At 41.3% G+C, this 115343-nt stretch carries 114 protein-coding genes (1 of these 114 running past the window's edge); 36 read left to right on the forward strand and 78 right to left on the reverse strand.

Annotation, left to right across the window (positions count from 1 at the left end; translation table 11 throughout):
• Window positions 1-30: 30 nt before the first annotated feature.
• On the reverse strand, window positions 31-447 hold the full coding sequence (locus G5B43_RS12050; protein WP_165295006.1) for an energy transducer TonB: 417 nt from the start codon (window positions 445-447) through the stop codon (window positions 31-33).
• A 42-nt stretch (window positions 448-489) separates the two neighbouring features.
• Entirely contained in the window at window positions 490-1473 is a 984-nt protein-coding gene (locus G5B43_RS12055; RefSeq protein WP_165295007.1) for a hypothetical protein, read from the reverse strand.
• 93 nt (window positions 1474-1566) lie between these two features.
• Between G5B43_RS12055 and dctA the strand changes: the two genes are divergently transcribed.
• Entirely contained in the window at window positions 1567-2826 is a 1260-nt protein-coding gene (gene dctA, locus G5B43_RS12060; RefSeq protein WP_165295008.1) for a C4-dicarboxylate transporter DctA, read from the forward strand.
• A gap of 4 nt (window positions 2827-2830) precedes the next feature.
• On the opposite strand, the gene G5B43_RS12065 is transcribed toward dctA, so the two are convergent.
• Entirely contained in the window at window positions 2831-4948 is a 2118-nt protein-coding gene (locus G5B43_RS12065) for a type IA DNA topoisomerase (protein ID WP_165295009.1), read from the reverse strand.
• A 49-nt stretch (window positions 4949-4997) separates the two neighbouring features.
• Window positions 4998-6344: a deoxyguanosinetriphosphate triphosphohydrolase gene (locus G5B43_RS12070; RefSeq protein ID WP_165295010.1), complete on the reverse strand. Its 1347-nt coding sequence runs from the start codon at window positions 6342-6344 to the stop codon at window positions 4998-5000.
• Between the two features lie 113 nt (window positions 6345-6457).
• On the opposite strand from G5B43_RS12070, the gene G5B43_RS12075 reads away from it, so the two are divergent.
• The gene (locus G5B43_RS12075; protein ID WP_165295011.1) at window positions 6458-7528 is read left to right on the forward strand and encodes an aldose epimerase family protein; all 1071 of its coding nucleotides are present in this window, start codon (window positions 6458-6460) and stop codon (window positions 7526-7528) included.
• 13 nt (window positions 7529-7541) lie between these two features.
• Here G5B43_RS12075 and argH read toward each other — a convergent pair whose 3' ends face one another.
• Complete coding sequence (gene argH / locus G5B43_RS12080; protein WP_165295012.1) at window positions 7542-8873, reverse strand: argininosuccinate lyase; 1332 nt, start codon at window positions 8871-8873, stop codon at window positions 7542-7544.
• 505 nt (window positions 8874-9378) lie between these two features.
• Here argH and rbfA point away from each other — a divergent pair.
• The 8 genes from rbfA (at window position 9379) to G5B43_RS12120 (ending at window position 17741) form a co-directional block, all read left to right on the forward strand.
• A complete protein-coding gene (rbfA, locus tag G5B43_RS12085; protein WP_165295013.1) occupies window positions 9379-9750 on the forward strand; it encodes a 30S ribosome-binding factor RbfA in 372 nt (123 codons plus the stop codon).
• A gap of 24 nt (window positions 9751-9774) precedes the next feature.
• Complete coding sequence (aat, locus tag G5B43_RS12090) at window positions 9775-10431, forward strand: leucyl/phenylalanyl-tRNA--protein transferase (RefSeq protein WP_165295014.1); 657 nt, start codon at window positions 9775-9777, stop codon at window positions 10429-10431.
• A gap of 39 nt (window positions 10432-10470) precedes the next feature.
• Entirely contained in the window at window positions 10471-11121 is a 651-nt protein-coding gene (locus G5B43_RS12095; protein ID WP_165295015.1) for a hypothetical protein, read from the forward strand.
• A 247-nt stretch (window positions 11122-11368) separates the two neighbouring features.
• Window positions 11369-12610: a glutamyl-tRNA reductase gene (gene hemA / locus G5B43_RS12100; protein WP_165295016.1), complete on the forward strand. Its 1242-nt coding sequence runs from the start codon at window positions 11369-11371 to the stop codon at window positions 12608-12610.
• 111 nt (window positions 12611-12721) lie between these two features.
• Window positions 12722-14314 (forward strand): hydroxymethylbilane synthase, encoded by a 1593-nt coding sequence (gene hemC / locus G5B43_RS12105; protein ID WP_165295017.1) that lies wholly within the window; start codon window positions 12722-12724, stop codon window positions 14312-14314.
• A gap of 50 nt (window positions 14315-14364) precedes the next feature.
• Entirely contained in the window at window positions 14365-15339 is a 975-nt protein-coding gene (hemB, locus tag G5B43_RS12110) for a porphobilinogen synthase (protein WP_165295018.1), read from the forward strand.
• A 200-nt stretch (window positions 15340-15539) separates the two neighbouring features.
• A complete protein-coding gene (gene hemL / locus G5B43_RS12115) occupies window positions 15540-16850 on the forward strand; it encodes a glutamate-1-semialdehyde 2,1-aminomutase (RefSeq protein ID WP_165295019.1) in 1311 nt (436 codons plus the stop codon).
• A 72-nt stretch (window positions 16851-16922) separates the two neighbouring features.
• Complete coding sequence (locus G5B43_RS12120) at window positions 16923-17741, forward strand: hypothetical protein (protein ID WP_165295020.1); 819 nt, start codon at window positions 16923-16925, stop codon at window positions 17739-17741.
• A gap of 31 nt (window positions 17742-17772) precedes the next feature.
• On the opposite strand, the gene G5B43_RS12125 is transcribed toward G5B43_RS12120, so the two are convergent.
• The 10 genes from G5B43_RS12125 to G5B43_RS12170 all read right to left on the reverse strand — a co-directional run bounded on the left by G5B43_RS12125 (window position 17773) and on the right by G5B43_RS12170 (window position 33767).
• Window positions 17773-19458 carry a sodium:solute symporter family protein gene (locus G5B43_RS12125; protein WP_165295021.1) on the reverse strand — a complete coding sequence of 562 codons (1686 nt, stop codon included), beginning with the start codon at window positions 19456-19458 and terminating at the stop codon, window positions 17773-17775.
• 8 nt (window positions 19459-19466) lie between these two features.
• Window positions 19467-21845 (reverse strand): FAD-dependent oxidoreductase, encoded by a 2379-nt coding sequence (locus G5B43_RS12130; protein WP_165295022.1) that lies wholly within the window; start codon window positions 21843-21845, stop codon window positions 19467-19469.
• 30 nt (window positions 21846-21875) lie between these two features.
• A complete protein-coding gene (locus G5B43_RS12135; protein WP_165295023.1) occupies window positions 21876-23078 on the reverse strand; it encodes a hypothetical protein in 1203 nt (400 codons plus the stop codon).
• A 39-nt stretch (window positions 23079-23117) separates the two neighbouring features.
• The gene (locus G5B43_RS12140; RefSeq protein WP_206367342.1) at window positions 23118-24722 is read right to left on the reverse strand and encodes a DUF4832 domain-containing protein; all 1605 of its coding nucleotides are present in this window, start codon (window positions 24720-24722) and stop codon (window positions 23118-23120) included.
• Window positions 24723-24764: 42 nt separating this feature from the next.
• Window positions 24765-26402, reverse strand: a complete 1638-nt coding sequence (locus G5B43_RS12145; RefSeq protein ID WP_165295024.1) for a SusE domain-containing protein — start codon at window positions 26400-26402, stop codon at window positions 24765-24767.
• Window positions 26403-26438: 36 nt separating this feature from the next.
• A complete protein-coding gene (locus tag G5B43_RS12150; protein WP_165295025.1) occupies window positions 26439-28160 on the reverse strand; it encodes a RagB/SusD family nutrient uptake outer membrane protein in 1722 nt (573 codons plus the stop codon).
• A gap of 11 nt (window positions 28161-28171) precedes the next feature.
• Window positions 28172-31237, reverse strand: coding sequence for a SusC/RagA family TonB-linked outer membrane protein (locus tag G5B43_RS12155; protein ID WP_165295026.1), 3066 nt, complete (start codon window positions 31235-31237; stop codon window positions 28172-28174).
• A 46-nt stretch (window positions 31238-31283) separates the two neighbouring features.
• Window positions 31284-32819 (reverse strand): DUF4832 domain-containing protein, encoded by a 1536-nt coding sequence (locus tag G5B43_RS12160; RefSeq protein ID WP_165295027.1) that lies wholly within the window; start codon window positions 32817-32819, stop codon window positions 31284-31286.
• Between the two features lie 122 nt (window positions 32820-32941).
• A complete protein-coding gene (locus tag G5B43_RS12165) occupies window positions 32942-33454 on the reverse strand; it encodes a hypothetical protein (protein ID WP_165295028.1) in 513 nt (170 codons plus the stop codon).
• Between the two features lie 88 nt (window positions 33455-33542).
• Window positions 33543-33767 carry a helix-turn-helix domain-containing protein gene (locus G5B43_RS12170; protein WP_165295029.1) on the reverse strand — a complete coding sequence of 75 codons (225 nt, stop codon included), beginning with the start codon at window positions 33765-33767 and terminating at the stop codon, window positions 33543-33545.
• Window positions 33768-34162: 395 nt separating this feature from the next.
• Between G5B43_RS12170 and G5B43_RS12175 the strand changes: the two genes are divergently transcribed.
• The 3 genes from G5B43_RS12175 to G5B43_RS12185 all read left to right on the forward strand — a co-directional run bounded on the left by G5B43_RS12175 (window position 34163) and on the right by G5B43_RS12185 (window position 37108).
• Window positions 34163-35167, forward strand: a complete 1005-nt coding sequence (locus tag G5B43_RS12175) for an AraC family transcriptional regulator (protein WP_165295030.1) — start codon at window positions 34163-34165, stop codon at window positions 35165-35167.
• A 165-nt stretch (window positions 35168-35332) separates the two neighbouring features.
• Window positions 35333-36028: a S41 family peptidase gene (locus G5B43_RS12180; RefSeq protein ID WP_165295031.1), complete on the forward strand. Its 696-nt coding sequence runs from the start codon at window positions 35333-35335 to the stop codon at window positions 36026-36028.
• Window positions 36029-36082: 54 nt separating this feature from the next.
• Window positions 36083-37108, forward strand: coding sequence for a substrate-binding domain-containing protein (locus G5B43_RS12185; protein ID WP_240904856.1), 1026 nt, complete (start codon window positions 36083-36085; stop codon window positions 37106-37108).
• A 197-nt stretch (window positions 37109-37305) separates the two neighbouring features.
• Here the strand turns inward: G5B43_RS12185 and argC are convergent, their stop codons facing one another.
• From argC to G5B43_RS12200, 3 genes are all read right to left on the reverse strand, one after another.
• Window positions 37306-38319 carry an N-acetyl-gamma-glutamyl-phosphate reductase gene (gene argC, locus G5B43_RS12190; protein WP_165295032.1) on the reverse strand — a complete coding sequence of 338 codons (1014 nt, stop codon included), beginning with the start codon at window positions 38317-38319 and terminating at the stop codon, window positions 37306-37308.
• Entirely contained in the window at window positions 38316-39509 is a 1194-nt protein-coding gene (gene argG / locus G5B43_RS12195) for an argininosuccinate synthase (protein WP_165295033.1), read from the reverse strand. The genes argC and argG overlap by 4 nt, the downstream gene beginning before the upstream one ends.
• A gap of 155 nt (window positions 39510-39664) precedes the next feature.
• Complete coding sequence (locus G5B43_RS12200) at window positions 39665-40381, reverse strand: GNAT family N-acetyltransferase (RefSeq protein ID WP_165295034.1); 717 nt, start codon at window positions 40379-40381, stop codon at window positions 39665-39667.
• Window positions 40382-40853: 472 nt separating this feature from the next.
• Between G5B43_RS12200 and G5B43_RS12205 the strand changes: the two genes are divergently transcribed.
• The gene (locus G5B43_RS12205) at window positions 40854-41102 is read left to right on the forward strand and encodes a hypothetical protein (RefSeq protein ID WP_165295035.1); all 249 of its coding nucleotides are present in this window, start codon (window positions 40854-40856) and stop codon (window positions 41100-41102) included.
• Between the two features lie 306 nt (window positions 41103-41408).
• Here G5B43_RS12205 and G5B43_RS12210 read toward each other — a convergent pair whose 3' ends face one another.
• Window positions 41409-43538: a S9 family peptidase gene (locus G5B43_RS12210; RefSeq protein ID WP_240904857.1), complete on the reverse strand. Its 2130-nt coding sequence runs from the start codon at window positions 43536-43538 to the stop codon at window positions 41409-41411.
• A 133-nt stretch (window positions 43539-43671) separates the two neighbouring features.
• On the opposite strand from G5B43_RS12210, the gene G5B43_RS12215 reads away from it, so the two are divergent.
• From G5B43_RS12215 to recA, 3 genes are all read left to right on the forward strand, one after another.
• Window positions 43672-45297: a S8 family peptidase gene (locus G5B43_RS12215; protein WP_165295037.1), complete on the forward strand. Its 1626-nt coding sequence runs from the start codon at window positions 43672-43674 to the stop codon at window positions 45295-45297.
• Window positions 45298-45605: 308 nt separating this feature from the next.
• The gene (nth, locus tag G5B43_RS12220) at window positions 45606-46265 is read left to right on the forward strand and encodes an endonuclease III (protein ID WP_165295038.1); all 660 of its coding nucleotides are present in this window, start codon (window positions 45606-45608) and stop codon (window positions 46263-46265) included.
• A gap of 80 nt (window positions 46266-46345) precedes the next feature.
• Window positions 46346-47371, forward strand: coding sequence for a recombinase RecA (gene recA / locus G5B43_RS12225; RefSeq protein WP_165295039.1), 1026 nt, complete (start codon window positions 46346-46348; stop codon window positions 47369-47371).
• A 37-nt stretch (window positions 47372-47408) separates the two neighbouring features.
• Here the strand turns inward: recA and G5B43_RS12230 are convergent, their stop codons facing one another.
• The 4 genes from G5B43_RS12230 to G5B43_RS12245 form a co-directional block, all read right to left on the reverse strand.
• A complete protein-coding gene (locus G5B43_RS12230) occupies window positions 47409-48017 on the reverse strand; it encodes a superoxide dismutase (RefSeq protein ID WP_165295040.1) in 609 nt (202 codons plus the stop codon).
• Between the two features lie 94 nt (window positions 48018-48111).
• Window positions 48112-48582 (reverse strand): nucleoside deaminase, encoded by a 471-nt coding sequence (locus tag G5B43_RS12235; RefSeq protein WP_165295041.1) that lies wholly within the window; start codon window positions 48580-48582, stop codon window positions 48112-48114.
• An 11-nt stretch (window positions 48583-48593) separates the two neighbouring features.
• Window positions 48594-48932, reverse strand: coding sequence for a tRNA-binding protein (locus G5B43_RS12240; protein WP_165295042.1), 339 nt, complete (start codon window positions 48930-48932; stop codon window positions 48594-48596).
• Window positions 48933-48934: 2 nt separating this feature from the next.
• On the reverse strand, window positions 48935-49150 hold the full coding sequence (locus tag G5B43_RS12245) for a hypothetical protein (RefSeq protein WP_165295043.1): 216 nt from the start codon (window positions 49148-49150) through the stop codon (window positions 48935-48937).
• A 64-nt stretch (window positions 49151-49214) separates the two neighbouring features.
• Here G5B43_RS12245 and G5B43_RS12250 point away from each other — a divergent pair, with 64 nt between their 5' ends.
• The 5 genes from G5B43_RS12250 to G5B43_RS12270 all read left to right on the forward strand — a co-directional run bounded on the left by G5B43_RS12250 (window position 49215) and on the right by G5B43_RS12270 (window position 57341).
• Entirely contained in the window at window positions 49215-49790 is a 576-nt protein-coding gene (locus G5B43_RS12250) for a porin family protein (protein WP_165295044.1), read from the forward strand.
• A 164-nt stretch (window positions 49791-49954) separates the two neighbouring features.
• Entirely contained in the window at window positions 49955-50728 is a 774-nt protein-coding gene (locus G5B43_RS12255; RefSeq protein WP_165295045.1) for a succinate dehydrogenase cytochrome b subunit, read from the forward strand.
• Window positions 50729-50774: 46 nt separating this feature from the next.
• Window positions 50775-52709: a fumarate reductase/succinate dehydrogenase flavoprotein subunit gene (locus G5B43_RS12260; protein WP_165295046.1), complete on the forward strand. Its 1935-nt coding sequence runs from the start codon at window positions 50775-50777 to the stop codon at window positions 52707-52709.
• Window positions 52710-52721: 12 nt separating this feature from the next.
• Window positions 52722-53501, forward strand: coding sequence for a succinate dehydrogenase/fumarate reductase iron-sulfur subunit (locus G5B43_RS12265; protein WP_206367344.1), 780 nt, complete (start codon window positions 52722-52724; stop codon window positions 53499-53501).
• Window positions 53502-53639: 138 nt separating this feature from the next.
• Entirely contained in the window at window positions 53640-57341 is a 3702-nt protein-coding gene (locus G5B43_RS12270) for an ATP-binding protein (protein WP_165295047.1), read from the forward strand.
• Window positions 57342-57362: 21 nt separating this feature from the next.
• Here G5B43_RS12270 and G5B43_RS12275 read toward each other — a convergent pair whose 3' ends face one another.
• The 3 genes from G5B43_RS12275 to G5B43_RS12285 all read right to left on the reverse strand — a co-directional run bounded on the left by G5B43_RS12275 (window position 57363) and on the right by G5B43_RS12285 (window position 60187).
• Window positions 57363-58316, reverse strand: coding sequence for an ATG16 family protein (locus tag G5B43_RS12275; RefSeq protein ID WP_240904858.1), 954 nt, complete (start codon window positions 58314-58316; stop codon window positions 57363-57365).
• Window positions 58317-58416: 100 nt separating this feature from the next.
• Entirely contained in the window at window positions 58417-59568 is a 1152-nt protein-coding gene (gmd, locus tag G5B43_RS12280) for a GDP-mannose 4,6-dehydratase (protein ID WP_165295048.1), read from the reverse strand.
• Between the two features lie 64 nt (window positions 59569-59632).
• On the reverse strand, window positions 59633-60187 hold the full coding sequence (locus tag G5B43_RS12285) for a hypothetical protein (protein ID WP_165295049.1): 555 nt from the start codon (window positions 60185-60187) through the stop codon (window positions 59633-59635).
• A gap of 518 nt (window positions 60188-60705) precedes the next feature.
• Here G5B43_RS12285 and G5B43_RS12290 point away from each other — a divergent pair.
• Together G5B43_RS12290 and G5B43_RS12295 are read left to right on the forward strand one after the other, a co-directional pair.
• Window positions 60706-61620, forward strand: a complete 915-nt coding sequence (locus G5B43_RS12290; protein WP_165295050.1) for a lysylphosphatidylglycerol synthase transmembrane domain-containing protein — start codon at window positions 60706-60708, stop codon at window positions 61618-61620.
• A 3-nt stretch (window positions 61621-61623) separates the two neighbouring features.
• Window positions 61624-62334, forward strand: a complete 711-nt coding sequence (locus tag G5B43_RS12295) for an SDR family NAD(P)-dependent oxidoreductase (protein WP_165295051.1) — start codon at window positions 61624-61626, stop codon at window positions 62332-62334.
• On the opposite strand, the gene G5B43_RS12300 is transcribed toward G5B43_RS12295, so the two are convergent.
• A complete protein-coding gene (locus tag G5B43_RS12300; RefSeq protein WP_165295052.1) occupies window positions 62335-63690 on the reverse strand; it encodes an alpha/beta hydrolase family protein in 1356 nt (451 codons plus the stop codon). It abuts the gene before it with no gap.
• A 90-nt stretch (window positions 63691-63780) separates the two neighbouring features.
• Between G5B43_RS12300 and G5B43_RS12305 the strand changes: the two genes are divergently transcribed.
• Window positions 63781-64518 (forward strand): lysophospholipid acyltransferase family protein, encoded by a 738-nt coding sequence (locus G5B43_RS12305; RefSeq protein ID WP_165295053.1) that lies wholly within the window; start codon window positions 63781-63783, stop codon window positions 64516-64518.
• A gap of 5 nt (window positions 64519-64523) precedes the next feature.
• Here G5B43_RS12305 and G5B43_RS12310 read toward each other — a convergent pair whose 3' ends face one another.
• Both G5B43_RS12310 and G5B43_RS12315 read right to left on the reverse strand, forming a co-directional pair.
• Complete coding sequence (locus G5B43_RS12310; protein WP_410528489.1) at window positions 64524-65663, reverse strand: glycosyltransferase family 2 protein; 1140 nt, start codon at window positions 65661-65663, stop codon at window positions 64524-64526.
• Window positions 65641-66615: a lysylphosphatidylglycerol synthase domain-containing protein gene (locus G5B43_RS12315; protein ID WP_165295054.1), complete on the reverse strand. Its 975-nt coding sequence runs from the start codon at window positions 66613-66615 to the stop codon at window positions 65641-65643. Before G5B43_RS12315 ends, G5B43_RS12310 begins: the two co-directional genes overlap by 23 nt.
• Before the next feature lie 243 nt (window positions 66616-66858).
• On the opposite strand from G5B43_RS12315, the gene ruvC reads away from it, so the two are divergent.
• Window positions 66859-67422: a crossover junction endodeoxyribonuclease RuvC gene (ruvC, locus tag G5B43_RS12320; protein ID WP_165295055.1), complete on the forward strand. Its 564-nt coding sequence runs from the start codon at window positions 66859-66861 to the stop codon at window positions 67420-67422.
• 1 nt (window position 67423) lies between these two features.
• Here the strand turns inward: ruvC and G5B43_RS12325 are convergent, their stop codons facing one another.
• Window positions 67424-68467 (reverse strand): hypothetical protein, encoded by a 1044-nt coding sequence (locus tag G5B43_RS12325; protein ID WP_165295056.1) that lies wholly within the window; start codon window positions 68465-68467, stop codon window positions 67424-67426.
• 431 nt (window positions 68468-68898) lie between these two features.
• Here G5B43_RS12325 and G5B43_RS12330 point away from each other — a divergent pair, with 431 nt between their 5' ends.
• Window positions 68899-69369: an Lrp/AsnC ligand binding domain-containing protein gene (locus tag G5B43_RS12330; RefSeq protein ID WP_165295057.1), complete on the forward strand. Its 471-nt coding sequence runs from the start codon at window positions 68899-68901 to the stop codon at window positions 69367-69369.
• A gap of 42 nt (window positions 69370-69411) precedes the next feature.
• Here the strand turns inward: G5B43_RS12330 and G5B43_RS12335 are convergent, their stop codons facing one another.
• From G5B43_RS12335 to G5B43_RS12540, 42 genes are all read right to left on the reverse strand, one after another.
• Complete coding sequence (locus tag G5B43_RS12335) at window positions 69412-70479, reverse strand: M20 family metallo-hydrolase (RefSeq protein ID WP_165295058.1); 1068 nt, start codon at window positions 70477-70479, stop codon at window positions 69412-69414.
• Window positions 70472-71272, reverse strand: a complete 801-nt coding sequence (gene proC / locus G5B43_RS12340; RefSeq protein ID WP_165295059.1) for a pyrroline-5-carboxylate reductase — start codon at window positions 71270-71272, stop codon at window positions 70472-70474. Before proC ends, G5B43_RS12335 begins: the two co-directional genes overlap by 8 nt.
• A gap of 5 nt (window positions 71273-71277) precedes the next feature.
• Window positions 71278-72072 carry an acetylglutamate kinase gene (argB, locus tag G5B43_RS12345; protein WP_165295060.1) on the reverse strand — a complete coding sequence of 265 codons (795 nt, stop codon included), beginning with the start codon at window positions 72070-72072 and terminating at the stop codon, window positions 71278-71280.
• Window positions 72073-72089: 17 nt separating this feature from the next.
• Window positions 72090-73055, reverse strand: a complete 966-nt coding sequence (locus G5B43_RS12350; protein WP_165295061.1) for an acetylornithine carbamoyltransferase — start codon at window positions 73053-73055, stop codon at window positions 72090-72092.
• A 77-nt stretch (window positions 73056-73132) separates the two neighbouring features.
• Window positions 73133-74269: an aspartate aminotransferase family protein gene (locus G5B43_RS12355; RefSeq protein WP_165295062.1), complete on the reverse strand. Its 1137-nt coding sequence runs from the start codon at window positions 74267-74269 to the stop codon at window positions 73133-73135.
• 135 nt (window positions 74270-74404) lie between these two features.
• Entirely contained in the window at window positions 74405-74992 is a 588-nt protein-coding gene (gene rplQ / locus G5B43_RS12360; RefSeq protein WP_165295063.1) for a 50S ribosomal protein L17, read from the reverse strand.
• A gap of 76 nt (window positions 74993-75068) precedes the next feature.
• Window positions 75069-76061, reverse strand: a complete 993-nt coding sequence (locus G5B43_RS12365) for a DNA-directed RNA polymerase subunit alpha (protein WP_165295064.1) — start codon at window positions 76059-76061, stop codon at window positions 75069-75071.
• Between the two features lie 89 nt (window positions 76062-76150).
• Complete coding sequence (rpsD, locus tag G5B43_RS12370; RefSeq protein ID WP_165295065.1) at window positions 76151-76759, reverse strand: 30S ribosomal protein S4; 609 nt, start codon at window positions 76757-76759, stop codon at window positions 76151-76153.
• A gap of 68 nt (window positions 76760-76827) precedes the next feature.
• On the reverse strand, window positions 76828-77217 hold the full coding sequence (gene rpsK, locus G5B43_RS12375; protein WP_093364145.1) for a 30S ribosomal protein S11: 390 nt from the start codon (window positions 77215-77217) through the stop codon (window positions 76828-76830).
• 10 nt (window positions 77218-77227) lie between these two features.
• Window positions 77228-77605 (reverse strand): 30S ribosomal protein S13, encoded by a 378-nt coding sequence (gene rpsM, locus G5B43_RS12380; protein WP_165295066.1) that lies wholly within the window; start codon window positions 77603-77605, stop codon window positions 77228-77230.
• 29 nt (window positions 77606-77634) lie between these two features.
• The gene (gene ykgO, locus G5B43_RS12385; RefSeq protein ID WP_130143056.1) at window positions 77635-77751 is read right to left on the reverse strand and encodes a type B 50S ribosomal protein L36; all 117 of its coding nucleotides are present in this window, start codon (window positions 77749-77751) and stop codon (window positions 77635-77637) included.
• A 50-nt stretch (window positions 77752-77801) separates the two neighbouring features.
• Window positions 77802-78020 (reverse strand): translation initiation factor IF-1, encoded by a 219-nt coding sequence (gene infA, locus G5B43_RS12390; protein ID WP_021071231.1) that lies wholly within the window; start codon window positions 78018-78020, stop codon window positions 77802-77804.
• A 76-nt stretch (window positions 78021-78096) separates the two neighbouring features.
• Window positions 78097-78879 carry a type I methionyl aminopeptidase gene (gene map, locus G5B43_RS12395; protein ID WP_165295067.1) on the reverse strand — a complete coding sequence of 261 codons (783 nt, stop codon included), beginning with the start codon at window positions 78877-78879 and terminating at the stop codon, window positions 78097-78099.
• 3 nt (window positions 78880-78882) lie between these two features.
• Window positions 78883-80226, reverse strand: a complete 1344-nt coding sequence (gene secY / locus G5B43_RS12400; RefSeq protein WP_165295068.1) for a preprotein translocase subunit SecY — start codon at window positions 80224-80226, stop codon at window positions 78883-78885.
• A gap of 6 nt (window positions 80227-80232) precedes the next feature.
• The gene (gene rplO, locus G5B43_RS12405; RefSeq protein WP_165295069.1) at window positions 80233-80679 is read right to left on the reverse strand and encodes a 50S ribosomal protein L15; all 447 of its coding nucleotides are present in this window, start codon (window positions 80677-80679) and stop codon (window positions 80233-80235) included.
• Between the two features lie 117 nt (window positions 80680-80796).
• The gene (gene rpmD, locus G5B43_RS12410; protein ID WP_165295070.1) at window positions 80797-80976 is read right to left on the reverse strand and encodes a 50S ribosomal protein L30; all 180 of its coding nucleotides are present in this window, start codon (window positions 80974-80976) and stop codon (window positions 80797-80799) included.
• A 5-nt stretch (window positions 80977-80981) separates the two neighbouring features.
• On the reverse strand, window positions 80982-81500 hold the full coding sequence (gene rpsE, locus G5B43_RS12415) for a 30S ribosomal protein S5 (protein WP_165295071.1): 519 nt from the start codon (window positions 81498-81500) through the stop codon (window positions 80982-80984).
• Between the two features lie 11 nt (window positions 81501-81511).
• Window positions 81512-81874: a 50S ribosomal protein L18 gene (rplR, locus tag G5B43_RS12420; protein WP_410528490.1), complete on the reverse strand. Its 363-nt coding sequence runs from the start codon at window positions 81872-81874 to the stop codon at window positions 81512-81514.
• The gene (rplF, locus tag G5B43_RS12425; RefSeq protein ID WP_165295073.1) at window positions 81871-82425 is read right to left on the reverse strand and encodes a 50S ribosomal protein L6; all 555 of its coding nucleotides are present in this window, start codon (window positions 82423-82425) and stop codon (window positions 81871-81873) included. The genes rplR and rplF overlap by 4 nt, the downstream gene beginning before the upstream one ends.
• Before the next feature lie 24 nt (window positions 82426-82449).
• On the reverse strand, window positions 82450-82851 hold the full coding sequence (rpsH, locus tag G5B43_RS12430; RefSeq protein WP_410528491.1) for a 30S ribosomal protein S8: 402 nt from the start codon (window positions 82849-82851) through the stop codon (window positions 82450-82452).
• Between the two features lie 142 nt (window positions 82852-82993).
• Window positions 82994-83263 carry a 30S ribosomal protein S14 gene (gene rpsN, locus G5B43_RS12435; protein WP_105717618.1) on the reverse strand — a complete coding sequence of 90 codons (270 nt, stop codon included), beginning with the start codon at window positions 83261-83263 and terminating at the stop codon, window positions 82994-82996.
• Window positions 83256-83825: a 50S ribosomal protein L5 gene (gene rplE / locus G5B43_RS12440; protein WP_165295075.1), complete on the reverse strand. Its 570-nt coding sequence runs from the start codon at window positions 83823-83825 to the stop codon at window positions 83256-83258. Before rplE ends, rpsN begins: the two co-directional genes overlap by 8 nt.
• Window positions 83825-84172: a 50S ribosomal protein L24 gene (rplX, locus tag G5B43_RS12445; RefSeq protein WP_165295077.1), complete on the reverse strand. Its 348-nt coding sequence runs from the start codon at window positions 84170-84172 to the stop codon at window positions 83825-83827. The genes rplE and rplX overlap by 1 nt, the downstream gene beginning before the upstream one ends.
• Before the next feature lie 2 nt (window positions 84173-84174).
• Window positions 84175-84543, reverse strand: a complete 369-nt coding sequence (gene rplN, locus G5B43_RS12450) for a 50S ribosomal protein L14 (RefSeq protein WP_165295078.1) — start codon at window positions 84541-84543, stop codon at window positions 84175-84177.
• Window positions 84543-84797 carry a 30S ribosomal protein S17 gene (gene rpsQ, locus G5B43_RS12455; protein WP_099370336.1) on the reverse strand — a complete coding sequence of 85 codons (255 nt, stop codon included), beginning with the start codon at window positions 84795-84797 and terminating at the stop codon, window positions 84543-84545. Before rpsQ ends, rplN begins: the two co-directional genes overlap by 1 nt.
• 15 nt (window positions 84798-84812) lie before the next feature.
• A complete protein-coding gene (rpmC, locus tag G5B43_RS12460; RefSeq protein ID WP_165295079.1) occupies window positions 84813-85031 on the reverse strand; it encodes a 50S ribosomal protein L29 in 219 nt (72 codons plus the stop codon).
• Between the two features lie 90 nt (window positions 85032-85121).
• On the reverse strand, window positions 85122-85544 hold the full coding sequence (gene rplP, locus G5B43_RS12465) for a 50S ribosomal protein L16 (RefSeq protein WP_093364169.1): 423 nt from the start codon (window positions 85542-85544) through the stop codon (window positions 85122-85124).
• A gap of 57 nt (window positions 85545-85601) precedes the next feature.
• Window positions 85602-86390 carry a 30S ribosomal protein S3 gene (gene rpsC / locus G5B43_RS12470; protein WP_148919841.1) on the reverse strand — a complete coding sequence of 263 codons (789 nt, stop codon included), beginning with the start codon at window positions 86388-86390 and terminating at the stop codon, window positions 85602-85604.
• Window positions 86391-86402: 12 nt separating this feature from the next.
• A complete protein-coding gene (gene rplV, locus G5B43_RS12475; protein WP_206367345.1) occupies window positions 86403-86834 on the reverse strand; it encodes a 50S ribosomal protein L22 in 432 nt (143 codons plus the stop codon).
• Between the two features lie 7 nt (window positions 86835-86841).
• Window positions 86842-87108 carry a 30S ribosomal protein S19 gene (gene rpsS / locus G5B43_RS12480; protein ID WP_037498931.1) on the reverse strand — a complete coding sequence of 89 codons (267 nt, stop codon included), beginning with the start codon at window positions 87106-87108 and terminating at the stop codon, window positions 86842-86844.
• Window positions 87108-87935: a 50S ribosomal protein L2 gene (gene rplB, locus G5B43_RS12485; RefSeq protein ID WP_165295080.1), complete on the reverse strand. Its 828-nt coding sequence runs from the start codon at window positions 87933-87935 to the stop codon at window positions 87108-87110. The genes rpsS and rplB overlap by 1 nt, the downstream gene beginning before the upstream one ends.
• 6 nt (window positions 87936-87941) lie before the next feature.
• Complete coding sequence (gene rplW, locus G5B43_RS12490) at window positions 87942-88232, reverse strand: 50S ribosomal protein L23 (RefSeq protein ID WP_130143038.1); 291 nt, start codon at window positions 88230-88232, stop codon at window positions 87942-87944.
• Between the two features lies 1 nt (window position 88233).
• The gene (gene rplD, locus G5B43_RS12495) at window positions 88234-88863 is read right to left on the reverse strand and encodes a 50S ribosomal protein L4 (RefSeq protein ID WP_165295081.1); all 630 of its coding nucleotides are present in this window, start codon (window positions 88861-88863) and stop codon (window positions 88234-88236) included.
• A 7-nt stretch (window positions 88864-88870) separates the two neighbouring features.
• Complete coding sequence (gene rplC, locus G5B43_RS12500) at window positions 88871-89488, reverse strand: 50S ribosomal protein L3 (protein WP_165295082.1); 618 nt, start codon at window positions 89486-89488, stop codon at window positions 88871-88873.
• 256 nt (window positions 89489-89744) lie between these two features.
• Window positions 89745-90104 (reverse strand): CoA-binding protein, encoded by a 360-nt coding sequence (locus G5B43_RS12505; protein WP_165295083.1) that lies wholly within the window; start codon window positions 90102-90104, stop codon window positions 89745-89747.
• Window positions 90105-90118: 14 nt separating this feature from the next.
• Entirely contained in the window at window positions 90119-91330 is a 1212-nt protein-coding gene (locus tag G5B43_RS12510; protein ID WP_240904859.1) for a serine hydrolase domain-containing protein, read from the reverse strand.
• Window positions 91331-91481: 151 nt separating this feature from the next.
• Window positions 91482-93149 (reverse strand): 2-oxo acid dehydrogenase subunit E2, encoded by a 1668-nt coding sequence (locus G5B43_RS12515; protein ID WP_165295084.1) that lies wholly within the window; start codon window positions 93147-93149, stop codon window positions 91482-91484.
• A gap of 44 nt (window positions 93150-93193) precedes the next feature.
• Window positions 93194-94189: a pyruvate dehydrogenase (acetyl-transferring) E1 component subunit alpha gene (gene pdhA, locus G5B43_RS12520; protein ID WP_165295085.1), complete on the reverse strand. Its 996-nt coding sequence runs from the start codon at window positions 94187-94189 to the stop codon at window positions 93194-93196.
• 72 nt (window positions 94190-94261) lie between these two features.
• Window positions 94262-95656: a histidine--tRNA ligase gene (gene hisS, locus G5B43_RS12525; protein WP_165295086.1), complete on the reverse strand. Its 1395-nt coding sequence runs from the start codon at window positions 95654-95656 to the stop codon at window positions 94262-94264.
• 25 nt (window positions 95657-95681) lie between these two features.
• On the reverse strand, window positions 95682-96434 hold the full coding sequence (rnc, locus tag G5B43_RS12530; protein WP_165295088.1) for a ribonuclease III: 753 nt from the start codon (window positions 96432-96434) through the stop codon (window positions 95682-95684).
• A 92-nt stretch (window positions 96435-96526) separates the two neighbouring features.
• Complete coding sequence (fabF, locus tag G5B43_RS12535; RefSeq protein ID WP_165295089.1) at window positions 96527-97780, reverse strand: beta-ketoacyl-ACP synthase II; 1254 nt, start codon at window positions 97778-97780, stop codon at window positions 96527-96529.
• Window positions 97781-97802: 22 nt separating this feature from the next.
• A complete protein-coding gene (locus G5B43_RS12540) occupies window positions 97803-98042 on the reverse strand; it encodes an acyl carrier protein (protein WP_105717695.1) in 240 nt (79 codons plus the stop codon).
• Window positions 98043-98302: 260 nt separating this feature from the next.
• On the opposite strand from G5B43_RS12540, the gene G5B43_RS12545 reads away from it, so the two are divergent.
• From G5B43_RS12545 to G5B43_RS12560, 4 genes are all read left to right on the forward strand, one after another.
• Window positions 98303-98809, forward strand: coding sequence for an IPExxxVDY family protein (locus tag G5B43_RS12545; protein ID WP_317167513.1), 507 nt, complete (start codon window positions 98303-98305; stop codon window positions 98807-98809).
• A gap of 127 nt (window positions 98810-98936) precedes the next feature.
• On the forward strand, window positions 98937-100367 hold the full coding sequence (gene pyk, locus G5B43_RS12550; protein ID WP_165295090.1) for a pyruvate kinase: 1431 nt from the start codon (window positions 98937-98939) through the stop codon (window positions 100365-100367).
• 175 nt (window positions 100368-100542) lie between these two features.
• Window positions 100543-103218: a TonB-dependent receptor domain-containing protein gene (locus G5B43_RS12555; protein WP_165295092.1), complete on the forward strand. Its 2676-nt coding sequence runs from the start codon at window positions 100543-100545 to the stop codon at window positions 103216-103218.
• Between the two features lie 3 nt (window positions 103219-103221).
• Window positions 103222-104085: a GLPGLI family protein gene (locus G5B43_RS12560; protein ID WP_165295093.1), complete on the forward strand. Its 864-nt coding sequence runs from the start codon at window positions 103222-103224 to the stop codon at window positions 104083-104085.
• A gap of 6 nt (window positions 104086-104091) precedes the next feature.
• Here the strand turns inward: G5B43_RS12560 and G5B43_RS12565 are convergent, their stop codons facing one another.
• Both G5B43_RS12565 and G5B43_RS12570 read right to left on the reverse strand, forming a co-directional pair.
• On the reverse strand, window positions 104092-104448 hold the full coding sequence (locus G5B43_RS12565; RefSeq protein WP_165295094.1) for an MmcQ/YjbR family DNA-binding protein: 357 nt from the start codon (window positions 104446-104448) through the stop codon (window positions 104092-104094).
• A gap of 83 nt (window positions 104449-104531) precedes the next feature.
• Window positions 104532-105083 (reverse strand): thioredoxin family protein, encoded by a 552-nt coding sequence (locus tag G5B43_RS12570; RefSeq protein WP_165295095.1) that lies wholly within the window; start codon window positions 105081-105083, stop codon window positions 104532-104534.
• Between the two features lie 250 nt (window positions 105084-105333).
• On the opposite strand from G5B43_RS12570, the gene dnaK reads away from it, so the two are divergent.
• On the forward strand, window positions 105334-107244 hold the full coding sequence (dnaK, locus tag G5B43_RS12575) for a molecular chaperone DnaK (protein ID WP_165295096.1): 1911 nt from the start codon (window positions 105334-105336) through the stop codon (window positions 107242-107244).
• Between the two features lie 81 nt (window positions 107245-107325).
• On the opposite strand, the gene G5B43_RS12580 is transcribed toward dnaK, so the two are convergent.
• The 3 genes from G5B43_RS12580 to G5B43_RS12590 all read right to left on the reverse strand — a co-directional run bounded on the left by G5B43_RS12580 (window position 107326) and on the right by G5B43_RS12590 (window position 110187).
• A complete protein-coding gene (locus G5B43_RS12580; RefSeq protein ID WP_165295097.1) occupies window positions 107326-107574 on the reverse strand; it encodes a hypothetical protein in 249 nt (82 codons plus the stop codon).
• A gap of 80 nt (window positions 107575-107654) precedes the next feature.
• Entirely contained in the window at window positions 107655-108569 is a 915-nt protein-coding gene (locus G5B43_RS12585; protein WP_165295099.1) for a sugar phosphate nucleotidyltransferase, read from the reverse strand.
• 64 nt (window positions 108570-108633) lie between these two features.
• The gene (locus tag G5B43_RS12590) at window positions 108634-110187 is read right to left on the reverse strand and encodes a helicase HerA-like domain-containing protein (protein WP_165295100.1); all 1554 of its coding nucleotides are present in this window, start codon (window positions 110185-110187) and stop codon (window positions 108634-108636) included.
• A gap of 171 nt (window positions 110188-110358) precedes the next feature.
• Here G5B43_RS12590 and G5B43_RS12595 point away from each other — a divergent pair, with 171 nt between their 5' ends.
• From G5B43_RS12595 to G5B43_RS12610, 4 genes are all read left to right on the forward strand, one after another.
• Window positions 110359-110697, forward strand: coding sequence for a hypothetical protein (locus G5B43_RS12595; protein ID WP_317167514.1), 339 nt, complete (start codon window positions 110359-110361; stop codon window positions 110695-110697).
• 187 nt (window positions 110698-110884) lie between these two features.
• Window positions 110885-112465 carry a SulP family inorganic anion transporter gene (locus G5B43_RS12600; protein ID WP_165295102.1) on the forward strand — a complete coding sequence of 527 codons (1581 nt, stop codon included), beginning with the start codon at window positions 110885-110887 and terminating at the stop codon, window positions 112463-112465.
• A 95-nt stretch (window positions 112466-112560) separates the two neighbouring features.
• A complete protein-coding gene (locus tag G5B43_RS12605; RefSeq protein WP_165295103.1) occupies window positions 112561-113208 on the forward strand; it encodes a carbonic anhydrase in 648 nt (215 codons plus the stop codon).
• Between the two features lie 136 nt (window positions 113209-113344).
• Entirely contained in the window at window positions 113345-114535 is a 1191-nt protein-coding gene (locus G5B43_RS12610; RefSeq protein WP_165295104.1) for an aminopeptidase C, read from the forward strand.
• A 37-nt stretch (window positions 114536-114572) separates the two neighbouring features.
• On the opposite strand, the gene G5B43_RS12615 is transcribed toward G5B43_RS12610, so the two are convergent.
• Window positions 114573-115343 carry the end of a prolyl oligopeptidase family serine peptidase gene (locus G5B43_RS12615; protein WP_165295105.1) on the reverse strand. The gene runs 1377 nt beyond the window's last position, so 771 of the gene's 2148 nt are visible here — the last part of the coding sequence; its start codon lies off the right edge, out of view; its stop codon occupies window positions 114573-114575.

Here is a 115343-nt window from a genome sequence, read left to right on the forward strand (position 1 = left end):
AAACGCTAATGCCCAAAACGAAACAATAATTTATAAAACAGCTACAATAGATTGTTTAAATCGGGTACGAACGGGCCTTCCATTTTTGAGTGCAGGCGTCCATTTTGGGGATTTTTTCATTACGCGTAAAGCTTCTTCGGCAAACGCTGGACTTATTTTATTTTTATTTACAATTTCAATATCACAAACAATTCCGTCTTCACATACGGTAAATTCCATTATAGCTGTCTGTTTAAGGCCGTAGTCCACATACGTTGTACTATCTATAGAACTTACAATATAACGAACATCAAGATTCTCCTGCACAAAACGATTCCAGCCGGTGACTCCTCCACGAAATTGCGCATACATATCTACATCATAAACAATAAGAGAATCTTTAGGCGCTTGCGCAGATAATGTTCCAAATACACCACTTAACAGAAAAGCAAACAACCAATACCTCATGACTCCTCCTTCTTTCTTTGTTTACTTAAAATTACATAAAATTTATGCCTTCGACAAATCTACGATTTTGGGAAGATTTCCCTCATTATCAAAGAGAAATGACATAGGCTTCTCCGGATTCTTGATAATTTCAAAAAGCGTATAGCCCCATGGCTTCCAAAAATTTTCTAGCACTTGCCCGTATGTTTTAACCTGCCAATTATCAAAAATCGGTTTCAATGTCCAATCATTTAATGGCATAGGCTCTATATAAACCTTTTCCGGGGTCTCCATATAAGTATATTCAGGAAGACGATTAAACAAATAAGCGGAATAAAAATACCGAGCACAAATTTCTTCGAATTGTATAGGATGTAAAATATGCTCTTTTACATGGTTCAGAATGTCTTCGTGATAAATAGCATTCGTGCCATTATCTTGTAAAGTGGCGATAACAGCAAAATCTTTCATACGTAAAGAAAAAATCAACGTATTGATTTCATCGCGGTATAAAAAGGTCTCCGGCGCGCTATCAACAGGGAATACCTGTATATTAAATGGATTGACATGTTCGAATTCCGTAGGCACAACAAGTGATTGTAACATAAAGTGTAGATTCCGGAATTTATGCACCAACGCTTGAGAAAAATTCATCTCTTCTCCACTAAGGACTGCTTGTCGAATTCCCGCCTGTATCTCGTTGAAAACAACACCATACAAAATTTTCCCAATCCATTGAAACAACACATGTTCATTGAGTCCCCTCACTTCATCATAACCTACTTTCATAGCTTTTTCCACTTCATCCTCTACCTGCTCAAAAGATTGAGCGACTTGTATAGAACAAGGTAGTTTTAGCGACTTATAGGTTACGATATTTTCATCCAACATTTTGAACGGCTTTTCTTCCAAGTCAAACGCTCGCATCATCCAAACAGGAAAAACCTGAACTTGCTCCTCCGGTGACCGAAGCGTTTCTCCCGTTAAAAAACACGTTTGATTATCGAATTTGAATGAAAAGAATGGATTATAAAGTCTTGTTGCCATAACGAAAACAAAGGTAGGGTTTTGAAGTTTGTTTTTTGTCTTTTTTATATATATTTGCGCCGAAGCTAATCGAATGTACAAATCAAACTCTGCATGAAAAAACTTTTCAGCCTGCTTTATTTTCAAGTAATTATTGCTATTCTTATCGGTGTCGCCCTAGGTCATTTTTACCCTGAACTAGGCATCGCATTAAAACCATTCGGCGACGGATTTCTCAAGTTAATCAAGATGATCATCGCGCCACTGATTTTCTGTAGCATCGTTTTAGGTATTGCTGGCATGGAAGACATCAAAAAAGTAGGAAAACTTGGGGTCAAATCCATGGTTTACTTCCAGTTCACTACGTTTGGTGCCATGTTTATTGCTATGTTGGTGGTCAACCTCGCCAATCCCGGAGGGGGAATGAACATAGACGTAGCCAAATTGGATACCACGGAAGTCAGCACCTACATTGAGGAAGGCGAAAAACATAAGGGCGTCGTACAATTTCTGCTCGATATTATTCCCAACAACGTCATTGGCTCTCTTTCTGAGGGGAATATCCTGCAAGTTCTTTTCTTCGCCATTTTATTAGGGTTTGCATTTGCTAAGATGGGAGAAAGTGCGGAGCCAGTAAAACGTGTGATGCAATCTTTTCTTGACGGAATTTTCCTCGTGATTAAAATGATCATGAAAGTGGCACCAATAGGTGCAATGGGCGCTATCGGATTTACCGTGGGGCAATACGGTGTAGGCATTCTAAAATCGTTAGGCTTAATGATGTTATGGTTTTATGTAGCTTGCCTAATTTACATCTTTATTTTCCTAGGTATTTTGTTGTGGCGTTATAAAATTAGTATATGGCGCGTATTAGTATACATTAAAGAAGAACTGTTGATTGTACTAGGCACATCGTCATCCGAATCTGTTCTGCCTGCCATCATGGAAAAACTAGAGCGAGCTGGTTGTAGCAAACCACTCGTACGACTTGTCATTCCTACTGGCTATTCTTTCAACTTAGATGGAACTGCTATTTATCTAACGATGGCAGCGGTTTTTTTATCTCAAGCTATTGGTCAACCCATGAGCTGGAATGAACAATTATTTCTTCTTTTTATACTGACCTTCACCTCTAATGGGGCAGCCGGTGTAACGGGAAGCGGTTTTGTTATCTTAGCCGCCACCTTACCCATCGTAGGACATATCCCTGTAGAATCCATTGCCATCGTATTCGGTATAGATCGTTTTATGAGCGAAGCTCGTGCGCTGACCAACATCATCGGAAATACTTCCGCTGCATTTATTATGGCCAAATGGGAGAAAGAAGTCGATACGGATATGCTGAATGAAACATTAGGCAAAAGTAAATCGTGATTCATCACACACCATCAAGACTGACTTTAAAATCTTTAAAAACGAGTGCTGCATCAATAGGTTGGCCTTCTTTGTTTTTAATACCCTTTAACACGGAAGTCATCCCGTTCTCCAAGAGACTTTTCATCTCTTTCTCTTCTAGAAACACACCATTTAATGTACGCCAGATTTTGAAATCACAACCTCTGGCGTAATGGTCACATTGCGCTACCTTATCGTACAGAAGCATATTTCCCGATTCGCATTTAGGACATTTTATCTTACCCTTTTGCTGGGGTTTTATTTCTTCATGTTGTATAGCTACGCGTAATTGAAGCAGTTCTTTCGTGATTTTCACGGTGTAATCCTTAATATGCTTCATAAAAACATCATACGATACTTTATTTGCACGCATCTCTTCCAGCTTCTGTTCCCACTTCCCTGTCAACGTAACCTTAGCTATCGAGCGATCCTTGATCAATCGATAAACCGCAAGTCCTTTTTCTGTAGGTATAAGCTTCTTTTTATCTCGTTTGATATACTCGCGCTGAAAGAGTGTCTCTATGGTCGCTGCTCGTGTAGCCGGTGTTCCTAAACCACAATCTTTCATAGCTTGGCGCATTTCGTCATCTTCAATTTCTTTACCGGAGGTTTCCATCGCTTTTAAAAGCGATGCTTCGGTATGGATAGGCTTAGCTTTTGTAAAGCGTTCTGCCAATTCCAGCGACAAAATTTTAAGTAGCTCTTCTGTTGACAATTTAGGCAATTGAGCGTTCTCATTGTCTTGATCGTCTGTGTTTTTTTCGTCATCAGGTAAATCGACCTGCTCAGCAGATAGACGCCAGCCATATTGTTTAATAACGGTTCCTTTTGCAATCAACTCCACTCCATGTGCATCGATTGTAACGGTTGTAATATCTTTCAAACAAACATCCGAAAAACTCTCCACCATACGCTTCGCAATCATATTATAGATATGTTGCTGCTCTTTCGGCATCGGCCCCGGTTTCTCGTCCGTGACTAATAAGGCATGATGGTCCGTCACTTTCTTATCATCAACGGAGCGTTTATTTAATCTAGCACCGATGAGGTTACGGCTTATGGAAGCAATTTCTTCTCCTGCAGTCTCCGCAAGATGTTGAAAAAGTTCTTCAATCTTTTCAAATACGTCCTCTCCTATATAACGAGATCCCGTACGCGGATACGTGATAACCTTTTTTTCATACAATGTCTGTGCTATATTCAATGTTTGATCAGCCGAATATCCGTATTTTTTGTTGGCGTCTTGCTGCAAGGATGTCAGATCGAATAGCAACGGTGGTTGCTCCTTGGTTTCCTTAGCTTCTACTTTTACCACTTTTGCTTCCGTTCCGATAGCGAGTTTTGCTATCGCTGCTTCCGCTTCTTCCTTTTTATCTATTTTATTGGACGTTGCCTTAAACTTGATATTGTCTTTTTCAAAGCCGGCCTGTATCTTGAAGAAAGCTTGCGGTTTAAAATTCTTGTTCTCTACATATCGAGAACAAATCATCGCCAACGTTGGTGTCTGTACCCGTCCTAAAGACAAAAGCCCCCTGTTTCCGGCTGCCAATGTCAGTGCTTGCGTAGCATTTATACCTATCAGCCAATCCGATTCTGCCCTTGATTTAGCAGACATGTATAGGCTATCATATTCTTTTCCGTCTTTTAGGTTGGCAAAACCCTCTTTGATCGCTTTGTCTGTCTGGGAAGAAATCCAAAGTCTTTTAAACGGGGCTTTCGCATTAAGATAATAGTATATATTCCGAAAAATCAACTCTCCCTCACGCCCCGCATCCGTCGCTACAATGATTTCTTCTGCCTGCGAAATTAATTCCTTAATCGTATTCAATTGTTTCTTCGCCCCAGCATCGTCTATCTGCTTTCCATCTCTTTTTACTTTCTTCACTTCTAAGCGAAATTCGGGCGGTATGATAGGCAGATTAGACACTGTCCATGTGGCGTATCCGTACGCCTGCGGCGTACACAGCTGTATAAGGTGACCAAAGGCATAGGTAAAAGCATAACCATTGCCTATAATATATCCGTCTTTCACCTCCTTGGCTCCCATCACACGAGCCAAATCCCTAGCCACAGACGGCTTCTCTGCTATAACAACTTTCATCTTAACGCTTCAGCCTTCTTTTTAATTATCTATCAAATTATACCTAAAATTACTTCAACGAAGGGATGGATATACCTTTTATTTTCCGATATAAGTCCACCGCATAAATATCTGTCATTCCTGACACGTAGTCCAGTACCGTTCGAATCTTGGCATATGTATCAGTTTGCGTGGTATGGAATTGTTGGGGTATCATCGCGACGATCTTTTTATCGAAATGCCCCTTGTCTTCTTTTAAATAGGCCGGAATAAATTCTTCCAATAACGCATTCATTACCTTAAAACCTGCAACTTCAATCTGCACCACGGTGGGCGCATTGTAAATACGAGCTACAGATATTTCCGATATCTTCTTCATCTGCGTTACAATACGATCATCCAAAGCATCCATCAGTGGCTTCTCAAATGTACCGGCCAAAAATTCATTTTGATTCCTCGCAAATACCGTCGCACAACCATGAATTAAGGTATTAATTGCTTTCGCACGCAGAAGTTCTACACGACTGCCAGTGTCGGCTAGTTCATCGAGTCGGTTCCGTAAATCTTCTCCTCCGCACAGCGGCAATAATAGATCCTCTACTTCTATATAAGAGAGTATTTTTAGATGATGGGCGTCTTCCAAGTCTATAATATTATAGCATATATCATCGGCAGCTTCTACCAAATAGACCAATGGATGTCGCAAATACCCATTTGGATTCGTCGGATCTGCTTGCAACCCCAGCTCCTTGGCAATTTTTCGGAACGCTGCTGTCTCTGTATCGAAATAACCATATTTCTTACGATGATGGTTATTTTTCAGATGCCCCTCAATAGCGGAACAAGGATATTTGACAATAGAAGCCAGTGTCGCATATGTCAAAGCAAATCCTTTTCCATCTTTTCCGTTGAAAGCATGTGTCAATATACGTAATGCATTGGCGTTACCCTCAAAATGAGTTAAATCTGCCCATTCTTCGGTACTAACGAGTTGTTTGTATTCTTGACCTTTGCCTTCTGTAAAATAGGAAGAAATGGCAGCCTCACCGGAGTGCCCAAAAGCGGGGTTGCCCAGATCATGCGATAAACAGGCCGCGGAAACGATATTGCCTACTTCTTGCAGAAACGGATATTCTTGATCTATGTTGGGATTTTCTTTTTTCATAATATTATAAAAAAGACGTCCCAACGATCGTCCCACACTTGCTACTTCCAAACTATGGGTTAATCTGTTGTGCACAAAAACTGCTCCGGGCAAAGGGAAAACCTGCGTTTTATTTTGCAATCGTCTAAAAGGTGAAGAAAATATCAATCTATCATAATCTCGTTGAAACTCTGAACGCGCATCAATTTGGTCACTCACTTCGCGGTACTCATACCCCCAACGTTTTGCGGATAATAACTGTTTCCAATTCATGTAAAGTATACGTTTACGTTTGGTAACAAAGATAAGGTTTATTGCGTATATAGTTACTTTGTTTGAGCTTATCAAGCTTATTCCGTATATTTATGGCGTAAATCCTATACATCATGACTATCTACTCACTTCCGGATTATCAAGATTTTGAATTCAAAATTGACGGTAAAAAAACACATTTGTTCATCCTAAGGAACCGCATGGGGATGCAGGTAGCCTTTACGGATTACGGCGCACGTATTGTTAGTGTTCTGGTTCCGGATAAGGCCGGGAATCTTCGGGACGTCGTATTGGGGTTTAATTCTATCCATGAATATTTGCAAGCAGACGAACAGTATCATGGCGCTACCATAGGCCGTTTCGCTAACCGCATTGCCAATGGCCGCTTTCATTTAGATGATAAAGAATATACATTACAACAAAATAATGGCCCCAACTGTTTGCACGGTGGCCCATCGGGATTTCATGCCAAGGTTTGGGACAGACGAACATCTTTCAAAAAGAAAATAGATTTTTGCTATGTCTCACCGGATGGTGAAGAAGGGTTTCCGGGAAATTTGAAGGTCACCGTATCTTATGAATTAACAGACGACAATGAAATTGTTATAAAATATAAAGCGGAAACAGATAAAAAAACAGTCATCAATCTCACTAATCACGCCTATTTCAATCTGGATGGTGAAGGGCAAGGCGATGTGCTCAACCATATCCTACACCTTCCCTCCAGTCATTTTCTGCCTATTGATGAAAATCAGATACCATTGGATAGTGAAGCTTCGGTAGATGGCACCGCATTTGATTTTCGCTCGCCCAAGAAAATATCACAAGATATCGACAATGACGAGGTGCAGTTAAAGCACGGTAACGGCTATGACCATACGTTCATAAATCGCCAACCGATTTCACAAGTGGCCGCATCTGCCTATTCGCCTAGTTCGGGGATCCGTCTAGAAGTGTTCACTACCGAACCGGGCGTACATCTCTACACCGGTAATTTCCTATCGGGTAAAGACATCGGCAAATCGGATCGTAAATATTCATCGAGGTCAGCTTTCTGTTTCGAAACACAGCATTATCCAGATAGTCCAAACCACCCCCAGTTTCCATCCGTCATATTGGAACCAGGGCAAGTGTTCGAATCGGAAACAGTATATAAATTTTCTTTAAAAAAGCAGATAGTTTAATAATCGCGATGGCTTACGTTATAAGTGAGTCCAAAGCTTTCTCCACTTTCTCAAAGCCGAACCCAGCTTTCACTTCATTAAACATCCGTGAAATTTCATCGTTGCAAAGGTTACCTATACTCCCTTCGTGTGTATGGTGTACTTCTTTTGAAGGCTGAAATGTTCCGTTATCAATATCTAATCCTATCTGACGATAAGCCTCTCGAAATGGTGTGCCTTGCAATACCGCATTGTTTACTACTTCCACACTAAACAAGTAATCATATTTAGGATCATCCAAAATATGCTCTTTTACCGAAATATGTTCCAGCATAAAAGTCGTAATTTCCAAACAGTCACTCAAGGATTGGAAGGCAGGAAAGAGATTTTCTTTCAATAATTGTAAATCCCGATGATAGCCCGACGGGAGGTTTGTCGTCATTAACGCGATTTCGTTTGGTAGCGCCTGGATCTTATTACAACGCGACCGTATCAATTCAAACACGTCCGGATTCTTCTTATGCGGCATAATACTGGATCCCGTGGTCAAATGAGGTGGGAAAGATATAAAGCCAAAATTTTGATTGATGAACAGACATACGTCCATCGCAAATTTGGCTAACGTAGCAGCTAAAGCACTCATTCCCTGCGCTAATATACGTTCTGTTTTCCCTCGCCCCATTTGTGCATAGACTACATTATAGTTCAAATCATTGAAGCCTAATAGTTCGGTCGTCAATTTGCGATTAAGCGGAAACGAAGAACCATACCCAGCAGCGGAACCCAATGGATTTTTATTACACACGTTCCATGCCGCTTTTAACATCTCCAGATCATCCACCAGACTTTCAGCGTATGCTCCAAACCATAAGCCGAAAGATGAAGGCATCGCAATTTGTAAGTGTGTATAGCCAGGAATCAATACCTGTCTATGTTGTTCACTCAATTGGATAAGTTTATGGAAGAGTATATCCGTTTGTTGTACCAAATGTTGTATTTCAGAACGAAAATATAATTTGAGATCGACCAGAACCTGGTCATTGCGAGATCTTCCGGAGTGGATTTTCTTCCCAGCTTCCCCTACGCGTTGTGTAAGCAACATCTCTATTTGGGAATGCACATCTTCTACCGAATCCTCTATCGCAAAATTTCCGGCTAAAATATCGCGATAGATTTGCTTCAATTCTTTTTGAACGACATCTAGATCCTCATCACTCATCAAGTTTATACTATTCAACATCTGCGTGTGTGCCAACGAACCTAACACATCCGCTGCGGCTAAATGTAAGTCCATTGCCCTGTCGTTGCCTACAGTAAACGTTTCTACAAATGAATCCACATCAATGTTCTTCTGCCAAATCTTCATTTCAGTTTTTTTGTTTTAATCAGAGCAACAACCATATTTTTATCCCGCACGATAATTCCCTTTTTCTATTGACGCCCCTGTGATTTTATTTACTAGTTTCTGTCACAAATTTATCGAATCTTCCCCAATAAACATAAGGACTATTTAGCACTTCCCAAAACAAGAATCTCGATAATTAAAAAGTGACCACTTACTTTTTTTTAAAAAATATCTTTGTGTGAACAATTTATATCCCTATGTTTGTAGGCATAAAGGGGAAATGGAATAACGAAAATAAAGACAAGTGAGTTAATACTTACACTTTATTTCACCAAAGCTAACAAACTAAAATGTGATAGACGAAGGTCTTAAAGCTTGAAAGAAATCCGGCTGACCACTTATAAACTAATTTTGTTCTGAAGCGTATCACGGAGAGGGTGATACGCTTTTTTTTATAATATATTGGTACCTTTGTCATAGACACGGCTCCTTATCATGATAGGGAGAAATAAAAATTGAAGTAGATATGGGAACAGAGAGCAAAAGACAACAACGGTTTGCGGGAGTCATTCAAGAAGATCTTGCGGCGCTATTCCAACGGGATGGCAATTCTTGGGCGCCGGGAGCTTTTATAACAGTAACAAAAGTAAGGGTTACGCCGGATTTGGCAATCGCTCGTATATATCTAAGTTTTTTAAATACGAAAACGGCAAAGGAAGATTTAAAACAAATCCAAAGCAGAACGAGTGAAATTCGCTATAAGTTGGGCGTGAGAATCAAAAATCAAGCTCGAATCGTCCCCGAATTAGATTTTTTTCTGGACGACACGAATGAATACGTCGAGCACATGGACAAGCTATTTGAAAAAATAAGTAAAGAACCGAGACAACCAGATTAATGTATTGTTCATTCCACGTTCTTGATGCCGTATTCTTTGGATAATCGTCTTATGTTTCCTCACCCTTCTCTGGCGGATGACGATGGTTTACTTGCCGTTGGAGGGGATTTGAGTGCTGAAAGACTGTTATTGGCTTACCAGCATGGAATCTTCCCGTGGTTTTCTGACGAAACACCTATCTTGTGGTATGCACCGCAAGAACGCTTTGTACTTGAGCCAAGGGAGCTTAAGATAGCAAAGAGTATCCAGCAGTTTATACGCAATTCGTCTTTCCGGACAGCACATAATACTGCTTTTGCGGAAGTCATTGACCGATGTGCCACCACGAAACGAAAAGGCCAACAAGGAACATGGATTACGGCAGATATGCAAGAAGCCTATATCCACCTACATGAATTGGGTTACGCACATAGTATAGAGACATATAGTGAAAATGGAACACTTGTTGGTGGGCTTTACGGCATCCAGATTGGTGCGATATTTTGTGGTGAGAGCATGTTTTCACACGCATCAAATGCATCTAAGCTGGCATTAATTTATCTCTGTCAAACATTTAATTTCGAATTAATTGATTGTCAGATATACAGTGAACATTTAGCTTCTTTCGGCGCAAAGTTTATTCCCGGTTCCGTTTACTATCGGCTACTACAAAAACAAATAGTTGAACCGTTTGCTATCTAGCACTATATGTAGACAGCGGACTATAACAAAAAAATTAAAATGAAATTTAAAATCGGAGATTTTGTTCGTTTTGTAGACGAACCCGTCGAAGGACATATTACTTCCTTCCAGAACGACGATATTATCGGTGTAACGGATGATTCTGGTTTTGAAATCCCTGTTCCCGCCAATAAGATTACATTGGTACATGGCAATATGCGCCACCATGATGATCTGGAGGATGAAACAAAAGGAGTAACGGCTAATACTCCCTTTATAGAACGCGGTATTTATGTAGGCATAGCGGGAGAACAAAAAGATGGTCTCGCCCAATTTTACTTTATCAACCATACTTCCTATGATATTATGGTGGTCGCAAACGAAATTAACGGCACCAAACGCACAGGTATATTTGCAGGGAAGATATTGACCAAAGATTTCGTCCAGTTTTATTCTGCAAATTTCTCGAACCTCGGCAAATGGCCTAACTTCGAAATACAAATTCTCCGGTATAGTATGATACAACATAATGCCGTATCAGTTCTAGATAAAGAACTTCGTATAAAGCCGCTTGATCTCATCCGCTCTAAAGAAAATGATGACCTTTTACAGGTAAAAGTTTGGCGTTATGAATTGGACAAACCTGAAGAAAACATCGGGCTAGACAAATTAAAGGATCATTTTATTTCCCATCGTCCAAATCGTCGGTAAATAAGCACAAATGTTATAATTGCTATAAAAAATTCGTGACTTACGTCATTTATTCGTGTCCAAATTTATGATTCTAATCACACGAATAAAACAAAAAGTACACAAAACATTAAACCTCAATAACTTAACAAAAAATTAACACTATTTAAAACCATTCTAAATTCGTTGTATTGACAGATTTTTGACAGAAAACAAGGGCTTTTACTCTACATTTGCAGGGATAAAATTATTGAGCAAGATCTAGGCCTTGGAGAATTTAAAAGTAATAGCATTTACCCACAAGCATGTCGAATTAAAAGACTTGGGGAATTTGGTCATCTGCAACGAAGAGTTAGAAGATCGCTTAGTGAACCTGAAAACCACGTTGGATATTCCTGAGATTTTCTATATAGCAACTTGTAACCGCGTGGAATTTGTATTTTGTGGCGGACATGAGTTGAGTAATGAGTTTGTTGCTAATTTTATGCAGCAAATGAATTTCTGTGTTCCCGTAGAACGTCTGCAATGCTATTTAGGGCAAGTTACACGCTATTCCGGCATGGATGCGCTGAACCACCTTTTTCGTATGTCTTGCTCGCTTGAAAGTTTGGTTGTTGGGGAAAAGGAAATCCTGGCACAAGTACGTCGTGCATACGAAAGATGCCGTACAGCCGGTTTCACAGGCGATTATTTACGCTTGGTTATGGATCGTTTGGTTAAAACAGCTAAAGAAGTATATACCTATACGAATATTTCCCGCAATCCAATCTCCGTTGTTTCATTAGCTTATCGCAAGCTTAAAGAGACCAAATTGCCGACTAATCCCCGGATTTTAGTTATCGGCTCAGGAGAAACCAATCAAAATTTAGCTAAATATCTGAAAAAACACCAACACTCGAATTTTGTCATTTTCAATCGTACATTGAAAAATGCACAGAAATTAGCTCGGGAATTGAACGCAGAAGCCTATCCATTATCAGAATTGCCTCGTTATAAAAAAGGATTTGATGTGATGATTGTATGCACAGGATCGCCTGAGGCAATCATTGATATAAACCTTTACAAAACGCTCCTCAGCGGGGAAACAGACAGAAAAGTTGTTGTTGATTTAGCCGTTCCTAATGATATCGATGCTGAAGTAGTAGCACAGTTTCCTATCCATTATATCGAAGTCAGCAGCCTACAAGCGATTGCCGAAAAAAATAAACAAGATCGCTATGCAGAGTTGGAAAATGCTGATGCTATTATCCAACAAAATATCCAAGAGTTTTTACCAATCATTAAGCAGCGTCGCGTCGAAGTCGCTATGCGTGAAGTACCCGAAAAAATCAAAGAAATTCGATCCTTTGCCTTGAATACAGTGTTTGCTCAGGATCTTCAAAACCTCGATCCTCAAGCGCGCGAGGTATTAGAAAAAGTCATCAGCTACATGGAAAAAAAGTACATCAAAGTACCTATGGTAATGGCCAAAGAGATTTTGGTTAAAAATTCCCAAACAGAAATCAACTAATAGTCTTCATTACAGAAAATATACCATAATTCTGACAAAGGGAGTCGGGATTGTGTAGCTATTTGGTTAAATTTGTAAACATTTGCAAAACCATTTAAGCAGCAGTAGACAGTGAATAGAAAACTTATTATCGGAACCAGGGGTAGTCAATTGGCATTATGGCAAGCTGAGTTTATCAAGGCAAAGTTGGCGGAGATTGGGGTAGAATCCGAATTGAAGATTATCAAAACCCAGGGGGATATCGTTCAACATCTACGGTTGGATAAACTGGAAGGTAAAGGATTTTTCACTAAAGAGCTTGAAGAAGAATTATTTACGGGGCAAATAGATTTGGCTGTTCACTCTCATAAAGACCTACCGACCGTCCATCCTCCAGGACTAATCATTGCGGCAGTATCCGAGCGAGAAGATCCATCGGAACTGATCATTATCCATAAGGACTGTGTTGATATAAAAAAAAGATTGTCTTTAAAGCACAATGCATCGGTCGGTACCTCATCCAATCGGCGTAAAGCTCAATTATTATCTTTACGTCCGGATCTAGAGTTTATCGATCTACGAGGTAACCTGCAAACACGTATTCAGAAACTGCGAGACGAAAAATACGATGCAATCGTATTAGCAAAAGCCGGCATCGCACGTATTGAGATGGATTTAACGGATTTCCATATTGAAGAAATTCCGCCTATCGAGGTGGTCCCCGCTCCTGCTCAGGGTGTTTTAGCTGTACAGATTCGTGAAGTCGATAAAGAGTTGTTTGATCTTCTACAGCCAATACATGACAAAAAAGTAGCAAACGTTATCGGAGTAGAGCGGAAAGTGCTGAATTTATTCGACGCCGGCTGTCACGCTCCTTTAGGCTGTTATTGTCGTGAAACAGAGGATGGACAGTACGAAGCCTGGACCTCCATAGCAGAAGACAATGAAGATTTTCCAAATCGTCTATATACGCGTGCTGAAAATACAGATGGTATGGCTGATCGAATTTTTGCCAAATTCCAAAAAGACAGAAAGCTGCCTAGCAGCGTTTTCATTACACGTGACCTAGACGAGAACTCCTACTTAGGTCGTTATTTGGCAAAACACAATATTCATGTTGACGCGCGTTCCCTTATCAGGATATATCCAACTATCAATAAACTGGATTCTTTTATTTTAAAACGTGCGGATTGGATTTTCTTTAATAGCAAAAATGCTATTGAGCATTTCTTCAAACTAGATCCTTGGATTTTAAAAAAGACAAAACTCGCCGTACTCGGTAGAGGCTCTGAAGATGCGTTACGTAAATATGGCCGCGTAGCCGACTTTTCCGGCGATAACTTAGGTATCAAGACGGAAGATATTGCGAAAGAATTTGCTAAACTTGTCGATGGCCAAACCGTCTTCATCCCTAGAGCAAAAGATTCGTTAATGTCTATTCAAAATGCACTTACGCCCAATACGAAAGTTATTGATATGCCTTTCTATGAAACGGTGATACAGGAGAATGTGGATAAAACTAACGCAGAAGTACTAATTTTCACAAGCCCTAGTAACGTAGAGGCATATTTTCAAGAAAATCTAATCGATCCTGGTCAAAAAATTATTTGTATTGGCCATTCTACTGCGAAGGCTATTGAGGCTATGGGGCTAAATTATACGCTTCCTTTCACCCCCGACGAAATAGGCCTTTCAGAAGCCATCTTTGGGTTGGACTACGAGTAAATGGCTGATGACTAGTGATTAATAAAGATAATACTAAATACTAAATAAGCATGTTGCATCGTCCAAGAAGAAATAGAAAATCTGCTGTTATCCGGGATATGGTCCAAGAGCATCATATAACACCCGCCAACCTTATTTTTCCATTGTTTGTTATAGAGGGACAAAATCAGAAAACTGAAGTTTCTTCTATGCCCGGAATATATCGGCATTCAATTGACCATCTGTTGCGCGAGATAGAATGTTGTATGAAACTTGGGTTGTATGCATTCGACCTTTTTCCCAATATCGACGATTCGCTTAAAGATAAATACGCTACTATAAGCTATAAAAAAGACAATCTATATTTGAGAGCTATCGAGGAAGTAAAGAAAAACTTCCCTGAAGCCTGTATAGTAACCGATGTAGCCATGGATCCTTACAGCTCGGACGGACACGATGGAATTGTGGAAAATGGTATTATCCTAAACGATGAAACCTTAGCTGTATTAGGGAAAATGGCGCTTGCACATGCGGAAGCAGGCGCCGACATCATCGCTCCTTCGGACATGATGGACGGACGCATCGGCTATATCCGCGGGGTGCTTGATGAAAATGGATTTTCACATGTGTCACTGATGTCGTATACCGCAAAGTATGCTTCGGCTTTTTATGGTCCTTTTCGAGATGCCCTTAATTCAGCACCAAAAGCAGGTGATAAAAAGACCTATCAGATGAATCCTGCCAATTCACGGGAAGCCCTTATTGAGGCCCAATTAGATGCGGAAGAAGGTGCGGACTTCCTGATGGTTAAACCTGGACTTCCTTATTTAGACATTATTAAACTATTACACGATAATTTTGACTTACCTATCGCAGCCTATAATGTTTCCGGTGAATATGCGATGATGAAAGCCGCTATTCACAATGGATGGTTGGACGAAGAGCGTGCTATCATGGAAACATTGATGAGTTTCCGTCGCGCGGGTGCAACTTCAATCCTGACTTATCACGCAAAAGAGGTGTTGGAAAAGAAATGGTTGGTATAGATTTTTCTTTTTTTTAGAAAAAAAGAAGCAAAAAAATCGCCGCTTCGGATGTTTCACATTATGGATAGTACTAAGGATGAGTTTGTGCAGTTGCAAAACATCCGGATGCGGCATGAAATGTAAAGGAATGGTGATTGCAATAGGCATAGTTCCGAATCACGAGAAACGAACCCAAGAGCTCATTTTTAGATAATTGCAAAATGAAACAACTACAAGATATTTCCCGTAAAAAATCAGCGGAGCTTTTTGAGAAGGCAAAAAATTATTTCCCAGGAGGTGTAAACTCTCCGGTTCGGGCGTTTAAATCAGTATATGGTACTCCTCTCTTTATTGAACGAGGGGATAAGGCCCGGATATGGGATGCTGACGGCAATGAATTTATTGACTACTGTTGTTCTTGGGGTCCGCTTATTTTAGGGCATAACCATGATCAGGTACGCGAAGCGGTATCCCAACAGTTAAACAAAGGACTGAGTTTCGGCGCGCCGACCCGATTGGAAAATGAGCTAGCGGAATTGATTTTAACCCATAATCGCTACATCGAGAAAATTCGTTTTGTGAGCTCCGGAACAGAAGCCGTCATGTCTGCTATCCGTTTGGCGAGAGGTTATACAAAAAGGGATAAAATTGTAAAATTTGAGGGCTGTTATCACGGACATTCTGATTCCTTATTGGTGAAAGCCGGTTCTGGCTTAATTACCTTCGGCGAAACATCCTCTGCCGGTGTACCGAAAGCATTCGCAGATGAAACTATTGTTATTTCGTTAAACGATAGGCAGGCGCTAGAAGAGGTTTTTACGTCGTTTCCCGATCAGATAGCCGCCGTTATTATCGAGGGTATTCCAGCAAACAACGGTCTGCTCATTCAGGATAAAGACTATATCCATTTCTTACGTCAAATTACGAAAGAACAGGGGGCTTTACTTATTTTCGATGAGGTAATTACTGGCTTTCGCTTAGGCTTCGAAGGAGCAGCGAAATACTACGATATACAACCCGATATTATTACCTACGGAAAAATTATTGGAGGAGGTATGCCCGTTGGCGCATACGGTGCTTCCAAAGAACTCATGGCACATATTTCACCTGACGGTGGTGTATATCAAGCGGGCACCCTGTCTGGAAATCCAGTCGCTATGTCTGCGGGTATTGCCGCGCTACGCGTATTAGCAGAGCCCGACTTTTATACCAAACAGGAAACAAAAACTCATGAGTTTGTCGAAGCCATACGCACTTATATAAAACAGAAAAACTATGCGGTACAGATTTTCACGGTTGGCTCTATTTTCTGGTTTGCTTTTACCGATCAAAAAAGTATCAAGCGAGCCGACGAAATTGATCCACTTTCCATGGAAAAATATAAAGTGATGCACCGTTCACTGCTGAATCAAGGGATATACTTCGGTCCGTCAGGATACGAAGTCGGGTTCATTTCCAGTGCACACACCCCCGCAGATTTGAATCAAACGATCGAAGCCATTCAGATCGCTTTAGATTCCGTTTTTGCATAGTAAAACTTTTTTCTGTTATATTTGTTCAATAACAGAAGTAGTAAATCATAAAAAATAATTAAATCAAAAGGTATGAAAATGACCAATTTGAAAACTGCCTTAGCATTTGTTGCTGCATCAGCAACGCTTGTGGCATGTAACCCTACCACCAAGAATACAGATGGTGAAACGCAAGACACCACGGCTCTTGCTGACTCTGTTGGAAGTATTGGGGTAAATCCCTTGGCACATTCCAAGGAGTTCCCAGGGGCAACATTAGAGATATCTTCTATCACTGCTGAAAAAGTAGGAGCAGATTCTGCAAAAGTTACCGTTAAATATGATGTAAGTAATTTTGAGTTAACGGCTCAAACAGAACACGATCACCATATGGCAAATTCACATGAGGGTCAGCATATTCATTTCATTTTAGATAATGCGCCCTATGCGGCATTATATAAGCCTGAACATAGCGTGACGGTCGCCCTCAACTCAGAGCACTATTTGATGTCGTTTTTATCACGTTCTTTTCATGAGTCGATCAAAACAAATGACGCTTCCAAATTAGTAAAATTTAGGGTTACGGCTGACGCTACTATTGAGGAATTACCAGATTCAGGACAAGCGGCCTTGTTCTATAGCCGTCCAAAAGGTGAATATAAAGGGGAAGACACAAAATCCTTATTATTAGATTTTTTCATTGTTAATGGCTCTTTAGGTGCAGATGGTAACAAGGTTAAAGCAGACATCAACGGACAAGAATTCTTGTTAGATCAATGGGTTCCTTACGAGATATTAAATATGCCAATGGGCGAAAATACCGTTAAACTGACTCTTGTTGATAAAGATGGTAATGCAGTAACGGGTGATAATGTGTCTGTAGAAAGAAAGATTACGCTTTCTGCGGAATAAGAATTAAAATCAATAAAAAAGTAAAGGCAGACTACACATCTGCCTTTACTTTTTTATTTGTATACCGAAAAATCGACAGCGCTCCGAGACCGACGATAATACCAATTGATAAGGTAATCCACAATGCATTATGATCTGCAACAAGCGCTAACGAAATAAAGATTAATGATGTGATAGCCATCGTACGTGCTAAGACTTTTAATCCGTAACGGTTTTGTTCTTCACTACTCTGTTCCTCTTCGCATTCTTCCTCTAATTGGCTTGCGATACGTTGCTGCTCTCCCTTATAATGTATGTAATCACGGGCAATTTCCTTCCGGCTTCTTGCCCATAACTCATATCCGGCCAACAACGCAAAAGGAATGATAGCGCCGGCTAACATCTCTTCTGCCCTACTTAACGCAATGCCGGTTAACAGCGGATGTAAAAATTTAAAGTATACATTGATTGCCAATCCTAAAATAGTACACCAAAGAATCGAACGCCCCGTATGGTACTTGGAGAATAATGCCCATATTGGTGGACCATACAGCGAACAGCCCGTTACTGCGCCTACACTCAACACGATCTCTACGATACCGCCTGCTAATGGAACTATTAAAGCTACCAAAATCGTTATAATGCCAAATACCACAACGGCAGACTTGGCAACAAACATTAACTTCTTGGGCTTCGTATATGGTCGTATAGACTTATACAAATCGTTTGTAAATACCGCAGCCGCCAGGTTTAGTGTTGTATTCACCGAGCTTGCCGTAGCGAAAACCATACCGCCTAGCATTAATCCGATAAGTCCTTTCGGGAGCACTTCTTTACACATCATTAAGTAAGCTCCTTCGTTCTCTAACCCAGATAAATCCGGATTAACAATTCTGTAAATCATCGGAGGCAACATCCAAATAAAGGGACTGATAAGATAAAGACCAGCAAATAGATATCCCACTTTACTAGCCGATTTGGGGCTATCTACGGTAGTGTAACGTTGCACATAAGCCCAATTTCCTCCTATAAATATTCCGTTGTAGATAGCAAATGCCAACAGAAAAAGCCAAGAATATTCTTCATTCACGATTTGGAAAAAGTCAGGTGGCGCATTGGTAAACAATGTGTCTACACCGTCTATACGATCAAAGGCTAAAGGTACGACGATAACAACCGCAGCCGTCAGTACAATAAATTGAACAACATCCGTTATCATGACGCCCCAAAGTCCGCCCACAACCGTATACAAGATGATAAGAATCCCCAGTACCAGAATACAGGCTTCAATTGAGAAACCGGTAGAAACATTAATAATTTTTGCTACCGGATAAAGGAAAGCACCTGTGTACATCAATGAAATAAGCAGAATAAGGTAGCTGTAAAATTTCTGGACACTGACTCCGAGCCGGCGGGATACGAACTCCGCCGCTGTCAGCGCACGGGATTTCTGCCAAGCAGGTGCAATAAACATGCCTACAAAGAAACCCGCCAAACACATCGTCATTTGAATAGCAATCGCGACAAAACCGTGTTGATAAGCAATGGATCCCCACACGACAAATGTACCGGCGGAGAAAAAGCTCATGAACAACGACAGGGAACTGATCCTCCAGGGCACGGCGCCACCCGCCGCAAAGTACGACTTCATGGAACTACCTGTTTTTCCAAAAGATAAACCGGCAGTAACAATAATGCCTGTAAAAACAAGCATGATGATATAATCTAAAATACCCATCTTTCTTTCTATCTATAGCAACGAACGGAAAATAAGGAAGCTGGAACATTCTCCGACGGGCGATCCATCATAATGATCAGTGCGCCTGTTGTAACAGGCTGATCTAATTCAATTCGATTCATACTTTGGTAATTCCCCTCTTTTTCAAAAACAATACGGCCTTTGTCATCCACTATTTTATAATTCCGTACACAGAATGGCATCACATCTTCGGGATGCCCCATCAACACACTCTCCATCGGATGGTCATAATCTGTGTCGAAAAATAAGTCAATCTGGCGGATTTTTTGTGGTTCTTCCCAACTTATTTTCAATTGAGGAGCGGAATCTTCCATCGCAGCTACCCATGCGTTAGGAGCAGTTGTTGGGCGATACACACCCGTTTTGATCTGTTCCACGCCAAACGGTGTCAAAGCGGGTTCTATCTGTAATGCCAGATTATGTCCATCTGGTCTACGTTGTGGACACCAGAATTCAAATGCTTCCATACCGATATCTTCTGGGGGTGTCTGCTTGCCAAAATTGGATACCGCTTTATTGATAAGGTTGAAAGCAGTAAGGACGCCCGTAACGCGGGTATTAGTACGATATAATGATATTGTCGTATTTTCGAGGAAAGTCACAAAGGCATACCCACGTTCTGGCATCGTTGCACAAAACGACAGTTTTACTTTTCTCCGCCCCTTAGTTAATGAGATAGATTTCGCTTCCAGTGTAACGTCCGGCGTATAATTTCCAGCTCGGCTACTTGTCCGCAGCTCTACCTGCAATTCCGTATCCTCCGCTGCATCAACTTCCACCGTAATATCCGGTACCCTACCTGCTTCTAGGGGTAGCATCTGTGCTACTGCGGTATCTATCGGAAGTGAAAAATCTGTCTCCAATTTATCTAGTTCAAAAACACTGGATGCACGGAGATTCGCCTTCTGTACTAGATCCGTTTCATCCGTTACTTCCAAATGGGGAATATGCTGTCCCGATTTCAGAAGCTCCCGCTGAAGCTCCGGCACGAAGCCTTCTGTGATGATCTCGCGGGGACTGAGGTATTGCTGTTCGTAATCCGATTCGTATCGTGCTCCCCGCACTCTACTATCTGTCAACTTGTTAAAGCAAGATCTGACTTCGAATGGCTCCTCTACTCTAGCTCCCTTTTCCTTCGCGATATAGGCGGCCATACCGATTGCCTGTCCGATGTGCGCCGCTGTAGCCATGACGCGTGTAGACGCAAAAGCAACGTGGGTAGCGCTAATCAGTCGTCCACCCAGAAACAAATTTTTGATATTCTTGCTATACAGACAACGGTACGGAATCTGGTAAACACCTTTGGCATGCCATTGGTTACAGCCCGGTTTCTCGCTGAACACACCATCGGCGGGATGCAGGTCAATAGACCACCCCCCATACGCTACGGCATCTTCATGTTTTCGCTGTTCGACAACATCTTGTTGGCGCAGCATATAATCCCCCTCAAAACGACGGCTTTCGCGTTTTCCAGGAATTGTTCCCACCCATTCCAGCGTCATCGTTTCAGCTTCCGGAAAATTGCCCGAGTTCTTAACATAGTCCCACGCACCGTAGATCACTTTCCACAGATCCCATTTAATCTGCTCGGTATCATGGACGGTATCCATCCGTCCGCCATGTTCCAACCACCACAGCTGGCAGCCGTGCTCCTTCGCATTGAACTTCCGGAATTTCGGAACCTCCCTGGCAACATCCAGTGCGAATCCGGGTGCTTTATATTTAACCGGACGTCCGGTATCCTTTGTATAGAAATACATACTATGTCCCAGCAGCTCGCCGTATTCCTCGGTCGGCGCAAATTTTTCCCCGAATTCCTCTTTCTTCTCCGCCCCCATCCTAAAGGCAGCACCCGAAAGAAAGCCCACGATACCATCGCCGGAGGCATCACAGAACAGCGGTGCATGGACGACATATTCCGTCGAGTTCTGGCTGCAGAACCCTTTTATCGAACCGATGATATCGTCATCCGTCTTGTGAACTTCATACACTGCCGTATTTAACAGCAACGTAATGTTCGGTTCCGCTGTTACCTTATCCAACAAAATGGCATCAAATATCAGCGGATTCCCTTCCTTGTTGAAATACGTATTCTCCACCAATATCTCGTCTATTACTCCCCCTTCACGGCTCCATCGATTGTTGTTACCGAGATGCGAGGTCGCTCCTAATATCCATAGACGAACCTCACTGGAAGAGTTCCCTCCCAAAACTGGTCTATCCTGTATCAACACAACTTTGACCCCTTTACGAGCGGCGGTAATAGCCGTGCATACGCCGGAGAGCCCTCCGCCAACAATGGCAAGTTCGATGTGGTGTGTTTCTCTCTTTAATTCCCTACTTGCTTCAAATCCTTCTTTTATCATTCCGTTATTTTATTGTATTCGACGACCAACCTAATTTTGAACATTCTTCACGTTATCTACGACAACCGTTTCTCCGCATTCTACATCAATCGGAGAGCCATCGCCGATATAAAAAATATCACGAAAGCTAGCCTCCACAATTCCTTGCACATACACCGGCGAGTACGTCACTATATTTCGCACCATCAGGCCCTTAATATTATGCGTATGTTCCACGACTAACCCTTGTTTTGAGGCTGGATTAATCGTCATATTTTCGATAAAGACATTACGGATTTTCAAGTTTCCTATAGGCATGATCCGAATTGCCCGATGCGAAATAGAGTAGAAGTTTTGCCAATTCTGCAAGTAAATATTAGCGATATCATCCTGCGCCCCATCATAGATAGCGCCACTCACCACATTAACATTCTCCTTCCCCGCCGGAACGCCCGTATCCGTCAAGCCTATGTTGATAAAATCATCTCCACTCCTGCCTTTACAACGATCTATGATGATGTTCCGGCAACCAAAACGCACGCCAAGTCCGTCCTGATTTAACACGGTACGATCCATTCCATCAATATTTACAGCCTGTCGCACGTCAAAAGTAATATCGCGAACCAAACCATTTCGTGCTCGTTCTAAAACAATACCATGCGCATGATAATCTTTCAGCTTAATTCCACTAATTTCAAAACCATCAACGTGCGCTAGGATGATCCCGTGATTTCGCCAACCACCTTTTTGATTTTCGCCGGGTTTTCCGGCATCACTGCCGTAGGACTGCGAAAAACCTTTTCCTGGATTTAAGGACAATCGCTTATTGTGATCTCCGGTTGAACGTGGATTGTTGGCACCTTCCAGCACTACATTCCCTTTACCCACAATTTTGATGTTGCGAAGCGGTTTGATATCGCTGATTCCCAATCCCGAATTGGCAGAACGGATAAAATTATCCCTAGCGCGATCAGACAGTTTGATTGTACAATTGTTAAGTTCCAGTTCTATATCGGAAGGAAGTAAAATTGCTCCATCAATCCGCCAAACAGACGTCTCTTCTACCACATCATACCGCGGGATCATCACCTTACCGGTTGTTTTCACCGCATCGTTCACGGCTTGCTGTATCCGCTCAATCTGACTGCCTTGAAGGTATTGATTGGGCGTCAGGTAAGCTTCTTGAGAAAAAACCGTTAGCGAAGCCACAAACGACAAAAACACCGTTACCATGTACTTTCTAGTTGTCTTCATACTCTTGTTTTAGGGATTTTACTCGATTTTTTCTCCACGTTATTGCACATTTACTTCACTTAAGCGAAGCCAACCGTCATCGGTCATATTTTCTTTCGCCGCAATATGAATACCGATCTCGTTATTCTTGGTCACATCGACAATACCAACCGCCCAATAGTAGTCACCGGGATTTACGTTAGCAAGCGTGGTGGAAAAAGTATATCCTTTCGGATATCCTTTAATCCACTCCGAAAGGATTGGTGCCTCATCAACCATGATTGCTTTAGGCGATAGGTCATTTTTATTCAACAGGGCAAAAGCTACTTTATACTTATCGTTCCACTGTGGGATATTGGTTGGACAATAGCCCCAGCCGAGATTGTGCCAGCGATGCCCGATACGAAAGCTAGCGCCAGTGGAAATTCTTTCCGGAAGGGATATCCTATCAGGATACAGGCGATAGCCTCCTTCGGCGATAAACTGCTCGACCAAATAAAAAGCCTCATTAAACCAAGAAAACGCTTCGCCGTTAACAATGTCACGACTGTAGCGAAGATCCAGCATATTGGCCGCAGCGCCCTTAGCCTCATCAAATTCACCACGACGCACATCCGCATAATTGCCATACCCATCACCTGAAATCGATCCACCATGCGAATTTTTCACCCAACCACCTTCTGCCACAATAGGGCGTTGATAATTATACCTGCGCGCAAAATTTTGTTCCCAAGCTTTGTAATAATTTTTCATACCAAAAGCATCATGACGTAGGGAGAATCCCTTTTCAATTGCACTTTCCAGCATACGCTGTGCAATCGGGAAATCTGCGTCATTACTCCAATCACCGCGTGCTAAAATCGTGCGATGATAATTCACAATAACAGGCACACTTTTAAAGGCACTCGCATAAAGACTTGTTACCCAGTCAAACACAGCTTCGCGCGGCGTGGCATCATCCGTTGCGTAACGCAGACTATGCGACTCGCCCCATTTCCCTAAACCTGTTCCACTGATAAATTGCACCATATCAGGATCATCATAACGTTTCGCAAACGTATTTATAAAGTCCGCATAGCGTTGTTGAAAAACCGTATTGTCCGGATAGGGAGACCACACATGACTTGCGGTGCCTGTGGTCGTTTCGTACCCTTCGATACCCGGGGAATCCATAACATACTGAGGGGTGAAGTTATAGTGCTTATCCCGGCTATCTACGATAAAGGAAAATGCCAACTTTAAGTTTCGCTCCAGCGCGCCCGACACCAGATCCTTGAATCGTTGAGCCGGTTTCGTATTCAAATCCTCATCCCATACATACCTACCTTCCTCGGGATTAAAATCAGACCAAGCACCACGAATAAAAAGCGTCGTTGCATAATCCGAAACCTTTATACGACCTTTTGTCGACTGAAAATTATCATAGTCCTCCCAGAAAGTATCGGATAAGCCATCGCCTAAACCTGCATATATTACCCAACCGTTCATGGGATTTCGCAATAAGGCCCTTCGTTCCGGCAGGACATCTACCGAAATATTACCCGATATATCTATATCTTCGTATGGTTCACCCCAAACGCTTTCACTATCACTGCAGGCCGTGAGACCACACACGAGCAACAATCCCAGCACCATCGAAAGTATTTTATTATTTATCGTATTCATAATTATTCTCCTTATGTTATTATAAACTATATCCCGATCAACCTATTTCGTATCAAAAACCACCGTTAGATTTTCCACATCGACGACTACGAAATTCGTTCCTGATGGGATATTAAAGAAAGCATAGCGGTTATCCCCTTGTCCTTCTACTAGCGTTTGCGGTGTATTCGAATCCACGGTAAAATAACCATTGCTCACGTTCCGCTGTGCCGGCGCTGTAGAACCAAACGCATAAACATTGTTATGAATATTGGATACCGAGAAACGCAGCGATCCGGTTTGACTTTCGCCAGTACGTTCATCGGAGATTGTAGTCCTCGGCAAAGCAGCGCCATTATACACGAAGATATTCGGGTTTGCCATACTTTGGGTCATTTTGAAATCATCGTGGAAGCCACTGAAACCATTTCCATCTCCACTCCAGCTATTAAATCCACCATACATCCAAAGTTCTGTTATCGGTGCCGTATACGGATTTTGTCCGATGACCGTGTTGTTCCACGAAACCACTTTGGGTTTGAGATCAGTTTCCGGAGAGTAAATGGTAATATCTTTATTCTGTATATTGACAACAATACGATACACCCCAGCCGAGGCAATCTCCCAGTGGTTAACTGCTTGTGCGCTGCCCGTTTCTGCTTGTCCAAAACCGATCGTCACACCATCTGAGATCGCTTGCACGCCACCCGATTCAGGAACAATGGAGAGCATTCGTTCGCCTTCAAACTCTATAGGAAGATAGAGTGTACCCGCATTCAGTTCCCCCCTAAACGCATACACATTTTCGTCTTCTAATGCTCGATTTATTTCCACTTCTCCATCCACAGCCGTGCCCGACATAAATAGCGCATCCAAATCCAGCACATCACCGGCAGGCACAATGCTAAGCTGCTTTGTTGATAAATTAATCGTCACCCGATATTCATTTTCCTCTGTGATCTGCCAAGCTCCCGCTTCCGTTAATTCCACCACCTGTATATCGGCCGGTGAAGTCGTTACCTGCCCACCGTCTTCCAACGGAGCAACTGCATTTTCCATTACATCGAGGCCATAAATAATCGGGAAAAAGATGGTTCCTGCAGACAAATTTCCTGTGTACATAAAGAGATTGCTATTCCCCGAAGCAGAAGTCATCTCGATATCCTCCTCTCCCACAGCTGTTCCACGCATAAACAACTGATCCGCCAAGAAAGGCTTCGGACCGAAGGTTTTAATCTTAATTTGCAACGTCGCTACTTCAGGGATAATCACCCGCGGGCCTTCCGTATTCGAGGTGATCCGCACATTTAGTGTACTTGTAGCACCGGTAGGGCGTTCCCAATAATCGACCAGCAGCTCTTGTAGTTCTTCATGCGTAAAGCTCTTCGATGTTTCATCTTGCGCCACATATTCGATAATCGCCCCCTTATCACTACCACTCGATGGCTCCATTTCCAAGTAATAGGACGTACTATACGCAAACCCCAAATCTGCAGCAGCCGACCAATTCAGCGTCAATGCGACATCACCAGACGTAGTTTCGTCCAGTAGCACCTCATCAGTGGACGCCTCGATTGCCAAGGTATAATCGTGACGAGAGTAAGCATCGTCAATATCTAATCTTTCGCAAGCCACCAAGAGGATCCCCATCATGAGCATCACCAGAAGCTTAGCATTCTCCGCTATTCTATTCATTTTCATATTCATAAGGTTTATAGAATTTGTTAGCATATTTATTTAATATCCCGGGTTATTATCCGTTCGTAGATTTGGTGATATTTCCAGTTCAGGCGTAGGTAGCGGCCATAGATACTGACGTTCATCCCATACACGTTGCGACAATACCGAAATCAATCCTGCATTTTCCATTTGAGAGAAGTCAGCAATACCATCTTCATCAATTTGAGGCGTATATGCCCAAAACCAATGTCCTTTGGAAGTTACCTGATCAATAAGATCTGCTGTAGGATAAAGAATGCCATAGTTCTTCGTATTCAACGCCTTTGTAGCCAAACGCCAACGAATTAAATCCATATAGCGCAAACCTTCATTTGCTAATTCCACCCGTCGTTCCAACCGGACTTCTCTTCGCAAGGCTGTTTGGTCCATGCTCGTAATGGCCGGATATTGGTCTGTCGCCGCCAAAGGAACGCCATATGCTCGTGCACGAACCGCATTCATCGCGTCCAATACCGATTGGTCAATTTGATTCAGTTCAATCTTCGCCTCGGCATACATCAACAACACATCCGCATAACGCATCATCACATAATCACGTTCTACGGTACGCCCATTTTGGGTCCATAGTTCGTTGATACCTTTTTTCCAGTTCAATGCGTTATACGAGGCATACTGGTTGATGGCTCGATTGTCCTGATTCGCCTGCATGGTGCCCGTATTATAATTCATCACCTGTGTCACTTCCGGATGCGGGTTATAATCAAACCCAACGTGAACCGTCCCGAACTCTACGATAGTCTTTGCACAACGCGGATCCCTATTCGCGAAAGGATTATGTGGATCAAACAATGGCGACTCATCTATAGGCAAGCCGTCAGTACAGAGGAAAGCCGCCATCAGATCCCAGGAAGGGCAAGACGATCCATAGCCTCCGGGGTTACGCGTGAGTTCGTTGTTTACAACCCATTGATCCAGCACAACGCCGCTGGCAATGGAGCGCGGAAAAGCAAATATTTTTTCGGAAGTATTCGATTTCGTATCCGCCAAAAATAAGTTCCCAAAATCTGGATGTAAATCATACACCCCTAGATCGATACAAGCTTTCGCCGCCGTTGCAGCCACCTCCCAGTCGCCCATATACAGCGCAAACCTAGCTTTCATGGCATAAGCCGCTCCCTTCGTAAAATGCACCGCACTGTTTGGATAGGACTCTGGTAAAACAGCTGCTGCTCGATCAAAATCCTCGTAGACCAACGGGATGACCTCATCTTTAGGTGTACGCGTTTTCTCAAAAGCCTCTTCCAATGTAGGCGACTGATCGTAATACACTACATCACCGAAATAGCAGATCAAGTCTGCGTATTTACAAGCCCGAGCGAAATAGGCTTCTGCCTTATATGCCTCTATTTTTTCAGGACTAACGTTGCCTGCAGCGGCTTCGTCAATTCTCTCTAATAGCGCATTGGCACGGGCTATCAATTTATAACTCTGTTCCCAAAGACGGTACACCTCCCACTGACCACCGTTTAGCGTTCCGTAGAGAATATCCACGCGGTGCGTATTTCTATACGAAAAATTATCCGTCCATTGGTCTGAGTTTTCCAACGGTTGATTCCAATAGCCGAGAATATAAAATTCATTTACGGCCATATCCAATTCTGTTTCGGTTGAATACCAGGTTTCGCTACTTCCTTCCGAAAGTGGTGCTAAATCCATGTCCTGACAGGCTTGCAGCATCAGCAACAATCCTAGTGCATATATTTTTACTATGTATTTCATATTCATATTGTTTAGAAATCAAGGGAAACCCCCATTAACACGGTTGTCGTAATCGGGTAATCACTAACCCCCATCTCCGGATCCCAGCCCGAAGGATATCTATTCCAGGTAAACAAATCACTTGCACTTGCGTAAACCTGCAAGTTGTGTACCTTGAATCGCTCTGTAACAGCCTTAGGTACGGTATAACCTAGTGTAATATTTTTCAAACGGAAATAACGTCCGTTGAATAACCAATAATCCGACATCGCCATATTCGCTTCCACATTAGCGCGTGTCAAGCGAGGATAGGCCGCTGCTGCATTCTCTTCTGTTGTGTTAAACGGACTCCAATAATTCCCATCAATAATCGCTGGAATATTACCAAAATTTGCCCGCAACGGCTCAACCATCTGCCGTTCCAAGCGCACGCTTTGTTTGCCAATTCCTTGAAAAGTCATCGCGAGATTAAAGTTCTTATACCCAGCATGCAGTCTTCCCCCATATTGGTAACGAGGCAATGAATTCCCCAGAGGCACCCGATCATATTCCGCCGATATAATACCATCCGGCACCCCTTCTGGACCTGAAATATCCAAGTATTTGATATCCCCCACTTTTATTTGATTATTCAATTTAGGCGAGTTCGCTACCTCTTCTTCCGTCAGGAAAAGTCCGTCACTTTTATAACCATACCATTCATTAAAGTAAACCCCGGCCTCTTTCAGTTTATTTCCACTGATGACCCGCGTATCTTTCATATCATCCAGTTTCGATAAGAAGTCGGATAAATTAGCCGTCACGCCATAGCTCCAATCCCCCTTTTGGTCGCGCCAGCCGAGTTCCAAATCAAAGCCTTTTGTGGACATTTCGCCAGCATTCATCTCTGAAATACCTTGCCCCACAGAAGCCGGAATATCGATATTCAGCAACATACCCTGTGTTTGCTTCCAGTAGTAATCTGCCGTAACGGTCAACCGGTTATCCAAAAATGCTGCATCAAGACCAATATCAGTCGATTGCGATTTCTCCCAAGAGATATCCGACACCGCCAAGGTACGTTGTGCCGCTGTGGTATTGGCTACAGTCGCTCCGTTTTCATAAAATAGAGCGTTGCCAAATGCCAGTAAAGACATATACGGATAGTAGCTACCGATGCGCTCATTACCAAGAGCGCCCCAAGATCCGCGCAATTTCAAAAAAGACAACCAATTGATGTTCGCGTTCTTCAAAAAAGACTCTTCACTAATGACCCAACCTGCAGAAAATGAAGGAAAAGTTCCCCAGCGATGATCCTTATGGAAGCGTGAAGAACCATCCCGGCGCGCATTCACTTGCAAAAGGTATCTATCCCCATAACTATAAATCAGTCGACCGAAGTAAGAATTGTAGGCATACGCTTCGGCGTCACCGCTATTTCCGCGATAGTCTAAAGGGCCAACATTCAGATAAGGATATTGATCCAACACATATTGGTCTCTTGAAGCACCTAAATTTTCCCATTTCTGATAGTAATTTTCATACCCCACCATCGCCGTTAGGTCGTGTTTATCAAATGATTTCATGTAGTTCGCGATCAGCTGCGAAGTGATGTTATAATCATCATTACGTTCTTCGCTCAGACTGGTCGTGCTATAGGGATTCGCATTATCTTCCAGCCAACCACCAAAAGCACTCGGATCGGTTGCCAAGGTATACGAAGCAGCTTTGCGAAACGCCTTACTTTTCGCATAATTGATATAAGGTGAAACAATGGCCGATACCTTAAATCCGTCGAAAGGTTTGATATCAATCACGCCGCGACCGCGAAATTGTGTGCTTCGGGAATCGCGATCACCTCCCAAATGAAGCAGTCCATAGGGATTTCCACCTGACTTTCCTTCGGCGATACGACCATCATCCCAGGTTGCCGCATAGATAGCCGGCATCTGCCGTAGCAAGGATAGTGGCGTGTAGTGCGGTGTATGATTTCGCGCATTCCGCACATTCAAATCCAGCGTCGCACTGATCATATCATTAATGGTAAAATCATTATTTACCCGAAGCATCACACGTCTGAAAAATCGCTTCTCGTAAAGACCGTCTACCGCGTCATATGCCAATGTCGCTTTACTGCGCACTTTATCATTTCCTCCCGATACACCAATAGTATGTGTCTGTCTTGGAGCATAGTCTTCTAAAATCAACCCTCGCCAATTGGTAAGCGGATAATTATTAGGATCTGTTGTATTGTAGTTAATCCAATTTTTCACTTGATCGGCGCTATAGTCCTGATAGAATCCACCAACCTGATTGTCATTATAGCGCAGTTCGTTTGACATTTCAAGATATCGCGTAACACCAACCATCTCCGGCTGCAGGGTAGGAATTTCTGCACCAAACTCGCCCGAATAGGTTAGATTTAGATTCGTTCGGCTACCTCGTTTGGTTGTAATTAAAATAACCCCTGCTGCTGCACGAGAGCCGTAAATAGCCGAAGATGCCGCATCTTTCAATACAGAAACACTTTCCACATCGTTAGGATTCACGTGATCAATATCTCCCGGGATACCATCAATAATCACCAAGGGCGCCGAGTTTCCAATCGTCGTCACCCCGCGAATATGCATGCTGCCCGCCGATGAACCCGGCGCATTATTGCTACGACGAACCATCAAACCTGGTATAGCCCCCTGCAAGGAAGACGATAAGTTCGTCGTTTTACGTTCCGCCAAATCAGCTCCTTTCGCTGTGCTCACCGCTCCAGTTAAGTCCTTCTTACGTACCTCACCGTAACCAACAACAACGACCTCATCCAATGCGGAGGCCTCTTCTACCAATGAAACATCGACCGTAGTCTGCGCAGCAACCCGGATACGCTGAGCCAGATAGCCAATCGCCGTAAAGACCAATTCGTCTGTAGGTTTGACTTTAATGCTGTACCTCCCTTGTTCATCGGTTACGGTAGCTATGTCCGTTCCTGCCACCACAACACTCACCCCTTGAAACGGTCCCTCACTATTCGAAACCGTTCCATGTACCTCCGCCCCCTGTTGTGCAAAAGCCAATATAGAGCAGAGCACACCCAGTAGGGTTACAAGTATTCTGTTTTTTATCATAATGGATTACTAATTAATGTTTATATTGATTAACTTGATTTTTAAATTATTGTACTTCAACATCCTGTAATTTTAACCAGCCCTCACTGGATAATACACCATCGACAGCAAGTTGAATCGCCGGTTGATCTGCTTTCGTCCGATCGACAATAGCCAATCCCCAGCTGTATCCCCCTTTAGGCACGTTAAGCTGCGCCTTATAATCGTACATTACCGAAACGCCTTGACGCCAATCCGATGGTTCACAGTTGTCATCTACAAATACCTGCTTAGCCAAACCATTCTGATCCAATAAGGCAAAAGCCACCTTATATTTATAATTCCATTGCGGAATATTATTCGGGAAGTAACCCCAGCCTTTATTTTGCCAGCGATGTGTGATATGAACCAGTCCCTTATTATTTATCACTTTGGGCAAGGCGATTTCTTCCGGATAGAGCCTGTAGCCGCCCTCAGCAATAAACTGCTTAACCAACGGAAAAGCATATTCAAACCATGAATCCGTATCGCCAGCTCTAAAATCCATCATATTCACATGGGCAGCAGCGGCGATATCAAACTCTCCTTGCCGAACATCCTCTGGATGCCCCTGACGATATCTCTTGCTGGGATCAATCCAATACCGGTGCTGTCCGGCGGTGATCCACCCCCCCTCCATAATAATAGGCCGTTTGTACCTCCATTTCGCGGCAAAGTCTTCCTCCCAATCAGCGTAGTATTCCGTCATTCCAAAGGCATCTTGCCGTAATCCGTAACCTTTTGCAATGGCTTTCTCCAACAATTCTTCACTTTCCGGATTTGGATCTCCCCAGCTCTGCGGATGCCCAATCAAGCGATGGTAATTGATAATTAGCGGAACCTTAGTAAAATACTTCGTGTACACATCGGTCACCCAATCAAAAACCTCTTCCTTCCATCGTTGCACTTGCTCTTCGGCAGCTTCTCCTGCTTCCGCATATACCACATTATGCGCTTCTCCCCACTTTCCTAAACCATATGCATCAATAAACGCGACTGTTTCCGGATCGTTGAAATCTTTCGCGAATGCTTTGATAAACCGCTCATAATATCGTTGAAAAATAGGGTCTTGAGGCAGTGGTGTCAACCGATCCGGATGCTTATCATTTTCCATATAATAGCGAGCGCCGGCACTGAAAACGAACTTTGGCGTATTCATTCCCTGGTCGCGCCCGTCGACTACAATCCGGAAAGCAATTGGAACTCCTCGTTTCATTGCACCTCGAATCAACCGACCTATTTGCGTTGTTGTATCCCGCCAAGTATATACTCCTTCCTTAGGGTTCAACGATGACCAGCTGGTTCTCACATAACAAGCAGAAGCGTAATCAATTACTTTAACAAATTTTTGAAGTTCATCTACATAGTATTCCTTGTCCCAATAGGTAGGTTCTGCCGTACGGCCAGCGTACATTACCCAACCATTCAAAGGGTTCCTGAACACCGACGTCGAATCGTAAGTTAGCGATATGGGTATACGGCCGTCAAAAAGACGCTCCTCTGCCGATTGACCGAAAAGAAAACTGCTGTAAACAATCATTATCAGTGGTAATAGTACTTTCATTGATTCCTCATTTTTTAGATACCGACCCTTAGACTAACCTCCCTTAAATTAGTCTGGTCTGGTGTGGTCTATAATTATAAAACAAACATAAAGCAATAAAAATAAAATACCAAATTTTTTTTCTAAAATATATACATACCTTTCAAAAATTGGGAACGGAGTAATAAAAGTGGTCTCGGTAGGAAGATTTTAACAGAAACTGACGACAATTCCGTCGGCAACCCGGACGGAAGTATTACTACGGCGGACGGAAGTGTCCTGTCGATGGGCAGGAGCGTAACGTCGTCGTCCGGCGACATCGTTTCGTTACCCAAGCCGAAGAAACTTCCGGCCATCTTTTTCACGTCGGCGTATGAATCAACAGATCCCTTGCCCAAGACAAACATCTTGTCGTATGCCGAAATCACTTTGCTGCACAGGAGTTTATTTTCGTTGGGCAAGGCAATTACGTAGAAAGACGGAAGATTGGTTATGGAGGGCAACAGTATCACCTCGGCACACGGAAGTGCGGCTTCCCCGCATGGAGATATGAACAAGATGGTCATCTTCACCGTGTCGGCGTATGCCGAAATCCGTTTCCCGTACAAAAGAACCGCATCCTTGCCCGGCACCTTGTTCAAGTCGTACGCCGTCAAGACGCCGGCGTACGGAAAAACAAAGGGGAAGCACGATCTAACTTGTACCTCCCCTAGCGCCAGTACGGCGCGCAACGTCCTGATTATATCAACGTTTGCCTTTGCGCTTGCTTTCCTCGAAAGCGCGGCCAAGATCCGCTTCGGTAAAGAAATGTCGGGTACCCATAATCCGCGGCGCCAAGATACCGCGGTCTACCCAACGGGTATAGGTACTATCTTTAATGTTCAGCTTATGCATCACTTCTTTTCGGGTTAGCAGCATATTCATTTCGTCCGGTTTCGGAGCAGCCGTACAGTTTTGCGGTAACTCCACATCAATATATATAAATGGGAGCCCGCGCAGACGGTTTCCGTCCAGCAGGTTCTCCCTGTTATGTTACGCTAAACCAGTACCATTCCCGGCAACACGATTTCACAATTTCCAGCCTCTCTCATGATGCTTATTGCCATCACACTCATCTGCGCCAATGAATATGCCCTTCCTTTGGATGCCCGCTTTAGAATCCGCTGTACGTCAGCGGGGTGTTAGTTAATTTTCTTTCTTTCATTTTTTCTTTTTTTGGATCCCGATGTCACCCCGGTCAATTCCAACATTGGCCGACCATTCGCTAAAAGTCTTTCTGATTTACCATTGGTGGATGTCACCCCTGTCACTTGACGCGTATTAAAATGTCTTTTTCATTTGTAAAACATCTACACTACCAAATCATGAAGAAAAGCCTACACATCAACTTCCGCGCCCACTTTGGGCAACCCATCGCGGATGACAAACCGAATAGACCAAAGCCCTGGCTCCATATCCGATATGCAGACACACAGTACTATGCCAAAGAAGAAAATTGGGCCATCGCCCAAGAGTTTGATGGTAAACATGGTTATCTCTTTAGTTATGATCTACACCTCGAAGAGACTGTCACTATTCCGGTACAGGTCGATATGGGTGATTTGTATGTGCTGTATGTTGTCGAGGGAGACAACGATATTTTGGTCCAAGATGTCGCGGACGATCTTGTCTGCACCCTCGCCCCTGGTCGTGCCCGGTATTTGTATGTTCCTCCGGGCGATTATCGAGTCGAACTTTCTGCCGGAGGATATCAAGTATTCGGATTTTACTTTGATGGCGGTATCTTTCGCGATGGGAATGACCGCAGCTTCCGCTTTTTACATGAGGCGATTGCCGCTTACCGAAATAAAGCTACCCATTTGGTTTATAGCATCGACTTTCTCGTCGGGCCCAAAACCCTACTGCATATCGACCACCTTTGTAACAATCTCCGAAAAGGTGATCTGGATAACGAAGCCTTTGTACTAACCGAACTAACACGATTGATGCAGCTATCGAAAGAGAAGGTGTTTACGGAGTATGAGCAGACCTCCGACCCTGAACTCTTAATCCAGCGATATCGACAGTTACTTGCCAAAGACATTGCATATGAAGGCAATAAAGCCCAGATCAAACTGATCGCTACGCAGCTCGATATACGATACGAATATCTCAATCGCATCCACAAGCAATTTCACGGCAAAAATCTGCGTGATTACCGCAACAGCCTACTTGTTACGCATGTCGAAACATTGCTTGCTGGCCCCTTTTCCCTTTGGGAAGTGGCGATACAATCAGGCTTCCACGGCCCCAGCGAACTGAATCGCTTTTTTAAGAAACATCGTGGCATGACACTAGCCCAGTATCGGCGATCTATTGAAAAAGTATAAAAGTATTTCTATCATCCAGGGCACTTCGCAAGACTCCGCCGACTCGTTATCGCCTATGTCATTTTTGGCATATCACTAATGTCATATTCGGCATAACGCTCGCTTTATTTTCCGCTTTACCTTGAGAATGCATATATCAAAAACAGACTGAATAAGGAAAATTCGGTGGTCAGCACCGTACTAAAAGGTGAATTTGGATATATTCGAATCCCCGGTAATAATGATTTTGCATTTAGGAAAGTGGACAGTATCGCTTCTGATATTGTTACGCATATTAACAAGGTCAATTCCGCAGAGATTAAAGGCTGGATTATTGACCTGAGGTTCAATACAGGTGGAAATATGTACCCAATTCTTTTGGGGTTAAAAGATTTTATTGGCGATGAAGTAGTCTTCGGCGGTTTTCGTAATGCTAAAGATGAACCGTCCGGAAAATGGGAAATTAGAGATTCCAAGATGTTAATTGATGGTATTGAATTGACACAAAAATCCCAGGTAGACAGACCTATTTCCAGTAGTACCCCTTTGGTTATTTTGACAAGTACCTATACAGCGAGTGCAGGTGAAATGACGGCTATCTCACTTATTGGGCGTCCTTATGCCACTATTATTGGTGAACCAACAGCAAATTATACCACGGCCGTTCAAGGTTTTAAAATCAACGAATACGCTGGTATTAATCTATCAACCGATTATGTAGTGGATAGGAATAACAAGGTGTATAAAAGCAACATTGTTCCCGATATAGAAGTAATAGGTGGAGACGATTTGGACAATTTGCTAAGGGATGAAAAAATAAATAAAGCACTTGAGTTTCTTATTCGTCCGCTCACTGGTCTGGTCTGCTCTTTTTTCTTGTAAAAACCGACCAAACCTACTAGTTTTGTACTTATATAAAAGAGTCCATTACTAAAATTGAAAGAATTGTTAGATTCCCAAACACGCAGCCCAAATTTGCAGCAACGGCTAAAGTACATGCAGCTCGTAGATTATATCATGGCACAGATAGCGCAAAACGAATTAGCCATTAACGACCGGCTACCTTCACTCAATCAATTGACCGCAGCTTTACGTATCAGCAAGGAAACAGCGTTGAAAGGTTTACAATATCTTTCCGAAAAAGGCATTATCGAGTCTGAATACCGAAAAGGCTATTACGTAAAACGACTAAAGCTTGAACAGCGTTTCCGCATATGTTTGATACTCGACAAAATGAATGTTCTAAGGGATCGGGTATACCAGGCTTTTTTGGAAACCATAGATGACCAAGCTGAGGTAGATGTTTATTTTCATCACCACAATTTCAAAGTGTTTGAGAAACTTGTTGAAGAGAATCTTAACAGTTACACACATTTTGTGGTTGTGACTTTTTTTAAAGAAGACCCTTCCCACGTATTGAATAGCATACCGCCGCATAAACGTATTGTCATTGACCATAAAGAGAGTAGCCTTAATGGCACGTATAGCTGTATTTATCAGGATCACCAATCGGACATCGTAGATTCCTTGACAACGTTGTTACCACAATTGGAAAAATACAAACGTTTAATACTGGTCGCCCCTTTAGAGGCATTTCATGCCAAAGATTTGATTGAGGGATTTGAGGCATTTTCCAAAGAGCATAAGAAAAATCACGAGATCATTCATCAGGTCGAATCTGATTCTTTTAAGAAGGGAGATGCTTATATTACCTTTAGCCGATATGATCAGGATGATGTGGACATTATCAAGCTCTGCCGGGAAAAGAACTGGAAGCTCGGCCAAGACATTGGATTGATTTCGTATAACGACACGGCGGTAAAAGAAGTGCTGGAGGAAGGGATCACGGTTATCAGCACGGATTTCCGTAAAATGGGCGAAGAAGCCGCAAACGCCATTTTAAACGAAACATCTGTGACTTTACGTGATCCGGCCAAGGTTATTATCAGGAAGTCTTTGTAAACTTCAAGCATTGCACCATCCCTCTCTTAACACCTAAGGTCGCATCGCGAATGTTTTACAACTGTACAAAATTATTCTTAGTACAATCCCTAATGTAAAACATTGGAAGCGACGAGCTTTTATGGATAAGTGTTTATTTTGGTATCCATGAGCTCACCTCGTTCGGTTTGTTTCTTTTTCGCGGAGAAAAAGAAAAATTAGAACCCGATGGGTTTCAAATTAAGCCCGGCCCTTTCATCTAAGCCGAACATCAGATTCATATTCTGGACAGCTTGGCCTGATGCACCCTTCAACAAATTGTCTGTCGCATTTAAAATCAGCAGTTGGTTACCGTGTTTTTCCAGATGCATGATGCTCTTGTTGGTATTCACGGCCTGTTTCAAATCAATATTCGCCTTGCTCACCCACGTAAACGGATGGTTTCCATAATATTCCTCATAAAGGGTATAAGCCTCTTCTTCGGTCAATTCCGAAGTCACGTATATAGCTGAAAAAATTCCTCTTGGAAAGGCTCCACGTTGGGGGATCATATTGATCCGTTGCATAGCTCGTTTGAGTAAGGATTGATCAGATTTCGGGAGAAAATTCGGTTGGAGCTGGCTCAACGATTCGGACACTTCTTGCAGATGTTGATGTTCGAACGATTTATAAGCAGAAAGATTCCCGCTGCGCCAAGAGAAATGTGAGGTAGACGAAGGCTTTTGCCCAGCGCCCGTAGATCCTGTTGTAGCATTGATATGAATCTGCTCCGGTAACAAGCCTTTAGCCGCTAAAGGAAGCAATGCCAATTGTAGATTAGTAGCAAAACATCCCGGGTTGGCAATATATTGTGCCGATTTTATCGCTTCCCTGTTGAGTTCGGGCAGACCGTATACAAAATGTCTTTCTTGATAGGCTGTATTCGCTTTCAGACGATAGTCTTGTGACAGGTCGATGATTTTTACAGAAGGATCTACTGGATTAGCTTCCAAAAATTTCCGTGCATCGCCATGTCCTACACAAAGAAAGAGTACATCGATATCCGAGTGAAAATCGGCAGAAAATTCCAACTCGGTATCGCCAAATAAATCGTTGTGGACGGCATAAACTTTATTTCCGGCATTGGAAGCCGAATTAGCAAAAACAATCTCCACATCGGGATGATAAATCAAAACACGAAGCAATTCGCCTCCTGTATATCCCGCTGAACCGACTATACCTACTCTTATCATTCCGCTCCCCCACTATTAACTTTGTGCCAGATGATGGTTTGGTTGCCGAATATTTTAGCAAAACCTTTTACATCATCGCCCGTATATCCTTCGTTCATTTCACCATAACTACCAAATTTCGTGGACATCAAGTCGTGCTCGGACTCGATACCTACAACGATAAACCGATAGGGATGTAATTCGACAATAACCCGCCCGGTCACCGTTTCTTGTGAAGAACGCAGGAAGGCCTCCATATCCCGCATAACCGGGTCATGCATTTGTCCTTCGTGCATATAGTTACCATAGAACCCCGAGATCTGGTCTTTCCAGGACAACTGCCACTTAGTGAGCGTATGCTTTTCCAGTGTATGGTGGGCTTTGATAAGAATAAGCGGCCCGGCTGCCTCAAAACCAACGCGTCCTTTGATACCGATAATCGTATCTCCTACGTGTATATCGCGCCCGATACCATACGGCTGGGCTAGATCTTGTAGTTGCTGAATAACTTTAACCGCGCCGATCGGCTCGCCATTCAGCGCAACAGGCTCTCCTTTAATGAAGTCTATCGTCACAGTCTGTGGTTCGGATGACGTCACCGGCGTAGGCCACGCCGCTTCCGGAAGATATTTATTCGAGGTCAAGGTTTCTGCTCCGCCAACGGAGGTACCCCATAACCCTTTGTTGATGGAGTACTTCGCTTTTTCCGCATTAATCTCTACGCCATGCTTAGCTAAATAAGCTATTTCTTCCTCCCGGGATAATTTGAGATCCCGAATCGGTGTGATAATCTCTACACCAGGGATTAGGGTATTAAAGATCATGTCAAAACGAACCTGATCATTCCCTGCTCCCGTAGAACCGTGTGCTACACAACCTGCACCGATTTTTTTTGCATAATTGGCAATTGCGGTCGCTTGACAAACACGTTCCGCCGATACCGAAAGTGGATAGGTAGCATTTTTTAATACATTCCCAAAAATGAGATATTTTATAGTATCACGATAGTAGTTTGCTGTCTCATCGATCGCGCTATGGGATTTTACGCCCAAGGCGTAAGCACGCTCTTCTATAGCTTTCAATTCGTCATCCGAGAACCCTCCAGTGTTGACGACTACGGAATGTACTTCCAGTCCTAAATCTTTTGTTAAATAGATACAACAAAAGGACGTATCTAAACCACCACTAAACGCTAATACTACTTTTTTCATTAGATTAAATTGTTTTTATTCAATACTCATCACGCAATGAGGTCAAACCTAAATAAATACATTTTTATATGCAATTATAATTGCGCACAATATAAAAAGAATTTATTTCGCTCTCCTCAGCCATCCTGCACTAATTTATAGAGGAAATATAGTCATTATATATTTTTTGCGAGACCCGTACCCACAGGAAACACCGCAGCAACAATCTTCTTGGACGATTTCCACAATTTTGCCTCAATACGTTTCAAAAGTGATTGTTTCTTCACAATACGATCTAAACGTTCTTTCGCTTCAGCACGACGTTGAATTTTCTCCTTGAGTTCGCGTTCCTTTTCAATGGGGTCCCAAAGCATTGCTGTACACATGCAATTCTTACGTTCCTTGCTCACCAAAATATCAAAGTTCACACAGGACTGGCAACCTTTCCAAAATTCTTCGTCTTGGGTCAGTTCACCATAGGTTACCGGTTCATAGCCAAGGTCTGAATTTATTTTCATAACAGCCAAACCCGTAGTTAACCCAAAAATTTTCGCTTTGGGATATTTTTCACGTGAAAGATCAAAAACACGCTTTTTGATCGCTTTGGCCAACCCTACTTTTCTAAACTCCGGGCTTACAATCAAGCCGGAATTGGCTACATAGTCGCCATGGCTCCAGGTTTCAATATAACAAAACCCCGCCCATCTTCCATCCTTGTGTAGAGCAATAACCGCCTTACCCTCTTCCATTTTTCGGGCAATATACTCGGGTTTACGACGAGCAATACCCGTCCCGCGCGCTTTTGCGGACTCAAACATTTCGTCGCAAATCGCTTCTGCATATGCTATATGTGCAGAGGTGGCTGGAATAAGGGAAAAATCTGAAAGTGTCATCGAAGATGTCGACCTAAATAATTACACGTAATGTGCTCCAATAAATTCTGTTAATTAACTGTTGAAGAATCACCGAGCCGCGTGATTACTCCTAATGGAATAGCCTGCCTCCAAAATCAAGCTCGAGGCAGAATAGGTCGTCGGAATCGCAACGTAGGAGAGTTGAAGCCCTTCAAAACATACAATACATCCTTCACAAACTTCTTGGGAAGCTGTGTTGAAACGAATGTATGTATTTCCAAGCTGTTCATTTGTATACTTATTGACTATTAACGATTACAAAAGTAAAAAATTATTTTTTTCTTTTATGCAATAGCTGCTTAGTTTTTTTATCAAAAAAATATTTATGGCGCTTCCTTCTCGCCAATCTATTAATTAGACCTCTTTTTTGATGAAAGGTTTAAAAGGAATGGCCAGACTTTAATATCACTATTTATTTCGTACTTTTGTATTGGTTTAAATTCTCCAAAAAATGGTTGGTCCAAGTATTATATTCTATATCTTTTTCGCGGTTCCTTATATCTTCTTGATGTATTGGCTAGTCAAACAGGACAAAAAGAAATACGCGTGGGGACTGGCTATAGTGACTATTATTGCGATAGTCGGTATTATTGTATCCCAAAAAGCCAGCAAGGTAGCCATTCAAAATTATAAACAGCACCAGATTGATGCCCGCGAGATTGAAAGGGAAAATCAACAGGACTCATTAAATAACCAGTAGGGCACAGTCTTCTAAAAATAGAATTAGTTACTTATAGTTCATCCGAGTGACCTGCTTGTATATTCCTTTTCGATTTATAGGGGGTTAATAGGGGGTTAGTAGGGGTATAATAGGGGTTTAATATAGATATTACCCCTATTAACCCCTTCTAATTTCCCTGTAAACTTTCACTTAAGGGATAACCTGTATATATCGAGACCAAAAGGAGTTTGATAAAATATATACGACAAATATTTTCAAAATTTGTTGGCATATAGAAAAGGGACAGCTATATATAGCTATTATATAAGTGTTATGGATGCGTATTTATTCCTTAATCCCTTCCAGTTTAAATAGAAAGGCATAATTCAGTGCGACATCTTTCAGATAATCGAACCGGCCAGAAGCCCCTCCGTGTCCATATTCCATATCCGTCTTGAATAAAACAACCTGATCATCTTTCTTTACTTCACGTAGCTTTGCTACCCATTTTGCGGGTTCGAAATATTGCACCTGGCTATCATGAAGCCCGGTAGTAACCAATAGGTTCGGATATTCCTTTGCTTCAATATTTTCATACGGTGAGTACGATTTCATATATTCATACGCAGCCTTATCATTCGGGTTCCCCCATTCATCATATTCATTCGTTGTCAATGGAATAGTCTCATCCAACATAGTATTGACCACATCCACGAAGGGAACCTGTGCTATAACACCGTTCCATAACTCGGGCGCCATGTTGATAACAGTCCCCATTAATAAACCGCCGGCACTACCGCCTTGCGCATACAGATGCTCGGAACTGGTCAGTTTTCCTGAAATCAGATATTTGGCGCAATCGATAAAATCCGTGAACGTATTTTTCTTATTCATCATTTTACCATCGTCATACCATTGCCGCCCCATCTCCTCTCCACCACGGATATGCGCAATAGCATAAGCAAAACCTCGATCCAGAAGGCTTAATCTAGATGAATTAAAAACGGGGTCCATCGACATCCCATACGAGCCGTATCCATAAAGCAGCAAGGGCGATTTCCCGTTTTTAGAAAAGCCTTTTTTGTAGACTAGCGAGATAGGAATCTGGGTGCCATCAGCTGCTATAGCAGACAAGCGTTCTGTTATATAGTTCTCTGCATCGTATCCACCGACAACCTCCTGCTGTTTCTTGAGGGTTCTCTCCTTGGTATTCATGTTATAATCATATGTCGAAGATGGGGTCACCAGCGAAGTATAGCCATAACGTACCATATCGGTATCATATTCGACATTCGTGCTTGGATACACGGTATAGGCGGCCTCTCCAAAATTCAGATAATGCTGCGTTCCGTCCCTTAAAGATCGTATCGCCATTTGTGTCAAGCCATTCTTGCGTTCTGAAATCACAATATAATCCTTAAATTCATCAATATCCGAAACGAGCACATCATCTCGGTGAGGAATAAATTCTTTCCAATGTTCTTTGGTCGTCTTATCCAACGGGCATTCCATCACCTTGAAGTTTTTTGCTCCGTCATTGGTCAAGATCAGAAACTTGTCTGCCAATGCCGTAACGGAATACAAAACCTCTTTCGTTCGAGGTTGGAAGACCTTAAAGGTACCATTCGGTTGATCAGCATCCAATATGTAAACTTCGGACGATAGTGTCCCACCCGAATAGATCATGATATGTTTTCCGTTTTTAGATTTTCCTACGCCAATATAGTTCGTATTATCTTTCTCCTCGTAGACGGCAACGTCTCCAGTCGTCCCTAAGCCTAATGTATAGCGACGGATTTTCTCGCTCAGCAAGGTAGCCGGATTTTTGGCCGTGTAGAATAACGTTTTATTATCGTTTCCCCAAATAGCATTACCCGTTGTACGATCGATCTTGTCCATTAATAATGCGCCGGTTTCGAGATTCTTCACATAAATCGTATACTCTCTTCGAGATATCGTATCTACCCCGAAGGAAAGCAATTTATTATCCGGGCTTACCGAAAAGCCACCCGCAGCGTAGTAGGCGTATCCTTCTGCCATGTCGTCCACATCGAGTAATATCTCTTCTGGCGCATCCAGACTCCCCTTCTTCCGACAGAATTTATAATATTGTTTGCCTTCTTCTGTACGCCTGTAATAATAATAGCCATTTTTAAAATAGGGAACGGACTCATCTTTCTCCTTTATTCGCCCCTTCATTTCGTTAAAAAGCTTTTCCTGCAGCTTTTCGGTATCTTTCATCATCGCTGCGGTATAGTTATTTTCCGCTTCCAGATAAGCAATCACCTCAGCAGAATCCGGACCTTTCTTAAAATAGTCGTTCATCCAATAGTAGTTGTCCACTACCGTGTCACCGTGAATGGTACGCTCATATACCTTTTTCTCTGCAACGGGGGGAGTAACACCCGGCCAAGTTGCGATCTTTTTTGTCGTGTTATCAGAACAGGATATTGCCATAGCCCCAATAATAATCATATAGTTCCAGTTTTTATGCATCGTAAGCGAGTTTAGCGATAAAGTTAATGTAAAAAGAATAGTGATTTATGTTTTTTTAACAACATCAACCCCGGAGTTACGTTATATTTGTTTCTTGACGAAATAGAAATATATGACTAGAACATTGAAACTTGTTGCTCTATTAGGTATCAGCATACTTCCATTATGGGGAAGTGCGCAGTCAAAATCGACCAATCCCCCTAATTGGTATAACCTTGATTATCAAACAGATGGCATACACGGGATAAGTACCGAAAAAGCATACGAGCTTTTAACGGGCAGAGAATCAACTCCTATCGTCGTGGGTGTGTTGGACGGTGGGATAGACTATAAACATGAAGATTTGAAGGACGTCATGTGGACAAACCCTAAAGAAGTTGCCGGAAATGGCGAAGATGATGACGGCAACGGCTACACAGACGACGTACATGGATGGAACTTTATGGGAAACGCTAATGGCGAAAATGTGCGATACGATAATCTGGAAATAACCCGTCTGATTCGTATTTATGAACCTAAATATATATCTGTACTACCCTCCACCCCACTTAGCGAAGCTGAACGCCGGGAGTTTGTAGCATACCAAAAGATGATAAGCGAATACACCAGCAAACTCGATCAGGCAAATTTCGGAAATCTTAACTACGGTAGGTTAAAGGAAGAAATTGATATTGCCATCAAAAAAATAGGCAAAGACATTAAGGAGATAACAAAAGCTGACCTTGATGCCTACAAGCCTAACACTGACCGTCAGAAGATGGCGATCCGTATGACAAAACGAGAACTTAGCGATGAAAAGAGCTTTGAAGACTTTTACAAAGAGCTGGAAGAAGGTGTGAAATACTTTCGTGCTCAAGTGGACTATCATCTAAATAAAAATTACGACCCTCGCCACATTGTCGGCGACAATTACGAAGATGCCAGCGAACGTTTCTATGGAAACGCGGATATCAAAGGCCCAGATGCAGAACATGGAACGCACGTGGCAGGTATCATCGGTGCGAAACGTCATAACGGTATTGGAATCGACGGCGTAGCGGATAATGTGCAGATTATGGGAGTACGTGTTGTACCTGACGGTGATGAGCGTGATAAGGACGTTGCAAATGGCATACGTTATGCGGTTGATAATGGAGCAAAAGTAATCAATATGAGTTTTGGAAAGGGATATGTATTTAATAAAAAGACGGTTGATGAGGCTATAAAATATGCCGAGGAAAAAGACGTGCTTATGGTACATGCCGCAGGTAATGATGCCAAAGATATCGACATCGTCAAAAATTACCCGACGAAATATTACACAGATAGTCTGGACGCCGTACTGGGTGAAGCGTCAAACTGGATTACGGTAGGAGCCACATCATCAGGGCTGGACGGTGATTTGCTGGCGGAGTTCTCCAATTTTGGATACCGTTCGGTGGATGTCTTTGCCCCCGGTGTCAAAATTAATTCTACGATGCCCGAATCTACATATAAAGAGCAAGATGGAACAAGTATGGCCGCTCCGGTGGTATCTGGCTTAGCCGCAATATTGCGTTCTTACTATCCTGAACTTACGGCCACGGAGGTAAAGGACATCATTTTGAGATCTGTAACAAAGGTAGATGAAAAGGTAAGGATAAAAGTAGACGGATCTACCAGGAAAGTTTACCTAGATGAAATTAGTGTGTCGGGCGGAATTGTGAATGCAAAAGCCGCTATTGAAGAGGCTAATCGGTATATCCGGGAAAAAAAGTAAAAAAATGTTAAATTTTATATACTATAAACTTCTATCTTGCGTTTAATAAGTACTTAATAAACAAAACGCTTATGGTAGAATTCTTTACAAAGGAACATGTTACTGAATTAAGCGAGGAAAGGGAGAGCATGGTAGAGATAGTTGATGAAATATTTGAACAAAATCTAAAATCCAATTTACAAGAATTGGCAAAAGACCCAAGCTCCAAAACCATCGAGAATATATTGAACTATTCTCGTAGCTTAAGAAAGTAAATGGCAAAGTCTCTAATAAATTTAGAGACTTTGTTTTTTTGAATATCTTTGTTCATGCTAAAGAAAGAACGGTATCAGGAATTTGTGAAGTATTTTTCGGCACACAACCCTGATGCACAAACGGAATTAAACTATAGTAATCCCTATGAACTTCTGGTTGCCGTTATACTATCCGCGCAGTGTACGGATAAGCGTATCAATCAGGTAACTCCTACTCTCTTCGAACGTTTTCCTGATGCGCCGTCATTAGCTGCCAGCACACCGGATGAAGTATTTACTTATATCCGCTCAGTTAGTTATCCCAACAACAAAGCGAAGCACCTTGTTGGGATGGCTAAAAAATTAATGGCAGAGTTTCATGGGGACGTACCGGAAAGAGTGGAAGATCTTATCAAATTGCCTGGAGTAGGAAGAAAAACTGCCAATGTTATATCTTCTGTTGTATATAACAAACCGGCCATGGCAGTGGATACACATGTCTTTCGCGTGAGCAATCGTTTGGGATTAACAAGTCGCGCCACGACACCTTTGGCTGTGGAAAAACAATTAGTCAAATATCTTCCAAAGGATACCATCGCCATCGCACATCATTGGCTTATTCTCCATGGCCGGTATATCTGTATAGCAAGACGTCCAAAATGTGAGGAATGTCCTATTACGTATTTTTGTAAGTATTTTGAAACGCATTATACGAAAGGTGCAACGAAAGATTGATAATAAAACTAAAAATATTAGCGAAATTATTTTGACTTTTCAAATTTTAAATTTACTTTTGACTAGATAATACTAAAAAAATGAGTAACGCAGATAAATTAAAAGCTTTACAGCTAACTTTAGATAAATTAGAAAAATCATACGGTAAAGGTACGATCATGAAATTAGGGGACTCAGCGGTAGAACCCATTGAGGCGATTTCTACGGGGTCTCTTGGTTTGGATATAGCACTGGGCATCGGAGGCGTACCTAAAGGACGTATTATCGAAATTTATGGGCCGGAATCGTCTGGTAAAACCACCCTTGCCACCCATATCGTTGCTGAAGCACAAAAAAAGGGAGGAATAGCGGCTATTATCGATGCGGAGCACGCTTTTGACAAGTACTACGCACAAAAACTTGGGGTTGACGTCGAAAATCTACTTATTTCCCAACCTGACAATGGCGAGCAAGCGTTGGAAATTGCCGACAATCTTATTCGCTCCGGTGCTATTGACGTCATCGTCATCGACTCTGTCGCGGCGTTGGTACCTAAAGGAGAAATCGAAGGAGAAATGGGCGACTCTAAAATGGGGCTTCAAGCGCGCTTGATGTCTCAGGCCTTACGGAAATTAACTGGAACAATCTCTAAAACCAACTGTTGCTGTATCTTTATTAACCAATTGCGGGAGAAAATTGGCGTTATGTTCGGAAACCCGGAAACAACTACCGGTGGAAATGCACTAAAATTCTATGCTTCCGTCCGTTTAGATATTCGCAGGACTTCTCAAATTAAAGACAGTGATGAAGTAGCGGGTAACCGTGTTAAAGTAAAAATTGTTAAAAATAAAGTCGCGCCACCATTCCGTTTAGCAGAATTCGACATTATGTTTGGTGAAGGAATTTCCAAAGTGGGAGAAATCATTGACCTGGGCGTGGAATATGGCATCATCAAAAAGTCTGGTTCTTGGTTTAGCTATGGCGATACGAAATTAGGACAAGGACGCGATGCGGTAAAGAACTTATTACTGGATAACCCTGATTTAAGTGATGAACTCGAAGCTAAAATCAGAACGGAAGTCAGCGGTAGTGACCTTGATGAACACGTGGCTGGAATAGAAGAATAAAAAAGCCTGAGACAATGTCTCAGGCTTTTTTTCTGTTTTATTTCGCTTCTTCATAACGTTTTGCAACGGCATCCCAATCGATAACGTTGAAAATTGCATCAAGATATGCTGGGCGTTTATTTTGATACTTCAAATAGTATGCATGCTCCCATACATCAATACCTAAAATCGGTGTACCCTGTACCTCTGCTACATCCATTAATGGGTTGTCTTGGTTTGGAGTGGAGGTTACAGCAAGCTGTCCATCTGATTTTACAATTAGCCAAGCCCATCCTGAACCAAAACGTGTAGCGCCTGCATTCTGCAGTTGTGTTTTCAATTCTGAAAATGAGCCAAAGGTCTTGTTAATAGCTTCTGCTAATCCACCGGCAGGTTCACCGCCACCATTTGCACTCAAAACAGTCCAAAAAAGCTTATGGTTAAAATGTCCACCACCATTATTACGAACAGCGGCAGGATATTTAGAGATGTTTTTGTTGATTTCTTCTAAGGATAAGTTTTCAGCATCTGTCCCTGCAATCGCTTTGTTCAAATTATCTACATAAGCTTGGTGGTGACGGTCATGGTGAATTTCCATGGTTTCTTTGTCAATGTGCGGTTCCAACGCATTGCTTGCGTATGGTAAAGCTTCTAATTCAAATGCCATAATATTCTATTTTTGATTGTTATTAATTAAGAACACGAATATAACAATTTCAAATTGGCTTAGGTTTTATTTAACGACCAAAATCTTATTTTCTTTATCTTTTATTACGAAAAAATGATTTTATCAGCTCACTACATTCCCCAGCTAGCACACCAGAAGTCACCGTTGTTTTCGGATGATAAAGATTACCATATCGAGAAGCACCTCTTTTCTCATCCGTGGTGCCATACACGATGTTGGCTATTTGTGTCCAATAAGATGCTCCTGCACACATCACACAAGGTTCTACAGTAACATATAAGGTACAATCTTTTAAATATTTCCCTCCCATATAATTCGAAGCTGCCGTAAATGCCTGCATTTCAGCATGGGCTGTCACATCGTTCAATCGCTCGGTAAGGTTATATCCTTTTCCGATAATCTTACCCTGACTGACAATTATTGCCCCAATAGGAATTTCATCTTCTTCAAAAGCCTTCTGTGCCAGTTTCAACGCTTCGCGCATGTAGGCTTCATCCGTTGCAACAGGATCGAAGTCCGCTGGTTCAAAGTTATATATTTTCATTTATTGTCTTTCTACATCAACTTCGTCCCGTTAGGAACTTTTCGTTCTATCGAGCTCAACACGATATCGCCATGCTCGTCTGGGAACCCAGTAACCAAACACTCCGACATAAAGTCTGCAATTTGTTTCTTCGGAAAATTAACGACTGCTATGACTTGCCGACCTACTAAATCGTCTTTTTTATAATGTCTGGTAATCTGCGCACTAGATTTCAATATACCTAATTCACCAAAATCGATACGCAATTGATAGGCAGGTTTACGTGCCTTCGGAAAATCCACCGCTTCCAATATAGTTCCAGCACGCAAATCTACTTTTTCAAAATCGTCCCATGTAATCAAGTCTGCCATTCTTATAGACGATTTGATTCCAAGTTTGACAGTTCTTTTGCCAACGTAAAGGTAATATACTCCTTATCACGTCTAAGTCTCTTTGCGAGGCGAGTTACCAATGCATCCTCTTCTCCGAATGTATATACTAGATCATCTGGTGTGAGGTGATTATATTTCCGACTCAACTTTATCTTCAAAACTTCCCAGTCCGAAGCGGTTATTTTTAGTACACTCATATAGTAAATATTGAAATAAATACGTTATTATTGTAGCGTATTAAAATAAACAAATATTTTTCACATGAAAAAATCTATACTTACTTTAATTTGTTTGATTGCCGCTATCGGCATCTCACAAGCACAACTATTTCCCACATTTAAAGTAGGATTAAAAGCAGGCCTGGGCTTTTCTAGTTTACGTTCGGAAGGCAGGTTCCTTAATTCAGATACGAAAACAGGTTTTCAATTGGGTGCCTGGGGCCGTGTGGGAATTGCAGGATTCCATGTACAGCCGGAAGCTTATTATGCCAGCAAAAAAGTAGGCATCGAGACCGAAGACCAAAGTGGCGATGCGACCTTCAAAAGCTTTGATGTTCCTATCTTATTAGGAACTAGGGTTGGACTCGGTCCGATAGGCGCTCGTATCCAAGCGGGTCCTGTGTTCTCTTTTGGACAAAACGAAGATATAAGCTTCACGAAGCCGGCAGAATGGACAAACTATAAGAAAAGTTCGACGGGTATCATAGGTGGTATTGGTGCCGATATCAGCAGCTTTACGGTCGACTTACGCTACGAGCACGGATTGACCAACTTGAACGAAACGGGCAATCAGAAAATAAGGATGTGGACTGTTGGAGTCGGCTTCTCTTTCTTATAGGCCTTAGAGTATAAAAATAAAATCAATAAAGAAGGCTACCCCACGTGGGTAGCCTTCTTTATTGATTAGAAACGTTCTAAATTATTTGTTTTCCCTACGACTTTGTCATATTTGTGTTTGCAAATAAATAGATTTGCGAAAATAATATATAAACATCTAGGATAATGAGTAATTCAAAGCCAGTTTTAAATTCTTCACTTGGAAGAAAACTAATCATGAGCTTGACGGGGATTTTTTTATGTCTGTTCCTGATCGTTCACTTGATTGGTAACTTGCAGCTATTTAAAAACGACGGGGGATACGCTTTCAATCAGTACGCGTATTTTATGACCCACTTTACCCCTATTAAAGTAGTATCATACTTACTTTATGCTTCCATCATTTTACATGCTATCTATGCCTTGGTTTTGACGATGAAAAACAAGGCCGCTCGTCCTATTGGCTATGCACAATTCAATGGCGCTGCAAATAGCAAATGGAATTCCCGTAATATGGGGATCTTGGGAACAATCATTCTGGTTTTCCTAGCTACGCACATGTACAACTTCTGGTGGAAATACCATAACGATCAAGTGCCTTACGTGGAATATCGCACGGATCTGGCAACAGGTGAAACTACTTTACAGGAAATACAGGCTGCTGAGTTTAATGATTATCAGGTTATCGTGGAGAACAATGTGGAGATTATAAAAGCACGTGACCTTTACAAACAAGTAGACTTCGCATTCCAGAATATCGGAATCGTAATATTCTATGTTCTCGCCATGGCTGCCTTGTCATTTCACTTGATACACGGATTCAAATCGGCGTTCCAAACGTTGGGCGTTTCCCATAAAAAATACGTACCTATCATTGAGTTTTTAGGTGTTTGGGTGTTCGGTGTCATCATTCCGATTGGTTTTGCATTGATGCCATTATATTTTTATTTCGTTAAATAATATTTTAGGATATATCTATATCTATTAAATATAAATTATTTAAAATATGTTAGATTCGAAAGTACCTGCAGGCCCATTAGCCGAGAAATGGTCAAAACATAAATTCAACATGAAGCTGGTCAATCCAGCCAACAAACGTAAGTTTACTATCATTGTGGTAGGTACCGGGTTGGCGGGAGCATCAGCAGCAGCTTCATTGGCAGAACTTGGTTACAACGTCAAAACATTCTGTTACCAAGATTCTCCGCGCCGTGCACACTCTATTGCTGCACAGGGTGGTATAAATGCTGCAAAAAACTATCAAAATGATGGCGATTCTGTTTTTCGTTTATTTTACGATACCATTAAAGGGGGAGATTATCGCGCGCGTGAAGCCAATGTATACCGCTTAGCAGAGGTTTCTGTCAATATCATAGACCAATGTGTGGCACAAGGCGTTCCTTTTGCACGCGAATATGGCGGGCTATTGGACAACCGCTCTTTTGGAGGAGCGCAAGTATCCCGCACGTTCTATGCACGTGGGCAGACAGGACAGCAATTGTTATTAGGCGCTTATTCAGCATTGAACCGTCAGATAAGAAAAGGAAAAGTCATTTCTTACACACGGCATGAAATGTTGGATTTGGTGAAAATTGACGGACATGCACGTGGTATTATCACCCGCGACATGGTAACGGGTAAAATAGAGGCACACGAAGGGCATGCTGTATTGCTGTGTACCGGAGGTTATGGAAACGTATTCTTCCTTTCGACCAATGCCATGGGATGTAACGTTACCGCCGCGTGGAGAGCGCATAAACGTGGTGCTTTCTTTGCTAACCCATGCTATACACAGATCCACCCTACCTGTATTCCAGTAACGGGCGACCACCAATCCAAGTTGACATTGATGTCGGAATCGCTTCGTAACGATGGGCGGGTCTGGGTTCCAAAGACAAAAGAACTATCTGAAAAATTACGTCAAGGGCAATTAAAGCCTGCGGATATTAAAGAAGAGCATCGTGATTACTTCCTAGAAAGAAAATATCCTTCTTTCGGTAACTTGGTACCACGTGATGTGGCATCCCGTAATGCGAAAGAAATGGTCGATGACGGTCGCGGTGTAGGTAAATCCGGTGTAGCTGTTTTCTTGGATTTCGCCGATGCTATCAAACGTTTAGGTAAAGATACGGTAGAAGCTAAATACGGTAACTTGTTCGACATGTATTACCAAATTACGGATGAAAATCCGTATGAACAGCCGATGCGTATCTATCCTGCGGTACACTACACCATGGGGGGGGTCTGGGTAGACTATAATTTGATGACGACTGTACCAGGATTGTATGCGCTCGGCGAATGTAATTTTTCTGATCATGGTGCTAACCGCTTAGGTGCATCTGCGCTTATGCAAGGTCTATCCGATGGATATTTTGTTATTCCATATACTGTAGGCGACTATCTTGCTAATTTAGGAAGCTTCGCTCCGGTTGATAAAAATAACCCCGCCTTCGAGCAAACACGTAAAGAGGTTGAAGATAAAATCAACGCGTTACTAAGCCTGAAAGGTTCCAAAACCGTCGATGACATCCACAAGAAATTGGGAAATATCATGTGGGAATACTGTGGTATGGCACGTACTGCCGAAGGTTTAACAAAAGCAAAAGGCTTGATTCAGGAATTGAAAAAAGAATTTTGGTCTGACGTGAAAGTATTGGGGGAAAACGAAGAGCTCAACATGTCTTTGGAAAAAGCTGGACGTGTAGCAGACTTCCTCGAGCTAGGGGAATTGATGGTTGATGATGCATTAAACCGTAGCGAATCATGTGGAGGACACTTCCGTCTGGAATCACAAACGGAAGAAGGAGAAGCAAAACGTGACGATGAAAACTTTACTTATGTTGCAGCCTGGGAATTTAAGGGAGATAACCAACCAGAAGCTTTACACAAGGAAGAGTTAGTTTTCGAAAACGTTAAATTAACACAAAGAAGTTATAAATAGGGAGATATTATCATGGCACAACATATGAATTTAACGCTGAAAGTTTGGCGTCAGAAAAACGATAAATCCAAAGGAAAATTCGTTACAATTCAAGCGAAAGATATAGCAGATGATATGTCTTTCTTAGAAATGCTTGATGTCGTAAACGAAGACCTCACACGCAAGGGAGAAGACCCTATATATTTTGATCATGACTGCCGTGAAGGTATTTGTGGTATGTGCTCGTTGGTTATCAACGGTCGTCCGCATGGCCCTAAATACGGTATTACGACTTGTCAGTTGCACATGCGTTCTTTCCATGATGGACAGACCATCGTCATCGAACCGTGGAGAGCAGCAGCGTTCCCTGTATTGAAGGATTTAGCTGTCGATCGTACATCGTTTGATCGTATCCAACAAGCAGGTGGGTACGTAAATGTAAACACAGGAGGAGTTCCAGATGCTAATACGATCCCTATTCCAAAGCGTATTGCGGATGAAGCTTTTGAATCAGCAACATGTATTGGTTGTGGTGCATGTGTAGCAGCATGTAAAAATGCTTCCGCCATGTTATTCGTATCAGCAAAGATTTCTCAATTTGCTTTATTGCCACAAGGCCAAACAGAACGCTATGAAAGAGCGCAAGCGATGATTGACCAAATGGATGCCGAAGGGTTTGGTAACTGCACGAATACGGGAGCTTGTGAAGCAGAATGTCCTAAAGGCATCAAATTGTCTAATATATCTCGGATGAACCGTGAATATTTTACTGCAAAATTCTTCCGTGAAGAAGATGTGCACACCCACTCTTAGACGCTACGAAACAGATAAAATAGACCGTCCCCGTTATGCGTGCATAACGGGGACTTTTTTTTATCTTTACATCCATGCTAGAGGATTGAGATGTTAACAAAGATTCGGTTTTTGCTTTTGGTTTTAACGTTATCCCTTATGGGGACAGCACTTACCATACATTTCACCATTACCGATGAAGATATGCTCGAGTTGGACGAAAAAAAGCTTACTCGGAAGATTCATTGGTATGAAGACAGAATTGATGAGATCTGGAGCGACAGCCTAATTATTAAAACTTTTCAGCACGCTGACAAGTATCCTGTGCAGCTTACAAGTATCACAACGGAGCTCGCCAACGAACATATCTTTTTTTATTTATATAACGACAACCAGATTGTCCACTGGTCGACGAATATCTACGTTCCCTTCAGTGATGTTGGATTACGCAAAAATACTTCCGTCATCCAAACAGAAAACCGTTCATTTTTAGCAAAGAAAAAAGAACTAACAAACGGAATTTCCGTACTCGCGTTGGTTCCTATAAAGCGGAACTTCGAAAATACAAACCAATTTTTAAGCAACAATTTTCTCTCCACCATCGGTGTCAACAATCTTGAAATAGCACGATATGACGACAATAAAAACATACGTAACATCTACAGTAAAGATGGCGATTATTTATTTTCAGTTAAGTTAATCGAGGGAAAGAAAGATAACCTATACATTAACTTACAATTCTTTTGTTGGGTGACAGCACTCGTTTGCTTGATTATACTAACCAATAGCGTCGCTGTCTATCTAGCTAAAAAAGAGAAAACATGGTTAGGGATAATTCTATTTGCGAGCATATTGGTGGCTATACGATATTTGGACCTAAAATCTAATTGGCTGTTCATCCATTCCAGTTTGGAGTTATTTGATCCCAAACATTATGCCTATAGTCAATTTTTACCAAACATCTGGTCTTTTTCAGTAAACACATGTGCTATGTTTTGGTTTATGTGCTTTATTACGGCCATTCAGAAGTATCTTAAAGTTCCCGCTCTTTTATCTAAAAGGACCTTTGCAGTCATTGCCTCTAGTATCGGTATTTTCTCTATATATTTTGTCGGCCATATAACTTATTATTTTCTCGGAACGCTTCTTACACATTCTCCCGTCTATGAAAATGACTTTACGAAAATATTAAACCTTGGCTTCTATGGCTGGTTATGTATCTTATTATTCAGTATAAATGTACTCACATTGGTATTGTATATTGATCGCATTGTGCAAATGGTACGCAAACTATTAAATAGCATAACGATCATACTGAATATAGAATTAATCTGTCTAGTTTTTGCTCTTATTGCTACAGCCCTTATTGGTTTTAATATTCTCTTCGGTATCCTCTTTGGCTTATTGATTTTTCTCCGAACCTACAAAGCCTATCATTTTTCATCGCCCTATCAGCTGTCCACCTTTATTTTAACTATATTATTATTTTCCGCCATTTCAGTCATCTCTTACAATCATTATAATGAGATAAAAAAAGTGAATAGAATGGAACAGGGAATCGCCCATCTATTGGCAGAAGATGATGTAAACGCAGTTTCGCTATTTATTGATCTGGAAAAGAATATTTTAAATGATTATAGATTAAGTAAGCTGTTCAGCCTACACGATAGTATTCCTGATATACCTTATATCACAGATTATATCAAAACAAGATATATGAGTGGTTATCTGTCAAGATTTGAATTTCAAGCTTTCTATTACGATAACGAGGGTATACCTTTGGAGAACTATACCGTAGACAAACCTGCAGAATACCGTGAGAACGTTATTAAGAGTGCCATTAAAATTCCTTTTACTACGAACTTCTATCGTTTGCGTAGTGAACTGGGAACACACGAATATTTTACTCACCTTTCTATTCCTTACGAGAGCAATCCCGAGAAGTTTCATCATATATATCTTAATCTAAAGAATCTATCTTATAGCACATCGCTTCCGTACCCAGAAGTACTGGCAGATAACGGTGCTACAGCTTGGCAATTTGATTCGTTTGAGGACAATTCTTATGCGCTATATAAAGGGAATAACCTAGTGACGCAATATGGTAACTACAACTATACGGAAAACGATTTAAGAATCCCCAATAAATTAAGGCAATATATACCTCTGGAGGAAAATGACAGCTATTACCATCTGGCCTATAAACCAGATCCATATACAACTATTGTCTTAAGTAAGCAAAAAGCGTCTCTTTGGGAATATCTGGCATTAGCGTCTATTATCTTCATCCTTTTACTGATTTCTTTCGGTTTATTTAATCTTACCAATTATCTCATCAGAACCTTTTTCAGTATATCTTTTCGATGGAACAGAATTCAATATCACTTTCGTATCCTACTTAACAATATTCAATATAGTACACGGATCCAGGCTTTGGTTAGTATGTCTGTCCTGTTGGGGACATTGATATCAGGAGCGGTTGCTTTTATCAGTTTAAACAGGCAGTTGGAAGAAACGACAACCAATAATCGATTAAAGGAAATCGCGGAAATTACCAAAAAGATTGAAAATTATATGGCTAGTAGCCAAACTCGGGAGGGATTTAATGAGAAAATCGTGGATATGCTCAAAGAAATGGCTCCTTCTACCATGACTAATTTCAACTTATACGATAGATCTGGAAAACTGCTTTACTCTTCACAGCAACGTATTTTTGACCTTAAGCTTATATCAGAATTTATAAACCCTGTAGCTTTGAACAAACTATCCGTGCTGCGAAAATCTGAAGCCTATGAACGAGAACGCATTTCCAATTTTTGGTTTTCTTCTGTATATGCTGCTATTAAATACGAAGATTATACAACAGCTGCTTACCTACACATACCGTATTATACGACCGAAAAAGACGCGGCAAACAACAAAAATTTGCTATTAAACACCATTTTAAATATCTACACATTCATTATTATCTTGTTTGGCTTTATTGCTGTGACACTGTCTCGAAAAATAACCAAACCATTGGATATTGTACGAATGAAGTTGGCAGAAACGCAATTATCCAACAAGATTAACGAACCACTATATTGGGACAGAAACGACGAAATTGGGATGCTGATCAAGGAATATAATCACATGTTGATTAAGCTGGAAGAGAGCGCTAAACAGTTGCGGGACGTGGAACGAGAAACTGCTTGGCGCGAGATGGCAAAACAGGTAGCACATGAGATTAAAAATCCCCTCACGCCAATGAAGCTGGGCATCCAGCAGTTGATCCGTTCCTATCAAGAAAATGATAGCCGCTTCGAAGAGCGTTTCCAACGTATATCCACTTCTATTATCGAACAAATTGATATTTTATCAAAAATCGCAACGGAGTTTTCTGCTTTTGCAAAATTACCAGAGACAAGTCTTGAGAAAATTGATCTCACTGCGAAAATCCGCAAAGCTATTAATCTTTTTAGCAATACAGGCAATACTTCCATCATTTTAATCAATGAGACAACAGACAACTCCGTATTCGTGCTAGGCGACCGTGATCAATTTTTGAGGGCATTTAATAATTTACTGAAAAATGCTATAGAAGCGAGTTTAGGTAGAAAGAAAATTAAAATTAATATCATTTTGCGTTATACAGACGTCGATTCCGTAGAAATCTTGATTCAGGATAACGGTTTTGGTATCCCGCAAGATGTTATTCCTAGAATATTTAGGCCTAATTTCACGACAAAAAGCTCGGGAACCGGATTAGGGTTAGCTTTTGTGAAACAGACAGTAACAGGGATAGGTGGAAAAATTGAATTTATGACCCAGGCCAATATTGGAACCACCTTTGTTATAACTTTACCTCTTTATAAAGGGTAATAAGAGAGATGGGACTACTGATTACTTTAAAACAACGCTGGCGCGTCCCATGATCGCATTATCATTATACAGCAATACGGTATAGGCTCCTTTTTTGAATTTTTCTTGCGCCCAAAGTAACTGATACTCCTCACCATTGTTAGTAAAGTTAATTGTTTCCTTAAATGTGTATTGTAATTTCTCGCCATGCACATAAAACATATTATTGGCATCACCAAATAAATTACCCGATGGGTCTATAACACGTACAAATACTTCTTTATCTCCTTTGGGTGTTAACGTGTTATCTGCTACAGAAAATAGAACTTGCAACTGATCCACTCTACGAGCACGAGATTCTGTTTCAATTTTCCCTTTTTTTGAAACAGAAATTCCATTCACTTGGATATTGGAAACTTTTAAAGCCGAAGCGACATTGACTTTGTCCTTTAATACCATATTTTCTTGGGATAGAGTCGTTACCTTTTTATCTGTTGTAGATACCCTTCTAGTAAGTGTTTGGTTTTCTTTTTGAAGAATCTCATTTCTAGCTTTTAATTCATTAAGTGCAAGGCGTAATACAGATACATCTCCCTTTAACTGCGCAACTTCCCTAGCTGCCAATAGCATATCTTCGTCGGAAATCGTTTGATTTTCAAGCTTCGTCCGCAATTCACTGATAGCCTCTCGTGCCCGTATCTCGGAGGCCTGCATCACCGAATCCACACCTGTTACTTTCAAGGCAACAAGATTATCCAACTCCGCCTCTATCCGATCGATTTCAATCTGTAAATCCTGTTTCTGTATAGCTATCGTATAGAGTTTTTCTCCAGACGATTTGAATTTCACATAAAAATAAACATTGGTCGCAAGCAAAGCTGCAATCGCTATAATGAAAAAATAAATCTTCGAATTACTTTTTTTAGACGGCTCTTCCGGATATTTTTTGGGTACGTCAAGCGACCCCGTTTCATCCATATCTTGTTGTTTATACATCTTTTTCACATAAATGCCGTAAAGTCATTGTTATTTCTACGTTAACATCACAAAAACTATTCCAATTGGAAATAGGGAGAAAGAGTAAAGAATAAGTGCTTTATTCAAAATAATTTAGGATGGTAAACCCTCCCCTTTTTAAATACTCCTCTTTGCGCATCAGTTGCAGATCATTGTCTACCATCTCCTTCACCAACATAGGCAAAGTGTATTTTGGAGTCCAACCAAGTTTATTTTTTGCTTTTGACGGATCACCAATTAGCAAGTCAACCTCTGTAGGACGAAAATACTGCGGATCGACTTTCACAACAGTCTGTCCCAATTTTATATACTCAACAGGAATATTCATTCGGTTCAGTATTTCCTCATCCCGATCGATGATTACACCTTTTTCGAGCGTATCCTTACCGCTAAATTCGATTTCTATTCCTACTTCTGCAAATGCCATACGCACGAAATCCCTAACGGTAGTCGTCACACCTGTCGCAATAACATAGTCTTCCGGTTGCTGCTGTTGCAAAATCAACCACATAGCCTCCACATAGTCCTTAGCATGACCCCAATCCCGCTGTGCCGATAAATTACCCAAAAACAACTTCTCCTGCAAACCTAGCGCTATCTTCGCCACTGCTCTTGTGATTTTTCTCGTAACAAACGTTTCTCCACGCACCGGACTTTCATGATTAAATAAAATACCGTTACATGCAAACATATCGTATGCCTCGCGGTAGTTTACAGTAATCCAATACCCATACAACTTGGCCACAGCATAGGGGCTACGTGGATAAAACGGAGTCTTTTCACTCTGCGGGACTTCCTGTACCAACCCGTAAAGTTCAGACGTAGAAGCTTGGTATATCCTTGTCTTTTTAGTCAATCCTAGCAAGCGGACGGCATCTAAAATCCGAAGGGCACCGATTCCGTCTGCATTTGCTGTATATTCCGGCGTATCGAAACTCACTTTAACATGGGATTGCGCAGCTAAATTATATATTTCATCCGGCTGGATTTCTTGAATAATCCGAATCAAATTACTGGAATCCGTTAAATCCCCATAATGGAGTATAAAATTGCGTTCGCTTGCGTGTGGATCTTGATAAAGATGGTCAATACGGTCGGTATTAAATAGAGAAGAACGCCTCTTTAGACCATGGACAATATAGCCTTTCTTTAATAAAAATTCAGCTAAATAGGCTCCGTCCTGACCAGTAATACCGGTAATTAAGGCTATTTTGGTTTTATTTGTATCCATAATTTTTCGTAATTCGTGATTCGTGATTCGTGACAGTTACGAAAAACGAACCACGAGTTCCGATTTAGTCTTGTACGCGCGAGAAATTAAACACCAGATTTCCTGTTCCGTTGTCTAAAGGAATAGGCATACGCATCACCAAAGATTGTCCATCGGAGTAAGAAAGATCTAAACGATAACCTGTCGTTACATTTCTAGCTCTCTCACCCGAGTATATTTTCTTAAATTGGAATTGCGGGTGTAAGTCATCATTTGTGATATCGTATACTGACCATACTATGTTGCGCACAGCACCATCGGCACAAAGTGTCCCAGAAGCGTTGAAAGCAATACTACCTTGGTAGTTACCACCAGGAAGAGTCCACACACTGCCGATAAAACAATCAACCGGTGCCTCATCAAAAATATTTTTAATCGTATAAGCAGCCGGAATATCTTCGCGGTCTACCGAATTTAACACCCATTTACCCTTTAAGCCGTTTCGCCACTCACGAGCAGACGGGCCGTCACTACCTAGAGACGAACCAGCTCCAGCAGAAGATTTTCTTTGAGCTCCACACGATGTCAAAACCATCACAAGGGTAAAGATTGCACATACGGATAATATATGTTTTCGCATAATATAAAAATTAGTTTTCTTATTTGAGTCTATTCGCAAACTTAGATAAAATGCTCCGCATTCACGAATACGTTATGGCAAAAAATCACCATGAGTAATTCATTTTCCGAATCTCCGCACCCATCAGGTTTTTTTTTTGCGGAAATATAATAACTTTGCATTGAATGAGTTCACCCAAAAATCATACCATAAGCAAAATCGTCGCAAAAGCCGTTCTGCGGATAACTATTATCCTCATCGCATTTCCTGTAATTGTCTATTTCACAAATCCCGAGGTAATGTCGCAGCGCGTTTTCTTTCCACATAGATGGGCGATCCTATTTCCCATTTTGTTACTTCTAATTTTTATTGCGCTCTTGATACCCATATTGCGAGATAAATATACCAAGATGGAGTTTAACTGGCTCTTTTCATTAGCCGGCATCTTTGTATGTTTGTATCTTGTTTTATTCTATACGCGTATTTTATCCATTTTGTGACGACGGTAACTTTGATTACCTATGCCCATAACTTGTACCATGAAGAAAAGTAGATCCTGGACGTACGTTAAAAATATTTTTAAGATACTCATCACCGTAGCGGCTATCTATTGGGTTTCTCAAAAAATATCGTTCATCGAACTCAAGAGCGCGCTGGAAGAATGCAATCCGTTATACCTATTCCTGGCTTTATTATCTTATGCTATATCCCAGCTGGTTGCATCGTCCCGATTAAATAGCTTTTTGAAAGTAATAGGGTTGGATATTAGTGAACGATATAATTTAAGACTCTATCAAGTCGGTCTGCTCTACAATTTCTTCTTACCGGGCGGGATTGGGGGAGACGGTTACAAGATATATTTTTTGAAAAAGCATTACGCAGTCCGGGGAAGAAGAGTATTGACCGCCGTATTTTTTGATCGGCTAAGTGGTCTGTGGGCTTTATCGATTATAACTGGATGCCTTATCATGTTTATGCCGCGACTATCTATACCGAATATAGTTACGGTTAGCGTGCTTATAATAGGCACTGCGACTTACCTTTATTTTTTACAACTTTTTTTCAAAGAGTTCCTATCGAAGTTTATCATTACCCATCTCAAAGCACTTACCGTACAAAGCTTTCAGACGTTAAGCGCGATCGCTATATTATATGCACTGGGCTTTGATGGCAAGTTCTCTCCTTATTTATTAATTTTTTTGGTGTCCTCATTGGTCGCTATTGTACCGTCTATGCTCGGAGGGGCGGGCCTACGCGAATCACTCATGGCTTTTGGAGCAGAATATTTTCAGCTTGACCCTCACTTGGCGGTTTTAGTGAGTTTACTTTTTTATATTATTTCACTGCTCGTAGCATCTTCAGGTCTTTATTATATCTTGAGACCGGAACGTTTGGGCATCAATAAACTACCTTCAGCGGAAGAAGTAGAAGAAGAATTAGAAAACGAAGAATAAATTATGGCAAATATTATTATTACGGGAGCGAGTAGTGGGATCGGCTTTGAGGCAGTTTTGGATTTGACCGCAAGCAAGGAAAACAATGTCATTGCATTGGCTCGCTCCGCAGATAAGTTACGTAAACTCCATGAAATTTCCACGTCGCTTAACCCCGAGGGAGGCAAGCTTTACCCAGCCCAGTTCGACATCGTTTATGACAATTACCGCGAATCTTTAGTCCCTTTCATTCAATCCAAGTTTGAAACAGTAGATATTCTAGTCAACAACGCCGGTATATTGATCAATAAACCCTTTCTCGATACCTCTTTGGAGGAGTTTGCGCAAGTACTACAAACCAATTTGCTCGGACATATTAACATGATCAGGCATATAGCACCACTCATGAAAAACGGGGGACACATTGTCAATATAGGAAGTATGGGCGGTTTCCAAGGCTCCTCAAAATTTATAGGCCTTTCTGCTTACTCCACAAGCAAAGGAGCATTGGCTACATTGACAGAATGCCTAGCAGAAGAATTTAAAGAGCAGAACATCAAAGTGAATTGTTTAGCATTAGGCTCTTCGCAGACGGAGATGTTTGAAGAAGCCTTTCCCGGTATAGAGGCGGGCACGCTGGCTTTTGAAATGGGACGCTATATAGCCGATTTTGCACAAAACGGCCATAAATACTATAACGGAAAAATATTACCGGTTGCTAATACAACTCCGTAATTAAATCTCTTTTATCCACTGTGCCAGATCCGATAGCACTTGCTCATTAAAAGTTTCTTCAATATCAATGTATTCTGAAACGGCACCTGTTTCGGCTTTTTGAAATAGATGATTCAATCCGTCATATGCTTTTAGAAAATTCTTCTCATTTCTGGGCAGATGATCAGTCAAGCTCTCTAAATTAGGTGCGAAAGGTACCTGCACGTCTTTTGTTCCAAAGGCGGCAAACACCGGAACATCGATTCTTTTGATAAACGGAACGGGATCTATACGCATAAAATAACGATAGGCCGGTAATACCATCATTTTTATTTCGTTTTTTTGGCTATCGGAAAGATCAGGTAATGGCGACGACATGTTTTCCAAAATCTGGCGGTACGCATGCTCATCACCTAAATCACTTTTTACCGTAGCGAAATTTCGACGATTTACTTCTTTTGCTTCCCGAAGTTCTTCAGCAGACATCCCCATAACTTTCCCGATCTCATAGGCCTGCAACACCATCAGCGAATCAATGGGTATCGCGGGAGCTCCTAAAAGACCTATAAAACCAACGTCAGCAGAAGATTCTCCAGCAATAAGTTCTGCAATAAGCGCTCCTTCACTATGTCCAATAATCCCCACTCGTGCGGGGTCTACTCTTTCTTGTTTTTGCAAAAACCCTACCGCAGCAATAACATCACGACTGAAATCACCTATTGTGCTTTTTGGATAGTTTCCGGTAGAAGCACCGATGCCACGTTCGTCATACCTCAACACGACAATACCTTGCTTTGTTAGATAATCGGCGATCACTTTAAAAGGTTTATGCCCCATGATTGTCTCGTCTCGATCCTGCGGCCCGCTCCCACTAACCAAGACAACAGCCGGTAATTTTTCGCCTTCACGAGGCGTTGTAATGGTTCCCGCCAGTTTAACATTATCGTATTCACTGGAAAACGTAACATTTAATGTATCATAACTATACGGTGGCTCGGGCAGTTGTGGTCTCCGCCGTTTTGCGAGCGTATTCTCCGCTTTCGATAGACACATCGGAAATGTCATACCGTTTTGGGATACAACGCCTTCAATAAGTTCATTTGTTAACAACTTACCGTTATAGGTTAAGCCAATCGAAGCAATAGCTATCGATATGGAATCCTGCTCGATGTGGATTGCATTGACAGGAAGTTTAGCGTCTCCCTGCGCCGGGCTCTCCATCGTCCCTTTCCATGCCGAGGTGTTCTCCAAATGGAAAACAAGTGGTAGAGCAACACCCTGTACTTTTAGTTCCCCTTGCCAAGTTCCCTCAAATTTTTGCCCATATCCAAAACAGGATTGGAGCAACAGTAAGCTTAAAATAATAATATGCCTCATGTAATTTGATTCTTCCCTCCTCTACCAAAACGGATGCCAACCTTTCCCCAAACTCATCCAATAATAGTATATTTGCAAAATTTTAGTCAAATGAGAAAAGCACTTGGTTATATACTTACGTCTCTATTTTATATCTGCTTTGCTGTGTCATTGCTAATTTTTCATCCCATTCAATGGCTTTGTTTTAAGCTTGGCGGATATGCTGCGCACAAAAAAAGCGTCGATCTTTTAAATGGTTTTTTGGTTGCCTGTAACTACACGCTATTTAATCGAACAAGATTTATCGATAACAAAAGCATTCCGACGGGAAGACCGATTATTTTTGTTGCCAATCACCAAAGTACATTTGACATTCCTCCCATGATATATTTTTTACGGCGGTTCCACGGAAAATTCATTTCCAAAATTGAATTGGCCAAAGCAGGAATCCCAAGCATATCATACAATCTAGTACATGGTGGCGCAGCGAACATAGATCGTAAAGACCCAAAGCAATCTATTGCCGAAATTTTAAAACTGGCTAACAACATGAAAACCAAAAACTGGTCAGCTTTTATTTTTCCAGAAGGAACGCGCACAAAAACAGGTAAAATGAAAGCTTTTTCTGTAGGAGGAATCGCGACCCTTTTGAAAAAGAACCCCAATGCACTCGTAGTTCCCATTGCTATTAAAGGCTCTTATTTAATGGTAAAATACGGGATGTTTCCATTACGCCCCTTCACCTCCATGAGCTGGGAAGTATTAAACCCGTTGGATACGACCGGGCTGAATGCTGAGGAGATTGTCAAGAAAGCTGAAGAGGTTATCAAAGAAAAAGTAGAAGCTTAATTAAGTTAATTGACCTTTCTGCCCTTCCAATCGTATTTTCCAACATTGCCTGCTACCCCTATATATACAAGGTAAACGGCATGAATAAATGACAACGGGAACAAATTCGCCAACAAAACATGTCTATTTACAAGACCACAAAGTGGATAAATAAAGGCCAATTCCGCAAGCACTTTCATTCCAAACGCCACGAGGAACAACACATTGACATTCGGTAAATCAATAACAAACTGTATTAACCCCGCAATTAACGACAAATTGAACAACCATATACTAACGCCTAACCAGACGACTCGCTTGTCTCTATATTTTGTACTTTTGGAGGCCCAACGTCTCCGTTGACTGATAAATCCGGAAAGAGTAGCTTTTGCATCGGTGTATACGATAGCTTCTTTCGATTTGCAGAACCCTATTTTTTCTGCGTATTTTTCTGCAACCTTATGTAAGAACAATTCATCATCACCGGAAGCAAGATTATCTATACCATTAAAACCACCCATTTCGTAGAACAAATCTCGTCGATACGCGAGATTCGCTCCGTTACAAGTCGTCGGATTCTTATTGCCAATACCAGCTGCTCCTAAACCGATAAGATATAAAAACTCTAACGTCTGAAATCGTTCGAAATAGCTTTTCTCTTCGGAGTAAGCTACAGGCGACGAAACCATATAAGCACCTGTTTCCTCAAAATAACTAACCACTGTACGTAGCCAGCTTGTTCCCATACGGCAATCTGCATCGGTGGTCACAATGATTTCGCCTGAAGCTTGTGCTATGGCGCGGCTAATCGCCAGCTTTTTATAGGAATTTAACTTATCGCCCTCATTCAATTGCAATAAAGTAACACCTCGTGAGGCATAAGATGCGACTATCGCTGCCGTATTATCAGTCGAATGGTCATCCACAACAATAATCTGCAAAATTTCCTTTGGGAAGTCCTGATTGACGATACAATCTAAAGTACGGGCTATATTATCTTCTTCATTCCGGGCGGCAATCAGCACCGAAATCGGTGTACGGACAGTTGTGTGCCCGGGTTTAAAATAAGGAATTTGCATCCATCCGCGTAGCATGTAAAATACTAAAACGACATACACTACCGTCATAATGACGAGAAATATATCAAGACTTGTTGCCACCCACATAATTTACATTTAAGACAAATATGGAACCCATAATAGCTGGCAGGATAAGGTTGACAAACCAGATACAAGAAACAATCGCCATTACCGCTATTTCTTGTGTGGTGATATAACTATACAAATTGCTTGCAACGAAACTGCGTACACTAAAATCAAAGATATCGAGCGATGGAACGGCGGATTGGACAAAAAACAAAATGAATATCATCAATACCATCGAAACAAAAGGCAACCCGGGCAGAAAGACCAGCATCAGTACGATATATTGCGACGTAAATATGACGAAACGCAACAATGAAAGGAGCAATACATGCCAAAGTTCACGCATCGTAAAATTCTCCAGTATCGAAAAGAATGGCTTTATCTTACGCAAAAACGCAAATTTCCCAACTAGATAATCCACCCAATGCACGTTAAAATAAAAAACAACAAATGCAACGGCGTAAATTGCCGCCAATAACCAAACCCCAAATTTGACACTATCTGGTGTCGGTAGGTAAGTAGAAACAAACCAGGCGACACTTAAAGAACCAAATACACTCGTAAGAACCAGCTGGGCAAACAACCCAACTCCCATCGCTATTGCGCCTCTCGCTCTACTGCGCGGCTTCAAAAGAAGAATACGACCTCCGTATTCGCCGATTCTATTTGGTGTGAATATCGCCCATGTAAGCCCGCAAAAGACTGATTTTATAGCTTTTCCCCAACTAATCAACTCGATCCGTCGACTGAGATACTTCCATTTGACGATTTCAATCGCCCAATTCATTAACATCATCAGCACAACAACGGCTAGCGTCACACGGACTGTCCATGAATCTATACTTTGCAATAACATCTTAAATTCCCCGAGGTTCTGCTGGTTGTTGACCTTAGAAACTATGAACCAGGTCGCCAATCCTATAATTGACAACTTAATTCCTAGATTCAGATATTTCTTTTGCTGCTTCGTCAACTGCTTAAAATAAAAGCACAATGTTACTAAATTTTCACTAGAATAAATCGTTTATTCATTACCTTGTCAAGGATTACCTTCAGTGAGCTCTCATTGGTAGGTTTCGCTTTTAAACCTGCTCCTCGCAAGCTGGGATCCGCTTCGCGTTGCTCGCCGCTCTAAGGCTTGCTCCCCAGTAAACTTAAATCACGAATCGAGGTCATGTGTAGCACCTAGTTAAACTTAAAATCGTAATATTGCAACATGCAAAGAGAGAAGGCTAAAGAACGTATCATTTTGGGAATTGATCCCGGAACTGTTGTTATGGGTTATGGGTTGGTGAAGCAGACGGGACAAAAAATATCACTTTTAAGCCTGGGCGTAGTCAAAATGGGACATTTGGACGATCAAGGATTAAAACTCCAGCGTATCTTTAAGAAAACCATGTCCCTTATACAAGAATACCAGCCGGATTGCGTCGCACTGGAAGCACCTTTCTATGGAAAAAATATTCAAGTTATGCTAAAACTCGGAAGGGCGCAGGGTGTTGCAATGGCAGCTGCGCTGAGTGTAGACATTCCTATCTTTGAATACTCCCCACGTAAGATAAAGCAATCTGTCACCGGAAATGGTAGCGCCAGCAAGGAACAGGTAGCTGCTATGCTAAAAACGATCCTAAAATTTAATGAGACCCCCGAATTCTTGGATGCGACAGATGGACTGGCCGTCGCAGTATGTCATGCATTCCAGCAAAATAGCAGTGTGGAGAAAAAGAGCTACTCGGGTTGGGAAGCCTTTGTAAAAGACAATCAACGTAGGCTACGCTAAATTAGAGCTTCACCTGCCGAATGACATTCTTCACATTAAGCTCCACAATATCTGTCATGGATTTACAATCCAGATAGGCCTCATTATTATAAAATGCCCCGTATCCTTCTCTTAATCTTTTAATGTTTTCAGGTGTAGATAGTTCCTGCAATTTCGAAGCGTCTCGCAGATCTTTAATCCGATGTCGTTCGCTCCGTACTCGGTGCACAATAGACGAGCACTCTTCCTGTTGATATTGTAGCACAGTTTTTTCATTTAAATGCTCCATCGCCAATTTCACATATGGAAAATTCTCCTTAAAATACTGGGGCATGTATACTTTTGGGTTGCCTTCATAAAACTGCTGATCAAAATCAATCGCCCGGATACGGAACTGAAAATCATCGAAATCCGGCGTAATCTGCATAACAAAGTTATATGCACGCATATCCCCAAGCAGGGAAATAATACAACGTTCATTAAACTTCACAAATTCCTTTGCGATACGGGTTTGGTTATACTCCGGATTATGTATGCCAAATTTATTGAACACATCACCCGGTATACCAACTATATGCTCCTCAACTAATGTATCACGGTCTACAAGATAGTTTACTTGATTAGGTGAAAGAATCTCCTCTAGTTCCAGCCCATATATCCGGGAGGCGTCTGCCTGTTTGATATAAAAATAATCGTACACATCGTTTAGCCTATTGATAATGCGCACCCGGAAAGGCTTCGTATTTCCGAACGAACAATACTCTATTCTATCGATGATCTTATGCTCTACAATACGCGTATTACCCGATGCTTTAAGTTTCGCATATACCACCCTTAACGCGTCATATAGCTGATCTTGCAAATGAGGTGGATACAACGGCGTTTCCCAGAACGTATCGTTCCCATACTTATCCATCACGGGTACTGTTTCCGAAAAATTCAACAGCTCACTGTATGCCAAGGGCAACTTAGCATCCCGCTGATACATACGTAGGTATTTGTTGAGCCCTGTACCTACCGGATAAATCGGCTTTTTGCGCGATATTTTGACATCTTCAATTTCCATCACGGGTATTTTTCGAAAAATACAAAATTTAGGTCAAAGAAGTTTATTTTATTTTTTTGTGTTCTTATTTCTACAAAACGGGAGAAAATAGAACATTTACAATAAATGGACGATTTGTTGTAAAAAATAAAATTATATTAGGAAAATACTTAGTATTTTTACAAAAAGATTAAAAAAAGTATAGGCACGAGGTTCAAAAGAGGTAGCATATAAATGAAGAAACTCCCCGGGGAGAGGAGTTTCTTACGCTAACCAATTATAAACCTATGTTATTTTGAGGGAAGTAACATGCTATTCTGTAAAAAAGTTCTTTTTCAATCCCTTTTTGTTAATACAAATATATAAATACATCAAAATATCTGAAAATTTTATTTTATTTTTATACAAATTTCAAAATATAGGTAATTTTTTAATGAAAAACACTGTTTTTTATGGATAAAAAGTATTCAAATTACGATTTAGACAATCTAGACATACAAATTTTGTCTATTTTAATGGAAAACGCATCAATTCCATACACAGAAATAGCTAAAAAACTAATAGTTTCTGGAGGAACAATCCATGTAAGGATGAAAAAGATGGAAGAGTTGGGAATAATCAAGGGCTCTCAGCTTATTGTCAACCCACAAAAAGTAGGTTTTGATATTACGGCTTTCTTAGGGATTTATTTAGAGAAAGGTTCCCAGTATTCTGATGCTGTAAAACAACTACAGGACATCAAAGAGGTCGTTGAACTACATTATTGTACTGGGCAATACAGTATGTTTGCTAAGATTGTATGTCGAGATACCGCACACCTACGTAAAGTATTAAACGAAGACATCCAATCCTTGACAGGTATTCAGCGGACAGAAACTATTATTTCGCTTGAAGAAAGCATAAAAAGGCAAATAACTTTGTAAAAAAGAGAAAAAGTGACCGAATTCGGTCACTTTTTCTCTTTTTTACAGGACATTTCCCAATAAATCAATATAAAAAGCAACGCCTTGTTCGATTTCTGTTAAAAATATATACTCATCTGCAGAATGCGATCTGGCTGAATCGCCCGGCCCTACTTTTACAGAGGGAACGGGTAACAACGCTTGATCGCTCATTGTCGGGCTACCGAAAGTCCTTGCTCCCAAACTTATGCCCGATTGAACAATCGGATGATCCAATTCAATCGTCGAAGGATTGAGCCTGGTGGAACGGGGGGTTACTTTGATGAAAACATGCTGCTTGATGATATCTAGCACCTCTTGGTTGTTATAAACGTCGGTGGTACGTACGTCAACGACAAATGTACAAGATGCCGGAACGACATTATGCTGTGTACCGCCGTTCACTACAGTAACAGACATCTTTACAGGACCTAAGTGGGATGAAACTTTCGGAAATTGAAAGGTACGAAACCAATTTATCGCCTCCATCGCTTTATATATGGCGTTCTCTCCCTCCTCCCGCGCGGCATGTCCAGCAATACCTACAGCTTCACAGTCAAGCACCATCAGCCCTTTTTCTGCCACGCCCATCTGAAGAAGGGTGGGTTCTCCAACAACCGCAAAATCCATGACCCCAATATGTTTGATTGCAGCCTCAACTCCGTTTTTTCCAGAAATCTCTTCTTCTGCAGATGCTAATAAACAAATATTATAGCGTAGATTTTCCTGTTCATAATAATATAAGAACGCGGCTATCAAGGAGACCAAACATCCTCCCGCATCGTTACTTCCCAAACCATAGAGCTTACCCTCCGTCACCGTCGGAACAAACGGATCTTTTGTATAGCCGCTATTCGGTTTTACCGTATCGTGATGGGAATTCAACAGGATACTAGGTTTCGAATCGTCTCTGTATTTATTATAAGCCCACACATTGTTACCTAGACGTTCATACGCCACATCCCTTTCATGAAAAAAACGACACAACAAATCTGCTGTGTCATTTTCTTCTTTACTAAAAGAGGGCAGAGCTATCAATTGCTTCAATAGCGACGTCGCTTCTTCTATCAAATCGGCTACACTCTTACTCATTATACAATCCCCCTGCCTTTTCTGCGGACAGTTTTATTCCTTTTATAAATGCCGAACTAAATCCGTTATGTTCCATTTCGTTCAATCCCGCAATCGTACACCCCTTAGGTGAAGTTACCTTATCAATCTCTCCTTCCGGGTGATTTTGTGTCTGTAATAGCAAATCTGCCGCGCCTTTAGCCGTTTGAACAGCCATTTTTAAGGCATCATGCGCATGAAAGCCTATTTCCACCCCCCCTTGTGACGCAGCACGGATAGCACGTAAGAAAAAAGCGATACCGCACGCGCAAAGCGCCGTCGCAGAGGTCATGAGATCTTCTTGAATAACCACCACAGCCCCGACTGATTCGAATAATTGTTCTACCCTTTTTATTTCTCCGTCTGCGGCATTGTCAGTTGCAATACATGTCATCGACTGTCCTATAGCAATCGCTGTATTTGGCATCGCCCGCACGACCAATTTGTCTTCGCCTAACACTTGTTTGACGTCAGCACAGCTTACACCCGACACCACGGAAACAATAATCTGTTCGGCACGCACGCTATCTTTCACCTCTTCCAATACTTTACGAAGTTGTTGCGGTAAAACAGCCAACACGACGATTTCAGCATCTAAAGCTGCCTGCGCATTATTATCGCTTACTTGAAAGCCGAGCGCCGCCTCCTCTTGAAGATTAGCGAGGTTTCTGCGCGTCAGCGTGATGTCAGCGGCAATATACTGTCCAGATTTCACAAGCCCTTTGGCAAGGGAAAGTCCGATATTTCCACTACCGATTATCGTAATTTTGCTCATTTTTTTTATTTCGATAACAAACAGGTGCCAAATTCCCCTTGTTGATATTTATGTAGGTTTAAGGCATTACCAATATATACATTTTTCACTCCTTTCCCAAGTGCTTCAAAGGCATTTTCCAGTTTCGGAATCATCCCTTCGTAAATCACTTTCTCTGCTTTTAGTTTTTCAAATTCATCGGCTTTTATAGATTTGATGACAGATTCGGGATCGTCTACGTCGCGCAATACACCATCTTTTTCAAAGCAGTAAATTAACTTGGTTTCATATATTTTTGCTAACGAAACGGCTAACGCAGAAGCGATGGTGTCTGCATTAGTATTTAGTAATTGTCCTAAACCATTGTGTGTAATAGCAGAAAATATTGGCGTAAAACCCGCTTCCAAAAACTTCTTTATATTAAGGGTATTTACGGAATCTACTAAAATGTCTCCAACATATCCGTAATCAATTTCTCGAACAGGACGCTTAATCGCTTTTATTGTATTACCATCTGCTCCGCATAACCCTAATGCATCACAACCAAATTTTTGCAAGGAAGAAACAACATGTTTATTTGTTAAACCTGCATATACCATCGTTGCCACATCCAACATCGGTTTGTCTGTAATACGTCGGCCATCGACCAATTTCGCCTCGATACCTAAATCTGCGGCAATTCGTGTAGCTATCTTTCCTCCTCCGTGGACTAATATTTTCTTACCTTGTAATGCTGCAAATTTCTCCAGAAAACTTTGTAACTGAACATCGTCATCAATGACATTTCCCCCGATTTTAATAATATGCAACCCACTTCCCATAGATAAATTAAATAATTCTACTTTTTAAGATTTTCCAACATACGTTTTAATACTACTTGGGCTGCCCACACACGGTTACCCGCCTCTTTGATAACTAAAGAATTGGGGCCATCGAGAATCTCCGAGGACAGTTCTAAATCTCGTCGCACAGGCAGACAATGCATCACTTTCGCATCATTCGTCAAGCCTAATCTGTCATTGGTCATCAGCCAATCCCCTTCCACGGGATAAACCTGTCCATAATCATGATAAGATGACCAGTTTTTTACATATACGAAATCAGCTTCCGCCAAAGCATCGTCTAAATCGTTCATAATGCGTGCTCCTGTTGTAAATTCGTCGCTCAATTCATATCTTTTAGGATGGGCAATAGTAAATTCAACTAGATCCTGCTCTTGTGCCTTACACATCCATTCCGAAAAAGAATTCGGAACAGCTTGGGGCAATGCTTTGACATGAGGCGCCCAAGCCAACACAACTTTAGGCTTAGCCACCTTTTTATGTTCTATAATAGTAATTAAATCCGTTAAACTTTGTAAAGGATGACGCGTGGCACTTTCTAAAGAAACCACCGGAACCCCGCAAAATTTCACAAATTTATTAAACAGTTCCTCTGTATAATCAGCTACTTTATCTTTTAAGCTCGGGAAAGAACGCAAGCCTAAGATATCACAATATTCACCCATCACAGCAGCAGCCTCCCGGATATGCTCCACCGTTGTTCCGTTCATGATAACGCCATCTTGGGTTTCCAATGCCCAACCTTCTTTATCCATATTGATGACCATAACATCCATCCCTAGGCTCATTGCCGCCTTTTGGGTGCTCATGCGCGTACGCAGACTTGGATTCAGAAATACCAAACCTAAAGTTTTGTTCTTGCCCAGTTCCCGCCAATTATACGGATTGGCTTTTATCAACAATGCTTCTTGCACGATCGAATCTAAATTATCAATATCAGCAACTGAAAAAAATTTATTCATCTTTCAAAGTTAAGAGCGACCAATGGTTAATCAGTGGTCAGTGTCGAATATTCAAATTATATAATAAGTCTCGGATTTTAGCACGCTTTCAAACGTTCATCAAGTGCGGTTAAAAAAGTATCTGCAATTTCTTTCGTTATATTCAAAGCAGGCAGAATACGAATAATATTAGGTTTTGCTTCTCCTGTGAAAATTCTATTCTTTACCAACAGATCCTTTTTCACGTTCGATAACTCGGCCGGCAATACCACTCCGATCATTAGCCCTCTTCCCCTCACCTCTTCTACCTTATCAAACTTTTTCAATTCCGCGATGAGATAGTCCCCAACGTCTTGTGTATTTGCCAGTAAGTTTTCCTTCTTCATCACGTCTAGTACGGCGATTGCCGCGGCACATGCGAGATGATTACCACCAAAAGTTGTCCCTAGCATACCAAAAGAAGCTTTAAATTTAGGTGATATGCTGATAGCACCAATAGGGAATCCGTTTCCCATCCCTTTCGCCATCGAATAAATGTCTGCATCTACACCAGCATAATCCTGCGAATAAAAATCACCGGTACGACCATAGCCACATTGTACTGCATCTGCGATAAACACCGTTCCATACTGATCACAAAGTGAACGAATCAACCGAAGGAAAGAAACAGAGGCTTCCCGTATTCCACCCACGCCTTGTATACCTTCAATGATCACCGACGAAATTTCATCTCCAAAATCTCGAAAAGCACCGGTTAGTGCCTCTTCATCATTAAAGGGTAGAAATACTACATTGTCTGTCTGGTTTACTGGAGCCACAATCGCAGGGTTATCCGTAGCTGTGACAGCCAATGAAGTACGTCCGTGAAAGGCCTTGGTAAAAGCAATGATCTTCTTCCGTCCGTTGTGGAACGACGCCAATTTTAATGCATTTTCATTAGCTTCCGCTCCTGAATTGCACAGAAACAACGCATAATCATCTTTTCCCGACATCTCGCCCAACTGTCGTGCTAACTGTTTCTGCAAAGGAATTTCTACCGAATTTGAATAGAATCCGATTTGATGCAGTTGCTTCGTGAGAGTTTCCACGTAATGTGGATGGCTATGTCCAATGGAAATCACGGCATGCCCGCCGTATAGATCGAGGTATTCAGTACCCGTCGCGTCCCACACGCTAGACCCCTTCGCTCTTACAATATTAATAGGGTTTATGGGATAAACATTAAATAAATCCATGTATGAAAAAAATAAACTGGTATGGATAAAATACTACACGCAAATATAACGTAACGTGCTGAAAATAATAAGTAAATATGAAATAAAAAAGCCCGTCAAGATGTTTGACGGGCTTTTCGTTAATGAGATAAAATATTAATCTTTTTTCTCTTCTGTATCCGAAGATTCCTCTGTTGCAGGAGTCTCCTCCGCCGCAGGAGTTTCCTCTGCTGCTGCTTCTGCTTTAGAAGCTTCTTCTTTAACTTCTTCCGTCACTTCTACTTCTTCAGCTACTTCAACCTCAGCAGTTTTTTCAGTAGCTTTCTTTTTACCACCACGTCGGCGAGTTGTTTTCTTCTCAACTTTCGCTGTTTGACCGTAAACTTCGTTGTAGTCGACCAATTCGATGAATGCCATTTCGGCGTTGTCACCAAGACGGTTTTCCAACTTGATGATACGTGTATAGCCACCTGGACGAGAAGCAACTTTTTCCGAAATTTCGCGGAATAAGATTGTAACTGCTTCCTTATCTTTTACGTAGGCGAATACCGTACGGCGAGAATGCGTCGTATCATTTTTTGATTTTGTAATCAACGGCTCTACGTACTTACGCAACGCTTTAGCTTTAGCCAAAGTTGTCGTGATACGCTTATGCTTGATCAATGAAGTCGCCATGTTGGCTAACATCGCCTTACGGTGACTGTCAGTGCGCCCTAATTTGTCTACTTTTTTTCCGTGTCTCATTTTTTTGTGTTTTTGTGCGTACCGTCTGGCAAACCAGGGAATTACGCAACAGGTCGCTTATTTGTTAATTTAAATATTATTCTTCGTCCAACTTATATTTGGATAAATTCATGCCGAACGACAAACCTTTCGATTTAACTAGCTCTTGAATTTCGCTCAATGATTTCTTACCGAAGTTACGGAATTTCAACATATCCGCTACGTCGTAAGTCACCAGTTCTGCCAATGTACGGATATCTGCTGCTTTCAAACAGTTCAACGCACGAACAGAAAGATCGAGATCAACCAACTCCGTTTTCAAAATTTTACGCATATGTAAAATTTCCTCGTCAACGACTTTGGTTTCTTCTTTTGTTTGCGACTCTAACAACATATTTTCGTCAGAGAATAACATGAAGTGCTGAATCAAAATTTTAGCGGCTTCTTTCAAGGCCTCCTCAGGATGAATAGAACCGTCGGTAGAAATATCCAACAATAATTTCTCATAGTCAGTTTTCTGTTCTACACGATAGTTCTCGATAGTGTATTTTACGTTCTTAATTGGCGTGTAAATAGAATCTACAGCGATAAAACCTACCGGACCGTCTGTAACTTTATTTTCTTCAGCATTTACATAACCACGTCCTTTAGCTACTGAAAGCTCTACCTCTATAGTAACTGCATTATCCATGTTACAGATAATCAAGTCAGGGTTTAAAACCGTAAAATTATTCGAGAATTTCGTAATATCGCCCGCTTTAAATTGATCCTGACCATTAATAACGACAAAGATCTTTTCACTATCACCTTGTTCACCAGTTTTCTTGAAACGAACCTGTTTCAAGTTCAAAATGATTTCCGTAACATCTTCAACAACCCCTTTGATAGTAGAAAACTCGTGCGAAACGCCTGAAAACCTTACCGACGTAATTGCATATCCTTCTAATGAGGACAATAAAATACGGCGCAAAGCATTACCAATAGTTACACCAAAACCAGGCTCTAATGGACGAAATTCGAAAGTACCATCAAAATCAGTTGATTTTTGCATGATAACTTTATCCGGTCTTTGAAATGCTAAAATTGCCATTTATTTTCTTTTAAAAGTTTTTATTAATAACGTAAAATATAATAAGAGTAAGCCTAATCCCTCTAGACTATGCTTACTCCTATTAATTACTATTTAGAGTACAACTCTACGATTAAGTTTTCTTTAATGTTTTCTGGAATATCAACTCTTTCAGGGAAAGAAACGAACGTTCCTGATAATTCGTTAGCGTTCCACTCTAACCAATTGAATTTGTTGATTTTTCTTCCTTCTACAGAAGCTACAATAGCTTCCAAAGATTTAGAACGCTCACGAACGGCAATTACATCACCCGGACGTAAGCTATATGATGGAATATTAACGACTTCTCCGTTAACAGTAACATGTTTATGTGAAACCAACTGACGAGCGGCTGCACGTGTTGGAGCAATACCCAAACGGTAAACAACATTATCCAAGCGAGCTTCCAATAATCTCAAGAAGTTTTCACCGGTGATACCTTGCTTCGCTGATGCCTTTGCAAACAATGTACGGAACTGACGTTCCAAAACACCGTAAGTGTATTTTGCTTTTTGTTTTTCTAACAACTGAATAGCGTATTCAGACTGCTTACCTCTTCTTTTTGATGGACCATGTTGTCCTGGAGGATAATTCTTTTTTTCTAACGCCTTATCAGGGCCGAAGATAGGCTCTCTGAATTTACGTGCGATTTTGGACTTGGGTCCTGTATATCTTGCCATTTTTTCTCTCTGTTTGAAGTATCTATCAGCCTATAGCTGATGAATCTTATCTTAAACAATAAAAATTATTAAACTCTTCTGCGTTTTGGAGGACGACAACCGTTGTGTGGAAGTGGGGTGATGTCTTTGATCGTAGTCACGTCGATTCCAACAGTCTGTAACGTACGGATAGCCGACTCACGTCCAGCCCCCGGACCCTTCACAAAAACTTCTACTTTGCGTAAACCTAAGTCATGCGCAACTTTACCACAATCTTGGGCAGCTTGACCTGCGGCATAAGGAGTATTCTTTTTAGAACCTCTAAAGCCCATTTTACCAGCTGAGGACCATGAAATAGTTTGACCTTGATTGTTTGTCAAAGTAATGATGATGTTGTTAAAGGTAGCGTTAATGTGAGCTTGACCGACAGGCTCGATAACAACGATACGCTTTTTAGTAACCTTTTTACTTTTAGCCATTTCTTAATTATTATTTAGTAGCTTTTTTCTTGTTTGCAACTGTTTTACGTTTACCTTTACGGGTACGAGAGTTGTTTTTTGTACGTTGACCGCGAAGAGGTAAATGCTTACGGTGACGTAGACCACGGTAACAACCAATATCCATCAAACGCTTGATGTTCAACTGAACCTCAGAACGCAAAGCACCTTCAACTTTAATTTCGTCGTTGATGATGTTACGGATGGCTGTCAATTGATCATCATTCCATTCAGACACTTTAACATCCTCACTGATACCTGCTTTTTTTAAGATATAAGCCGCGGTTGAACGACCGATACCGAAAATGTAGGTAAGGCCTATTACGCCTCTTTTGTTTTTAGGTAAATCTATACCTGCTATCCTTGCCATATAATACTTTAAGCGATTATGTTAATAAACTACCCTTGACGTTGCTTGAACTTAGGGTTCTTTTTGTTGATTACAAAAACCTTTCCTTTGCGACGGATAACCTTACAATCCGCGCTACGTTTTTTTATTGATGCTCTAACTTTCATTGTTGTAATATTTTAAAAGCCAATTATACCGAAAAGAAAAACAACCGCTATTATTTATAGCGATACGTAATCCTTCCCTTTGTCAAATCATAAGGAGACATTTCCAACTTCACTTTATCTCCAGGCAGAATCTTAATATAATGCATACGCATCTTACCGGAAATATGCGCGATAATTTCGTGCCCATTTTCCAATTCTACACGGAACATCGCGTTTGAAAGTGCTTCTTTAATTATACCGTCTTGTTCTATTGAGGCTTGCTTAGCCATATATCCTAACTTAATTTACTTTTTTTAGCCTGTACAAACAGGAGTGCAAAGATAAATAAAAAATATTGAAAACCAACTACTTTTTAGCCAAAACTTCTTCGACATACTCAAAAGTCAACAGGACGTCCGGGGTATCTTTTCTGATTGCAACCATTTGTTCAAAATGTGCAGATAGTTTCCCATCGATAGTACTTACCGTCCAACCATCATCCCAAAACTTCACACCCGCTTTACCCGAGTTGATCATCGGCTCAATACAAATGACTAAACCGGTCTCCAATTTAGGACCATAACCACGTTTTCCATAATTCGGCACCTCTGGTTTTTCATGTAGATGCAAGCCTACGCCATGTCCCACCAATTCTCTCACTATACCATAATTGTAAGGGGCGACGTGTTCCTGCACGGCGAATGAAATATCTCCTACACGCCTACCAGAAACTGCCTGTTCTATACCTTTATATAAAGCGGCTTTCGTTACATCCAGCAATTGCTGTGCTTCTGCTGAAATCTCCCCTACACCAAAAGTATATGCGGAATCGCTAATAAAACCCTTTAGATTGACGCCGCCATCCACAGAAACAATATCGCCTTCTTTAAGTATATAATCGTTCGGAAACCCATGAACAATCTGATCGTTCACAGATATACAAAGCGAATGAGGAAAACCTTGATAATTCAAAAAAGCAGGGGTTCCTCCGTGGTCGTGGATAAAATCATAAGCTAACCTATCCAGCGATAACGTGGTAATTCCAGGCTTTATCTCTTTTGCAATTTCACCAAGCAATAACGAGAGTACCTTTGCAGACTCTCGTATTTGCTCTATTTGTTCTTCGGTTTTATAGTAAACTTTAGACATTTATTAAAGTGCTGATTGATCGATACCTTCAACGGTTGCTGTCGAACGTCCCTTTACCCTTCCTGTCTTCATTAACCCATCATAATGACGCATCAACAGATGGCTCTCAATCTGCTGTAATGTATCTAGCACGACACCTACCAAAATCAATAAAGAAGTACCTCCATAGAAATGTGCAAATTGATTGTTTACACCTAATTTAGCCGCTAAGGCGGGCATTATGGCGATAATCGCAATGAATATAGCTCCGGGGAAGGTAATACGGGAAATGACGTTATCGATAAAGATATTCGTATCATAACCCGGCTTAATTCCAGGAATAAACCCGCCGTTCTTCTTCATATCTTCGGACATCTGTTGCGGATTTACCATAATTGCGGTATAGAAAAATGTAAACGCTATAATGAGAACAGCAAACGTTACATTATAAGCAACAGATGTATAGTTACTCAACGATGCTAAAAAATCAGACTGTAAATCCGGGAAAAACTGCGACAAAGCCATTGGCAAGAACATAATAGCTTGCGCAAAGATAATAGGCATAACGCCAGCAGCATTCACTTTCAAAGGAATATACTGACGCACACCACCTACCTGCTTATTACCAACGATTTTCTTAGCATATTGTACAGGAACTTTACGGATACCTTGCACCACCAAGATGGCAAAAATCACGACAAAGAAAAGTGCGACAAATTCCAATAAGAAAGGAATAGGTCCGCCACCGCTAGGACTCATACGAGATCCCCACTCTGCCACAATGCCTGCTGGTAACTGCGCAATGATACCCGCCATAATAATTAACGAAATACCATTACCAATACCTTTATCTGTAATTTTTTCACCAAGCCACATCACAAACAAGGTACCTGCCGTTAACACGATTGCAGAAAGAATAGTGAACATGGGCTCCGCTAATGTTTTCGCTTCGGCAGGAACCTGTGTTTTCACATAAGCTACTGCCTGAACCAACGTGATCGCCAATGTCAGATAACGCGTAATCTGTGTCATTTTTTTACGACCAGATTCGCCTTCTTTTTGCATTTTCTGGAATGCAGGAACCGCTATCCCCAATAACTGAACAACAATTGATGCAGAAATGTAAGGCATTACACCTAAAGCGAAAATTGCCGAGCGAGAGAACGATCCTCCGGCAAACATATTAATTAAGTCTAATATGCTATTTCCTTCGCTACTTCTAGCCACTAATGCATCAGGGTTGACACCCGGTAGAACCACGTGACAACCAATACGGTAGATAAGAAGAAGAAGCAATGTTGTAATAATACGATTGCGTAAATCCTCTATTTTCCATATATTGGTTAAGGTTGTGATTAGTTTCTTCATGTAATGTTATAGTTTTTCGATGGAACCACCTGCAGCTTCAATAGCTTTCTGTGCCGAAGCAGAAAAAGCGTGAGCTTTAACTTCTATTTTAGTAGTTAACTCACCGCGACCTAAGATTTTCACCAAGTCTTTTTTGGCCACCAATCCATGCGCTTTTAATATATCGAAGTCGATGGCTGTTAAGCTGTATTTGGTTATCAGCTCTTGCAATACGTCTAAGTTAATACCCTTGTACTCAACACGATTCATGTTTTTGAAACCGAACTTAGGTACACGACGTTGCAAAGGCATTTGACCGCCTTCGAAACCGATCTTTGTAGAATGTCCCGAACGTGAACCGGCACCTTTGTGACCACGGGTAGATGTACCACCGCGACCGGATCCCTGACCCCTACCGATACGTTTTCTGCTTTTAACAGAACCTTTAGCTGGTTTTAAACTACTTAAATTCATTTTGTCTTAAAATGTTGTGTTACGCCTTCGCTCTCACTAAACAGGTCGTAACGATGAATAATTAATTAATAAACGGAATGGAAAGAATCCAAAATCCTTTCCATTTACCTATTCAGTTTAAACTGTCTCTATCGCTACCAAGTGGTTGACTTTTCTTACCATACCGATAATAGATGGTGTAGCTTCAACCTCCACGGAGTGATTGATACGTTTCAAGCCAAGGGCTTGAATAGTTCTCTTTTGGCGCTCGCTTCTGTCGATAACGCTCTTTATCTGGGTGATTTTGATTTTTGCCATGATAATTAACCGTTAAATACTTTATTTAAATCGACGCCGCGGTTCTGGGCAACTGTGTATGCATCACGAAGCTTTACCAATGCGTCAACAGTTGCTTTCACAACGTTATGCGGATTGGATGAACCCAATGATTTCGCTAATACGTCCTTAATACCCGCACTCTCCAATACAGCGCGCATTGCTCCACCTGCCAATACTCCTGTACCGCCAACAGCTGGTTTAATCAAAACGCGACCTCCGGAGAATTTGCCATGTTGTTCATGGGGAACTGTGCCATTGATGATAGGAACTTTAATCAAGTTTTTCTTTGCATCATCGATACCCTTGGTAATAGCTTCAGTAACCTCTTTTGCTTTACCAAGACCGTATCCTACGATACCATTTTCATCACCCACAACAACTATAGCAGAGAAACTGAAGGTACGACCACCTTTAGTCACTTTCGCTACGCGCTGAATGCTCACTAAGCGATCTTTTAATTCAATTTCGCTTGATTTTACTCTTTTTATATTGCTTACTGCCATGATCTTATTGATTAAAAGTCTAAACCGCCTTCGCGAGCACCTTCAGCCAATGATTTCACACGGCCATGGTATAAGTACCCATTACGGTCAAAAACTACTTTGCTAATACCTGCTGCTACAGCTTTCTCCGCCACTAGTTTACCTACAACTTTCGATTGCTCAATTTTCGTACCGCTTGCGGCAAAATCTTTCGAGCTTGAAGACGCTGAAGCTAAAGTTTTTCCAGCCTCATCATCTATAACCTGAGCATAGATACCTTTGTTGCTTCTAAAAACGGATAAACGTGGACGCTCAGCCGTTCCAGTCAGGCTTTTTCTTATTCCTTTTTTGATTCGCTCTCTGCGAGATGTTTTATTTCCTGCCATGGTTATTATTTTTTAGCTGATTTACCTGCTTTTCTTCTTAATACTTCACCTGCAAACTTGACCCCTTTTCCTTTGTAAGGCTCAGGTTTACGGAAGTTACGGATTTTCGCCGCGATCTGACCGATCAACTGCTTGTCTGCACTTTCCAAAGTAACGGTAGGGTTCTTACCTTTTTCTGCGGTAGTCGTTACTTTAACTTCCTTTGGCAATATAAAAACAATCGGGTGAGAGAAACCCAAGGCTAGCTCTAGTGTGTTACCTGTACTTGTTGCACGGTAACCTACACCGACTAGTTCCTGTGTAGTTTTGTAACCTTCCGTAACACCAACAACCATGTTATTGATTAAGGCACGGTACAAACCATGTAATGATTTGTGTCTTTTTTGTTCTGTAGGGCGTGTAACTACGATTTGACCGTCTTCTTGTTTAACGGTAATGTCGCTGTCTACGTGCTGCGTTAATTCGCCTTTTGGGCCTTTTACTGTTACCAGATTCTTATCTGATACCGTGATCGTCACTCCCGAGGGAATAGCGATAGGCGCTTTTCCAATTCTTGACATTTCTTTTGTGTTTTTTTACCTAGATTAATAAACGTAACATAAAACCTCACCACCTACGTTCTCCAGACGGGCTTCTTTATCTGTCATTACTCCTTTAGAAGTAGACAGAATCGCGATACCCAAACCATTCAAAACGCGAGGCATGCTGTCGACACCTGCATACTTTCTTAAACCAGGTTTACTCACACGTGTCAATGTGCGAATAGCCGGAATTTTGCTAATTGGATGGTATTTCAAAGCTATTTTGATGCTGCCTTGAGGACCGTTTTCCTCGAATTTGTAATTAGCAATGTAACCTTTATCAAAAAGAACTTTAGTAATTTCTTTTTTAAGGTTCGATGCAGGAATTTCAACAACCCTGTGGTTGGCCTTAATGGCATTCCTTACTCGTGTAAGGTAATCCGCTATTGGATCTGTATTCATTATATAATTAAAATTATGACAATGGTTTCTATGACTAACCGAAGCCAAAGACCTGTCGTCCGTTAATAAATGTTTTCAAAACGAAAAAAAACCCGACAAATCCTAGTCGGATTTGCCCGGGCAAAAGTAAACGTTTTTTTTTTGATTACCAAGAAGCTTTTTTCACTCCCGGGATTTTACCGTCCAATGCCATCTCACGGAAAGTTACGCGGGAGATACCAAATTGACGCATATATCCTTTAGGGCGACCAGTTAATTTACAACGGTTGTGCAACCGTACTGGCGAAGCATTCTTTGGCAATTTATCTAAAGCTGCATAATCTCCTGCAGCTTTCAAAGCTGCACGTTTCTCTGCATATTTAGCTACCAATTTCTGACGCTTGATTTCGCGTGCTTTTATTCCTTCTTTAGCCATTGTTGTTTGTATTTTGATTTTTGAACGGTAAACCGAATTGCTTCAACAACTCCAAAGCCTCCACATCATTGTCGGCCGAAGTTACGAAAGTGATATCCATACCCTGGATCTTATTGATCTTGTCAATATTGATCTCTGGGAAGATAATCTGCTCAGTGATACCCAAATTATAGTTACCTCTTCCGTCAAAACCTTTCTCATTGATGCCACGGAAATCGCGGATACGGGGCAAAGATACAGATACCAAACGATCAAGGAATTCGTACATATTGTTGTCGCGCAATGTTACACGCGCACCAATAGGCATTCCTTTACGCAATTTAAAGTTAGAGATATCTTTCTTTGATTTCGTAGAAACTGCTTGCTGACCAGTAATCAAGGTTAACTCTGCTACGGCGTTGTCAATCAATTTCTTGTCAGCAGTAGCAGCACCGATACCTTGCGATACAACAATTTTCTCAAGCTTCGGAACTTGCATAACGCTCTTATACTGAAATTTTTCCTTTAGCGTTGTACGGATTTCTTCCGCATATTTCGCTTTTAATCTTGGTACGTAAGTCATTATTTAATTTCCTCCCCTGATTTTTTTGCGTAACGAACAATTTTACCATCTGCATTTACACGACGACCAACACGAGTAGGCTCACCTGTTTTCGGATCAATCAACGCTAAATTAGAGATGTGGATAGCAGCTTCTTTCTCAATAATACCACCATTAGGGTTAGCTGCGCTAGGCTTCGTATGTTTTTTAACGATGTTAGCTCCTTCTACAACCGCTCTGTTAGTGTCTTTTATAACCTGCAGAACTTTACCCTGAACACCTTTCGAGTTGCCGGCGATAACTTTCACCAAATCACCAGTTTTGATCTTGATTTTGTGCGTAGTTGTTTGTTTCTTCTTGTATGCCATAATTATAAAACCTCCGGTGCTAGTGATACAATTTTCATGAACTGCTTCTCACGTAATTCCCGAGCTACTGGGCCGAAGATACGTGTTCCGCGTGGTTCATCGTTATTATTTAACAATACAGCAGCGTTGTCATCGAAACGGATGTAAGAACCATCTTTACGACGGATCTCTTTTTTCGTCCGTACGACTACTGCTTTAGAAACGGTTCCTTTCTTCACGTTTCCTGAAGGTAAAGCGCTCTTCACGGTAACAACAATTTTATCACCGATAGATGCATAACGCTTACGCGTACCGCCTAATACACGGATTACTAAAACTTCTTTAGCTCCCGAGTTGTCGGCCACATTTAATCTTGATTCCTGTTGTACCATTATTTAGCCCTTTCTAATATTTCAACCAATCTCCAGTTCTTTGTTTTACTCAGCGGACGAGTTTCCATGATTAATACCGTATCGCCGATACCGCAGGTATTTGTTTCGTCATGAGCTTTAAATTTGGTAGTTTTTTTGACGAACTTACCATAGATGGGGTGTTTTACTTTACGTTCAACAGCCACTACGATAGATTTGTCCATCTTGTTGCTAACTACCAAGCCGATTCTTGTTTTTCTTAAATTTCTTTCCATTTTTCGACTTTACATTTATGCCTCAGCGGCTGTTTTAGATTCTGCAGCAATTCTACGCTTCGAAATCTCTGTTGAGATACGAGCAATAGTTTTGCGCGCTGCTTTGATCGCGTTAGGGTTCTCAATAGCAGAAACAGCATGTGCAAATTTCAACTTGTTAAGAGCAGTCTTCTCTTGTGCGAGACGAGCTGTAAGTTCCTCTTGTGATAATTCGATAATTTCTGAATTCTTCATTTTCTTTCAGTGTTGTGTCGGGTTATCAATAAGTTTAGACAATGTCTTGCATGTAACGGACACAAGACCCACTATTGACATTACCAACGTTTATGCTTCTACGTAGTCTCTACGTATAACAAACTTCGTTTGAACCGGTAATTTTTGAGCAGCTAAACGCAACGCTTCTTTGGCAACTTCCAAAGGCACGCCTTCTGCTTCAAATAACATACGGCCTGGGCGTACTACGGCTACCCAGTATTCAGGAGCACCCTTACCTTTACCCATACGCACCTCTGCAGGTTTTTTGGTAACAGGCTTGTCAGGGAAAATACGGATCCATACTTGACCTTCACGTTTCATGTAACGTGTTACGGCAATACGTGCTGCCTCAATCTGGCGGCTGGTGATCCATGCTGGCTCCATTGACTTGATACCGAAAGAACCGAAAGCTAACTCCGCTCCACGAGAAGCGTTACCTTTCATGCGGCCTTTCTGCATCTTTCTGAACTTCGTTCTTTTTGGCTGTAACATGTTCGTATCTTATTTAATCCGCCAACTAGCGGATATCTGTTTTAATCTGTTAATTAATTATCCTCTGTTTGAACCACCACGGTTTCCGCCACGATTGTTTCCACCACGGTTTCCGCCACGTCCGCCACCTTTACGGTTGTCACGACGATCGCCGCCACCTTCGTTTCCACCACGGGTTTTCGTGTTTGATGTTTGTCCGATGTTAGGAGATAAGTCACGCTTACCGTAAACTTCGCCTTTACAGATCCAAACTTTCACACCGATCTTGCCGTAAGTCGTCAAAGCTTCTGCTAATGCATAGTCGATGTCAGCACGGAATGTGTGCAAAGGTGTTCTTCCTTCTTTATATTGTTCGGTACGCGCCATTTCAGCACCACCCAAACGACCTGAACACATTACCTTGATTCCTTCAGCGCCCATACGCATGGTTGAAGCAATCGCTGTTTTCATTGCACGACGGAATGAAATACGTGCTTCTAACTGTTTAGCGATACCTTCGGCTACCAATTTGGCATCAAGCTCAGGGCGTTTGATTTCGAAGATGTTGATTTGAACGTCTTTCTTCGTCAATTTTTTCAACTCTTCTTTAATCTTGTCCACTTCTTGACCACCTTTACCGATAACGATTCCCGGACGAGCCGTATGGATAGTAACCGTGATGCGTTTCAAAGTTCTTTCAATAACAACCTTTGCTACGCCTCCTTTTGCGATACGTACAGAAAGATATTTCCTGATTTTCTCGTCCTCAACTAACTTATCAGAATAGTTGTTGCCTCCGAACCAATTAGAGTCCCATCCTTTGATGATACCTAATCTGCTACCTATTGGATTTGCTTTTTGTCCCATTCTTATACTAAATTAGTTGTTTACGTTGTTTAAACTATCTACTACCAAAGTTACATGGTTTGAACGTTTACGAATTCTATAGCCACGGCCTTGTGGAGCTGGACGCAATCTCTTCAATTGACGACCACCACCTACTTGTATTTCTTTCACATACAAAGCGCTGTCTTCTAAAGAAGCACCTTCATTCTTTGCTTCCCAGTTTTTGATAGCTGATAATAATAATTTCTCAACACGAGCAGCAGCTTCTTTTCCTGAATGTTTCAGGATGTAAAGAGCCGATTCCACTTTTTCGCCACGGATAAGATCTACCACTAAACGCATTTTACGCGGTGAAGTAGGGCAGTTCAATAACTTGGCAGTAGAAGCTCCTCCTACTTGAGCTTTTTCCTGCTCTTTGCGCTGTCTGATTAAGACAGATTTTTTGAGTTTTTTCGTTGCTTCCATTACCTAATTATTTTTTCTTTTCTGCGTGGCCTTTGAATGTACGCGTAGGCGCGAATTCACCAAGCTTGTGACCAACCATATTTTCTGTTACATAAACAGGGATGAATTTATTCCCGTTGTGCACTGCGAAGGTATGACCAACAAAATCAGGTGAAATCATAGATCTACGAGACCATGTCTTGATTACTGATTTTTTGTTTGTTTCATTCATAGAAAGAACTTTTCTTTCTAAGTTGTGATCGATATAAGGACCTTTTTTAATTGAACGAGCCATTATTTTTTCCTTCTCTCAATGATGTAACGATTCGATATTTTCTTCTTAGCGCGTGTTTTGAAGCCTTTAGCCAACACACCTGTACGTGAGCGAGGGTGACCTCCTGATGAACGACCTTCACCACCACCCATTGGGTGATCAACCGGGTTCATAGCCACACCACGAACGCGAGGACGACGGCCTAAATGACGTTTACGACCTGCTTTACCTAATACCTGGTTTGCTTTCTCTGCGTTCGATACGGAACCGATAGTCGCAACACATGTTAATAAGATCATACGGGTCTCGCCTGAAGGCAATTTAATGATGGCATACTTACCGTCACGAGCAGACAATTGCGCGTACGTACCAGCCGAACGAGCAATAGATCCCCCTTGACCAGGATTCAACTCAATATTATGGATGATTGAACCTAGCGGGATATTTGCTAGTGGCAGTGTATTGCCTATTTCTGGGGCTACTTTATCACCTGCTACGATCGTTTGGCCAACTGTTAATCCAGCTGGAGCAATAATGTAACGTTTTTCACCATCAGCGTAGTGCAATAAAGCAATACGTGCAGTACGGTTTGGATCGTACTCTATGGTAGCAACTTTTGCAGGGATATCTTTTTTATCGCGTTTGAAATCAATTAATCGGTATACTTTTTTATGTCCCCCACCGAGATAACGCATAGTCATTTTACCGGACTTATTACGACCACCTGATTTTTTAACGATACCAACTACTAATGATTTCTCAGGAACGTTAGTTGTAACGTCCGAGTAGTCAGCACCTACTCTGAAGCGAGTACCAGGGGTAACCGGTTTGAATCTTTTAACTGCCATTTCTTATTATAGTGTACTGTAAAAGTCAATAGTTTCACCATCTTTCACTGTGATGATGGCTTTTTTATATTTAGGAGCTCTTCCAGATACGAAACCTGCTTTTGTATAACGGCTTTTTGCTTTACCGGCAACAACCGCTGTGTTAACCGCCAAAACGGTCACACCGAACATTTCTTCAACAGCTTGTTTGATCTGGATTTTATTAGCTCTGTGGTCAACCTTGAAAGCGTAACGGTTTAACTTCTCCGTCAATAACGAAGCTTTCTCAGTTAAAATAGGTTTTTTGATAATTTCCATATTACTTAGCGAATGCTTCCTCCAAAGTTTTAACAGAATCTGTCGTCAACAAAAGTTTGGTAGCATTCAATACATCATACGTATTTAAATCTGCTGCAACGATAACCTTTGCTTTCTTCAAGTTTCTGCTTGATAAATAAACGTTCTTGTTTTCTGTCGGCAATACGAGAAGGGTTTTCTCGTCGGCACAGTTCAATGCATTGATGAACGATACATAGTTTTTGGTTTTGATTGCATCGAAGTTTACTTCGTCCAATACCAAGATGTTGTTCTCTTTAGCTTTGTAGCTCAATGCGGACTTACGCGCCACCTGCTTTAACTTTTTGTTCAATTTGAACGAATAATCACGAGGCTGTGGACCAAATACACGACCACCACCATTAAACAATGGAGATTTGATAGAACCCGCACGGGCACCACCTGTACCTTTTTGTTTGTGTAATTTACGAGTAGAACCCGCAATTTCATTACGTTGCTTCGATTTGTGTGTTCCTTGGCGTTGGTTCGCTAGGTATTGTTTCACATCCAAATAGATCGCATGGTCGTTTGGCTCTACGCCGAATACGGACTCAGGAAGCTGCACCTTGGCACCTGTTTCTTTACCTGATAAATTTAATACATTAACTTCCATCTCTCTACTATTTGTCTACGATTACATAAGAACCTTTAGCTCCTGGAACGGAACCATTAACAACAATAAGGTTTTGATCAGGATAAACTTTCAAAACCTGTAAGTTTTGAATTTTCACTCTGTCTCCACCTGTACGGCCTGCCATGCGTTTCCCCTTGAATACGCGAGAAGGCCACGAAGCAGCACCTAATGAACCTGGAGCACGTAGCCTGTTGTGCTGACCATGGGTCGCACCACCTACACCACCAAATCCGTGACGCTTCATTACACCTTGGAAACCCTTACCTTTTGAAGTGCCGACTACATCAACGTATTCGCCTTCTTCAAAGATAGTGACATCCACCGTGTCACCTAGTTGCTTCTCATCCTCAAAGGTTTTGAATTCAACTAGCTTACGCTTAGGACTAACCCCTGCTTTTGCAAAGTGTCCTTTTAAAGGAGCCGTCGTGTTCTTTTCTTTGGCATCATCATAGCCAAGTTGAACAGCAGAATAGCCATCCTTTTCTACCGTACGTATCTGCGTTACCACGCACGGCCCAGCCTCAATTACTGTACAAGGGATGTTCTTCCCTTCCGCATCGAACAGGCTGGTCATTCCTACTTTTTTACCAATAATTCCTGACATCTTATAAATAAATTAATTAATCGTCCATCGAAGCAGTAGGGCTTCGTTCAAGACACACTTTCCCCATAAAGGGACTGCAAAGGTAGAAAGAATTTTATAAGTATCAAATAGTTAGCGTATTATTTTTTTTTGACACAAAAGTTTATTAAACGCTCGGGGGTCAAGTCTCTAAAAAAATTTGCATCTATTTAAACAAGGAAAAGGGTCATACGAACCCTTTCGCACATTCAAACGTGTCGCATCCCTTGTGGCGTTGCTAATATTGCCCTGTATTTAACATTACTAGCGTACAAGCCTCCACCGTTTCGATTCCTGCATCTTCAAGTTTTTGCTTCAAGTCCTCATTCTCCGTGCCCGGATTAAAAATCACACGATTGGGTTTTGTTTGCAAAATATAATCATAATAGATGGACTGATTCTGCGGACCGACATACAACGTAATCGTATCAATATCTGTGTGGATATTGTCCGTGTCTTCTATATCTATACCCGCCACTCTGCCTTTTTTTCTTCCTACATTCACAATCGGATATCCTTTGCGAACTAACTTATTTGCTACCAAATAAGCATAACGGGCGGGGTTAGTGCTTGCACCAACAATAAGTGTCTTCTTCATAAATTGAACATAAGTTAGTTGACAATGAAATCACCATTTGCATTATAAGCATTTTGCCTCAAAATAGGCATTTTCAAAATTCTATACAAGTCGTCTAATTTTACTAAACTACCGTTCACCATATTGGACAACAAAACAATTGTAATATCGTTTGTCAGATCCCTTACATATAGATTACGAAATCCATGCCACCACCCCGTATGGTAAACTATTTGAGCTTCTTGAGGCGAAAACGTCCGCCAACCGTAGCCATAACTAAAAAGACTACGTTTTGCGTCGCTACGTGGCATATAAGCAGAGTCCAACATGGCTTCACCGATAACTCTTCCATCTTTCAACGCGATGTCCAATAGGAATAAATCCTGCACGGTGCTATAGATGCCTTTGTCTCCCACAGGCCCATCCAAGTAGTTTTGCACTACGGACCTTCTCCATACCCGATCGTGACCTATAACATCTGTCGGAATTTTATCATATACTGCTTTTGACAATACAGCCGTATTTTTCATACCGGCTGGGTCAAAAATCGATTCCTTCATATATACCGCAAAATCCTGCCCTGTCACCTTCTCTATAATCGACGCCAACACCATGTAATTGGAATTATTATAATGGAAGCGTCCATCGGGAGCTCCGTACCGCATAGGTTTGTGCTCGATCAATAAGTCCATGGCTTCCATGTTACTCATCGCTTTTGTACGATCGTTCCAAGCGTCCTCCGAAAAATAAATATAGTTTGGAAGACCGCTGCGGTGGCTCAATAACATTTGTACGGTGATGTTAGGATATGGAAAGTCTGGAAAAAAGTCGTTCACCGTCTGATTTAAGCGTAATCTTTCCTCCTCCACTAATTTCAACACGCCCAACGCCGTTAAGGGCTTGGAAACCGAAGCCAGCTCAAATTTAGAAGCAATCTTCAAACTATCCTTATGGAGATAGTCCGCCCAGCCAAATGTATTTTGATAAATTATTTTCCCTTTCTTCGCAATCAATACGTTCCCATTAAAACCCGATTTCCGATGTAAATTCTGCATAAAGGCATCTAATTCCTTATCCCCATCTGCTGGATTATAAACAAGCGCAATACTGTCCTCTTCTTGTTGTTTTCGCTGCTTTTGTTCTATTTTGCTTTGTTTCGCTGCCGGCGATGAACAGGACACCAACCCGACAAATAAACTGATAATTAAGATCTTCAAAAAATGTATACTCACTAAACTACCTCTCAAATATATTACGGTTTAAACTAAATAAATGCTACTGTTCCAAATTAATATTTATTAAAGGAAAAATCAAGGATTATTCGCTATCATTTATACAAAAAGGACATCGTTCTATAGATGTCCTTTCCTTTTCGTCGTAATATTAAAACACTTACGTTTATGCTAAAAGTCTAATTGGCGCTTCCAACAGTCCTTTCAATGTTTGCAAGAATGCCGCACCTGTAGCACCGTCAACCACCCGGTGGTCACAGCCTAAAGTTAGCTTCATGATATTGCCAGGAACAACAGCACCATTTTTTACCACCGGAACCTGCTGAATAGCTCCTACGGACAAAATAGCTCCGTCCGGCGAATTGATAATAGACGTGAACTCGTCTATTCCAAACATACCTAGATTGGATACGGTGAAAGTTGAGCCTTCCCAGTCTGAGGGTTGTAATTTTTTAGCTTTTGCTTTCTGGCCATACTCTTTTACCTCTGCAGAAATATGAGACAATGATTTACCATCAGCAAAGCGCACAACCGGCACCAATAAACCATCTTCTACCGCCATCGCCACGCCAACATTTACATGTTCGTTAAAGCGGATCGTATCTCCTTGCCATGAAGAATTTACAGCAGGGTGCTGCTTCAATGCTACAGCAACTGCTTTGATAACGATATCATTGAACGACACCTTCACTGGCGCCACCGTATTGATTTGACCACGTGCTTCGATCGCGTTGTCCATATCGACTGAAATAGTCAGATAGAAATGTGGAGCTGTGAAAAGGGATTCTGATAAGCGGCGAGCAATCGTTTTACGCATTTGCGAAACTTTTTGCTCCGTATATTTTTCTTCACCAATATATTGTGGTAAAGATATGGTTTTGGTCTCCGTAGTAGCTGCAGACGTAGGTGCCGAAGGCTGTTCTTTTGCTGTTGGCACGAAGTTCTCTACATCTTTCTTTACAATCCGTCCGCCATCCGCAGAACCTTTTACGTCATTTAAATTGATGCCTTTATCTTTCGCTATTTTGCGTGCCAAAGGCGATGCTTTGACCCGAGAATCGTCTGATACCTCAGAAGAAGTGGAGGTTGATGCTGGAGTCTCTTCTTTTGACTGTAACTTATCCCGCTTGGGTTCATCCGATTTGGAGGCCTTAGCCGAAGAACCTGACTTTTGCTTAAGCAATGGTGTCACATCTGTTCCTTCTGGACCAACAATAGCTATAATATCATTCACTTTTGCAGCTTGTCCAGCCTCCACACCAATATAAAGCAATGTGCCTTCCGCATAAGCAGTTACTTCCATCGTCGCCTTGTCAGTTTCCACATCTGCAATAGCATCATCAGACTTAATGGCATCTCCTACTTTGAAATTCCATTGTGCAATTACGCCTTCCGTCATCGTATCGCTCAACAAAGGCATAGTGATAACCGTACAATCTAAGTCTTCCGCTGAAACGGACGATGAATCATCGCCGGCATCATCCGAAGCAGATTCCGTCGCTTTAGACGTTTCTTCTTTGTCGTCGTTTTCTTTTTTATCCTTAGAATTTTCAGAAGCTGAACTATCTTCTTCTAATAGGGCTTTATAATCCTCTCCTTCTTCTCCCAAAACGGCAATTACAGCATCCACTGCTACCGCTTCCCCCTCTTTTGGTCCTATGTACAACAATGTTCCTTCTTGATAAGACTCAAAATCCATTGTTGCTTTATCTGTTTCAACTTCAGCAATCAAATCACCGGAGTTTACCTTATCACCGACTTTTTTGTGCCATTTAGCGATTACACCTTCGGTCATGGTGTCGCTCATTTTCGGCATTTTTACTACTTCAGCCATATTGTATAGTAGATTATATCTTTAAGTTAAAGTAATTCGCTAAATCATTCCTTGATAAAAGGATAGTCCTCCTGTACATATACATCTTCATAGATGGCCGAAGGATCTGGGTACGGAGATTCTTCTGCGAACTTCACAGCTTCGTCTACTACTTTTTTCACTTCAGCTTCTACCTCCTTGAACCAAGCCTCATCTGCATATTTATTTTCCATAATAGCAGCTTTGGTGGTAATTAACGGATCTTTACCTTTATACTCCTCTAACTCTTCTTTTGTACGATATTTAGCAGGGTCTGACATAGAATGCCCTTTATAACGATATGTACGAATTTCTAAGAAAGTTGGACCTTCTCCCGCACGAGCGCGTTGGACAGCCTCATCCATAGCATTATGTACGGCTACCGGATCCATTCCATCTACAGGAGCGCTCGGCATGTCGAAAGCATGTCCCATTTTATAGATATCCATCATATTTGTAGTACGCTGTACAGAGGTACCCATAGCGTATCCGTTGTTTTCACAAACAAAAATAACCGGCAGCTTCCATAACATCGCCATATTGAAAGCTTCATTAAGCGCTCCTTGACGTACAGCGCCATCACCCATAAAACATACGTTGACATTATCCGTCCCTAAATACTGTTCAGCAAAAGCAATGCCAGCACCTAGAGGAATCTGCCCACCAACGATACCATGACCACCCATCATCTTATGCTCTTTAGAGAAAAAGTGCATCGAACCGCCTTTACCTTTCGAACAACCTGTCACTTTTCCAAAAAGCTCTGCCATACATTCATTAGCAGACATACCTTTCGCCAAAGCATGTGCATGATCACGGTAGGAGGTGATAACGGAATCTTCCGGCTTAGTAGCAGAAATAGTACCTGCCATAACCGCTTCCTGACCAATGTAAAGGTGACAAAACCCGCGGATCTTTTGCTGACCATATAATTGCCCTGCTTTTTCCTCGAATTTACGCATAAGTAACATGGACTTATACCACTCTAAGTATGTTTCTTTTGTTATAGGTGTTGAACTCATTTTGAAGTATTGAATTTCTTAACTAATCCGACCACAAATCTAATCATTTATAACGATATATTGGACAATATTTTAGCAGGAAATGGCGTTTTTTGTCAAAAAAGCAATCAACTGTTCCGACGAAACTCTTTGCTGTTCGCCCGAAGCCATATCCTTCAGAGAATAAACACCAGATGCGATCTCTTCCTCCCCTATCAGCAACGCATAAGGAATCTTTTTAGCATCCGCGTACCCCATTTGTTTCTTCAACTTCACCGCATTCGGATAAAGCTCGGCAGCGACTCCAGCTTCTCGGAGATTATACAGCAAAGGAAGTGTATAGGGATAGGTTTCTTCTCCAAAATTTACGATAAGCACTTGAGTGGAAGCGGAAGAGGAGTTCGGGAAAAGTTGAAGTTCTTCCAAAACATCGTAAATACGATCGGCACCAAACGAAACACCCACCCCTGTAAGATCCTTTAGTCCGAACATACCTGTCAAATCATCATATCGACCTCCGCCTCCGATACTCCCCATCGAAACCTCATTGGTCTTTACTTCGAAAATACAGCCCGTGTAGTAATTTAATCCACGCGCAAGCGTAATATCTACTTCTATAAAATCATCTAATCCTTCCAATCCAAAATTCTTCAGATAACGGAATACCTCCTCTATTTCAGCAATACCCTGTAAACCAATCGAAGAAACAGATAATACATCCTTTAAAGACAAGAGCTTTTCGTCATTGGAACCATGAAGCAGAATGATGGGTTTCAATACATCCAGATCTGCCTGCGTAAAGCCTCGGGCCAACAATTCTTTGTTCACACCATCCAGCCCAATCTTATCGAGTTTGTCAATGGCCACGGTCATATCCACAATTAGCTCCGGCTTTCCTATTACCTCAGCAATACCCGACAAAATCTTACGATTGTTGATCTTAATCGTAAAATCTTTCAACCCCAAAGCCGTCAAAGCCTCCTGATAAACCAATATAAATTCGGCTTCATTAAGCAATGACGAAGATCCCACTACATCAACATCACATTGGTAAAATTCTCTATATCGTCCGCGTTGCGGCCTGTCTGCACGCCACACGGCCTGTATCTGAAAGCGTTTAAAAGGCAATGCAATCTCGTGTTGGTGCATGACAACATATCGAGCAAAAGGCACCGTTAAATCATAACGAAGTGCTTTTTCTGAAATATGGGGAATTAACTTATTGGAGGATTTTTCGGTCAATACTTCCATTGGCGCTTTAGCTAGGTAATCGCCCGAATTGAGTATTTTAAAAATTAATTTATCACCCTCTTCTCCATATTTTCCGGTTAAAGTCGATAAGTTTTCAAACGATGGAGTTTGAATCTCGTTATAACCAAATTTCTTAAAGACAGTTCTTAAGGTATTGAATATATAATTTCGCTTTTCCATCTCCTGAGGAGAGAAATCACGCGTACCTTTAGCTAATGAAGGTTTGATATTTGCCATAGGGCAAAGGTAATAAAAAAGGGAATTAACGAGAAAGTTCTTCCACTGCAAACACTTTCAACTCCTCGCAAGCCTTTTCCGCTGCTAGTTTTTCGGCACTCTTCTTATTAAAGTCTTTTCCTATACCCTGTACCTCACCGTCTATAACAACTTTTACGGTAAATAACTTGGTTGATTCACCAGGTGGACTCTCGACCGGCACAAACTGAATCTCCTTGCCAAAATGCTGGCACCATTCGATGAGCCGACTCTTAAAATTGGTTTCGGTGATTTCCAACGTATGGATATCAACGTGGGGCTTGATAATTCTCGTTAATAGAAATTCCCGCGTGAATGAATACCCTTTATCCATATATACGGCTCCAACGACAGCTTCAAAAGCATCCCCAAGCAAAGAGCCCTGCTTGTTTGGATAGCTAATCATGCGGGCATCGTAGTCTATCAATTCGTTAAAACCTAACTTACGGGATAGTTGATTCAGGTTAGCTCGACTAACAATTTTAGACCGAAGTTCTGTCAAAAAACCCTCGTCTTTGTAAGGATACAACTTAAATAGCAACTCCGCGACAACCGAACCTAATATCGCATCTCCCAAAAACTCAAGTCGCTCATTACTATTCTTGACACCATCCTTGATTGTGGTTGCAACAGATTTATGGCGAAAAGCCATCTGGTACAACTTGATATTCCCCGGCACAAACCCAAGAATATTCCTTAGTTTACGAACGTAAACTTTATGCGGAGAAAAGTATAAATAGTATATCCTCAAGAAAGGCATTAAGTATATGATATAAATAAGTAATAGGCAGTTTCTCTTCGAAACCACCTATTATTTGTATCTCAATAATCCCCTCTTCCCAATATTTAATATTAAGAGTGGTATTTCTTTACAATAATGGATGCATTATGACCACCGAAACCAAATGTATTACTCAATGCAGCATTTACTTCGCGTTTCTGAGCCTTATTAAATGTAAAGTTTAGATTATTATCAATCTCTGGATCATCTGTAAAATGATTAATAGTAGGCGGTACAATATCGTGCTTGACAGATAAGATGGAAGCCATAGCTTCTATCGCACCTGCTGCTCCTAGCAGATGTCCCGTCATTGATTTTGTAGAGCTTATATTCAATCTATAGGCATGTTCGCCAAATAAATCAATAATAGCCTTTGTTTCACTGATATCCCCAACCGGTGTCGAGGTGCCGTGAACATTGATATAATCTATATCCGAGTAGTTCAAGTTTGCATCAGCAATAGCCTTACTCATTGCTAGTTTTGCTCCGAGACCATCAGGGTGCGATGCCGTAATATGGTGCGCATCGGCACTCATCCCACCTCCCGCAACTTCTGCATATATTTTGGCTCCTCGAGCCAATGCATGTTCTAAGCTTTCCAATATGATAGCACCCGAGCCCTCTCCCGAAACAAAACCATCACGATCCTTATCAAAAGGACGGGACGCTGTTTTAGGATCGTCGTTTCGAGTAGACAATGCGTGCATAGCGTTAAATCCACCTATTCCAGCTTCGTTAATAGTAGCTTCCGAACCGCCTGTAATAATGATATCCGCCATCCCCATGCGGATGTAATTAAAGGCATCTATCATTGCATTAGTTGATGAAGCACAGGCTGATACTGCAGAGAAGTTGGGACCTCTCAAACCATGGCGCATAGAAATGTGCCCAGGTGCTATATCAACAAGCATCTTTGGAATAAAAAAAGGATTGAAACGAGGTGTTCCATCACCTTTAGAAAAGTTTGCCACTTCTTCTGTAAAAGTAGTCAAACCACCGATACCAGACCCCCAAATAACACCTATCCGGTTTCTGTCTAATTTATCGAATTCAAGCCCGGCATCCTTCACAGCCTCATCAGTAGAGGCGATAGCATACTGGACGAAAGGATCGACCTTGCGAGCCTCTTTGCGATCCATATGGTTATGTGGATCAAATCCCTTCACTTCACAAGCGAATTGGGTCTTAAATTTTGATGCATCGAAATGCGTAATAGGAGCAGCGCCGCTCACACCATTAACCAACCCGTCCCAATAAGATGAAACGTCATTTCCTAAAGGTGTAAGGGCGCCTAACCCTGTTACAACTACTCTTTTAAGCTCCATTAAATATGTTTGGCCTAATAAATTAGTTATTAACGTTCTTTTCTAAATAAGAAATAGCTTGACCTACTGTACTGATGTTTTCAGCTTGATCATCTGGAATAGCCACGTTAAATTCTTTTTCGAACTCCATGATCAACTCAACTGTGTCAAGTGAGTCTGCACCTAAATCATTCGTGAATGAAGCCTCTGGTGTTACTTCTGCTTCGTCTACACCTAACTTTTCAACGATAATTGCTTTTACTCTTGATGCGATATCTGACATGATTTTATAATTTAATTGTTTAATAAATCTGTGCAAAGAAAAATAAATTTCCCCAAATATCAAACCCTTTTTTGACTTGATGATGGGAAAGAAGAACGTCCCGGCTCCCTAACCAGTCCAAAAACCGCTACCATAAAGAGCGTATCCAATATTAACAATTTTTTTTGTTTATACCAAGAACTTTAAAATCAACGTGTATTTTTGATAGAAATAGACGAATAATATGCTTTACAGCTGATTTTTTCATAATTTCGGACGCTGTGAGCATAACAAAAAAACATCTAACACTTGATCTTGATTTCGATATTGAACTCGATTTTGTATTGATTGGCATTAGTTCGCCACTGCGCGACTATAGACTCTGCCATTTTCTTTACAAACATGCTGGTCTGGCATTTGTTCGTGGAAAAGAAGATTATGTCGATCATAAAGGATATGCAAAAGAAAAAGAGCGAGACGAAATGGATTACCATATTGTGTACGAAAAAAACAAACAAAAGAAGCTCCTTAAGCACTATTTTACTATCTATCGCTATTGTGACGACAATTTTGAATTCGAATTCTACATCATCAACAACCGCAGTTTAGAAGGGGTTTTTCTACTACCGGAGCTTCCAAATTTTGATTACTTGTTAATTATCAAACACTATATCGACCGAGACGATGTCCGTACATTATTAGAAGAAATAAAAGGTATCCATGAGGTCATGTTGGCCAAAAAGTTAGACCCGGCCTCATTGAAATCCAAAGAAAATCTTATATTTTAGCGCTTTAAATTAATGCAAAGTGTAAATTTTACACTTTCTTAAACCTAACTTATTAAACAGATTGCTATTTTTGTACCATACTGTTTATTTCTTAGAAGATAAAATATACATAAATAAAACACTGTAAATGAACAAGATTCAAAAAAGGACAAAAATTGTTGCCACACTAGGTCCGGCCTCGTCGGATAAGACAATATTGACCAACATGATTGCAAAAGGTGTGGATGTTTGCCGACTTAATTTCTCTCATGGCAGCCAAGACGACCACCTTAAAGTGATTAAAACCATCCAAGAAATTAATAACGAGCATCCCTTTAACGTCGGAATTCTGGCAGATCTTCAAGGTCCTAAAATCCGTATTGGAAAAATGAAAGAAGGCGGCGCCATCTTAGTAAATGGTGCAGAAGTAGAGATCACTACCGAAGAACTTATAGGTGACGAGAATCGTATATATATTACTTATGAAAATTTTCCCAATGACGTTAAAGAGAATGAAATTATCCTATTGGATGATGGCAAGCTACAATTGAGGGTCATCAGCACAAATTACAAAGATACGGTAAAATGTCAAGTGGTACATGGCGGTGTATTGACTTCCCGTAAAGGTGTCAATCTCCCCAATACAAAAGTATCTATACCATCTCTTACAGAAGAAGATTTGGACAATCTAAACTTTGCTTTAGATAACGGCGCAGACTGGATTGCTATGTCCTTCGTACGTTCGGCAGACGATATCCATCAATGTAAGGAAATTATCAAGGCAAAAGGAAGTCATGCATTAGTTATCGCTAAAATTGAGAAGCCGGAAGCAATTGATAATATTGACGCCATTATTGAAGCTACAGATGCGATTATGGTGGCCCGCGGAGACCTTGGTGTGGAGATGCCGATGGAAGTCGTACCTGGTCTACAGAAGATGATCGTGCAAAAATGCCGTGACCTTTCGAAACCAGTTATTATCGCAACCCAAATGTTGGAAAGTATGATCACGACACCTCGCCCTACACGTGCGGAAGTAAACGACGTCGCCAACTCCGTACTTGATGGCGCTGATGCGGTCATGTTAAGCGGAGAGACTTCAGTCGGTGAGTTTCCAGAAATTGTTATCGAGACCATGACAAAGGTTATCACCCAGGTCGAAGCAACATCTTACCCATACTACAGTCCGAAAGAAAGTGTATTGTCTGAACAAACCAAGATATCAGATGCGATTTGCGGCTCTTCGATTCATCTTGCCAAAAATACAAAGGCCACAGCGTTCGCTGTCATGACGTCGTCGGGATATACGGCACTCGAAATTTCAAGCTATCGACCCGATGCCCATATATATGTGTTCACAGGCAACAAGAACTTAATCAATCAGCTTAGTTTGTTATGGGGTGTAAAAGTGTTTGTGTATAGCAAATTTGAAAGTACCGACGGCACTATCCAAGATGTGAACGGCTTACTAAAAGAGCTGAATCTCGTGTCTCCAGGAGAGATCGTCATCAACACGGCCTCCACGCCATTACATCAAAAAGGAAAAACAAATACGATTCGGGTTTCGCAATTAAGTTAACCCTAATTCGTAGCTCATGATTACCTTTGAGCCCCTCGGGGTTCGTGCTTGTGACTCGTTATTAGTTACGAATTACAAGTACGAACCCCGAATTTTGTATCAAAGCTATTACAAGTGTCAATTTAACATGATTTTAGCCTTTTTCTTCTTTTCTTTGACTTACTAGCTTTAATTGATGAAAAGGAGTATACTTATTTTTCTGTGTATTATCAGCCATTATTTGTCTGCACAATCCATACAAGGAGTGGTTGTCGACCAAGCAGATCAAAAAACATTGGAGAATGCCTCCATAGTTCTTTTAGACACAGATTCCATCATGCGGTATTTTACACGAGCTAACGCAAGCGGGAAATTCAGCTTGGAAAAAATAGAAAAAGGAGAATACTTATTATTAATTACCTATCCCAAATTCGAGATTTATAGCCAACCGTTAGAAATAAAAAGCGACAATATTGATCTAAAAACAATCGGTATCAACTCACAATCCAATCTACTGGAAGAAGTTGTCATCAATCAGAAAATCCCCATCAAGATCAAAGGAGACACGATAGAATACGATGCGGGTAGCTTTGAAACGGAGAAGAATGCCAAATTAGAAGACCTGCTACGCAGGCTACCCGGGTTAACAGTATCCGCTTCCGGCGAAATTACTGCACAAGGAAAAAGTGTATCCAAAGTTTTGATTGACGGAGAAGAATTTTTCGGATACGATCCTAAGATTGCTATCCGCAATGTCCGGGCTGATGCTGTGGACAAGGTTCAAGTCTACGAGCGAAAATCGGAGGAGGCTGAATTGACAGGTATAGATGATGGGGTAAGACACCAGACGGTTAACGTTGTATTGAAAGAAGAAGCAAGACGCGGTGTATTTGGGAATGCCAATGCGAGTATCGGCACAAAAGGGCTCTTCGACCTTAACACATTTGTCGCAAAATTCAACAAATCGGAACGCCTTGCCATTACAGGCAACTGGAATAACATGGGGAATAGCGGCGACGCCAGCCGAATCCGTATGAATAACCAGATCGTCGGACGCCCAATGCATAAAAGTGGGGGCATGAACTATGAAAACAACTTTTTTGAAAAAAAGCTACATTTAACTTCAAGTTATAACTTCACCAATAATGGCACGGCAAATGAATCCAATAGCTATAACAAACGTGTATTGAATGACAACCAAACACAGGAAACTACGAGAGAAGGAGCGTCGGAAAATGACAGTAGAAACCATGTTTTACGTTCACAAATTCGTTATCGGATCGATTCCATAAGCAACTTAAACATACAATTAAATGGTGGCAAAGGACAGCAAACATCTTCTTCCAGCTCATCCAGTAGCACCTTGCGAAATGAAAACATAAAAGCAAACGAGTTCGAAAGCCGGCACAATAGTGAAAATGATAATGAAAATCTTAATTTAAGAGTAGACTATCGAAGGCGATTAAATAAAAAAGGTCGGAGTTTAAACCTTCATCTGAATACACAAGTAGACAATTCTACATCCACCGATCAAGTAGATGAACAAACACATTTATATGATACGTTCGGTGTTATTCAAGATACAGTGATTGTCGATCAAACACGTTTATCTGAAAATAAAGGAAATAATCTGGGAGCATCTATTAACATCAGCGAGCCGATAACGAAACAGCTAAACCTTACATTGGGTTACAGCTTCAATACCGCTGCTCGAAATGCCCTGGTTAATGCATATGATAATAATCTCGATGCTAGTAGCACGTTGGATAGTCTCTATTCAAAAAATGAAACAAATAATTCTCATACCAACGGCATGAATCTCAACTTGAACTTCCACAGTAATAAGTTGAACGTAAACCTATCCAATCGGACAATGCACCGACATCAAGAGCTCACGGACAGTTACCGGGATATCGGACTTTCCAGAAACTTCTGGCAAAACAACTTAAATGCAAACGTATCCTACAGAATCACAAATAACAAGAATCTTACGATAGGTTACCAAAATAACACCAATGTACCAAGTTTCTCCCAGTTACAACCGATACAGCCGCCGACAAACGAGTTGTATAGACAACTCGGAAACCCTGATCTGAAACGGGAAACAAACAATAATATAAATTTCAACTTTAATAAATTTAGTTTGTTGAAAGCATCTTCCTTTAACATCAATGCGAATAGTGGTTTTACTAAAAATGCCATTGTTAATCGCTCTATTATTGACGAAGAGGGAAGAACGACTACGACATTCGTCAATATCCAAAACCATATTAATTGGAACGGGCGTGTGCATGCCAACTACACCCGTCCGATCTTAAACGGCAGCGTCCAGTTTGGCCCGTTTACCTCTGTTCAGTTCAGCAACAATTATGGTTTTATCAATGGCGACCTCAACCGTAGCAATAATACAAATACCAATGCAGGAATCAATGCAAATAAGCAGAACTCGAAAAATGTAGACTTTAACTTCAATTTAAGCTTCGGAGTGAACAATGAGGTGAATACGATTCAGAGACAGCTGAACAATACTGCATTTCGTTCTTCGGCAAATGCTGATCTAAAATATTTTCTTCCTTTTAAATTTAGCCTCACCCAAGTATTGTTTTATAGCTATACCGGAAAGTCAAAGGTTTTTCCCGAGCCCATACAACAATTCTACATGAATTTAGAACTTACGCGCAAACTACTGAAAGACGAATCACTTTTGCTGAGCGTTAAAGCTTTCGACGTATTTAATAGCTTTAACAATACTAACCGTTCTTTCAACAGCAACAGTTTTTCGGAAACGCAACAGGAAATGCTTACCCAATACTTTATGGTTGGTGTAAAATGGGACTTTAACAAGAATTTAGGAAAGAAAAATGGAGATTAAAGGATGAAAAAACTGATTTTGGTTTATATGATCTTCTGCAGCGGATACCTCTCTGAAGCAGCAGCACAACACGCCTATTTCCCGCACAAAGGCATCATCAGCTTTGAAAAAGAAGTATACGTAAGGGCAAGGATGCGTGAAATGACTAACCGAGCTGATGGAAGAAATCGTGGCATGATGATGCGGTTCGGCGGCAATATAAATGATGTTCCCGAGAAAAACTCGTCGATGTTCACGCTCCGGTTTGACGAAGACGAAACACTCATGGTTCGCGCCGAAGCAGAAGAAGCGACTGAAAATACAGCGACGCCGGGTCGCGGCGGTGCAGGTAGAGGAGGCAATAGAAATATGAACCGAACCAGGACAGCAAATAGTCGACAATCCACAAGACCGGGCGAACATAGAGTGTATTACCAAAATCTCCGTAACGGCACGAGTGAATTGGAACTGGATTTAGACGAAAAATACCTGTTGCGAGATTCATTACAACAGATTACCTGGCGTTTTACTGATGAGTATCGAAACATAGCAGGGTATGATTGTCGACGCGTTAATGGTGCTACGCCCGATTCATTGTATATCGTGGCTTTTTATACCGATCAAATTCCCGTATCAGGAGGACCGGCCCTGATACATGGGCTTCCAGGCATGATACTGGGACTTGCCATTCCTGAAATGCACATCAATTACTGGGCACGCAAAGTAGATTTTGTAGTCGACAATGTGCCCAATCAATGGTGGGACAAAAAAAGTAAACCCATGACGATGAACGACTTTTTCGACGCGTTAGGCAACAATCGATTTCTCGGCGGGGGAGACAACGCTCAGCAACGACGACGAAACTTATTGGAAAATTTGATTTATTGACTAATGTTACCTTATGCTTTCTTTTACTATTTTAGATAGCGCATTGTAAACCAGTGCATAGCTGTCATCTATAAATATTCTCAAACGCTCATCAGCAAGCTGTCTATTGCAATAAACGGTATTCCAATGCTTTTTATTCATATGGTAACCAGGGATAACCGTGTCGGGGTAGTTCAGACGTAACTCAACAGCTACGTCAGGGTCGCATTTCACATTGAAACACAAAGATTCCACTTGATCCAATCCGACTAACAAAAACACCTTTCCTCCTACTTTAAATACTAACGTATCCGGACCAAAAGGTAATTCTTCTGTTACGCCCTGTTTAGCGAGGCAATATTCCCGGATATCTTCAATGTTCATTTTCTAGCATTTGGTAGTTTCGCAAGCTTCCTTGTTGCAACCAGACGCTTGGCGTTATTAATCGTTAATACGCTAAAGAAAGATTAGCCTAATTGAGCAAGAAGCTCTTTTTGCAATTCCATCCCTTTGTCCTCGTTATACCATTTCTGGGTAAATTCTTTGATTTCTTCAAAAGAACGTCCCTCCTCTTTCATTTGGATAAACAAGTCCTGTAGCTTTTGTGGTCGGGGTCCCCATATCACCTTATCATGTCCCACATCGTTTCGGATAATAAGTTTAGGTATGGATTTACTCCCATTAGTAAGGTAATCGTCGATAAGGAATGGTTCTTTATCGCGGAGTTGTATTTCGAAGTCAATATTTGGATTATTTTTTACGATCTGGTAAAGTTGCGCTACCGAGTGAGCCGCATCTCCACACCAAGGCTCCGTGATCACAATCCAATGCTGAGGTTCTGTCATGCTCGCTATCAAATTTTTCATCGCATCGTTTGGTTCAAACCGTTTCAGCCACCGGTTCATTCTCGACCAATTTAGTTTCGTGTAACTTAAATATTCTTCATCCCCGTAGGGGTCGTATTCTTCCGGAGAAGCTAAAATTTGTTCAAAATAATCTACGTATTCCTGAAAGGTCATGTTTATGTTATCTTACCAGACGAATTTACTAATTATTTCTGTAAATCGAAATTCGCCTCCCGGATTCGTGACTGTTCCAAAGTCAGGGTCACCGGATATATAATGACAGTTTGACAGAACAGCTCAAAAGAAAAACGACATAAAAGACATTTTTATGACGATTTTAACCTTGGCACAGCTGTTGATAAAGACATAGCATATCATTAAAAATAAAGTTAATTACTAATTCGTAAATATTAAAAAACAAGATATGTCAAAAATTATTGGAATCGACTTAGGTACTACAAACTCATGTGTTGCCGTGATGGAGGGTAACGAGCCGGTAGTTATTGCAAACAATGAAGGGAAACGTACCACGCCTTCTATCGTTGCTTTTGTTGAAGGTGGTGAACGTAAAGTGGGCGATCCTGCAAAACGTCAAGCGATCACTAATCCTAACAAAACAGTTTATTCTATCAAGCGTTTCATGGGTTTATCGTATGATGAATCTATAAAAGAAGCAGAAAAAGTACCCTATAAAGTAGTAAAAGGTGATAACAACACGCCGCGTGTTGAAATCGACGACCGCAAATATACACCACAAGAAATTTCGGCCATGATTCTTCAAAAAATGAAGAAAACGGCAGAAGACTTCTTAGGACAGGAAGTAAGCGAAGCAGTTATTACAGTGCCTGCTTATTTTAACGATGCACAGCGCCAAGCTACAAAAGAGGCTGGTGAAATTGCTGGTCTTACTGTAAAACGTATCATCAACGAACCAACCGCAGCAGCATTGGCTTATGGTCTAGATAAAGCACACAAAGACATGAAAATTGTCGTGTTTGACTGTGGTGGAGGTACGCATGACGTTTCCGTACTAGAACTTGGTGACGGCGTGTTCGAAGTCAAATCAACAGATGGCGATACCCACCTAGGTGGTGACGACTTTGACAATGTTATTATCAACTGGTTGGCGGGAGAATTTGCAAATGAGAACAATGGCTTCGATCTTAAAAAAGATGCCATGGCATTACAGCGTTTGAAAGAAGCTGCAGAGAAAGCTAAAATTGAATTGTCTAGCACTACCTCAACAGAAATTAATTTGCCTTACATCACTGCTGATGCAACAGGCCCTAAACACTTAGTACGTACACTTTCTCGTGCTAAATTCGAGTCTTTAGCTGCTGATTTAGTTCAACGCACGATTGAACCTTGTAAATCAGCCTTAAAAAACGCTGGTTATTCTACTTCCGATATTGATGAAATCATTTTGGTTGGAGGTTCTACCCGTATACCGGCTATTGTAGATGCTGTAAAAAACTTCTTTGGCAAAGAGCCATCAAAAGGTGTAAACCCCGACGAAGTAGTAGCTCTTGGAGCTGCCATCCAAGGAGGTGTGTTAACAGGAGAAGTAAAAGATGTTTTGTTGCTAGATGTGACGCCGCTTTCATTAGGTATCGAAACTATGGGTGGCGTGATGACCAAATTAATCGAAGCAAATACAACTATCCCGACAAAAAAATCAGAGGTATTCTCCACTGCATCGGATAACCAGCCATCTGTAGAAATTCACATTTTGCAGGGAGAGCGCCCGATGGCATCACAAAACCGTACGATTGGACGTTTCCAGCTAACGGATATTCCGCCAGCACCTCGTGGGGTACCTCAAATCGAGGTAACATTTGATATTGATGCCAACGGTATTATCAAAGTATCAGCAAAAGACAAAGCTACAGGTAAAGAGCAAAATATCCGCATCGAAGCTTCTTCGGGATTATCTGAGGAAGAAATCCAAAAGATGAAACAAGAAGCGGAAGCGAATGCTGAAGCAGATAAAAAAGTAAAAGAAGAAGCAGAAAAAACAAATGCGGCTGATGCCCTAATCTTCTCAACAGAAAAACAGCTGAAAGAATATGGTGACAAGCTATCCGCAGATAAAAAAGGCGTTATCGAAGCAGGTTTAGAAAAATTGAAAACCGCTTATGCTGCGAAAAATTTCGCAGACATCGATGCAGCTTCTGCTGAACTTCAAAATGCTTGGAATGCGGCTTCGGAAGAAATGTACGCAGCTTCACAACAAGGAGGAGCACAACAGCCGCAGGGTGACGCAGGTCAAGCACAAGACAACAATAAACAAGGCGGTGACGATGTGCAAGATGTAGAGTTTGAAGAAGTGAAATAGTTTTGTTTGTTAAAATCAATCATACACATAAAAGCCCCGATGGATTTTCCATCGGGGCTTTAAATAAAAATAATAATTATATTATCCTCTTACATCTGATTTAAGGAAAATTTTAAGTGTTACGCAGATGGAATCTGCGGAGAGATTGAGTACGTCAACATCGACTTCGAACGGCTCTTTTTCGAATAGACCTCCTTTAATACAACCCAATTCTGCATAAAAGGAATCAAATAGTGTCTTCTCTAACCGCTCTTCTTGAAAAGAAGACACAAACAACCAGAGCAAGAACCCCAACCCCAACACTCTTATTGTCCTTAAAAAAAATTGCATAAAACACATAAGCCTAAAATTTAGCAGTTTAGAACACTAAATTAGCACATTAAGCAATAGATTGTATCTAAATTAAAATTCTAAAATAACTTTTCTGGATATACTCCATCCTTAACAAGGTTAGAGATAGATTCCTGTACAATGGGCTTGTCCTCTTTGTATGTCACTCCGAACCATTTGGAAGAAGTTGGGATGACCCGAAAGCTAGCCATGTTGTTCTTTACCATATAATCTGGAACAGAAGGAATAAAAAATTCCGATTTCGGGTTATCGCCGTTCTCCTTCACAAATTTAGAGAACATACTTTGGGCTACTTCAAAAATTCGAGGCGTAAAGCCCCAGAAGTTCATTGATACTCTAGTGTCCGGATCTAGATCATGCTGCTTTCCCTCTTCTTCATAAATAATTTTTTTATCGCCGACATCGTCTGTAACATAATAGATATTCGTACGCTCCGTTACCGAAACCATATTCCCCTCTTCGTTTACATCACACACTCCTCGGGAAACATATCCATAATCCGACATCGTGTTACCAACCTTAAACCCCATAAGAGCCATTTTTTCATCTGTAACTTCATCACGCAGGAAAGCCGCCATTTTTTCAAAAGCATCCTTGCCATAGAAATCATCTGCATTAATCACACAAAAGGGTTCGTTGATATGATCTTTCGCACTCATAACAGCATGTGCAGTTCCCCAAGGTTTTGTACGTTCTATTACCCTTTCAACACCAAACTTTGTCAAGTCAAAACTTTGAAAAGCATAATCTACCTCGATCTTACCTTTTAGTTTTTCGTCGAAGACTTCACGCATCTTCTCCAAAAATTCTTCTCGAATGATAAATATTACTTTCCCAAAACCGGCACGAATAGCATCGTATATAGAATAGTCAATGATAGTTTCTCCATGTGGGCCAAACCCATCAATCTGTTTTAACGATCCGTATCTACTCGCCATTCCTGCGGCTAGAATTAACAATGTTGGTTTACTCATTATCTATTTTATTATTAATCAATTACAAAAAATAAGGTGCGACAAAGATAGAAATTTATTCTATCTATTTCTTTCTAAACATGGCGTTTAAGATGCCGCTTGCCAGTTTTCCCAAAAGCTTTGCACCCTCTCGGGCTAGTGTACGAGAAGCCTGTGTTTTCGCGGCTTCCATCGGTGTTTGTCGAGAATTTCGCCTACTTGTGCTGCGGTTTGTTGATTTTTGAGTCTCTTTCTTCACTTTCTCCTGCTCCTCCTTCGCCTCAAAGACAGCGATCTTTTCATCCACAATCTCTGCGGCACTTCTTCTCTCTAGACGCTCTTGATATTTATCATAAAATTCCGAACCTGCTGTAATGCGCGTATAGGTTTCGGCTTGGCATGGCCCCATAATTGCCCTTGCGGGCACCAAGTGTGTAGCCACCACTTCCGTGGGAATACCCTTTTCGTTAAGCACCGTAACCAACGCTTGACCCGTTCCTAATGAAGTCAAGACCTTGTCAATTTCATAAAAGGGAGAATAAGGATATGTCTTTACCGTTTTACGTAGGTTATCAGCATCATTGGGTGTAAAAGCTCGCAGCGCATGCTGCACCCGATTACCCAATTGCCCTAAGACAGATGCAGGGATATCAGTTGCTGCTTGTGTACAGAAAAATACACCTATTCCCTTCGAACGGATTAAACGTATTATCTGCTCAACTTGCGTGAGAAATGCTTTTGAAGCACCGCTAAATAATAGGTGTGCCTCGTCAAAGAAAAAAATTAACTTTGGCTTGTCTAAATCACCTACTTCCGGCAGTTCCTTGAACAATTGCGCTAGAAGGCTTAGCAGAAAGGTTGAAAACATCAACGGCTGGTCTTGGATATCCGCTATATTCAACAACGTAATCACACCACGACCATCTATCCGATTAAATAAATCTTGAATATCAAATTCCCTTTCTCCGAAAATATGTGCTACGCCTTGTTGTTCCACCGCTACAATTTTCCGTAGAATAGTACCAGAAGTTGCCGCACTTATTTTACCGTAATCGTCCTTTATATCTTCGGCTCCCGGGCTATCTGTCAAGTAACTAAGCAGTTTCTTCACATCATTTAAATCAATGAGTTCCCATTGTTGATCTTCGGCATATTTAAATATGGCAGCTAACACACCGGTTTGCGTATCATTCAAATCCAAAATCCTTGCTAACAGAACAGGTCCAAAATCTTGTGCCTTTATACGCATTGGTGCTCCCAGCTTCCCGCTAAGAGAAAATATCTCTAATGGAAAATGCGCGGGTTCGAACGGAATTCCTACAAGCTTTCCCCGCTCTATGAGTGCATCATTTGTTTTTCCCGGTTCCGCCAATCCAGACAGATCACCTTTAACATCGAGCATAAAAACAGACACGCCTTTATCGGATAGCTGCTCCGCAATAAGTTGTAGTGTACGCGTTTTCCCCGTGCCGGTTGCGCCGGCAATGAGTCCATGACGATTCATAATTTTCAGCGCCAGATTCACCTTAGCCTCTGTTATAACTTCATCACCCCATATGCCAGAACCTAATTGGATATATTCACCCTTAGGATTATAGGAAGCCGTGATTTTTTCAATAAATTCTATGCTAGACGTCATACACGATTAATTAAGTTTCCTAGAAGCAATAAAAATGCCACATATTTGTAACAATTTCAATTAAATAAGGAAAGATATGGATAATTAATAAAAAATTAACAACAATTGACTGCCTTCGTTATTTTTTCCAAAGAAAAAACCGTATTTTTGAAAAGCACAAAATAAAAGAGCGTGATAACGAAGACAACACGAGTTTTAGCAGCGAAAGTATGTTTTGGCATCTTTATGATGAAGATGTTGATTTCGGCTACACCTATGTTTGTGAACGTCTTAGACCAAGGAACCATCCTACAAGTTGTTCTTCAGTTAGAAATTGAGAATACAGCAAAAGGAAACAACGCTTCGGAAGATTTACACGAAGCAGGCGCGAAACTCTTCACAACTACTTCTGATTATCTATCATTTTGCCCAGTTATCGAAAACTTAGGTAAAGAGAAGCGATATCTAAAAAACGAAGGACTTTTTAGCGTGTTCCATCCATCCGTTCCTCCCCCCCCTCCCAACAGTTAATTCTGATCTTTATTATCTCTTTGTTTGGGGTTTCTAAAATCTCATTAGAGTTATTATCATTAGAACAATTTTATAAAGGCAAGAAGCTTGTATGAGCTGATTAATCCATGTCTTTATGCATGGGAATCTATGCAGATATAATTGATTTTGATTTATTAGAATAGATAACGGATTAAATTTTAAATTTATGTCAGGAACTCGTCTGTCTGCTTTTCTTAAATTATCGAAAAGAGACTTAAAATATGATTTCCCAGCGAGTATTGTAGTGTTTCTTGTAGCGCTGCCACTATGTCTGGGTATAGCAATGGCATCCGGCGCACCTTTGTTTGCCGGAGTATTAACAGGAATTATCGGTGGATTGGTCGTTGCGTCCATCAGCAAATCTCCGCTCAGCGTGAGTGGGCCTGCAGCTGGCTTAACGGTAATCGTACTAGGTGCTATAGAACAATTAGGAGCGTATGAAACTTTTCTGCTCGCCGTTGTCATCGCCGGTGTTGTACAGCTCGTTCTAGGGATCATCAAAGCAGGTATGATTGGAAACTATTTCCCTTCAGCTGTGATTTTAGGTATGTTAGCTGCTATCGGTATCACCATCATACTTAAACAGATACCGTTGGCTTTCGGGCTGTTAGAAGAACATGCTTTCGAACTCGATTCCGGAGGAGGTATTGCAGCAATTCAAAACACGGTTTTGTCCAGCGTCAACTGGGGGGCCACTATCATTTGCTTGCTATCCCTTGCCATCCTCATCTACTGGCCAAAAGTTAAGGGCATTAACAAAGTGCCTGCGCCGTTGGTTGTTGTTTTAATGGGAGTTGGATTAGCATCTGTTTTCCGAGGTTCCACTATGCAGCTTAGCGCAGATCATTTCGTTGTGATACCTATTGTAAGCTCTTTTCAAGAATTCACACAACTATTCATTTTTCCAGATTTTACACAAATTTTGAATAAAGATGTCTGGATAGTTGCCTTTACGATTGCTATTATTGCGAGCTTGGAAACCTTGCTCAGCATTGAAGCTATTGATAAGATGGATCCCTTTAAACGCGTTACACCGACCAACAGAGAACTGACGGCCCAAGGTGTGGGTAATATGGTGAGCGGGTTTCTAGGCGGTCTTCCCATGACATCCGTTATCGTACGATCTTCTGCAAACACGCAAGCTGGTGGACGGACACGGCAATCAGCCATGCTACATGGTCTCTGGTTGTTGGTAGCTCTTTTGGCCATTCCTGCACTTATTAACTTGATCCCCTTGTCATGTCTGGCTGCCATCTTACTCCATACAGGTTATAAGTTAGCCAACCCAAGTTTGTTTAAAAAAATGTTACGCAAAGGATTGGATCAGTTTATCCCGTTCGCTGCGACCATTGTAGCGGTTGTATTTACTGATCTGTTAATGGGTGTGGGGATAGGTATAGTAGTAGCCTTGTTCTATATCATCCGCGCTAATATGCAGAATGCCTTCAAAATGGAAATCGATGAGGAGAATGGTGAAAAGAAGGTCACGATGACGCTTGCAGAAGAAGTTTCTTTTCTAAACAAAGTACCTATCCAACAGAAACTCTATAGTTTGCCGAAAGGCGTGCAAGCTATTCGAATTGATGGCAGATATAGCAAATTTATCGATAAAGACGTTATTGAGGTTTTGAAGGATTTTCAAACAAATGCAGTTAGTAAAGGGATTGAAATCGAATTGGATGCTGTCACCTACAAAAAGAATGGTGTCGCGCCTATAATCCAGCCGAAAAAGCAAGTAAAGATATAATGTCTTTTTTATAATAATATTCATAATAATGTACTAAATTGGCTGGGTTTTCAATTCAGCCGCTAATAACATCACAAGAAATAACAATTATAATTATGGGAAATAAAGAACTAGAACTAGGTTTTCAGAAAATATTAGAAGGCAACAAGTCTTGGGTAGAGTTTGTTAAAAACGACACGTCTGGACGGTTTGAGCAGCTGGCAAAAGGACAAAGTCCGGAGATCCTCTGGATCGGTTGTGCGGATAGCCGTGTTCCAGCCAATGAGATAGTAGGCTCGAAACCTGGTGAAGTGTTCGTACACCGCAACATCGCTAATATGTGCGTACATTCCGATATGAGTATGTTGTCGGTACTCGATTACGCTGTCAATGTCTTAAAAGTAAAACATATTGTCGTGGCAGGACATTATGGCTGTGGCGGTGTTGCCGCCTCATTAAGCCGCCAACAATTCGGTGTAATCGACAACTGGCTATGCCACATCAAGGACGTTTATCGTTTGCATGCCAAGGAAATCGACGGTATTACAGACCATGAGGAAAAAGTAAACCGTCTTATTGAACTCAATGTAAAAGAACAGGTGTTTAATCTATGTACAACTTCCATTGTACAAAATGCATGGAAGAACAATCAACCATTAGCCGTACATGGAATGGTGATTGATATTGGCAGCGGAAAACTTCAAGATTTAGACAATACGTTTACAAGCAACGAAGCATTGGGCAAGGTGTTTGCCTTCCAATAAACAATAAATACAAGTTTAAGATTATTAGGAGAGACGTCTATATAGGCGTCTCTTTTTGGTATATTATGATTTTTACAATGAAACCGATCAAGGCTCGTTATAAAATTTTAATTTCGTAAAATTTTACTCAACAACAATGAACTGGAATAAATCATTATTATTAGCAGCAGCCTTATTCACATTCTCGGCTTCTGTACACGTTAACGCCCAGGATAATCTTATCAATGCGTTAAAACACAATGTCAGCGACAACAGTAAAGAAGGTTTCCGATTTACGGAAGTGATCAATTTAGGAAATACTTCTATTAAAGACCAAGGATCTTCGGGCACCTGCTGGTCGTATTCAGGCAACTCTTTTCTAGAATCAGAAATGATCAGAATGGGTAGACAACCCGTAGATATCTCTTCTATCTATACGGCACGCAACACCTATATTGAAAAGGCAAAAAACTTCGTCCGCTTACACGGAAAGCAGGCACAAGGGGATGGCGGTCAGTTACATGATGTGTTAACCATCTTCCGTAAGTACGGTGCTGTACCACAAGCAATCTACACAGGATTACAAGAAGGACAAAAACGTAATAATTTTGGAGAGATGAGTCCTATACTACAAAGCATTACAGAAAACGTGGCAAAAAGTAAAAAACCAAGTAGAACCTGGATAACCGCTTTTACCGCAGCGATGGATGCTTATTTAGGACAGGTACCCAAATCCTTCCAATATGAAGGAAAGGCATACACGCCCCGGACCTTTGCAGACGAAGTGATCGGCATTAATCCGGATGATTATATCGGTATTTCGTCATTCGAAGAACACCCATACTATAAACCGTTTGTTTTATTGATTCCCGACAACTGGTCTTTTGAAAGTTTCTATAATGTACAGATAAACGACCTGACGGATATCATCGACAATGCACTTCAAAATGGATACACCGTAGCTTGGGCGACAGATGTATCTGAAAAGAGCTTTAGCTGGAAAAACGGCGTGGCGTACGTACCGGAAAAACCAATAGAGCAAATGAGTGCCGAAGAAATAGAGACAATGTTTAATGGCCCAAAGCCTGAAGCCACCATTACCCCTGCCCAACGCCAAGAAGCTTTCGATAACTACACGACTACCGACGACCACGGGATGCACATCGTAGGGACAGTCAAAGACCAAAATGGCAAAGAATATTATATCGTAAAAAACTCGTGGGGAGAATCCAACGACTACAAAGGATATATGTATGCGACTAAAGAATATGTCCGATACAAAACAATTTCCATTTTATTGCATAAAAAAGCTTTAACCAAAAATATGCAATCCCGATTTGGTATATAAAAGAACGAGGGGCGTTAAAGAAGAACGCCCCTCGCTTTTATTTTATCTCCTTATAACCTACTCCCATATTCTGGAACATAAATGCCCATTTATCCGTTTGCTCGGCGATCACCATCGCAGTCGATTTCCCTGCTCCGTGACCCGCTTTTGTATCGATACGGATTAAAACGGGATTGTCTCCGTTATGGTATTCTTGCAAACGAGCAGCAAATTTAAACGAATGTGCCGGAACGACACGGTCATCGTGATCTGCTGTTGTCACCATGGTAGCTGGGTAAGCTGTTCCTGGTTTCAGTGCGTGATAAGGCGAATACTTATGCAGATATTCAAACATCTCTTTACTATCGTCAGCAGTGCCGTAGTCGAACGCCCAACCCGCACCTGCCGTAAATTTATGATAACGCAACATATCCAGCACACCAACTGCCGGAAAAGCTACTTTAAAAAGCTCCGGGCGTTGTGTCATGCTCGCTCCAACCAATAATCCTCCATTGGAGCCGCCCGCAATAGCTAATTTTTCTGGAGAAGTATACTTCTGATCGATTAGATATTCTGCTGCCGCGATAAAATCGTCAAATACGTTTTGCTTGTTCATCTGCGTACCAGCAAGATGCCAACTTTCGCCGTACTCTCCTCCTCCACGGAGATTCGCTACAGCATATACCCCACCTTGTTCTAGTAGAATAACATTACTAGTAGAAAACGACGGTGTTAAGCTTATATTAAATCCACCATAGCCATACAACATCGTTGGATTTGTCCCATCTAATTGGATACCCTTTTTATACGTAATAATCATCGGTATCTT

The organism is Sphingobacterium sp. SGR-19 (assembly GCF_011043555.1).
Lineage (GTDB): Bacteria > Bacteroidota > Bacteroidia > Sphingobacteriales > Sphingobacteriaceae > Sphingobacterium.

What these genes read in the sequence shown, in the direction of transcription:
- G5B43_RS12050 (WP_165295006.1), bottom strand. Translation starts at nt 447, where the DNA reads ATGAGGTATTGGTTGTTTGCTTTTCTGTTAAGTGGTGTATTTGGAACA.
- G5B43_RS12055 (WP_165295007.1), bottom strand. Translation starts at nt 1,473, where the DNA reads ATGGCAACAAGACTTTATAATCCATTCTTTTCATTCAAATTCGATAAT.
- dctA (WP_165295008.1), top strand. Translation starts at nt 1,567, where the DNA reads ATGAAAAAACTTTTCAGCCTGCTTTATTTTCAAGTAATTATTGCTATT.
- G5B43_RS12065 (WP_165295009.1), bottom strand. Translation starts at nt 4,948, where the DNA reads ATGAAAGTTGTTATAGCAGAGAAGCCGTCTGTGGCTAGGGATTTGGCT.
- G5B43_RS12070 (WP_165295010.1), bottom strand. Translation starts at nt 6,344, where the DNA reads ATGAATTGGAAACAGTTATTATCCGCAAAACGTTGGGGGTATGAGTAC.
- G5B43_RS12075 (WP_165295011.1), top strand. Translation starts at nt 6,458, where the DNA reads ATGACTATCTACTCACTTCCGGATTATCAAGATTTTGAATTCAAAATT.
- argH (WP_165295012.1), bottom strand. Translation starts at nt 8,873, where the DNA reads ATGAAGATTTGGCAGAAGAACATTGATGTGGATTCATTTGTAGAAACG.
- rbfA (WP_165295013.1), top strand. Translation starts at nt 9,379, where the DNA reads ATGGGAACAGAGAGCAAAAGACAACAACGGTTTGCGGGAGTCATTCAA.
- aat (WP_165295014.1), top strand. Translation starts at nt 9,775, where the DNA reads ATGCCGTATTCTTTGGATAATCGTCTTATGTTTCCTCACCCTTCTCTG.
- G5B43_RS12095 (WP_165295015.1), top strand. Translation starts at nt 10,471, where the DNA reads ATGAAATTTAAAATCGGAGATTTTGTTCGTTTTGTAGACGAACCCGTC.
- hemB (WP_165295018.1), top strand. Translation starts at nt 14,365, where the DNA reads ATGTTGCATCGTCCAAGAAGAAATAGAAAATCTGCTGTTATCCGGGAT.
- hemL (WP_165295019.1), top strand. Translation starts at nt 15,540, where the DNA reads ATGAAACAACTACAAGATATTTCCCGTAAAAAATCAGCGGAGCTTTTT.
- G5B43_RS12120 (WP_165295020.1), top strand. Translation starts at nt 16,923, where the DNA reads ATGAAAATGACCAATTTGAAAACTGCCTTAGCATTTGTTGCTGCATCA.
- G5B43_RS12125 (WP_165295021.1), bottom strand. Translation starts at nt 19,458, where the DNA reads ATGGGTATTTTAGATTATATCATCATGCTTGTTTTTACAGGCATTATT.
- G5B43_RS12130 (WP_165295022.1), bottom strand. Translation starts at nt 21,845, where the DNA reads ATGATAAAAGAAGGATTTGAAGCAAGTAGGGAATTAAAGAGAGAAACA.
- G5B43_RS12135 (WP_165295023.1), bottom strand. Translation starts at nt 23,078, where the DNA reads ATGAAGACAACTAGAAAGTACATGGTAACGGTGTTTTTGTCGTTTGTG.
- G5B43_RS12140 (WP_206367342.1), bottom strand. Translation starts at nt 24,722, where the DNA reads ATGAATACGATAAATAATAAAATACTTTCGATGGTGCTGGGATTGTTG.
- G5B43_RS12145 (WP_165295024.1), bottom strand. Translation starts at nt 26,402, where the DNA reads ATGAAAATGAATAGAATAGCGGAGAATGCTAAGCTTCTGGTGATGCTC.
- G5B43_RS12150 (WP_165295025.1), bottom strand. Translation starts at nt 28,160, where the DNA reads ATGAAATACATAGTAAAAATATATGCACTAGGATTGTTGCTGATGCTG.
- G5B43_RS12155 (WP_165295026.1), bottom strand. Translation starts at nt 31,237, where the DNA reads ATGATAAAAAACAGAATACTTGTAACCCTACTGGGTGTGCTCTGCTCT.
- G5B43_RS12160 (WP_165295027.1), bottom strand. Translation starts at nt 32,819, where the DNA reads ATGAAAGTACTATTACCACTGATAATGATTGTTTACAGCAGTTTTCTT.
- G5B43_RS12175 (WP_165295030.1), top strand. Translation starts at nt 34,163, where the DNA reads ATGAAGAAAAGCCTACACATCAACTTCCGCGCCCACTTTGGGCAACCC.
- argC (WP_165295032.1), bottom strand. Translation starts at nt 38,319, where the DNA reads ATGATAAGAGTAGGTATAGTCGGTTCAGCGGGATATACAGGAGGCGAA.
- argG (WP_165295033.1), bottom strand. Translation starts at nt 39,509, where the DNA reads ATGAAAAAAGTAGTATTAGCGTTTAGTGGTGGTTTAGATACGTCCTTT.
- G5B43_RS12200 (WP_165295034.1), bottom strand. Translation starts at nt 40,381, where the DNA reads ATGACACTTTCAGATTTTTCCCTTATTCCAGCCACCTCTGCACATATA.
- G5B43_RS12205 (WP_165295035.1), top strand. Translation starts at nt 40,854, where the DNA reads ATGGTTGGTCCAAGTATTATATTCTATATCTTTTTCGCGGTTCCTTAT.
- G5B43_RS12210 (WP_240904857.1), bottom strand. Translation starts at nt 43,538, where the DNA reads ATGATTATTATTGGGGCTATGGCAATATCCTGTTCTGATAACACGACA.
- G5B43_RS12215 (WP_165295037.1), top strand. Translation starts at nt 43,672, where the DNA reads ATGACTAGAACATTGAAACTTGTTGCTCTATTAGGTATCAGCATACTT.
- nth (WP_165295038.1), top strand. Translation starts at nt 45,606, where the DNA reads ATGCTAAAGAAAGAACGGTATCAGGAATTTGTGAAGTATTTTTCGGCA.
- recA (WP_165295039.1), top strand. Translation starts at nt 46,346, where the DNA reads ATGAGTAACGCAGATAAATTAAAAGCTTTACAGCTAACTTTAGATAAA.
- G5B43_RS12230 (WP_165295040.1), bottom strand. Translation starts at nt 48,017, where the DNA reads ATGGCATTTGAATTAGAAGCTTTACCATACGCAAGCAATGCGTTGGAA.
- G5B43_RS12235 (WP_165295041.1), bottom strand. Translation starts at nt 48,582, where the DNA reads ATGAAAATATATAACTTTGAACCAGCGGACTTCGATCCTGTTGCAACG.
- G5B43_RS12240 (WP_165295042.1), bottom strand. Translation starts at nt 48,932, where the DNA reads ATGGCAGACTTGATTACATGGGACGATTTTGAAAAAGTAGATTTGCGT.
- G5B43_RS12245 (WP_165295043.1), bottom strand. Translation starts at nt 49,150, where the DNA reads ATGAGTGTACTAAAAATAACCGCTTCGGACTGGGAAGTTTTGAAGATA.
- G5B43_RS12250 (WP_165295044.1), top strand. Translation starts at nt 49,215, where the DNA reads ATGAAAAAATCTATACTTACTTTAATTTGTTTGATTGCCGCTATCGGC.
- G5B43_RS12255 (WP_165295045.1), top strand. Translation starts at nt 49,955, where the DNA reads ATGAGTAATTCAAAGCCAGTTTTAAATTCTTCACTTGGAAGAAAACTA.
- G5B43_RS12260 (WP_165295046.1), top strand. Translation starts at nt 50,775, where the DNA reads ATGTTAGATTCGAAAGTACCTGCAGGCCCATTAGCCGAGAAATGGTCA.
- G5B43_RS12265 (WP_206367344.1), top strand. Translation starts at nt 52,722, where the DNA reads ATGGCACAACATATGAATTTAACGCTGAAAGTTTGGCGTCAGAAAAAC.
- G5B43_RS12270 (WP_165295047.1), top strand. Translation starts at nt 53,640, where the DNA reads ATGGGGACAGCACTTACCATACATTTCACCATTACCGATGAAGATATG.
- G5B43_RS12275 (WP_240904858.1), bottom strand. Translation starts at nt 58,316, where the DNA reads ATGTATAAACAACAAGATATGGATGAAACGGGGTCGCTTGACGTACCC.
- gmd (WP_165295048.1), bottom strand. Translation starts at nt 59,568, where the DNA reads ATGGATACAAATAAAACCAAAATAGCCTTAATTACCGGTATTACTGGT.
- G5B43_RS12285 (WP_165295049.1), bottom strand. Translation starts at nt 60,187, where the DNA reads ATGCGAAAACATATATTATCCGTATGTGCAATCTTTACCCTTGTGATG.
- G5B43_RS12290 (WP_165295050.1), top strand. Translation starts at nt 60,706, where the DNA reads ATGAAGAAAAGTAGATCCTGGACGTACGTTAAAAATATTTTTAAGATA.
- G5B43_RS12295 (WP_165295051.1), top strand. Translation starts at nt 61,624, where the DNA reads ATGGCAAATATTATTATTACGGGAGCGAGTAGTGGGATCGGCTTTGAG.
- G5B43_RS12300 (WP_165295052.1), bottom strand. Translation starts at nt 63,690, where the DNA reads ATGAGGCATATTATTATTTTAAGCTTACTGTTGCTCCAATCCTGTTTT.
- G5B43_RS12305 (WP_165295053.1), top strand. Translation starts at nt 63,781, where the DNA reads ATGAGAAAAGCACTTGGTTATATACTTACGTCTCTATTTTATATCTGC.
- G5B43_RS12310 (WP_410528489.1), bottom strand. Translation starts at nt 65,663, where the DNA reads ATGTGGGTGGCAACAAGTCTTGATATATTTCTCGTCATTATGACGGTA.
- ruvC (WP_165295055.1), top strand. Translation starts at nt 66,859, where the DNA reads ATGCAAAGAGAGAAGGCTAAAGAACGTATCATTTTGGGAATTGATCCC.
- G5B43_RS12325 (WP_165295056.1), bottom strand. Translation starts at nt 68,467, where the DNA reads ATGGAAATTGAAGATGTCAAAATATCGCGCAAAAAGCCGATTTATCCG.
- G5B43_RS12330 (WP_165295057.1), top strand. Translation starts at nt 68,899, where the DNA reads ATGGATAAAAAGTATTCAAATTACGATTTAGACAATCTAGACATACAA.
- G5B43_RS12335 (WP_165295058.1), bottom strand. Translation starts at nt 70,479, where the DNA reads ATGAGTAAGAGTGTAGCCGATTTGATAGAAGAAGCGACGTCGCTATTG.
- proC (WP_165295059.1), bottom strand. Translation starts at nt 71,272, where the DNA reads ATGAGCAAAATTACGATAATCGGTAGTGGAAATATCGGACTTTCCCTT.
- argB (WP_165295060.1), bottom strand. Translation starts at nt 72,072, where the DNA reads ATGGGAAGTGGGTTGCATATTATTAAAATCGGGGGAAATGTCATTGAT.
- G5B43_RS12350 (WP_165295061.1), bottom strand. Translation starts at nt 73,055, where the DNA reads ATGAATAAATTTTTTTCAGTTGCTGATATTGATAATTTAGATTCGATC.
- G5B43_RS12355 (WP_165295062.1), bottom strand. Translation starts at nt 74,269, where the DNA reads ATGGATTTATTTAATGTTTATCCCATAAACCCTATTAATATTGTAAGA.
- rplQ (WP_165295063.1), bottom strand. Translation starts at nt 74,992, where the DNA reads ATGAGACACGGAAAAAAAGTAGACAAATTAGGGCGCACTGACAGTCAC.
- G5B43_RS12365 (WP_165295064.1), bottom strand. Translation starts at nt 76,061, where the DNA reads ATGGCAATTTTAGCATTTCAAAGACCGGATAAAGTTATCATGCAAAAA.
- rpsD (WP_165295065.1), bottom strand. Translation starts at nt 76,759, where the DNA reads ATGGCAAGATATACAGGACCCAAGTCCAAAATCGCACGTAAATTCAGA.
- rpsK (WP_093364145.1), bottom strand. Translation starts at nt 77,217, where the DNA reads ATGGCTAAAAGTAAAAAGGTTACTAAAAAGCGTATCGTTGTTATCGAG.
- rpsM (WP_165295066.1), bottom strand. Translation starts at nt 77,605, where the DNA reads ATGGCAAGGATAGCAGGTATAGATTTACCTAAAAACAAAAGAGGCGTA.
- ykgO (WP_130143056.1), bottom strand. Translation starts at nt 77,751, where the DNA reads ATGAAAGTTAGAGCATCAATAAAAAAACGTAGCGCGGATTGTAAGGTT.
- infA (WP_021071231.1), bottom strand. Translation starts at nt 78,020, where the DNA reads ATGGCTAAGCAAGCCTCAATAGAACAAGACGGTATAATTAAAGAAGCA.
- map (WP_165295067.1), bottom strand. Translation starts at nt 78,879, where the DNA reads ATGTCTAAAGTTTACTATAAAACCGAAGAACAAATAGAGCAAATACGA.
- secY (WP_165295068.1), bottom strand. Translation starts at nt 80,226, where the DNA reads ATGAAGAAACTAATCACAACCTTAACCAATATATGGAAAATAGAGGAT.
- rplO (WP_165295069.1), bottom strand. Translation starts at nt 80,679, where the DNA reads ATGAATTTAAGTAGTTTAAAACCAGCTAAAGGTTCTGTTAAAAGCAGA.
- rpmD (WP_165295070.1), bottom strand. Translation starts at nt 80,976, where the DNA reads ATGGCAAAAATCAAAATCACCCAGATAAAGAGCGTTATCGACAGAAGC.
- rpsE (WP_165295071.1), bottom strand. Translation starts at nt 81,500, where the DNA reads ATGGCAGTAAGCAATATAAAAAGAGTAAAATCAAGCGAAATTGAATTA.
- rplF (WP_165295073.1), bottom strand. Translation starts at nt 82,425, where the DNA reads ATGTCAAGAATTGGAAAAGCGCCTATCGCTATTCCCTCGGGAGTGACG.
- rpsN (WP_105717618.1), bottom strand. Translation starts at nt 83,263, where the DNA reads ATGGCTAAAGAAGGAATAAAAGCACGCGAAATCAAGCGTCAGAAATTG.
- rplE (WP_165295075.1), bottom strand. Translation starts at nt 83,825, where the DNA reads ATGACTTACGTACCAAGATTAAAAGCGAAATATGCGGAAGAAATCCGT.
- rplX (WP_165295077.1), bottom strand. Translation starts at nt 84,172, where the DNA reads ATGGCATACAAGAAGAAACAAACAACTACGCACAAAATCAAGATCAAA.
- rplN (WP_165295078.1), bottom strand. Translation starts at nt 84,543, where the DNA reads ATGGTACAACAGGAATCAAGATTAAATGTGGCCGACAACTCGGGAGCT.
- rpsQ (WP_099370336.1), bottom strand. Translation starts at nt 84,797, where the DNA reads ATGGAAAGAAATTTAAGAAAAACAAGAATCGGCTTGGTAGTTAGCAAC.
- rpmC (WP_165295079.1), bottom strand. Translation starts at nt 85,031, where the DNA reads ATGAAGAATTCAGAAATTATCGAATTATCACAAGAGGAACTTACAGCT.
- rplP (WP_093364169.1), bottom strand. Translation starts at nt 85,544, where the DNA reads ATGTTACAGCCAAAAAGAACGAAGTTCAGAAAGATGCAGAAAGGCCGC.
- rpsC (WP_148919841.1), bottom strand. Translation starts at nt 86,390, where the DNA reads ATGGGACAAAAAGCAAATCCAATAGGTAGCAGATTAGGTATCATCAAA.
- rplV (WP_206367345.1), bottom strand. Translation starts at nt 86,834, where the DNA reads ATGGAAGCAACGAAAAAACTCAAAAAATCTGTCTTAATCAGACAGCGC.
- rpsS (WP_037498931.1), bottom strand. Translation starts at nt 87,108, where the DNA reads ATGGCTCGTTCAATTAAAAAAGGTCCTTATATCGATCACAACTTAGAA.
- rplB (WP_165295080.1), bottom strand. Translation starts at nt 87,935, where the DNA reads ATGGCAGTTAAAAGATTCAAACCGGTTACCCCTGGTACTCGCTTCAGA.
- rplW (WP_130143038.1), bottom strand. Translation starts at nt 88,232, where the DNA reads ATGGAAATTATCAAAAAACCTATTTTAACTGAGAAAGCTTCGTTATTG.
- rplD (WP_165295081.1), bottom strand. Translation starts at nt 88,863, where the DNA reads ATGGAAGTTAATGTATTAAATTTATCAGGTAAAGAAACAGGTGCCAAG.
- rplC (WP_165295082.1), bottom strand. Translation starts at nt 89,488, where the DNA reads ATGTCAGGAATTATTGGTAAAAAAGTAGGAATGACCAGCCTGTTCGAT.
- G5B43_RS12505 (WP_165295083.1), bottom strand. Translation starts at nt 90,104, where the DNA reads ATGAAGAAGACACTTATTGTTGGTGCAAGCACTAACCCCGCCCGTTAT.
- G5B43_RS12515 (WP_165295084.1), bottom strand. Translation starts at nt 93,149, where the DNA reads ATGGCTGAAGTAGTAAAAATGCCGAAAATGAGCGACACCATGACCGAA.
- pdhA (WP_165295085.1), bottom strand. Translation starts at nt 94,189, where the DNA reads ATGAGTTCAACACCTATAACAAAAGAAACATACTTAGAGTGGTATAAG.
- hisS (WP_165295086.1), bottom strand. Translation starts at nt 95,656, where the DNA reads ATGGCAAATATCAAACCTTCATTAGCTAAAGGTACGCGTGATTTCTCT.
- rnc (WP_165295088.1), bottom strand. Translation starts at nt 96,434, where the DNA reads ATGCCTTTCTTGAGGATATACTATTTATACTTTTCTCCGCATAAAGTT.
- fabF (WP_165295089.1), bottom strand. Translation starts at nt 97,780, where the DNA reads ATGGAGCTTAAAAGAGTAGTTGTAACAGGGTTAGGCGCCCTTACACCT.
- G5B43_RS12540 (WP_105717695.1), bottom strand. Translation starts at nt 98,042, where the DNA reads ATGTCAGATATCGCATCAAGAGTAAAAGCAATTATCGTTGAAAAGTTA.
- pyk (WP_165295090.1), top strand. Translation starts at nt 98,937, where the DNA reads ATGAACAAGATTCAAAAAAGGACAAAAATTGTTGCCACACTAGGTCCG.
- G5B43_RS12555 (WP_165295092.1), top strand. Translation starts at nt 100,543, where the DNA reads ATGAAAAGGAGTATACTTATTTTTCTGTGTATTATCAGCCATTATTTG.
- G5B43_RS12560 (WP_165295093.1), top strand. Translation starts at nt 103,222, where the DNA reads ATGAAAAAACTGATTTTGGTTTATATGATCTTCTGCAGCGGATACCTC.
- G5B43_RS12565 (WP_165295094.1), bottom strand. Translation starts at nt 104,448, where the DNA reads ATGAACATTGAAGATATCCGGGAATATTGCCTCGCTAAACAGGGCGTA.
- G5B43_RS12570 (WP_165295095.1), bottom strand. Translation starts at nt 105,083, where the DNA reads ATGACCTTTCAGGAATACGTAGATTATTTTGAACAAATTTTAGCTTCT.
- dnaK (WP_165295096.1), top strand. Translation starts at nt 105,334, where the DNA reads ATGTCAAAAATTATTGGAATCGACTTAGGTACTACAAACTCATGTGTT.
- G5B43_RS12580 (WP_165295097.1), bottom strand. Translation starts at nt 107,574, where the DNA reads ATGCAATTTTTTTTAAGGACAATAAGAGTGTTGGGGTTGGGGTTCTTG.
- G5B43_RS12585 (WP_165295099.1), bottom strand. Translation starts at nt 108,569, where the DNA reads ATGAGTAAACCAACATTGTTAATTCTAGCCGCAGGAATGGCGAGTAGA.
- G5B43_RS12590 (WP_165295100.1), bottom strand. Translation starts at nt 110,187, where the DNA reads ATGACGTCTAGCATAGAATTTATTGAAAAAATCACGGCTTCCTATAAT.
- G5B43_RS12600 (WP_165295102.1), top strand. Translation starts at nt 110,885, where the DNA reads ATGTCAGGAACTCGTCTGTCTGCTTTTCTTAAATTATCGAAAAGAGAC.
- G5B43_RS12605 (WP_165295103.1), top strand. Translation starts at nt 112,561, where the DNA reads ATGGGAAATAAAGAACTAGAACTAGGTTTTCAGAAAATATTAGAAGGC.
- G5B43_RS12610 (WP_165295104.1), top strand. Translation starts at nt 113,345, where the DNA reads ATGAACTGGAATAAATCATTATTATTAGCAGCAGCCTTATTCACATTC.